The organism is Streptomyces sp. NPDC021080 (assembly GCF_044333225.1).
Taxonomy (GTDB): Bacteria; Actinomycetota; Actinomycetes; order Streptomycetales; family Streptomycetaceae; genus Streptomyces.
This window is the reverse complement of sequence record NZ_JBIRQM010000012.1, coordinates 1-110,560: the sequence shown is the minus strand read 5'-3', so window position 1 is coordinate 110,560 and position 110,560 is coordinate 1. Positions and strand designations below refer to the sequence as shown.

The window sequence follows — 110,560 nt, the reverse complement described above, 5'->3', positions numbered from 1 at the left end:
CAGAAGGCCCCGGCGTTCACGCTGAGCTGGGACCAGGCGGTCGACCCGAACGTGGCGACGCCGATGCTCACCGAGGTCAACAAGCTGTTCGTGGGCAAGTCCTCGCCGACGCAGTTCGTGGCGGCGCTCAAGGAGCTGAAGTGAGCGTCACGCAGGTCAAGGGCGGCCCTCGGAACGACGCGGGCCGCCCCCGCTCCGCCCGGCGGGGCAGGGCCGGCCGCCCGAGCGCGGCACTGGCCCTTCCCGGCGTCCTGTTCTTCGCGTTCTTCGCCCTCGCCCCGATGGTCCTGGCCTTCTACCTGTCGTTCACCAAGTGGAACGGCCTGGGCGACCCCAAGCTGGTCGGACTGGCCAACTGGCGCAAGCTGCTGAGCGACGACCGGCTGACCCAGTCGCTGACGGTCACCGTCGCGCTGACCGTGGTGAGCTGGGCGTTCCAGACGGTGATCTCGCTGCTGCTGGGCGTCTGGGCGGCGGGCAGGCAGCGCAACCGCGCGGTGCTCTCGGCGATCTTCTTCGTGCCGTTCCTGCTGTCGTCGACGGCGATCTCGCTGCTGTTCTACGCACTCCTCGACCCGAACTTCGGCATCATCCACCGGGACACCCTCGGCACGACCAGCGGAGCGTTCCTCGCGATCGTGTTCGTCGGCGGCTGGCAGTTCATCCCGTTCCACACCCTGATCTACCAGGGCGGGGCACGGCAGATCCCCGAGGTGCTCTACCAGGCCGCGGCGATCGACGGGGCCGGACGTCTGCGGCAGTTCTTCTCGATCACGCTGCCGCAGCTGCGCAACACCGCGACGACGTCGAGCGTGCTGATGATCGTCGGTTCGCTGACCTACTTCGAGACGGTCCTGATCCTCACCCAGGGCGGTCCGGGCACCGACACGGCGATCCTGCCGTACCTGATGTACGAGGCCGGCTTCAAGAGCTACGACTTCGGCTACGCGAGCGCCGTCGCCTCCTTCCTGGTGCTCGCCGCGACCGCGTTGTCCCTGCTGATGGTGAAGCTGTCCGGCTTCGGCGCGATGCGCAGCACCCGGGAAGGGATGTGACGCCATGTCACACGACACACTGCCCCGTCCCGTGAAGACGGACTCCGCCCCCGCCGCCGAGCGGCCCGCGCGCCGTCGCAGGCACTGGTCCCGGCGCGCCAACCCGCTCGCGGGCGTCGGCACGCTGGTCTGGCTGGCCGTCGTGATCGTCCCGATCTACGCGATGATCTCGGCCTCGCTCACCCACCAGGACGAGGCGCTCGGCCACAACGCCCTGAGGCCGCCGTCCCATCCGACCCTGGACAACTACGACACCGTCCTGCACAACGGCTTCGGCCATCTGCTGTGGAACACCGTGCTGGCGGCGGCCGGGGTCGTCTCGATCGTCCTGGTGCTGTGCGTCCCGCTGTCCTACGCGGCCGTGCGGACCCGCAGCGCCTGGTCGGGGGCCGCGTTCCGGCTGTTCCTGCTGGGCGTGGCGATCCCGGCGCAGGCCGTCGTGGTGCCGCTCTACCTGATGATCGCCAAGCTGAACCTCTACGACAGCCTGCTCGCGATCGTCCTGCCGACGGCCGCGTTCGCCATGCCGGTGTCGGTGCTGATCCTCACCGGCACGCTGCGGGACATCTCGGAGGAGATGTACGAGGCGATGGCGCTGGACGGCGCGTCCACCACCCGGATGCTGTTCCAGCTGGTCATCCCGATGGCCAAGGGCGGCATCAGCACCGTCGTCATCTTCTCGGCGCTGCAGGCCTGGAACGGCCTCCTCTTCCCGCTGATCTTCACCCAGTCCGACGGGCCGCGGGTGCTGACCCTCGGCCTGTTCGACTACGTGAGCGAGTTCGGCGTGAACATTCCCGCGATCCTCGCCTCCGTCGTCCTCTCCGGTGTCCCGATCTTCATCGTGTACCTGGTGGCCCGCCGCGCGCTGGTCGGCGGCCTCATGGGCGTGGGCGGCAAGTGAACGTGTACGACCAGGGGCGGTCGAACCCCCCTTTCCCCGACAGGAGTTCCATGACCACCGCTCCCTGGCGCGACCCCGCCCTGCCCGCCGCGACCCGCGTCGACGACCTGCTCTCCAGGATGACCCTGGAGGAGAAGACCGCCCAGCTGTACGGCGTGTGGGTGGGGGCCGACACGGACGGCGGCGGAGTCGCCCCGCTGCAGAGCGAGATGTCCTCCTCGTACGACTGGGACGAGCTGATCACCCGCGGGCTCGGCCAGCTCACCCGCTCCTTCGGCACCGCCCCCGTGGACCCGGCGCTGGGCGCGCAGGCGCTCGCCCGCGCCCAGCGCCGGATCGCCGAGGCGGGCCGCTTCGGCATCCCCGCCGTCGCCCACGAGGAGTGCCTGGCGGGCTTCACGGCCTGGCAGGCGACGGCGTACCCGGTCCCGCTGTCCTGGGGCGCCGCCTTCGATCCGGAGCTGGTGGAGGAGCTGGGCCGGCGCATCGGCGACGACCTGCGCTCGGTCGGCGTCCACCAGGGCCTCGCCCCGGTCCTGGACGTGGTCCGCGACCTGCGCTGGGGCCGGGTGGAGGAGACGATCGGCGAGGACCCGTACCTCGTCGCCACCGTCGCCACCGCCTATGTGCGGGGCCTGGAGTCGGCCGGGATCGTGGCCACGCTCAAGCACTTCGCCGGGTACGCGGCCTCGGCGGGTGCCCGGAACCTGGCACCGGTGCGGGCGGGGGTCCGCGAGCTCTCCGACATCACGCTGCCGCCGTTCGAGATGGCGCTGCGCGAGGGCGGCGCCCGTTCGGTGATGGCCGCCTACAACGACACGGACGGCGTCCCGGCGTCGGCCGACCCGTACCTGCTGACCGAGCTGCTGCGCGAGGAGTGGGGCTTCACCGGCACGGTGGTCTCGGACTACTTCGGTGTCGGCTTCCTCCAGTCGCTGCACCGGGTGGCCGGCAGCGAGGCGGAGGCGGCGCACAAGGCGCTGGAGGCCGGCATCGACGTCGAGCTGCCCACGCTGAAGTGCTACGGCGAGCCGCTGGTGGCCGCCGTCCGCGCGGGCACCGTCCCCGAGTCGCTGATCGACCGGGCGGCCCGCCGGGTGCTGCTCCAGAAGTGCGAGCTCGGTCTGCTGGACGAGGACTGGCGGCCGGAGACCGGCCGCCGGATCGACCTGGACTCCGCGGGCAACCGGGCGCTCGCCCGCAGGCTCGCCGAGGAGTCGGTGATCCTGCTGGACAACGCCGACGGCGTGCTGCCGCTGGCCCCGGACACCCGGATCGCGGTGGTGGGCCCGCGCGCGGACGACCCCTTGGCGATGCTCGGCTGCTACTCGTTCCCCTCGCACGTGCTCACGCACCACCCCGAGGTGCCGACCGGCGTGGACATCCCGACCGTGCTCGACGCGCTGCGCGCCGAACTGCCGGACGCCAAGGTGACGTTCACGCAGGGCTGCGGGGTCACGGAGCCGGACCGCTCCGGTTTCGAGGAGGCGGTGGCACGGGCCGCCGAGGCCGACGTGTGCGTGGCGGTGCTCGGCGACCGTGCCGGGCTGTTCGGCCGGGGCACCTCGGGCGAGGGCTGCGACGTGGCCGACCTCGGCCTGCCGGGCGTGCAGGGCGACCTCCTCGACGCCCTGGTCGCCACGGGGGTCCCGGTGGTCCTGGTGCTGCTCACCGGCCGCCCCTACGCGCTGGGCCGCTGGCAGGAGGGTCTCGGCGGCGTGGTCCAGGCGTTCTTCCCGGGCGAGGAGGGCGGGCCCGCGGTGGCGGGCGTGCTGTCCGGCCGGGTCGGCCCGTCGGGCAGGCTGCCGGTGAGCGTGCCGCGCGAGGCGGGCGGCCAGCCGTGGACCTACCTCCAGCCGCCGCTGGGCCTGAAGGGCGAGGTCAGCAATCTGGACCCGACGCCGCTGTACCCGTTCGGCCACGGCCTCTCGTACACGTCGTTCGACTGGGAGGCGGACGACGTGCCCGGGGCGGAGATCGGCACCGACGGTTCGTACGACGTGTCGGTGACCGTCCGCAACTCCGGTGAGCGCGCGGGCGCCGAGGTCGTCCAGCTGTACCTGCACGACCCGGTGGCCTCGGTGACCCGCCCGGACGTGCGGCTGATCGGCTACCGGCGCCTGGACCTGGCACCGGGCGAGGCCCGCCGGGTGACCTTCCGCTTCCACGCGGACCTCTCGGCGTTCACCGACCGCACCGGCACCCGGATCGTCGAACCGGGCGCCCTGGAACTGCGGCTCGGCGCCTCCAGCACGGACGTGCGCCACACGGTCCGGCTGAACCTGACGGGTCCTGTACGGCGGTTGGGCACGGACCGGCGCATGCGCTGCGAGACGGAGGTCGCGCGCGTGTCCTGACCCGGCGCCCGACCCGGCGGAGGAACCGCTGCGGGGGCCGGCCGCCGGGTGGGGACTCGGCCGGCCCCCGCAGCACGCGGCCGGTGCGTCCGGCCGTGCCCGCACGGGACGCACCGGCCGGACGGCCGCCCGTCAGCCCACCGACTCGAAGCGCCACCTGTGCACCGCCCGGGACACCAACTCCTCGTCGGGGTCCGGCAGTTCGGGAAGCTCGGCGTGGTACTCCGCATCCCACCAGGTGATGACGAGGACCCGGTCCTGCGGGGCCCGGAGGATCTCCCGGCGCACCGGGTTCCCGGGGATCTTGTGCTCCCGCACCCAGGCGAGCAGGTCCTCACCCCGACCGGCGGCGGCCCGGGCCTCCCACATCACGGCGACGGTCACGGGTACAGGTTCTCCTTCGCGACCTCGTGCACGTGATCGTGATCATGCGTGTGCGTGTGCCCGCGCCCCGGCACGTGCGGGTCCGTCACCGGCAGCGAGGAGTCCGCCGACAGGTCCCAGTCGGAGGCGGCCCGGTTGCGGGCGACCATCTCGGCGCCCAGCGCGGCGACCATCGCGCCGTTGTCCGTGCACAGCTTGGGGCGCGGCACCCTGAGCCGGATGCCGGCGGCCTCGCAGCGCTCCTGGGCGAGCACCCGCAGCCGCGAGTTCGCGGCCACGCCGCCGCCGATCATGAGGTGGTCGACGCCCTCGTCCCTGCACGCCCGGACGGCCTTGCGGGTGAGCACGTCCACCACGGCCTCCTGGAAGGACGCGGCCACGTCGCGCACCGGCACCTCCTCCCCCGCCGCCCGCTTCGCCTCGATCCAGCGGGCCACGGCGGTCTTCAGACCGGAGAAGGAGAAGTCGTAGGCCGGGTCGCGCGGACCGGTGAGACCGCGCGGGAACGTGATGGCGTTCGGGTCGCCCTCCTTGGCGTACCGGTCGATGACCGGGCCGCCGGGGAAGCCGAGGTTCAGCACCCGCGCGATCTTGTCGAAGGCCTCGCCGGCCGCGTCGTCGATGGTCGCGCCCATCGGCCGCACGTCGGAGGTGATGTCGGTGGACAGCAGCAGCGAGGAGTGGCCGCCGGACACCAGCAGGGCCATCGTCGGCTCCGGCAGCGCGCCGTGCTCCAGCTGGTCCACGCAGATGTGGGAGGCGAGGTGGTTGACGCCGTACAGCGGCTTGCCGAGCGCGTAGGCGTACGCCTTCGCGGCCGAGACGCCGACGAGCAGGGCCCCGGCGAGCCCGGGTCCGGCGGTGACCGCGATGCCGTCCAGGTCCCCGGCCGACACCCCCGCCTCCTTCAGCGCCCGCTCGATGGTCGGGACCATCGCCTCCAGGTGCGCCCGGGACGCGACCTCGGGAACGACCCCGCCGAAGCGCGCGTGCTCGTCGACGCTCGACGCGATGGCGTCCGCGAGCAGGGTGTGGCCGCGGACGATGCCGACGCCTGTCTCGTCGCAGGAGGTCTCGATGCCGAGGACGAGCGGTTCGTCAGCCATGGGTCTCTGTTCCTTGTACGGAGGTCGATGGGTCGTGCAGCCGCATCACCAGGGCGTCGATGTTCCCCGGCTGGTAGTAGCCGCGCCGGAAGCCGATGGGCTCGAAGCCGAAGCGCTCGTACAGCTTCTGCGCGCGGACGTTGTCCACGCGGCACTCGAGCATCACCTCGGCGCAGTCGAAGTCGCTCGCGGCCCGCAGCAGTTCGGTGAGCAGCCGGCCGCCGAGGCCGGTGCCCCACTGGTCCCGCCGCACCGCGATCGTCTGCACGTCGCCCACGTCTCCCGAGGCGGCGAGCCCGGCGTATCCGACGAGCCGGTCGCCCTCGCAGGCGACCAGATAGCGCCGGTTCGCCTCGGACCCGCGGGCGTGGGCCAGTTCGGACCAGAACATGCCCCGGGACCAGGCGTCCACGGGGAACAGTTCCTTCTCCAGCTCCAGGACGGGATCGATGTCCCACCAGCGCATCTCGCGCAGCACGACGGTCACTTGGGGGTGACCACCTTGTAGTTCTTGGGCACCTGGGCGTCCGGGCGGCGCAGATACAGCGGTCTGGGCGGCTCCAGTTCCTGGCCGGCGGCCAGCTTCTCGGCGGCCAGGGAGGCGAGGGCGGCGGCCGAGACGTTCTCGGGCGCGCGGGCGTCCGCGAACGTGTCGGGGTACAGGAGGGCGCCCGCGCCGACGGCGGGGAGCGAGGTGACGGACGCGTCGATCTCGGCGGGGCGGTCCACGGCGGGCTCCGACAGCCGGGTACGGCGGTCGGCGTACCGCGCCCAGTAGACCTCCTTGCGCCGGGCGTCCGTGGCGACGACGAACGGCCCCTCGACGTCGGCCGCGTAGGCGAGCCCGTCGAGGGTGCACACGCCGTGCACGGGCACGCCGAGCGCGACTCCGAACGTGTCGGCGGTCATGAGGCCGACGCGCAGCCCCGTGTACGGGCCGGGGCCGACGCCCACGACGATGCCGGTGACGGCGTCCAGCCTGAGGCCTGCCTCGGTGAGCACCCGGTCGACGGCCGGCAGCAGCAGCTCTCCGTGCCGGCGCGCGTCCACCTGGCTCGACGAGGCGATGACGGACGTGCCGTCGTGCAGGGCGACGGTCACGGCGGGGGTGGCGGTATCCAGAGCGAGCAAGAGCACGCAAACAGCGTACGGCGCCGGAGCCCGGAGCAAGGCCGCCCGGGGCTCCCGTCCCTCGGCTGCTACCGTCAGCGCAAGGACGTACGAAGGTCGAGAGGTGGGCACACAAGGTGGCTAGGAGCAGCTCGGGAATCGTGGCCGGGCTCACCGTGGCGGCGCTCGCGGCAGTCGGCTTCCTCGCCTTCCAGGCATCCGCGAACGTTCCGGACGACCTGGGCAAGCCGAGCGGAAGCGTTTCGGCCAAGGCTTCAACCCACAAGACGCCCAGGACGGCCAAGACGGCCAAGAAGGACCCGAACGCGCTGCCGACCCCGTCCGGCACCGGTGTGCGGGTCGTCTACTCGACCGGCGCGGACCGCGTCTGGCTCGTCGGCGCGGGCAACAAGGTGAAGCGCACCTTCAAGGTCACCCCGGGCACGGTCGACCCGGCCGTCGGCACCTACGCCGTCACGTCGCGGACGGGCGCGACTCCCGGGTCCGACGGCACGCAGATCGAGCACGTCGTACGGTTCGCCCAGGTCAACAGCATCGCGATCGGCTTCAGCGCCGCCGTGAACGGCGCGACGGAGGCCCCGGACCCCGAGAAGAAGGTCGGCGGCATCCGCTCCTCGCGTGCCGACGGCAACGCGATGTGGGCGTTCGCGACCGTGGGCGCGAAGGTCGTCGTCGTCAAGTAGGACCGCCCCGCGGTCGGGCGCTCCGCGGTGGACCGGCGTCAGGCGGCCCTGCGGGGGCGCTCCGCGCCACCGGGGTCGCCCAGGGGCGCGAGCGGCGGCCTGGACACCGCCTCCGCCGCGGCGCACGCCGCCAGCAGGTCCCGCATCGACACCCCGGCCACCACGCGCGGCTCGGCCGGCACGTCGCGTTCTGAAGCCGGCACTGCAGCCGGTTCCGATGCCGACATGGACGCCTCCTCGGGCTTCGGGGGCCAGCGTGGTTAGGTAGACCTAACCACGCACTGATGTCCATGTGACCACGGCCGGGACGCCGAACGCAATATTTTGCCGACGGCCTGTCGGAACGTTGGTCGAATGTACGAGCGGGGGCGCGCCCGGCTCAGGCCGCGAGCACCGTCAGATCGGCGGCGGCCCAGCGCGGTCCGAGGCCCGTGACGGTCACGTGCCGCACCTCGTCGGTGGTGTCGCCGACGGCCCGGTGGATGACCACGTGCAGCCGGTCGTCGGTCAGCTCCTCGACCTTGCCCTCGCCCCATTCCACGACGATCACGGAGTCGGAGAGCGAGACGTCGAGGTCGAGGTCCTCCATCTCGTCGAGCCCGCCGCCGAGGCGGTACGCGTCCACGTGCACGAGCGGCGGCCCGTCGCCGAGGGAGGGGTGCACGCGGGCGATGACGAAGGTCGGCGAGGTGACGGCGCCGCGGACGCCGAGCCCCTCGCCGAGTCCGCGGGTCAGTGTGGTCTTGCCCGCGCCGAGCTCGCCGTTCAGCATCACGAGGTCGCCCGCGCGCAGCAGCTTGGCCAGTCTGCGGCCCAACTCCTGCATCTGTCCGGGAGAGTTGACGGTGATCTGCGCGCCGACGCCGTCCTGGGCGGGCTCAGCCGGGTTGTGCGCTGCTGCTGGTGCTTCCATAAGGGCCCACGGTAGCCCCTGCCGGCACGGCTCCCGCGCGCACGAGGAGGTCGGCGAGACGGTCTATGACGACCTCGGGGTGCTCCAGCATGACCAGATGTCCCGCGTCGGGGACGAGGACCAGTTCGGCGTCCGGCAGCAGGTCGGCGATGGCCTCGCTGTGCTCGCTCGGGGTCACCAGGTCCTTGACCCCGGCGAGGACGAGGACGGGCAGGCCGGCGAAACGGGCCAGGGCCGCGGTCTTGTCGTGCTCGGTGAACGCCGGGTAGAACTCGGCGACCACGTCGATCGGCGTGCCCTCGATCATCCGCTCGGCGAACCGCACGACGGCCGGATCGACGTCCCGGCTCGCGAACGAGTACCGCTTGATGACCCCGGCGAACAGGTCGGCCGTGGCCCGCCGCCCCCGCTCCACCAGCGCCGCCTGCTGTCCGAGCGCCTTCAGCACACCGGGGAGCACGCGCCGCACGGCGGCGACGCCCGCGACGGGCAGCCCGAAGTTGACCTCGCCGAGCCGCCCCGACGACGTACCGACCAGGGCGACGCCGACGACCCGGTCGCGGATCAGCTCGGGGAACTGCTCGGCGAGCGCCATGACGGTCATGCCGCCCATGGAGTGTCCGACGAGCACGATCGGGCCCTCGGGCACCGCCGCCTCGATGACGGCCAGCAGGTCGCGGCCGAGCTGGTCGATGGTGACCGGCGTGCGGTCCTCCAGCTGGGCCACGCCCCGCCCGGAGCGTCCGTGGCTGCGCTGGTCCCAGTGCACCGTGCGCACGACCCCGCGCAGCGCGGCGCGCTGGAAGTGCCAGGAGTCCTGGCTCAGGCAGTAGCCGTGGCTGAAGACGACGGTGACGGGGGCGGGGGCCTTGCGGCCGAAGAGCCGGCGCCGGCGCGGGGCGAGCGCGGCCTGCGGCTCGGCCTCGTCGACCTCGTAGTACAGCTCGGTGCCGTCGTCCGCGTACGCCTTGCCGGGCGTGCCGCGCAGCCCGCCGTAAGGGCCGGTCGAGTCGAGGGCGAGGCGCGCCTTCTTGCGCATGCCGCGCCCGACCGTGAGCCGCTCGATCGCGACTCCGGCCGCCGCTCCCGCCGCGACCACGCCTATCGCGGCGCCGGCGACGCCGGCCTTGCGCCAGTTCCCGGCGGAGGAGGCGGTGGCCGAGGCCGCGCTCACGACGGCCTCCGCGCTGGTCTCGCTCACGTCCCGCTCCTCTTCGCTCCGGCTCTCGGCTGTCCGCTGTCGGCTCTGGGCTGCGCGCGTCGACGCGGCTCCCGCCCGCCGTGTGCCGCCCGCCGCTCTTCACTCGCCGGGCCCCGCGCGCCTGTTCGGCCAAGGGGTGTTACCCGCCTTGTTCCTCTTTCACTTTCACGTAGACGCGTGGAACGCGGGTTCCGATGCGTGTCACGATCTCGTAAGCGATCGTGCCCGCCGCGCGCGCCCAGTCCTCGGCGGTGGGCTCACCGTCGTCGCCGGGCCCGAAGAGGACCGCGCGGGCGCCGGGCTCCGGCTCGTCCCCGCCGAGGTCGACGACGAACTGGTCCATGGCGACCCGGCCCGCGACGGTACGCCACTTGCCGCCGACCAGGACGGGTCCGGTGCCCGAGGCGTGCCGCGGGACACCGTCCGCGTAGCCGACGGGGACGAGGCCGAGGGTGGTCTCGCCCGGGGTGACGTAGTGGTGGCCGTAGCTCACGCCGTGGCCGGCCGGTACGTGCTTGACCAGCGCGAGCGACGCGCTCAGCGTCATCACCGGGCGCAGCCCGAAGTCGGCGGGGGTGCCGAGCTCGGGGCTCGGCGAGATCCCGTAGACCGCGATCCCGGTCCGTACGAGATCGAAGTGGCTCTCGGGGAGGGTCAGGGTCGCGGGCGAGTTGGCGATGTGCCGCACCTCGGGGCGGACGCCCTGTTCCTCGGCGTACGCGACCATCTCGCGGAAGAGCGCGAGCTGGGCCTGGATCGAGGGGTGGCCCGGCTCGTCGGCGCAGGCGAAGTGGGACCAGAGGCCGGTGACGGTGATCAGTCCGCGTGCCTCGGCGGCCAGGGCCTCGGCGACGAGCTCCGGCCAGTCGGCGGGCTGGCAGCCGGCGCGCCCGAGGCCGGTGTCGGCCTTGAGCTGCACCCTGGCCCGCGTCCCGACGGCCTCGGCGGCCGCCACGGCCTCCCTGAGCGCCCACATCCCGCTGACCGAGACGTCGATGTCGGCCTCGATCGCCTCGGCCCAGGGGCCGCCCGGGGTCCACAGCCAGCACATGACCCGGCCCGGCAGACCGGCCGCCCGCAGGGCGAGCGCCTCCTCCGGGGTGGCCGTGCCGAGCCAGGTGGCGCCCGCCTCGCGCGCGGCGCGGGCGCACTGGACCGCGCCGTGGCCGTACGCGTCGGACTTGACCACGGCCATCAGGGCCGCGGTCGGCGCGTGGGCACGCAGGGCCCGCACGTTGGCTCGCAGGGCGGCCAGATCGATCTCGGCGCGGGCGCGCAGGGGCGCGGTCCGCGGGTGTGCTGTCTCTGTCATCGCGCCCCAGTCTCTCAGAGGCGCGCGGCGGCCCTCCGGCACCGGTCCCGGGACGGGTCCGGTGACCGGCCCGGGCGTGCGTCCCGGCCCCTAACGGCGGGGGCGGGGCCTTCGTCCCCACACGTAGACGCGGTCGCCCTTCCTGAGCACCTTCCAGAGCCCGCGGGCGTCGGCGAGCCGCAGATTCACGCAGCCCATCGAGCCGCCGACCGTACGGATGCTGCCGCGCACGGCGTGGAACGCCTGCCCGCCGCTGAAGAACTGGGCGTACGGCATCGGGCTGTCGTACAGGGTCGACCAGTGGTGGCGGTGCCTCCAGAAGATCTTGAACCAGCCGGTGCGGGTGGGGTGCCGGACCCCGCCGCTGCGCATCGGCACGGGGCCGAACAGGATCCGGCCCCGCTGCTGCACCCAGGTGCGCTGGTGGGCGAGGTCGACGCAGGCGACCCGGTAGGAGCGGGCCGGGCAGCCCCGGAGGGGACGGGCGCCCGGTGTGCCGCGCTCCGCGCGCTCCCGCGTACCGGCCCCGGTCGCCGCCCCGCCGGTCCCGCCGGTCCCGCCGGTCCCGCCGGCAGGCTCGGCGCCGTGCTTCTTCCGCAACGCGCGGACGGCCCGGCAGCCGGCCGCCGGCCGCTTCCCGTCCGCCTTCGGCCGCGACCACCGCCCGGCCTTCCACCGGTACGGCCTCCCCCGCCCGCCGCACCCGGCCGCAGCCCGCCCGCCCGCGACTCCGGCCCCACCGGACCCGGCCCCGCCCGGCCCGGACCGGTCCGGCTCGGGCCCGACCCGCCCGAAGCCGACCGGACCGGACCCGGCGGGCGTGTGCACGCCCTCGGGGACACCGGGCAGGCTGTGCCCCGTGGCGGGCATGCCCATGGCCGTCGAGACCGCCGGCAGTATCCGGCCGCCCGGGGTGTCACCCGGCCAGGCCCGACGGAGTCCTCCCGCCGCGCCGGGCCACGGTTCACCGGCACGCCCGGAGGTGGGCGGCAGCGGAGCGGACGCGGCCGCCACCGTTCCGACGGGTACGGCCGCCACCGCCGCCAGCAGCACCGCGATCCCCCGGCAAGCCCTTCGTCTGTTCATCACGCGAACAGACATACGCAACATCACACGTCCCCCGGCCGCGCCACACGCAACGGGTCCCCCGATCTGGGCAACGCCCCCGGCGCCCGTGGCCGGGGCGGCCCGGACCTCGGGTCGGGCGACCGGGCGCCGTCAGGCGAGGGTGTCCCGCCAGGCCTGCGGGACGGCCGCGGCCACGTCGTGGGCGCCTGCGGGGGCTCCGTCCGCGGCGAAGCGGCCGGCCAGACCGTGCAGGTACGCGGCCACGCTTCCCGCGTCGAGCGCGGAGAGCCCCGAGGCGAGCAGCGACCCCGCCAGCCCCGACAGCACGTCCCCGCTCCCCGCGGTGGCCAGCCATGCCGTCCCGGTGGCGTTCACCCGTACCGCGCCGCCCGTGGGATCGGCCACCAGGGTCGTCGCGCCCTTGAGGAGGACCGTCGCCCCGTACAGCCCCGCCAGCTCCCGTACGGCGGCCAGCCGGGCCTCCTCGACCGCCTCCCGGGCGACCCCCAGCAGCGCGGCGGCCTCCCCCGCGTGCGGGGTCAGCAGCGTCGGTGCGCTGCGGGCCCGCACGGTCCCCCGGTCGGCGAGCCGCAGCCCGTCCGCGTCCACCAGCACCGGCACGTCGGCGTCCAGGACCTCCGCGACGGCCGAGGCGTCGTCCCCGGCCCCGGGTCCCGCCACCCAGGCCTGCACCCGGCCCGCCTTCGACGGCCCGTCACCGGACACCAGCGTCTCGGGGAAGCGCGCGATGACGGCGTCCGCGGCGGGCCCGACGTACCGCACCGCGCCCGCACCGCCGCGCAGCGCCCCGGCCACGGCGAGCACGGCCGCCCCCGGGTAGCGGGCGGACCCGGCGGCGATCCCGACGACACCGCGCCGGTACTTGTCGCTCTCCGCGCCGGGAAACGGCAGCCGGGCCGCGACATCGGCGTGCTGGAGCGCCTCCAGACCGGCCGGGTCCGGCAGGTCGAGCCCGATGTCGACGAGGCGTACGGAACCGGCGTACCCGCGCGCCGGGTCGATGAGCAGCCCCGGCTTGTGGGTGCCGAAGGTGACGGTGAGGTCGGCACGGACGGCGGCGCCGAGCACCTCCCCGGTGTCCGCCTCGACCCCGCTCGGGAGGTCGACGGCGACGACGGCGGCACGGGACGCGTGCGCGAGGCTGGCGAGTCGCGCCGCCTCGGGCCGCAGCCCGCCCTTGCCGCCGATCCCGACGATGCCGTCGACCACGAGGTCGGCCCGACCGAGGAGCGGTTCGGCGGCGGCGGGCACGGTCGAGGTGCCTCCGGCGCGCAGCAGTGCCGCCAGTCCCCCCGGGTGGGTCCTCTCGGGAGCGAGCAGCACCGCGGTGACACCGGCCCCGCGCCGGGCGAGGCGCGCCCCGGCGTACAGGGCGTCGCCGCCGTTGTCCCCGCTGCCCACCAGCAGCACCACCCGGCGGCCGTACACCCGGCCCAGCAGATCCGCGCAGGCGGCGGCGAGCCCGGCGGCCGCCCGCTGCATCAACGCCCCTTCGGGGAGCCGTGCCATCAGCTCCCGCTCGGCGGCCCTCACGGTCTCCACGCTGTACGCAGTACGCATGACGCCGAGTCTCCCGCACCGGCCCGCACCGTGCGCGCTCCCTGCACCGGGCGGACCCGGACCCGGCCCGGAACCCCCGCATCGCACGAGCCCGCGAACCCGGCCCAGGAGCCCGCATCACGCGGCCGAAGAGGACGACGGCCCGACTAGCCCTCCGCCACCACCACCGCCGAGGCCACCCCGGCGTCGTGACTGAGCGACACGTGCCAGGAGGACACGCCCAGTTCGGCCGCGCGGGCCGCCACCGTGCCCTTCACGCGCAGCCGCGGCCGGCCGCTGTCCTCCACGTAGACCTCGGCGTCCGTCCAGTACAGCCCCGCCGGGGCGCCCAGCGCCTTGGCGAGCGCCTCCTTCGCCGCGAAGCGGGCCGCGAGCGAGGCGATGCCCCGGCGTTCACCGCTGGGCAGCAGCAACTCGCTCTCCACGAAAAGACGTTCGGCCAGTCCGGGCGTCCGCTCCAGCGACGCCCGGAACCGGTCGATCTCGGCCACGTCGATACCGACCCCGATGATGCTCATGTCCGCACCCTAGAGGGTCCGCACCCCGGAGGGCGGGGCCGCTCCGAGGCCTCGCACGGCCGCGCCGCTCACTCCACCGTCACCGACTTCGCCAGGTTGCGCGGCTGGTCCACCTCGTTGCCCCGAGCCGTCGCGAGTTCGCAGGCGAACACCTGGAGCGGGACCGTCGACACCAGCGGCTGGAGCAGCGTCGGCGTGGCCGGGATGCGGATGAGGTGGTCGGCGTACGGGACGACCGCCTCGTCGCCCTCCTCCGCGATGACGATCGTGCGGGCGCCCCGGGCCCGGATCTCCTGGATGTTGGAGACGATCTTGTCGTGCAGGACCGAGCGCCCGCGCGGCGACGGGGCCACGACCACGACCGGCATGTCGTCCTCGATCAGCGCGATCGGGCCGTGCTTCAGCTCTCCCGCCGCGAAGCCCTCGGCGTGCATGTACGCCAGCTCCTTGAGCTTGAGCGCGCCTTCCAGGGCGACCGGGTAGCCGACGTGCCGCCCGAGGAACAGCACGGTGTTCTTGTCCGCGAGGGAGCGCGCGAGCTCCCGTACGGGCTCCATGGTCTCCAGGACCCGCTCGACCTCGCGGGAGATGCGGGACAGCTCCCGGATGACGGCCTGGATCTCGTCGCCCCACTTGGTGCCGCGCACCTGGCCCAGGTACAGCGCCACCAGGTAGCAGGCCACGAGCTGGGTGAGGAACGCCTTGGTGGAGGCGACGGCGACCTCGGGTCCCGCGTGCGTGTACAGCACCGCGTCGGACTCGCGCGGGATCGTCGAGCCGTTGGTGTTGCAGATCGCCAGCACCCGGGCGCCCTGCTCGCGGGCGTGCCGCAGCGCCATCAGCGTGTCCATGGTCTCGCCGGACTGGGAGATGGCGATGACGAGCGTCTGCCGGTCCAGGATCGGGTCCCGGTAGCGGAACTCGCTGGCCAGCTCCACCTCGCACGGGATGCGCGTCCAGTGCTCGATGGCGTACTTGGCGATCAGCCCGGCGTGGAAGGCGGTCCCGCAGGCGACGATGACGACCTTGTCGGCCTCGCGCAGCGCCCGCACCGGGATGCGCACCTCGTCGAGGGTCAGCGAACCGGCCGCGTCGATCCGTCCCAGCAGGGTGTCGGCGACCGCCTTGGGCTGCTCGGCGATCTCCTTGAGCATGAAGTAGTCGTAGCCGCCCTTCTCCGCCGCCGACGCGTCCCAGTCGACGTGGTACGAGCGGACCTCGGCGGGGCTGCCGTCGAACCCGGTGACCCGCACGCCGTCGCGGCGCAGTTCGACCACCTGGTCCTGTCCCAGTTCGATCGCGGAGCGGGTGTGGGCGATGAACGCGGCGACGTCCGAGGCGAGGAAGGCCTCGCCGTCCCCGACCCCGACCACCAGCGGCGAGTTGCGGCGCGCGCCGACGACCACGTCCGGCTCGTCGGCGTCCACCGCGACCAGGGTGAACGCGCCCTCCAGGCGCCGGCACACCAGCCGCATGGCCTCGGCCAGGTCCGCGCACGAGGAGTACTCCTCGGCGAGCAGATGGGCGACCACCTCGGTGTCCGTCTCGGAGGCCAGGTCGTGCCCCCGCTCGGCCAGTTCGGCGCGCAGCAGGGCGAAGTTCTCGATGATGCCGTTGTGGACGACGGCGACCCGGCCCGCGTTGTCGAGGTGGGGATGGGCGTTGGCGTCCGTGGGGCCTCCGTGGGTGGCCCAGCGGGTGTGCCCGATCCCCGTCGTCCCGGCCGGCAGCGGCCGGCCGCTCAGCTCCTTCTCCAGGTTGACCAGTTTCCCGGCCTTCTTCGCGACGGCGAGCCCCCCGTCCGCCAGGACGGCGACGCCCGCCGAGTCGTATCCCCGGTACTCGAGTCGCTTCAGTCCGGCCATCACCACGTCGAGCGCCGACTGCGACCCCACATAACCCACGATTCCGCACATGGCGGCAGCGTACGGTCCGCCGCCGTCCCGAATCAGGCTCACCGTGCCCGATATCGGAAATTCCGGCGTCCTTCCGGAGGCGTCCGCGCGCTCCCGGGACCGCTCGGGTGTCACCCGGCGTGACGGACCCCACCCTCCATCTCGTCCATACTCCCGTAACAATGGACTGTGATCTCTCCGGTCTCCTCGTCGCCGCGGAGCGCCCACCGGTCCAAGCCGGAGGCGACTCCCTACGTCGACCTCACCCGTGCCGAGTGGAGCGCGCTGCGTGAAAAGACGCCGCTCCCGCTGAACGCCGCGGAGGTCGAGAAGCTGCGCGGTCTGGGCGATGTCATCGACCTCGACGAGGTGCGGGACATCTATCTGCCGCTGTCACGGCTGCTGAACCTGTACATCGGTGCCACGGACGGGCTCAGAGGCGCGCTGAACACCTTCCTCGGCGAGACGGGATCGCAGTCCGGCACCCCGTTCGTCATAGGCGTCGCCGGTTCCGTGGCCGTCGGCAAGTCCACCGTGGCCCGACTGCTCCAGGCGCTGCTCTCCCGCTGGCCCGAGCACCCCCGCGTCGAACTGGTCACCACGGACGGCTTCCTGCTCCCCACCAAGGACCTGGAGGCGCGCGGGCTGATGTCCCGCAAGGGCTTCCCCGAGTCGTACGACCGCCGGGCCCTGACCCGGTTCGTCGCCGACATCAAGGCGGGCAAGGACGAGGTGACGGCGCCCGTCTACTCGCACCTGATCTACGACATCGTGCCCGGCGAGCGGCTCACCGTGCGCCGCCCCGACATCCTCATCGTCGAGGGCCTGAACGTGCTGCAGCCCGCGCTGCCCGGCAAGGACGGCCGCACCCGGGTCGGCCTCGCGGACTACTTCGACTTCAGCGTGTACGTCGACGCCCGCCCCGAGGACATCGAGCGCTGGTACCTGAACCGCTTCCGCAAGCTGCGCGCGACGGCCTTCCAGAAGCCCGACTCGTACTTCCGCAAGTACACCCAGGTCTCCGAGGAGGAGGCCCTCGACTACGCCCGGACGACCTGGCGCACCATCAACAAACCGAACCTGCTGGAGAACGTGGCTCCCACCCGCGGCCGGGCGACCCTCGTCGTACGCAAGGGCCCGGACCACAAGGTCCAGCGCCTGAGCCTGCGCAAGCTGTAGTCCGGCGGACGCCGCCTCGTACGTGACGGCTACCCTGCGGCCATGCTGCACCTGCGCCTGATCACTCCCGCCGACCGGACCGACGACGTCGTACGTCTGATCGAGAAAACGGTCGGCACCACGCACCTCGTCGTCCTTCCCGGCGCCGCCCGCAACCCGGCGGGCGACGTCGTCATGTGCGACGTCGCCCGCGAGGCGGGGGACGAACTCATCCGCGGCCTGCGCGAGAGGGGCATCGACCGCACGGGCTCGATCGCGGTCGAGGACATCGACCTGTCCCTGTCGAGGCGGGCCGACAAGGCCGAGGAGGAAGCCCCGGGCGAGGGCGTCGACGCGGTGCTGTGGGAGCACCTGGAGGAGGCCACGCACGAGGAGTCGACGCTGTCGGTCACCTACGTCGCGTTCATCACGATCGCCACGATGATCGCGGCCTGCGGCGTGGTGCTCGACAACGCGGTGCTGATCGTCGGCGCCATGGCCGTGGGACCGGAGTTCGGCCCGCTCGCCGGTCTGTGCACGGCGATCGTGCAACGTGGCGGACGCCTCGCCCTGCGTTCCCTGACGGCGCTGCTGGCGGGCTTCGCGATCGCCATGGCGGTGACGGTGCTCTTCAGCCTGTTCATGGACGCCGTGGGCCTGTTCAGCGAGGCGCAGCTGGAGGGGCCGCGCCCCAACACCGGCTTCGTCTACGCCCCGGACTGGTTCTCCTTCGTCGTCGCGGTGCTCGCGGGCGCCGCCGGCATGCTGTCGCTGACCTCGGCGAAGTCCGGCGCCCTGGTCGGCGTCGCGATCTCCGTGACGACGGTCCCGGCCGCCGCGAACGCCGCTGTGGCGCTGAGCTACGGCGACATGGGCCAGACCTGGGGCTCCACCAAGCAGCTGCTGTTCAACCTGCTCGGCATCGTGGTCGCCGGCACGCTCACGCTGATGGCCCAGAAGTGGCTCTGGGCGGTGCAGCGCGGGCGCCGGACCGTGGCACCGGACCCGGCACGGTGAGGAAACGCCCCGCGCGCGTGCGCGAACGCGCGAAGCCGTGAGGCCCGGCCCCCGTGGGGGCCGGGCCTCACGGCTTCGCGGGGGGCTAGCCGAGTGCCGACTTCACGGCGTCGGCGAGGCGGGCGGCCACCGACCGGGCGTGGTCGATGTCGGCGGCCTCGACCATGACACGGACCAGCGGCTCGGTGCCGGAGGGACGCAGCAGCACCCGTCCGGTGGTGCCGAGCTCCTGCTCCGCGTCGGCCACCGCGGCGGCCAGTTCGGCGGAGGTGTTCACCCGCGTCCTGTCGACGTCGGGGACGTTGACGAGGACCTGCGGCAGCCGCTCCATGACCGAGGCGAGGTCCTGGAGCGTACGGCCGGTCTGGGCGACCCGGGCGGCCAGCAGCAGGCCGGTGAGCGTGCCGTCGCCGGTGGTGGCGTGGTCGAGGACGATGACGTGGCCGGACTGCTCGCCGCCGAGCGCGTAGCCGTGCCGCTTCATCTCCTCCAGGACGTAGCGGTCGCCGACCCCCGTCTGGACGAAGGCGACGCCCTCGCGCTCCATGGCGAGCTTGAAGCCCAGGTTGGACATGACCGTCGCGACAACGGTGTCGGAGCGCAGTACGGAACGCTCCCGCATCGCCAGCGCGAGAACGGCCAGGATCTGGTCGCCGTCGATCTCCTCGCCCGTGTGGTCCACGGCCAGGCAGCGGTCGGCGTCGCCGTCGTGCGCGATGCCGAGGTCGGCGCCGTGCTCGACGACGGCGGCCTTGAGGAGGTCCAGGTGGGTGGAGCCGCAGCCGTCGTTGATGTTGAGCCCGTCGGGCTCCGCGCCGATGGTGACGATCTCGGCACCGGCCCGCGCGAAGGCCTCGGGGGACACCCGGGCGGCGGCGCCGTGCGCCTCGTCGAGGACGACCTTCAGACCGTCGAGGCGGTTCGGGAGAACACCGATGAGGTGGGCGACGTACTGGTCGAAGCCCTGGTCGTAGGTGTTCACCCGGCCGACGCCCGAGCCGGTGGGGCGGTCCCAGGGAGCACCGGTGCGGTGCTCCTCGTAGACGCCCTCGATCCGGTCCTCCAGCTCGTCGGCGAGCTTGTGCCCGCCGCGCGCGAAGAACTTGATGCCGTTGTCGGGCATGGCGTTGTGGCTCGCGGAGAGCATCACGCCGAGGTCGGCGCCGAGCGCCCCGGTGAGATACGCCACCGCCGGGGTGGGCAGCACACCGACCCGCAGGACGTCCACACCGGCGCTGGCGAGGCCGGCGACCACGGCGGCCTCCAGGAACTCCCCGGACGCGCGCGGATCCCGTCCGACCACCGCTACCGGCCGGTGGCCTTCGAACGTGCCCGCCTCGGCGAGCACGTGCGCCGCCGCCACGGAGAGCCCGAGCGCGAGCTCAGCCGTCAGATCCGCGTTGGCGACACCGCGGACGCCGTCCGTGCCGAAGAGTCGTCCCACTTGTCCTCCTGAGAAAGCTGCAGAGTATGGAAATCCCCCGAAGGATACGGAAGTCATCCGATCACATGAGCCTTTGAGCACCTTGTGCCGTTATACGCCCAACCACTGTGATAAACGAACGCCCCGGCAGCACGGTGAGTGCCGCCGGGGCGTTCGGGGCTACGCGTTGTTACGCGCAGAAGCAAGCAGCGAAGATTAACGCTTGCTGTACTGCGGGGCCTTGCGGGCCTTCTTGAGACCGGCCTTCTTGCGCTCGACCGCACGGTCGTCGCGCTTGAGGAAGCCGGCCTTCTTGAGGGCGCCGCGGTTGTTGTCCACGTCGGCCTCGTTCAGCGCACGGGCCACGCCGAGGCGCAGGGCACCGGCCTGACCGGAGACACCGCCACCCGCGATGCGGGCGATGACGTCGTAGCGGTTGTCGAGCTCGAGCACCTTGAAGGGCTCGTTGACTTCCTGCTGGTGCACCTTGTTGGGGAAGTAGTCCTCAAGGGTGCGGCCGTTGATCTTCCACTTGCCGGTGCCCGGAACGATCCGGACGCGGGCGATGGCGTTCTTGCGACGGCCCAGGCCGGCGGCCGGCTGCGGGTCGCCGAAGCGGCCCGCGAGCGACTCCGAGGTGTACTCGCCCTCGAGGGGGACCTCGGACTCGCTGGTGTAGCTCTCGATGTCGACAAGCTCGGTCTCAGTCTCTTCGACCGGCTGCTCAACGGTGGTCTCGGCCACGATTCTCCTCAGATTCTTTTTCGTCTTAGGGGGTGGCCGGAACTACTGCGCGACCTGGGTGATCTCGAACGGGACCGGCTGCTGCGCAGCGTGCGGGTGGTTCTCGCCCGCGTAGACCTTCAGCTTCGAGAGCACCTGACGGCCCAGGGTGTTCTTGGGAACCATGCCCCGGATGGCCTTCTCGACGGCCTTCTCGGGGTTCTTCGCCAGCAGCTCGTCGTAACGGACGGAGCGCAGACCACCCGGGTAACCGGAGTGGCGGTACGCCAGCTTCTGGGTCTTCTTGTTGCCGGAGAGGTGCACCTTGTCCGCGTTGATGATGATGACGAAGTCACCAGCGTCGACGTGGGGGGCGTAGATCGGCTTGTGCTTGCCCCGCAGGATGTTCGCAGCAGTGGTCGCCAGACGACCCAGGACGACATCCTGGGCGTCGATGACGTACCACTGGCGAGTGATGTCGCCGGGCTTGGGGCTGTACGTACGCACGGTCGTAGCCTTCGCTTCTTCAGTGAGTGGGTCCTGACATGGCCACCACGGACGATCACGACAGCCCTGACCGCACTGCGGTGACGCATACCGCGTGCTGGTCGCTGGTCATCGGCCCCGGTGGACCGGTGTAAGGGCCCCTCACGTGAGAATGAGCAAGCCAATACACATAACGAACTGCAAGCTTACCCGCGGTGGCCCGCAAGGGTCAAAACGCGAGCGCTCACACCCTCGTGGCCCGTCGTCCCCGTCGCTGGGCGACGAAGCGGTCCGGGCCGGCGAGCGGCAGGTGCCGGCGACGCCGGAGCGCCACCGATGCAGTCATCACACACAGGGTAAAGCAGTCCCGGAAAGAACGCCGGGTCACCGCTCCCGGCCGGGGCCGGTCCTCGCCGGCCACCTGCGGCACCGGCGACGGCCGGAACCAGGGCCCACGGGCCCGCCGAACCGGGACACCGCAGCCCGCGAGCAGCAGCGGCACCACGACGAGCGGACCGTGGCCGCACGACGGCCGGGACACCGGGAACGGCGGCGTCCTGTGACGAACGCCGCAGGATCGGGCAGCAGCAGCGCCGCCCCGCCGGGACGCCAGGGCCGGCACCAGGACCACCGCGGCGGCGGTCACGGTCCCGCCGCCGAGCGGGACCGGGTGCCCGAAGCCCGGCAGAGACCCGGCAGGAACCCGGCGGGAGCCCGGCGGGTCCAGGCACCCCGAGACGGCTGTGCCAGGGACACCGTGGACCCGCGGCGCGCAGGTCCGGCGCGCCGCCGGCGGAGCGGTCGCCGCCGGCGGGAGCAGTACCCGCAGCTCGGGCGCTCGGCACGGTGAACGAGGCCGCCCGCGCGTGCCGGGAGACCCTACGCACCAACCACCCTGAGATGTCACTTTTGCCCTTGCGCATTCAGATCACGCTAGGGGCTCAAGTGCCCGGTGGACCTGACCGGCACCCCCCAACCCCCGTCTAAGATGCGGCGCATGAGTTATGGGCAGGGTGGGCAGGGGCAGCCCCCGTGGGACCCCTGGAAGCCGGGGTCTCAGCAAACGCCTCAGTGGAACAACCAGCGTTCCACAGGGAATCCCGACTGGGCCGCCATGGCGGAGGCTTCCGAAACGCGCAACAAGCGCCGCAAAGTGCTGTTCATCGTGGGCGGGGCCGTGGCCACCGTCGCCGTCGGCGCTGCCGTGGCCATGGCCATCACCGGCGCGAACGGGAGCAACGAGGCCGGAAACCAGCCGTCCGGACTGCCCGCCAGCGCGGACCTCCCCGGCGCCACGACACCGGCGCCGTCCTTCGAGCCGACCTCGGCTCCGCCGCCGCTGGATCCGAAGCAGTTCATAGCCAGCGCGCAGAAGGACACCGCGCCGCTGAGCCCGGACATCCTCTTCCCCGGCACGCAGCTCACCATGGGCAACCGCGTGTACCGCAAGGGTCCGACGGCGGACACGAAGAACTGCGCCTCGGCCGTGAAGGGCACGCTGCCGCCGGTCCTGAAGAAGGACGGCTGCACCCGCTTCATGCGGGTCACCTACGTCAAGGACGGGGTGGCGGTGACGGTCGGCGTCGCGGTCTTCGACACCGAGGCCGAGGCGAGCAAGGCCAAGGCCGACGCGGACAGCAAGAGCATCATCGCCTCGCTGCCCGGCAACGGCATCAAGGCGTTCTGCGACGCGGCCGTGTGCCGCTCGACGACCAACGCCTACGGCCGTTACGCCTACTTCACCCTCGCCGGTTTCACCAACGGCAAGGACGTGACGACGAAGGACAACGCCGTGTTCACGACCGGCGACGATCTCGCGGAGTTCGCGTTCCGTCAGATCAGCAGGCGGGGCCAGGCCCAGGCATCGGCCGCGGCCAACCAGTAGCGGTCCCGGGCGGCGGCCCTCGAACACCGGCCGCCGCCCGCTCCGCCCCTCCTCGGACAGCCCGTGCCCCCCGCGCACACGCCCGGCGGATCCCCCACCGGTACCCGCCCCTCGCGCCCGCCCGTCGAACCCCGACCGGCCGCCCGCTCCGCACAGTTGACGGGCCCTCGGGCGAGCGGGCTCCGCGCGGCCCCGCACCGGTGAGCAGGCGTCAGCAGGATGCGCACCCCGCCGCTCCCGGCAACGTCCGCTTGTTCCGGGCCTCCTTGTTCCGCGCGGCCAGCAACTCGTCGGCGGGGTAGCCGACTTCCTCGAGCGTCAGCCCGTGCGGCCGTACGACGTGAACGGCCGAGTCCCGTACCCCGGCGGCCAGCACCTTGCCCGGCCACTCGGGTCCGCGGTGCCCGTCCCCCACGAACAGCAGGGCCCCGATCAGCGACCGCACCATGTTGTGGCAGAAGGCGTCGGCCCGCACGGTGGCGGTGATGACGCCGTCCTCACCGCGCACCAGGCTCAGTTGCTGAAGGGTGCGGATGGTCGTCGCGCCCTCGCGCTTCTTGCAGTACGCGGCGAAGTCGTGCTCCCCCAGCAGCCGTTCGGCGGCCCGGTTCATGGCGTCCACGTCCAACGGCCAGTCGTGCCACAGGACATGACTGCGCAGCAGCGGGTCCACGCCGCCCGGTTCGTCGGTCACGCGATAGGCGTAGCGCCGCCAGATCGCCGAGAACCGCGCGTTGAAACCGGTCGGCGCCTCGGTGAGCGACCACACCCGCACGTCCTTGGGCAGCCTCCCGGCCAGCCGCTTCAGCAGCTTCTCCCGGTGCTCGGCCCACAGTTCCCCGGGCAGGTCGACATGGGCCACCTGGCCGCGCGCGTGCACCCCGGCGTCGGTCCGGCCGGCCACGGTCAGCTCGTACGTGGTGTCCTTCGTCCGCGTCACCGTCCGCAGCGCGTCCTCGATCTCGCCCTGCACGGTCCGGCGTCCGGCGGCCTGCCGCGCCCATCCGGAGAACTCGGTCCCGTCGTACGACAGATCCAACCGCACCCGGACGAACCCGGGCTCCGCTTCGTCACTCACACCTAGATCCTCTCAAGCCCGGGATCCTCCCGGGAACGCGAAAGCGGGCCCGCCCCCGAAGGGACGGACCCGCTCACAGCAAGGCAGTGCCTCAGGCGTCCTTCGACTCCTCGGCGGGAGCCTCGACGGCGTCCTCGACCTTGGTGTCCTCGACCTTGGCCGGGGCCTCGGTCTCCTTGGCGGCACGCTTGGTGGCGGCCTCGGCCTCACCGGTGGCCTGCTGGGCCACGGTCAGGGCCTCCACCAGCTCGATGACGGCCATGGGCGCGTTGTCGCCACGGCGGTTACCGATCTTGGTGATACGGGTGTAACCACCCGGGCGGTTCTCGTAGCGCGGGCCGATCTCGGTGAAGAGCGTGTGCACGATGCTCTTGTCCGTGATCACCGAGAGCACCTGACGGCGGTTGTGAAGGTCGCCCTTCTTCGCCTTGGTGACCAGACGCTCCGCGTAGGGACGCAGGCGACGGGCCTTGGCCTCGGTGGTGGTGATGCGGCCGTGCTCGAAGAGCGACTTCGCGAGGTTCGCGAGGAGCAGCTTCTCGTGCGCGGCGCTGCCGCCCAGACGGGCACCCTTGGCGGGCTTCGGCATTGTTTCTCCTAGGTGTCTGCCCCGGCCGTATCAGGTACCGGAGTCAGTGTCCGAGCGGGCGATTGCCCGTCGAAGATCCGGGGTCCCGAAGGACCCCGGAGGACGGAAGCCGTCCCAGTACTGGGGCTCAGTACTGCTCGGTCTCCACGAAACCCGCGTCCGCGTCGTCGTCGGCGCCGAAGGCGTCGGCAGCGGCGGTCGGGTCGAATCCGGGCGGGCTGTCCTTGAGGGCCAGGCCCATGCCGGCCAGCTTCGCCTTGACCTCGTCGATGGACTTCGCACCGAAGTTGCGGATGTCCAGGAGGTCGGCCTCGGAGCGGGCGACGAGCTCACCCACGGAGTGGATGCCCTCACGCTTGAGGCAGTTGTACGACCGAACGGTGAGCTCGAGCTCCTCGATCGGCAGGGCGAGATCAGCGGCGAGGGCGGCGTCCGTGGGGGACGGGCCCATGTCGATGCCCTCGGCGTCGATGTTGAGCTCACGGGCCAGACCGAACAGCTCGACCAGGGTCTTGCCGGCCGACGCCATGGCGTCACGGGGACGCATGGCCTGCTTGGTCTCGACGTCGACGATCAGCTTGTCGAAGTCGGTGCGCTGCTCGACACGGGTCGCCTCGACCTTGTACGTGACCTTCAGCACCGGCGAGTAGATCGAGTCGACCGGGATGCGCCCGATCTCCTGACCGACCTGCTTGTTCTGAACGGCGGAGACGTAGCCGCGACCGCGCTCGACGGTCAGCTCCATCTCCAGCTTGCCCTTGCCGTTGAGCGTGGCGAGGACGAGGTCGGGGTTGTGGACCTCGACACCGGCCGGGGGCGCGATGTCGGCGGCGGTGACCAGACCCGGGCCCTGCTTGCGCAGGTACATCACGACCGGCTCGTCGTGCTCCGAGGAGACGACCAGCTGCTTGATGTTGAGGATCAGGTCGGTGACGTCCTCCTTGACGCCCGGCACGGTGGTGAACTCGTGCAGGACACCGTCGATGCGGATGCTGGTGACAGCAGCGCCGGGGATCGACGAGAGGAGGGTGCGGCGCAGGGAGTTGCCGAGGGTGTAGCCGAAGCCCGGCTCCAGCGGCTCGATCACGAACCGGGAGCGGAATTCGTCGACGACCTCTTCGGTCAACGAGGGGCGCTGAGCGATCAGCATGTGGTGATCAGATCCTTCATTCGTGGACGCCCGCTATTTGACGCCCGACAAAACCAGGCCTCCGAAGAGGCCGGGTACAGCAAGGGTACGGGCGATACGGCCCTTTTACGGAGCCGTACCGCCCGAAAACCTCGAACCTGCACAGGGCCGCCGAGATCGACGACCGAGCAGCCGTGCGTCAGACGCGGCGGCGCTTCGGCGGACGGCAGCCGTTGTGCGGGGTGGGGGTGACGTCCTGGATCGAGCCGACCTCGAGGCCAGTGGCCTGGAGGGAGCGGATCGCGGTCTCGCGACCGGAGCCCGGGCCCTTCACGAAGACGTCAACCTTGCGCATGCCGTGCTCCTGCGCGCGGCGGGCGGCCGACTCGGCGGCCATCTGCGCGGCGAAGGGGGTGGACTTGCGCGAGCCCTTGAAGCCGACGTGGCCGGCGGAGGCCCAGGAGATCACGTTGCCCGAGGGGTCCGTGATCGAGACGATCGTGTTGTTGAACGTGCTCTTGATGTGAGCGTGCCCGTGAGCGACGTTCTTCTTTTCCTTGCGGCGCACCTTCTTGGCGGCGCCCTGACGACCCTTGGGGGGCATCTGTTTCTCCTACGGGGAGGTGGTCGGTCCTACAGCGAAGACCGCTGATGAAGCGTTGTCCGCTGAGGACTACTTCTTGCCCGGCTTCTTCTTACCGGCGATGGCGCGACGCGGGCCCTTGCGGGTACGAGCGTTCGTGCTGGTGCGCTGACCGTGAACGGGCAGGCCACGACGGTGGCGCAGACCCTGGTAGCAACCGATCTCCACCTTGCGGCGGATGTCGGCCTGAATCTCGCGACGGAGGTCACCCTCGGTCTTGATGTTGGCGTCCACGTACTCGCGGATCTTGACCAGCTCCTCCTCGGAGAGGTCACGAACGCGCGTGTTGGGGTTCACGCCAGTCTCGGCCAGCGTCTGCTGGGAAAGGGTCCGGCCGATGCCGAACACGTAGGTGAGGGCGACCTCCACACGCTTTTCGCGCGGGATGTCAACACCGGAAACGCGTGCCATTCAATGGCTCCAGTTGTCGTTCGGAGGTCTTCCGCAGAACCGGATCCCGCCCGCCGTCGTCCTCTGATCCAGGGATCTGGGAGTCGGTACGAACCGGGTCCCCGGCCTCCGACCGGGGGTGTCAGGCCTGATGAGACTCAGCCCTGGATCCTGCGTATGAACATGTACTGCTTGCGTCGCGCGAAGTATCTGCGGGTGCAGAAGGTGCGGTCGTGCGTCAGCCCTGGCGCTGCTTGTGGCGCGGGTTTTCGCAGATGACCATGACCCGACCGTGACGGCGGATCACCCTGCACTTGTCGCAGATCTTCTTGACGCTCGGCTTGACCTTCATTAGGTGAGGTTCTCCGGGTCAGTGCCACCCCCCGCATCCCGGAACCGGGACACGGAGCAAGGCAAGATCTACTTGTAGCGGTAGACGATCCGGCCGCGCGTCAGGTCGTACGGAGACAACTCCACCACGACCCGGTCGTCAGGGAGGATGCGGATGTAGTGCATGCGCATCTTGCCGCTGATGTGCGCCAGGACCTGGTGGCCGTTCTGGAGCTCCACCTTGAACATCGCGTTCGGAAGAGACTCAACGACAGTGCCCTCGATCTCGATGGCACCTTGCTTCTTGGCCACGCTTTGCCCTTCGAATCGACTACCTTGATCGACTTCGTGCGAGCGCATGCAGACATGCGGGTGCACGAGAGCCGACGAGTCAGTCTACGTCAGGGCTCCCGGAAAGACGAATTGGCCGCCGCCCTCCCCCGGCACTCATGACGATGCCCCGCCCTTCGGCGCGGTATGCGCGAGGGGCGGGGCGGGCCGATTGCGCGGCCGTCGAAGAATGGGGGGCCGACTAAATGCGGAGCGCAATATCGAACACAAGATCGATATTGCGCGATCTTGCGAACTCACATGCGGTTGATTCAGCCCGCGAGGGGGTCGGGGGCCGCCGTGACGCCGTACTCGGCGAGCTTCGCCCGGCCGCAGTCGGGAGCGGTGAGGACCAGCGGGCCCTCCGCCGTCAGCGCCACGGAGTGCTCCCAGTGCGAGGACCAGGTCCCGTCCGTGGTGACCACGGTCCAGTCGTCCTCCAGCACCTCGGTCCGCGGTGTGCCGAGCGACACCATCGGCTCGATCGCGAGGCACAGACCGGGAACGAGCTTGGGGCCCTTGCCCCGCTTGCGCTCGACGTAGTTCAGCAGGTGCGGGTCCATGTGCATCTCGGTGCCGATGCCGTGGCCGCCGTAGTCCTCGACGATGCCGTACTTGCCGCCGCCGGGCTTCGGCTGGCGGCGGATGTAGGTCTCGATGGCACGGGAGATGTCGACCAGGCGGCCTCCCGCCTTCATGGCCGCGATGCCCGCCCACATCGACTCCTCGGTCACCCGGGAGAGCTCGATCAGCTCCGGGGCGTGGCCGGAGCCCACGAACGCGGTGAACGCGGCGTCGCCGTGCCAGCCGTCCACGATCGCGCCGGCGTCGATGGAGATGATGTCGCCGTCCTTCAGGACGGTCTTGTCGTCCGGGATGCCGTGGACGACGACCTCGTTGGCCGAGGTGCAGATGGTCGCGGGGAATCCGCCGTACCCGAGGAAGTTCGACTTGGCGCCGTGCTCCTCCAGCACCTTGCGCGCGACCTCGTCCAGGTCCCGGGTGGTCGCGCCGGGTACCGCCGCCTCCCGCGTGGCCGCATGGATCGCTGCGACGACCAGCCCCGCCTCACGCATCTTGGCGATCTGCTCGGGGGTCTTGATCTGCACCATGGTGGCTGCGGCCTTTCTGGACCGGAACTACGGACTACTCCAACGATACGGGGGACTCGACCCACCCCGCCCGAGGTCGGACGACCCCGTGGCGCACAGGGCCTGCGCCCTGCCCGCCGCGCACGTCGGCCGCGGCACCCGGTGCGGGTGCCGCGGCCGATGCGACGTACCTCTCATGCTCCCCACGGTGCGCGTGCACCGCGGAGCGGACCGCGGGGACTAGGCGTCCTCGCGGGCCAGCGCCTCCATCGAACGCGCCGTGACGTCTTCCACCTTGCCGAGCGCCGGGATCGTGACGACCAGGCCCTGGGCCTTGTAGTAGTCGATGATCGGCTCGGTCTGCGTGTGGTAGACCTCCAGCCGCGTGCGGACCGTGTCCTCGGAGTCGTCGTCACGCTGGTACAGCTCGCCGCCGCAGACGTCACAGACGCCTTCCTGCTTCGGCGCCGAGTACGACACGTGGAACACGTGCGACGAGTCGTTGCGGCAGATGCGGCGGCCCGCGATACGGCGGACCACCTCGTCCTCGGGGACCTCCAGGTCCAGCACCGCGTCCAGCTTCATGCCCTCGGTGCTGAGCATCTCGTCCAGCGCCTCGGCCTGCGAGACGTTGCGCGGGAAGCCGTCGAGCAGGAAGCCGCCCTCGGCGTCGGGCTGCTCCATGCGGTCCTTGGCCATGGCGATGGTGACCTCGTCCGGTACGAGTTCGCCCTTGTCCATGTAGGACTTCGCCAGCTTGCCGAGTTCCGTCTGCTGAGAGATGTTGGCGCGGAACAGGTCTCCCGTTGAGATGTGCGGGATCGCCAGATTCTTGGCGAGGAACGCGGCCTGCGTTCCCTTCCCGGCACCGGGCGGCCCGACGAGGACGATTCTCATCAGCGGAGGAACCCTTCGTAATTGCGCTGCTGAAGCTGGCTCTCGATCTGCTTCACCGTCTCGAGACCGACACCCACGATGATGAGGATGCTGGTGCCACCGAACGGGAAGTTCTGGTTTGCATTGAAACCAACCAACGCCACCGTCGGCACGAGAGCGATCACCCCGAGATACAGCGAACCCGGCCAGGTGATCCGGTTGAGTACGTAGCTGAGGTACTCAGCGGTCGGCCGACCAGCCCGGATGCCCGGGATGAAGCCACCATACTTCTTCATGTTGTCGGCGACTTCCTCGGGGTTGAACGAGATCGCCACGTAGAAGAACGCGAAGAACACGATCAGGAGGAAGTACAGGGTGATGTAAATCGGGTGGTCACCCTTGGTCAGGTTCTGTGTGACCCACGTTTTCCACCCGGAGTTGCTCTTCGAGAACTGGGCGACCAGGCTCGGAATGTAGAGCAGCGACGACGCGAAGATGACAGGAATCACACCTGCCTGGTTGACCTTCAGCGGAATGTAGGTCGAGGTGCCACCGTAGGAACGGCGGCCGATCATGCGCTTCGCGTACTGGACCGGAATCCGGCGCTGCGCCTGCTCGACGAAGACCACCAGGGCGACCATGCACAGACCCACCGCGATGACCGTGCCGAACTCGATCCAGCCACCGGCCAGCTTGCCCTGGACCTTGACGGTCCACAGGGCGCTCGGGAAGGTCGCGGCGATCGAGATGAACATCAGGATCGACATGCCGTTGCCGATGCCGCGGTCGGTGATGAGCTCACCGAGCCACATGACGACACAGGTGCCGGCGGTCATCGTGATGACCATCGTGATCGTGGTGAAGATCGACTGGTCCGGCACGATCTGGTTGGCCACGGGGCAGCCCGAGAAGAGCGCGCCGCTGCGGGCGGTGGCCACCAGGCCCGTGCCCTGCAGGATCGCGAGCGCGACCGTCAGGTAACGGGTGTACTGCGTGATCTTCGCCGTACCGGCCGAGCCCTCCTTCTTGAGGGCCTCCAGTCGCGGGATCACCACGGTGAGCAGCTGGAGAATGATGCTCGCCGTGATGTACGGCATGATGCCGAGCGCGAAGATCGTGATCTGGAGCAGCGCGCCGCCACTGAACATGTTGATCAGGCTGAACAGCCCGCGGTTCGAGTCGGCCGTGTCGATGCACGACTGGACGTTCTTGTAGTTCACACCGGGAATCGGGATGTGTGTACCGACTCGGTAGACCACGATGATGCCGAGCGTGAAGAACAGCTTCTTGCGCAGGTCGGGCGTCCTGAACGCCCGGGCGAACGCGGTGAGCACGGTGCCTCCTGCGACCCCCGCGCTACCGCGTCCGAGGGTGAGTCTTGAGGTTCGACGGATGACTGACAGCTAACCAACAGCCAAAGACCGCCCGGAGTTCCCGTGAGGCACGCCGGACGAAAATTAACAGTGCAGGCCACCTTACCGGCGACACTGCCCCCCTTGGAACGACCAACCGGGGATGCCCCTTTTGTGGGGCATCCCCGGTCGGGATCGTTCAGGTCATCGAGACGCCTGCTGAAATCAGACGAGCTCGGTGACGGTACCGCCGGCGGCGGTGATCTTCTCCTTGGCGGAGCCGGAGACGGCGTCGACCGTCACCTGCAGCGCCACGGAGATCTCGCCCTGGCCGAGGACCTTGACGAGGCTGTTCTTGCGAACGGCACCCTTGGCGACGAGACCCTCGACGGTGACCTCGCCACCCTCCGGGTACAGCGCGGCCAGCTTGTCGAGGTTCACGACCTGGAACTCGGTCTTGAACGGGTTCTTGAAGCCCTTCAGCTTCGGGAGGCGCATGTGGAGGGGCATCTGCCCGCCCTCGAAGCGCTCCGGAACCTGGTAGCGGGCCTTCGTGCCCTTGGTACCACGACCGGCCGTCTTACCCTTCGACGCCTCACCACGACCGACACGGGTCTTCGCGGTCTTGGCGCCCGGGGCGGGACGGAGGTTGTGGATCTTGAGCGGGTTGTTCTCCGCCATGATCTAGTCGACCTCCTCGACCGTCACGAGGTGGCGGACGGTGTGAACCATTCCGCGGAACTCGGGGCGGTCCTCCTTGACGACCTGCGTGTTGATGCCCTTGAGACCAAGGGAGCGCAGGGTGTCGCGGTGGTTCTGCTTGCTGCCGATGTACGACTTCGTCTGCGTGACCTTGAGGCGAGCCATTACGCACCCGCCCCTGCACGCGCACGAAGGAGAGCCGCGGGGGCGACGTCCTCGAGGGGCAGACCACGGCGAGCCGCGATCTCCTCGGGACGCTGCAGGCCCTTGAGGGCCGCCACGGTCGCGTGCACGATGTTGATCGCGTTCGAAGAACCGAGCGACTTCGACAGGATGTCGTGAACGCCGGCGCACTCGAGCACTGCACGCACGGGACCACCGGCGATAACGCCGGTACCGGGGGAAGCAGGCTTGAGCAGGACGACGCCCGCGGCCTTCTCGCCCGTGATCGGGTGCGGGATGGTGCCCTGGATGCGGGGGACCTTGAAGAAGTGCTTCTTGGCCTCTTCAACACCCTTGGCGATCGCGGCCGGCACCTCCTTGGCCTTGCCGTAACCGACACCGACGGTGCCGTCACCATCGCCTACCACGACGAGCGCGGTGAAGCTGAAGCGACGACCACCCTTCACAACCTTGGCGACGCGGTTGATCGCGACAACGCGCTCAACGTACGCGGTCTTCTCGGCGGCAGCAGCGCCGCCGTCACGGCCCTTCCGGTCCCGCCGCTCGCCGCCACCGGCACCGCTTCCACGGCGCTGGGGTCCAGCCATTGGATTACCTCTCTCTTTTTCCGCTAGCTACGCAGCGACAATCAAGTCGCTAGCGCGACGGGCGACTCAGAACTTGAGTCCGGCTTCGCGGGCGGCGTCCGCCAGGGCGGCGATGCGCCCGGCGTACTGGTTGCCACCACGGTCGAACACGACAGCCTCGACACCGGCGGCCTTGGCGCGCTCGGCGACCAGGGCGCCGACCGACTTCGCCTGAGCCGACTTGTCGGCCTCGCCACCGCGGATCGTGGTGTCCAGGGTCGACGCCGACGCGAGGGTGTGACCCTTAACGTCGTCGATGACCTGGGCCACGATGTGGCGGTTGGAGCGCGTCACGACCAGGCGCGGACGCTCAGCCGTACCCGAGATGTGCTTACGGATCCGGATGTGGCGACGCTTGATGGCAGCACGCTTGTAAGCGTCGCCCTTAGCAATCTTGACACCGTATGCCATGGCTTACTTACCCGCCTTTCCGACCTTGCGACGAATGACTTCGCCCTCGTACTTGACGCCCTTGGCCTTGTACGGGTCGGGCTTGCGCAGCTTGCGGATGTTGGCCGCAACCTCGCCGACCTTCTGCTTGTCGATGCCCTCGACCGAGAAACGGGTGGGGGCTTCCACCTTGAAGGTGATGCCCTCGGGGGCCTCGACAGTGATCGAGTGGCTGTAGCCGAGCGAGAACTCCAGGTTGGAGCCCTTCGCCAGAACGCGGTAACCGACACCGCTGATCTCGAGCTTCTTCACGTAACCCTCGGTCACGCCGGTGATCATGTTCGCCACCAGCGTGCGGGACAGGCCGTGGAGGGCCTTGTTCTGACGCTCGTCGTTGGGGCGGGTGACGTTCAGAACGCCGTCCTCACCCTTGGCGATCTCGATCGGCGCCACGACGGTGTGGGTCAGCGAGCCCTTGGGGCCCTTGACCGAGACCGTCTGGCCGTCGATGGTGACGTCCACGCCGGCGGGAACCGTGATGGGGAGCTTGCCAATACGCGACATAGCTGTTTCCTCCGTTCCCTTCCGCTACCAGACGTAGGCGAGGACTTCTCCGCCTACGCCCTTCTTGCCGGCCTGCTTGTCGGTCAGGAGCCCGTGGGACGTGGAGATGATCGCCACGCCGAGGCCGCCCAGAACCTTGGGCAGGTTGGTGGACTTCGCGTAAACCCGGAGACCGGGCTTGGAGATCCGCTTGATGCCCGCGATGGAGCGCTCACGGTTCGGGCCGAACTTCAGCTCGAGAACGAGGTTCTTGCCGACCTCGGCGTCCTCGACCTTCCAGCCCGTGATGAAGCCCTCCTGCTGGAGGATCTCCGCGATGTGCGACTTGATCTTGCTGTGCGGCATACCCACGGTGTCGTGGTACGCCGAGTTCGCGTTACGCAGACGCGTAAGCATGTCCGCGATCGGATCAGTCATGGTCATGAATTGGCCTTCGGCCTCTCTCGCCGGGGTTTCCTGTATGCGCCATCCCTCTCCCCACTCATGGGCGGGACGGGTGCGGTGCGGGGACCTACGGCGTAGTAAGTCGTTTGGGCGTCAGGCGCCCAACCCTCCTAGCCTAAGCCATGGAGAGACGGGCGCCTGACAGAGCCCTTTACTTACCGAGAGTCCTGGATCCCTGAATTACAGGGACTACCAGGAGCTCTTGGTCACGCCCGGCAGCTCGCCACGGTGAGCCATCTCACGAAGGCACACGCGGCAGAGGCCGAACTTGCGGTACACGGAGTGCGGACGACCGCAGCGCTGGCAGCGCGTGTAACCACGCACACCGAACTTGGGCTTACGAGCAGCCTTGGCAATCAGAGCCTTCTTCGCCATCTCGCTTACGCCTCCTTGAAGGGGAAGCCGAGGTGACGGAGAAGGGCGCGGCCCTCAGCGTCGTTGGTCGCCGTGGTCACCACGGTGATGTCCATGCCCCGGGTACGGTCGATCTTGTCCTGGTCGATCTCGTGGAACATGACCTGCTCCGTGAGACCGAAGGTGTAGTTGCCACGGCCGTCGAACTGCTTGGGGGACAGACCACGGAAGTCGCGGATGCGCGGGAGCGCGAGCGACAGGGTGCGGTCCAGGAACTCCCACATGCGGTCGCCACGGAGCGTGACGTGGGCACCGATCGGCTGACCCTCACGCAGCTTGAACTGCGCGATGGACTTGCGGGCCTTGGTGATGGCCGGCTTCTGACCGGTGATCGTGGTCAGGTCACGGACGGCACCGTCCATGAGCTTCGAGTCACGGGCGGCGTCGCCGACACCCATGTTGACCACGATCTTCACGAGGCCCGGCGTCTGCATGACGTTCTCGTAGGAGAACTCTTCCTGCAGCTTCGCCGCGATCTCCTCGCGGTACTTCGTCTTGAGACGCGGAGTGGTGGTGGTAGCCATCAGATGTCCTCACCCGTCCGCTTGGCAACGCGGATCTTGTTGCCCTCTTCGTCGAAGCGGTAACCGACGCGCGTGACGACCTTGTTGCCGTCCTTCTCAACGACCAGCTGGACGTTGGAGACGTGGACGGGCGCCTCGGTCGTGACGATGCCACCGGCCTGCGAACCCTTGGCGGTCGGACCGGCCTTCGTGTGCTTCTTGACCCGGTTGACACCCTCGACCAGGACGCGCTCGTCGCGCGGGTAAGCGGCAATGACCTTGCCCTGCTTGCCCTTGTCCTTACCGGTGATGACCTGAACCAGGTCGCCCTTCTTGATCTTCATGCTTACAGCACCTCCGGCGCGAGCGAGATGATCTTCATGAACTTCTTCTCGCGCAGCTCACGGCCGACGGGGCCGAAGATACGGGTGCCGCGAGGGTCGCCGTCGTTCTTCAGAATGACGGCGGCGTTCTCGTCGAAGCGGATGTACGAGCCGTCCGGACGGCGGCGCTCCTTGACGGTGCGAACGATGACGGCCTTGACGACGTCACCCTTCTTCACGTTGCCGCCGGGGATCGCGTCCTTGACGGTGGCGACGATCACGTCACCGATGCCCGCGTAGCGGCGACCGGAGCCACCGAGCACACGGATGCAAAGGATTTCCTTCGCACCAGTGTTGTCGGCGACACGCAGTCGCGACTCCTGCTGGATCACGTCTATCTCCTGATTGTCTGCCGGTTCCCGGGGCGGGGCCGTCTAGGACGGTCCCGCCCCGAGCCTGGCGGAACGAACCTGAGGGAAACCCCTCAGGTAATTACTTGGCCTTCTCGAGGATCTCGACGATGCGCCAGCGCTTCGTCGAGGACAGCGGCCGGGTCTCCATGAGGAGGACACGGTCGCCGACGCCGGCGGCGTTCTGCTCGTCGTGGGCCTTGAGCTTGTTGGTACGGCGGATGACCTTGCCGTACAGCGCGTGCTTCACGCGGTCCTCGACGGCGACGACGACGGTCTTGTCCATCTTGTCGCTGACGACCAGACCCTCACGGGTCTTGCGGAAACCGCGGTCGGTCTTCTGCTCAGTCACGTTGCTCTCGCTCATCAGGCGCTCTCCACCGTCTCGATGCCCAGCTCGCGCTCACGCATGAGGGTGTAGATCCGCGCGATGTCCTTGCGGACGGCCTTGAGCCGACCGTGGTTCTCGAGCTGACCGGTCGCCGCCTGGAAGCGGAGGTTGAACAGCTCTTCCTTGGCTTCGCGGAGCTTCGCGAGAAGCTCCTCGTCACCCAGTTCGCGCAGCTCGGACGCCTTGGTACCGGCCGACATCACGCTTCACCTGCCTCGCGCTTGACGATCCGGCACTTCATCGGCAGCTTGTGGGCTGCGCGAGTGAGGGCCTCACGGGCGATCTTCTCGTTGGGGTAGGACAGTTCGAACATGACCCGGCCCGGGTGCACGTTCGCGATCCACCACTCGGGGGAACCCTTACCGGAACCCATGCGGGTCTCGGCAGGCTTCTTGGTGAGCGGGCGGTCCGGGTAGATGTTGATCCAGACCTTGCCGCCACGCTTGATGTGGCGGGTCATCGCGATACGAGCGGCCTCGATCTGGCGGTTCGTCACGTACGCCGGCGTGAGGGCCTGAATGCCGTACTCGCCGAACGAAACCTGCGTGCCGCCCTTGGCCTGACCACGGCGCTTCGGGTGGTGCTGCTTGCGGTGCTTGACCCTACGGGGGATCAGCATGTCGGTCAGGCCTCCGTTCCGGTGCTCTCAGCCGGAGCGGCAGCCGGAGCCTCGGCCTTGGGGGCCTCGGCAGCGGGAGCCTGCTGCGGCTTACGACCGCGACCGCCACGCTCGCCACCGCGGCCACCACGGCCGGCCGGGCGGTCAGCGCCGCCACGGGCCGGGCGGTTGCCGGCACGGGCAGCGGCGTTCTCGGCGCGAACCTCGGCGATGTTCTTGACGTCGCCCTTGTAGATCCAGACCTTCACACCGATGCGGCCGAAGGTCGTCTTGGCCTCGAAGAAGCCGTAGTCGACGTTCGCGCGGAGCGTGTGCAGGGGCACACGGCCCTCGCGGTAGAACTCCGAGCGGGACATCTCGGCGCCGCCGAGGCGGCCACCGCACTGGATCTTGATGCCCTTGGCGCCGGCCTTCATCGCCGACTGCATGCTCTTACGCATGGCGCGACGGAAGGAGACGCGGGAGGAGAGCTGCTCGGCAACGGCCTGAGCAACCAGCTGAGCGTCCGTCTCGGGGTTCTTGACCTCGAGGATGTTCAGCTGGACCTGCTTGCCCGTGAGCTTCTCGAGGTCGCCGCGGATGCGGTCGGCCTCGGCGCCACGGCGGCCGATGACGATGCCCGGACGCGCGGTGTGGATGTCCACCCGCACGCGGTCACGGGTGCGCTCGATCTCAACCTTCGAGATGCCGGCGCGCTCCATGCCGGACGTCATCATCCGACGGATGGCGACGTCTTCCTTGACGTAGTCCTTGTACAGCTTGTCGGCGTACCAACGGGACTTGAAGTCCGTGGTGATGCCGAGCCGGAACCCATGCGGGTTAACCTTCTGGCCCATTACCGGGTTCCTTCCTTGCTGCTGACGACCACGGTGATGTGGCTGGTCCGCTTGCGGATCCGGTAGGCACGGCCCTGGGCGCGCGGACGGAACCGCTTCAGGGTCGGACCCTCGTCGACGTACGCCTCGGAGATGTAAAGGCTGTCGGCGTCGGTGTGGTCGTAGTTGTGCGCGGCGTTGGCAATGGCGCTGTCAAGCACCTTGCCGACCGGCACGCTCGCGGCCTGCGGGGCGAAACGCAGGACCGCCTGAGCCTCCGTGGCATCCATGCCACGGATAAGGTCCACCACTCGGCGGGCCTTCATGGGCGTAACGCGGATGTACCGCGCCTGGGCCCTGGCTTCCATGGTTGTCCTTCCAGTGTCTGTCATGGTCGATTCCACCCCGCGTTAGCGGCGCTTCGACTTCCGGTCGTCCTTGACGTGACCCCGGAAGGTGCGCGTCGGCGAGAACTCGCCGAGCTTGTGGCCGACCATCGACTCGGTGACAAACACCGGGATGTGGGTCTTGCCGTTGTGCACCGCGATCGTGTGGCCGAGCATGGCCGGGATGATCATCGAGCGACGGGACCAGGTCTTGATGACGTTCTTGGTACCGGCTTCGTTCTGTACGTCCACCTTCTTTACGAGGTGGTCGTCGACGAAGGGTCCCTTCTTGAGACTACGCGGCATCTAAACCCGCTCCTAGCGCTTCTTGTTCGTCTTGCGGCGGCGGACGATGTACTTGTTCGAAGCCTTCTTCGGCGAACGAGTACGACCCTCCTTCTGACCCCACGGGGAGACCGGGTGGCGACCACCGGAGGTCTTGCCCTCACCACCACCGTGCGGGTGGTCAACCGGGTTCATCGCCACACCGCGGACGGACGGGCGAACGCCCAGCCAGCGCTTACGGCCGGCCTTACCCCAGTTGATGTTGCTCTGCTCGGCGTTGCCGACCTCGCCGACCGTGGCGCGGCAGCGCTGGTCGACCAGGCGGATCTCACCGGAAGGCATGCGGAGGTGGGCCATCGTGCCCTCCTTCGCGAGCAGCTGCACCGAGGCACCGGCGGAGCGGGCGAACTTGGCGCCGCCACCGGGACGGATCTCGATCGCGTGGATCGTGGTACCGACCGGGATGTTGCGGAGCGCCAGGTTGTTGCCCGGCTTGATGTCGGCCCCGGGACCGTTCTCGACGCGGTCACCCTGCGACAGGTTGCGGGGGGCGAGGATGTAGCGCTTCTCGCCGTCCGCGTAGTGCAGCAGCGCGATGCGCGCGGTGCGGTTGGGGTCGTACTCGATGTGCGCGACCTTCGCCGGCACGCCGTCCTTGTCGTGACGACGGAAGTCGATCACGCGGTAGGCGCGCTTGTGTCCGCCACCCTGGTGGCGAACGGTCACACGACCGGAATTGTTACGGCCGCCCTTGCTGTGCAGGGGGCGAACCAGCGACTTCTCCGGCGTGGACCGCGTGACCTCGACGAAGTCGGCGACGCTGGAGCCACGACGGCCCGGCGTAGTCGGCTTGTACTTGCGGATTCCCATTTCTCAGTCCTCGTCCGATATTCGGACCAGGGCACTCCGTTAGGAGGCCTGGCCGAAGATGTCGATACGGTCGCCCTCAGCGAGGGTCACGATCGCGCGCTTGCTGTCGGCACGCTTGCCGAAGCCCGTCTTGGTGCGCTTGCGCTTGCCCTGACGGTTGATCGTGTTGACCCCGGTGACCTTGACCGAGAAGACCGCCTGGACGGCCTGCTTGATCTGGGTCTTGTTGGCCCGCGGGTCCACGACGAAGGTGTACTTGCCCTCGTCGAGCAGCGCGTAGCTCTTCTCCGAGACGACCGGCTTGAGGAGGACGTCACGGGGGTCCGTGAAGCTCTTGCTCAGCGGGGTCTCGACGGTGTTCTTGCCTTCGGCCTCGTGGCGCTTCGCCTTGGCGACGCGCGCGGCCTTGGCGGCCTTGGCGGCCTTCGAGGCAATGCTCGGGTGACGCGTAGCCATCAGGCTTCGCTCCCTTCGGTGTCAGCGGCCTGGGGGCCAGACACGAAGGACTCGAAAGCGGCCTGGGTGAAGACCACGTCGTCCGAGACGAGAACGTCGTACGTGTTCAGCTGGCCCGGCTCCAGGATGTGGACCTGGGGCAGGTTGCGCGCGGAGAGCAGCGCGGCCTCGTCGGAGCGCTCGATGACCAGGAGCACGTTCTTGCGCTCGCTGACCTTGCCGAGGAAGCTCTTCGCGGCCTTGGTGGAGGGGGTCTCGCCCTCGATCACGCCGGTGATGACGTGGATGCGAGCGTTGCGGGCCCGGTCGGTGAGGGCGTGGCGCAGGGCCGCGGCCTTCATCTTCTTCGGGGTCCGCTGCGAGTAGTCACGCGGGGTGGGGCCGTGAACGACGCCACCGCCGGCGAACTGCGGCGCGCGGGTCGAACCCTGACGGGCGCGGCCGGTGCCCTTCTGGCGGTAAGGCTTGCGGCCACCACCACGGACCTCGCCACGACGCTTGACCTTGTGCGTGCCCTGACGGGCCGCGGCCAGCTGCGCGACGACAACCTGGTGAAGCAGCGGGATGCTGATCTTCTCTACGTCGAAGATCTCGGCCGGGAGCTCAACAGTCCCGGCGGTGTCGCCGGAGGGCGACAGAATGTCAATGGTGCTCATGTCCTCAGGCCCCCTTGGCCGCGGTACGGACCAGGACGAGGCCGCCGTTCGGACCAGGGATCGCTCCCTTGATGAGGAGCAGGCCCTTCTCCGCGTCAACGGCGTGAACGGTCAGGTTCTGGGTGGTGACCCGCTCGTTGCCCATGCGGCCCGCCATGCGGACGCCCTTGAACACACGGCCCGGGGTGGCACAGCCACCGATGGAGCCGGGGGAGCGGTGCTTGCGCTGGACACCGTGTCCGGCGCCGAGGCCCTTGAAGTTGTGACGCTTCATGACACCGGCGAAGCCCTTGCCCTTGCTGTTGCCGGTCACGTCCACCTTGATGCCGGCCTCGAACACCTCAGCGGTGATCTCCTGGCCGAGGGTGTACTCGCTGGCGTCAGCGGTACGGATCTCGACGAGGTGGCGGCGGGGGGTGACGTCGGCCTTCGCGAAGTGGCCCTTGAGGGGCTTGTTCACCTTGCGCGGGTCGATCTCGCCGAACGCGATCTGGACGGACTCGTAGCCGTCGACGTCGTTCGTACGGACCTGGGTCACGACGTTCGGGCCGGCCTTGACGACGGTGACGGGAACAACACGGTTGTTCTCGTCCCACACCTGCGTCATGCCGAGCTTCTCGCCGAGGATGCCCTTGATCTGCTTAGCCATTCTCAGATCACCGATCCCTAGAGCTTGATCTCGATGTCGACACCGGCCGGGAGGTCGAGTCGCATCAGGGAGTCAACGGTCTTGGGCGTGGGGTCGAGGATGTCGATGAGGCGCTTGTGCGTGCGCATCTCGAAGTGCTCGCGAGAGTCCTTGTACTTGTGCGGCGACTTGATGACGCAGTACACGTTCTTCTCAGTGGGCAGCGGCACCGGGCCCGCGACCGACGCACCAGTGCGCGTCACCGTCTCGACGATCTTCTTCGCCGAGGAGTCGATGACCTCGTGGTCGTAGGCCTTGAGCCGGATGCGGATCTTCTGTCCCGCCATGGCTACTCAGTAGTCCTTTGTCTCGATTAAACGCTCTGACGCTCGGGGGTTCGCGTCCTTGTCTCCGACCCACGCGGTCGGGTGTGTCGCGCTCCTGGCGACAGAGATATCCATGACGGATTTCCCTACCAGGGACGCGGCTCCGCCCGAAAGCAACCGCAGGACCGGGGGCGAGAACACCCACCGGGCGCCTGGTCGGCACCCCGCTGACACTTCCCGGAAGATTCCCGTACGTCCGCCCCAGCGCTGCCTGACGACAGATTGGGCGACGAGTACTGTGGGACTCGCTTCCAGTCCTCCCGACGGGAGGCGCGCAGCATCGGCACTCGACCGAGCAACCCCGTTAGTCTGCCATACAGGACACCCCCCTGGCCAATCGAGCCGAGGATCGTACCCCTAAGGTGACGCAGGTCAAACCCGGCTCGGCCGGGATGTGCGGCCGGGCCGGAGAAACCCGCCGCTCGATCCGTCTCCGCGTACGGCTCCGGTGCCCGCAGGCCGTTCGTCGGACCGCACGGCGACCCCGGCCGCGGTGAACGCCCGGGCGCCCGTTTCCTTCAGCGCCGTCGACGCAGGGCGAGCCGGGCGGCCTCGACCGCGTCGGCGAACAGCATCCGCCGGTACGTCGGCTTGTTCAGCACCTTCGACACGACCTTCCACCACTTGAGCCACAGCGGCAGATCCCGGAACGGCACGTGGTCGAGGGTGTCGTCGATGGCGAACTCGGCCATGCTCTTACGGCCAGGACCTTCCGCCCGCAGCGCGGCGCACAGCTCCGGTGTCAACGCGCCGTTGAGCCGGGCGACGGTGCCTGCCGCCACCGGTTCGCCATGACGACCGCGGCGCGACACGGAATCAAGGACGGGGCCGGCCCACGGCACCGCGGCGTCGGAACCGCTTCCGTCGGCGTCACCGGGACCGATCCGGCCGGGACCGTCCATCACTTCCCCTGATCACAGCGCCCGTTGGGCCCGTAGCCTCGTCCTCATGTCTCGCACCACTCCCCCGCGGCCCGTCGACATCGCCGCCCTCTTCCCCGAGCTCGCGCCGCTGGCCCGCACCGCCGTGCGGTTGCATCCGCGTCCGGGTGCGCCGACGGTCGCGGACAGTTCGATCGGCGGCCCCCTGCTGTGGCCCGCCGACGAGCCCTGGCCCACCTGCCCGGATCACGACGCGCCCACGCATCTCGGCGTGGCCCCCGCTGACGTACGGCAGGAGCGCCGCATCCTCGCCGAGGCCTGGACCCGGCCGCGCGCGGAGGGCGCGGACCTGCTCACGGCGGAGGAGCGGGTGATCGTCGACCGCGCCGTCGACGAGAGGCGAATACCGCAGGACGGCCCGGTCCCGCTCATCCCCGTGGCCCAGCTCTACGCCGCCGACATCCCCACGCTGCCCCGCCCGGCCGGCACCGACCTGCTGCAGGTGCTGTGGTGCCCGTTCGACCACGACGAGGACTACATGCCCGCCGCCGAGCTGTACTGGCGGGCCTCCGCGGACGTCACCGACCCGCTCCCCTCGGCCCCCGAGCCCTCGGTGATCGGCAGCGACGACTACCTGCCCGAGCCCTGCCTGCTCCACCCCGAGACGGTCACCGAGTACCCGGCCCCGCACGAGCTGCCCGAGGAACTGGCCGACCGGATCCATGCCTGGGAGGAGGAACAGAACCCGGACGAGGAGGACGACATCGAGGTCGCCCACTACCAGTACGACCTCAGCGTCGCCCCCGGCTGCAAGCTCGGCGGACACGGACCCTGGAGCTTCAGCGATCCGTTCCCGATGTCCTGCCCCGAGTGCGGCTCGGACGTCCGCCCGCTGCTCACCATCGACGGCGCCGAATGGGACGGCAACCGCAGCTGGCGCCCCCTGGAGGACGCCGGCTACGACGGCCTGCACTTCCTCGGACCGGCCTGCTCCACCCGACTCACCATCGGCCGGAGCTACAACATGCAGATCTACGTGTGCGTGGCCTCGTACGACCATCCGCACGTGCAGAACATGCAGTGACCGCTCGCCGGGCGGCCTCAGACCGGCGCGAGCAACCGCTCCAGTTCCGCGTCGTACGCCCTGTATCCCGCCTTGCCGGACTCCGGCGCACCGGAGTCCGGGCGCAGGGTGTCCGGCAGACGGGCCACCCGCCACGTACGGAACACGCCCTCCGGAGTGCTGCGCCCGGTGTCGCCCACGAGCTCACAGGCGACGCTGATGATCCCGGCGGCCAGGCCCCCGCCCTCCTCGGCGTCCACCCCGGCCGCGATCCCTGCGGTCACCGAAGCGTCCAGCAGGTTGGCCAGTTGGAGGTCCGCGCCCATCCGGCACATCCGGCGCACCACCCGCGGGTCCGCCAGATACGCGAGGTTCTCCGCCGACTCCGGGTCCCAGGTGATGCCGGCCGACCAGAGCAGCAGGAACTCCACGGTCACCGGGTGTTCGCGCAGGTACCCCAGCTCGTCCGAGAGGGCCATGACAGGGTCGTCGAACCGGCCGATCGTCCGGACCGCCGCCATGATCCGTGCGATGTCCTCGCCCCTGGGCGCCAGGAAGTCCCCCACCGAGGCATCCGCCGGATCCCAGGTGCCGGTGTGGTTCACCGCGCCGACCTCGACGACTCCGCCCAGGGCGGCGAAGACGGTACGGGCGTAGCTCTGCGGGTGGATCTCCGCTCCCCCGGTCAGCTCTGAGCCGCGAAGCGGACGAACGCCGTCCAGGCCGCCGGGGCCATCGCCAGGCGGGCGCCGCCCGGGTTCTTGGAGTCGCGGACGTGGATCGTGGCGGGGGTGGGGGCTATTTCGACGCATTCGCTGCTGTTACTGCTGTCGCTGTAGCTGCTCTTGAACCACTCCAGAGCGACTTCGACACAGTCGCCGGCTTCGCTGCTGCTGCTGTAGCTGCTCTTGAACCAGATCAGCCCCGAGGGGTCCTCGGGGGAGGTCACATGGATCATGTTTCTCCCAGCAGTTGCTCGATGAAGGTCAACGACTCTCTCGGGGTGAGAGCTTGGGCCCGGATGATGCCATAGCGCAGCTCCAAGATCCGCAAGTCCCTGGGGTCCGAGACAGGACGACCGTTGAAGGCTCCGTCAGATCGCCCGACCGCCGTGCCGTCCTCGAACTTCAGCACCTCGATGAGCCCCTGCATCCCGGCGTGATCCTCTCGGTCGGTCGGCATCACCTGAAGCGACACGTTCCGCAACTGACCTACTTGCAGAAGGTGTTCGAGTTGGCGGCGCAGCTTCATCTTCCCCCCGATCGGACGTCGTAGCGTCACCTCTTCCTGGATGAAGCTGAGCGCCGGGGCCGGTGACCTCTCGTAGATCACCTTCCGGCTCATACGCGCGGCGGTCTCACGCTCCACCACCTCCTGCGGATAGGCAGGCTGGCGTGTCTCGAACAGCGCCTGCGCGTACTCGGGCGTCTGCAACAACCCATGGATGTTGTGGTTGCTGTACAGCAGCAGCTCGACGGCCCGCTCCTCCAGCATCTTCAGTTCGCGGACCTTCTTCGGGTAGCGGGCCTTCTCCATGTCCTCCTTGAAGGCCCTGAGATGCCCGCCCGCGTTCAGGACGTCGTCCGCGCGGTCCAGGAAGTCCGCCCGGGGAATCCGCGCGCCCCGCTCCACCTTCCGGACCAGGTCCTCCCCGTACCCGATCGCCCGTCCGAACTCGACCACCCGCATCCCGGCCGCCTCCCGCCAGAGCCTGACCTGGCGGCCGGTCGCCTCGACCACCGGGGCGATCTCGTCCTCGGGGCTCACGTCCCAGCCCGGTTCGTCCGCACTCTCGCTGCTCACACCCACCCACCTCCAACGCGCACCGTTCCCGTACGACACCCGGGACAGCCGGGACAGATCGGGACAACGACCGGACAAAGCCTGTACGCACCGACGTCATCGCAGCTCACCGTAGGCGGAGTCGGACACGCTGAGTGACGTGAATCAGGAAGCCGCCGGGCCCGAGGCCCAACGCGTCGAACCCGTCCGCAACTTCAGCGTGCTGCTGTCCCCCACGTCACGCGGGGCCCGCCTGGGGAGGCTGCTCGCGACGGAACAACTCCGTTCCTGGGGGCTGCCGTTGAGCCCGGCCGACCAGATCGTCGCCGAGCTCGCGACGAACGCGGCGACGCACGGACGCGTACCGGGACGCGACTTCCGTCTCACGCTGTACGTCGTCGGCGACACCCTCCGCATCGAGGCGACGGACACGATGGGTGACCGGCTTCCCCGACTCGGCGCGGGCGGGGTCGACATGGAATCCGGCCGCGGCCTGCTCCTCGTGGCCGCGTTCGCGACCCGCTGGGGCGTGACACCAGGACCGCCCCCACGCAAGACCGTCTGGGCCGAACTGAGGCTCCGGAAACCGGAGCATGAGAATGCGCGCTCCGGTGCGGCCGGCGGTCTTTTCCAAGAACCACGGGGAGAAAAGACCCCCGCCAAACCCCACCCCTCCCGCCCACGGCCCGGCCTCACTCCCCCGAGTGAATATGCCCAACTGGACTGGATTTGAGATGGGTTGCCTGCCCTACTCTCAGCACGACGGAGCACGACTGCAGGTCACCACGGACCTGCGGCAGAAAATGCGACGGCCCCCGCCGGGACTAGCGATCCCTGCGAGGGCCTGACCACCGAGGAAGTTAGGCCCTTCCTGATGGACACAGAAAACCCTAGCGCGCCCGCACGCCCCCAGTCCCGCATCCCGGGCAAGAATCACCCTCGCAGGCGCCCACATTCCGGCGTGGTGCACGACAACGTCCGCCACACCAGCAACTTCACGGTGGTCGGCAACCACCTCGCCCAGCACCCGGAGCTGTCCGGACTCGCCATCGGGCTGGGCCTCTACATCCAGTCGCTGCCCACAGGCGCCCCCGTCGACATCAAGACGCTCGCCGCCCGCTTCCCCGAGGGCGCGACCCGCGTCGCCGCCGCCCTGCGTGAACTGGAGGCACACGGCTACCTGCGCCGCACCCGCGAACGCACACCCGACGGCCGGATCGTCACCCGCACGGTCTCCTGCAACGGTCCCGGACGCCGCAGTGCGCCGACCGCGACCACAGCCCCCGAGCCACCGGCCCGACGCCCGGCCCCGGCCGACCGCCCCCGCCGCAAGGCGCTCCCGGCCGTCCCACAGCCCTCGAACCCCTCCCCCGTCCTCCTCCGGACAGCCGTCGACCTCCTCGCCGGCCTCCGCCGCGAGGACCCCCGCCTGCTCCTCTCCACCACCGACACCGAGCACCTCGCCCCCGGCGTCGCCGCCTGGCTGGAGCGGGACCTCACGCCCACCGCCGTACGCCACGCCCTGACGAGCACCCTGCCGGACGAACCCCTGCACCGCCCGGCCGCCCTCCTGGCCCACCGCCTCACGGCCCAGTTGCCACCACCGCCCCCGTTCCGCGCCCCCGCACCGCCCCCGGCCCTCCGGCACCCGCTCCGGAACTGCGACGGCTGCGACAGGGGAATCCGCGCGGCCGAGCCGGGACTGTGCCGCGACTGCCGATCCGACCCCCTGGAGGCCGCTTAGCATGAACGGGACGATCCTTGCCCCTGGGCACAGAGGAGGAGGAGCGAGCGCCATGACCATCGCCGACTGGACGATCTCCACAGCGAACCTGCCCCTCTACCCGAGCACCTGAACCCGGACACGGCGAAGGGCTCGTACGGCCGAGGTCTGCCGTACGAGCCCTTTCCGGAGTCCCCCCGGTTGGTCAGATCACGCCCTGCTCCAGCATCGCCCCCGCGACCCGCTCGAAGCCCGCGATGTTCGCGCCGCTCACGTAGTCGCCGGGGACGCCGTAGCGCTCGGCGGTCTCGTGGCAGAGGGCGTGGATGTTGTTCATGATCCCGGTCAGCTCGTCCTCGACGCGTTCGCGCGACCACGAGGTGCGGGCGTGGTTCTGGCTCATCTCCAGCGCGCTGACCGCGACACCGCCCGCGTTGGCCGCCTTGCCGGGGCCGAAGGCGACGCCCGCCTCCTGGAAGAGCTGGACCGCCTCGGGCGTGGTGGGCATGTTGGCGCCCTCGGAGACGACCTTCACGCCGTTGCCGATCAGGGTGGCCGCCGCGGCCGCGTCCAGTTCGTTCTGGGTGGCCGAGGGCAGCGCGACATCGCCCGGCACGTCCCAGACGCTGCCGCCCGCGACGAACCGCGCCGACGCGCCGCGCCGCGCCGCGTAGTCGGAGACCCGGCCGCGCTCGACCCCCTTGACCTGCTTGAGCAGCTCGACGTCGATGCCCTTGTCGTCGACGACGTAGCCGGACGAGTCGGAGCAGGTCACCGCATTCGCGCCGAGGGCGGTGAGCTTCTCGATGGTGTACGTCGCGACATTGCCGGAGCCGGAGACGACCGCGGTCCGGCCCTCCAGGTCCTCGCCGCGCTCGCGCAGCATGGCGGCGGCGAACAGGACGTTGCCGTAGCCGGTCGCCTCGGGCCGGATCAGCGAACCGCCCCAGTGCGCGCCCTTGCCGGTCAGGACACCGGCCTCCCAGCGGTTGGTGATGCGGCGGTACTGGCCGAAGAGGTAGCCGATCTCCCGGCCGCCCACGCCGATGTCGCCCGCCGGCACGTCCGTGTGCTCACCGATGTGCCGGTACAGCTCCGTCATGAACGACTGGCAGAACCGCATGACCTCGGAGTCCGACTTCCCGCGCGGGTCGAAGTCGCTGCCGCCCTTGCCGCCGCCGATGCCGAGACCGGTCAGGGCGTTCTTGAAGATCTGCTCGAAGCCGAGGAACTTCACGATGCCGAGGTTCACCGACGGGTGGAAGCGCAGACCGCCCTTGTACGGGCCGAGCGCGCTGTTGAACTCCACGCGGTAGCCCCGGTTGACGTGGACCCTGCCGTGGTCGTCCTGCCACGGGACACGGAAGACGATCTGCCGTTCGGGCTCCACGAGGCGCTCGACGAGGGCCGCGTCCGCGAGCTCGGGGCGCCGGGTGAGGACCGGAGCCAGGGTTTCCAGCACCTCGTGCGCGGCCTGGAGGAACTCGGGCTGCGCCGGGTTGCGCCGCTCGATGTCGGCGAGCAAGGAGGCGATGCGGCTCTTCGTGTCAGGGCGGGTCACCTGGGGTCCCTTCAGACAGGGCCGCCGGAACGGCCGACCGGGGTCGGTTCGACCGGTCGGCTCCGGCGGCGTCGGTGCGCAGAGCAGTCGGCCCCCCACCCGGAGGCGGGAGACCGTCCCTACAGTCTTCCTCCTGGATTACGGATGCGTTACGTGATTCTTTCGACGCGCACCAAGATTCGCTTCACCTGTGGTAACCACCGCGATGCCGCAAAGACGTTCGGTCTTCGTATACGAATGCGACCCCTCCGCAGGACGGGCGGCCATGCGGGCCGGACATGCGGAAGGGGCCCGTACGACCGAAGTCGTACGGGCCCCTTCTGGTGCTCTGGAAGGAGCTACCAGGTCATGCGATCAGCAATTACTTGGTGATCTTGGTGACCTGGCCGGCGCCCACGGTCCGGCCACCCTCACGGATGGCGAACTTCAGGCCCTCTTCCATGGCGACGGGCTGGATGAGCTCGACCTTCATCTCAGTGTTGTCGCCCGGCATGACCATCTCCGTGCCCTCGGGGAGGGTCACAACACCGGTCACGTCAGTCGTACGGAAGTAGAACTGCGGACGGTAGTTGTTGAAGAACGGCGTGTGGCGGCCACCCTCGTCCTTGGACAGGATGTAGGCCTGGGCCTCGAACTCGGTGTGCGGCGTGACCGAACCGGGCTTGATGATGACCTGGCCGCGCTCGACGTCCTCGCGCTTGATGCCACGGAGGAGCAGACCGACGTTCTCACCGGCCTGGCCCTCGTCGAGCAGCTTGCGGAACATCTCGATGCCGGTGACCGTGGTGGTGGTCTTCTCGGTCTTGATGCCGATGATGTCGACGGTCTCGTTGACCTTCAGGACACCACGCTCGATACGGCCGGTGACGACCGTACCGCGACCGGTGATCGTGAAGACGTCCTCGACGGGCATGAGGAACGGCTTCTCGGTGTCACGCGGCGGGGTGGGGATCGCCTCGTCGACGGCGGCCATGAGGTCCAGAACGGTCTGGCCCCACTCCTTGTCGCCCTCGAGCGCCTTGAGCGCCGAGACCTTGACGACCGGCAGGTCGTCGCCCGGGAACTCGTACTCGGAGAGGAGCTCACGGACCTCGAGCTCGACGAGCTCCAGGATCTCCTCGTCGTCCACCATGTCGGCCTTGTTCAGGGCGACGACGATGTACGGAACGCCGACCTGGCGGGCCAGGAGCACGTGCTCCTTGGTCTGCGGCATCGGGCCGTCGGTCGCGGCGACAACGAGGATGGCGCCGTCCATCTGCGCCGCACCCGTGATCATGTTCTTGATGTAGTCCGCGTGACCGGGGCAGTCGACGTGGGCGTAGTGACGGCCCTCCGTCTGGTACTCGACGTGCGCGATCGAGATCGTGATACCGCGCTGGCGCTCCTCGGGAGCCTTGTCGATCTGGTCGAAGGCCGAGGCCTCGTTCAGGTCCGGGTACGCGTCGTGCAGCACCTTGGTAATGGCGGCCGTGAGGGTCGTCTTACCGTGGTCGATGTGACCGATGGTGCCGATGTTGACGTGCGGCTTAGTCCGCTCGAACTTTGCCTTCGCCACTGGGGTCCTCCTGCGGAGTGGTTCTGGTACGCCTTACTCATCGGCGCCAGGTGATCTTTGCTGGGATGCCGCCCGCCGGGGTTTTCCCTTCCGGGTGAGCCCCGGCGGTCGGTGTCAAGCCTAAAGCGTGTAAACGGGGTGTGTTACTCGCCCTTGGCCTTCGCGATGATCTCCTCGGCGACGTTCCTGGGAACCTCGGCGTAGGAGTCGAACTGCATCGAGTAGCTTGCGCGACCCGACGTCTTGCTGCGGAGGTCTCCGACGTAGCCGAACATCTCCGAGAGGGGCACCAGACCCTTGACGATCCGGGCGCCCATACGCTCCTCCATGGCCTGGATCTGGCCACGGCGGGAGTTGATGTCGCCGATGACCTCACCCATGTAGTCCTCGGGCGTGGTGACCTCGACGGCCATCATCGGCTCAAGGAGCACGGGCTTGGCCTTGCGCGCGGCCTCCTTGAAGGCCTGCGAACCGGCGATCTTGAAGGCGAGCTCGGAGGAGTCGACCTCGTGGTAGCCACCGTCGAGAAGAATGACGCGGACGCCCGTCATCTCGTAGCCGGCCAGGATGCCGAACTGCATGGCTTCCTGCGCACCCGCGTCGACCGAAGGGATGTACTCCTTCGGGATGCGGCCACCGGTGACCTTGTTCACGAACTCGTACGAGGCGTCGCCGCCCTCGATCGGCTCGATCGCGATCTGCACCTTGGCGAACTGACCGGTACCACCGGTCTGCTTCTTGTGCGTGTAGTCGAGACGCTCGACGGCCTGACGGATCGTCTCGCGGTACGCGACCTGCGGCTTGCCGACGTTGGCCTCGACCTTGAACTCACGGCGCATACGGTCGACCAGCACCTCGAGGTGCAGCTCGCCCATACCACCGATGATGGTCTGGCCGGTCTCCTCGTCCGAGTGAACCTGGAAGGAGGGGTCCTCCTCCGCGAGACGCTGGATGGCGACACCCAGCTTCTCCTGGTCACCCTTGGACTTGGGCTCGATGGCGACCTGAATGACCGGCGCCGGGAAGTCCATGGACTCCAGGATCACCGGGTTCTTGTCGTCGGCCAGCGTCTCACCCGTGGTGGTCTGCTTCAGGCCCATGACGGCGACGATGTCGCCGGCGCCCACCGACTCGATCTCCTCACGCTTGTTCGCGTGCATGCGGTAGATCTTGCCGATGCGTTCCTTCTTGCCCTTGACGGAGTTCAGCACAGCGCTGCCCGCCTCGAGACGGCCCGAGTACACCCGGACGAAGGTGAGCTTGCCCAGGTGCGGGTCGCTCATGATCTTGAACGCGAGGGCGGAGAGCGGCTCGTCGTCGGACGGCTTGCGCTTGACCACGACCTCGGGGTCCTTCACGTCGTGGCCCTCGATGGCCTCGACGTCAAGCGGGGTCGGGAGGTAGCGCACGACCGCGTCGAGCAGGGGCTGAACGCCCTTGTTCTTGAACGCGGTGCCACAGAACACCGGGGTGACCGTGACATCGGTGGACTTGCCGGACGCGATGGTGACGCGACGGATCGCGGCGTACAGCTGCTCCTCGGTGGGCTCCTGGCCCTCCAGGAACAGCTCCATGATCTCGTCGTCGTGCTCCGCGACGGTCTCGACCAGCTTGCCGCGGTACTCCTCGGCAGCCTCGGTGTGCGTGGCCGGGATGTCGACGACGTCGTACATCTCGCCCTTGGCCGCCTCGGCGGACCACACGAGCGCCTTCATGCGGACCAGGTCCACAACGCCCTTGAAGTCCATCTCGGCACCGATCGGGAGCTGCATGACGATCGGGACCGCGCCGAGGCGGTTCTCGATCATGTCCACGCAGCGGTGGAACTCGGCGCCGGTGCGGTCCAGCTTGTTCACGAAGCAGATGCGCGGCACGCCGTAACGGTCGGCCTGACGCCACACCGTCTCGGACTGCGGCTCGACACCCGCGACACCGTCGAACACCGTGACGGCACCGTCGAGGACGCGGAGCGAACGCTCCACCTCGACCGTGAAGTCGACGTGCCCCGGGGTGTCGATGATGTTGATCGTGTAGTCGTTGTCCTCGAGCGGCCAGTGACAGGTGGTGGCAGCAGAGGTGATCGTGATGCCACGCTCCTGCTCCTGCTCCATCCAGTCCATGGTGGCAGCGCCGTCGTGGACCTCACCGATCTTGTAGCTGACGCCGGTGTAGAAGAGGATCCGCTCGGTGGTGGTCGTCTTGCCCGCGTCGATGTGGGCCATGATCCCGATGTTGCGGACCCTGGCCAGGTCAAGTGAAGTGGTAGCCATAAGGCTTCAGTCTTCTCTCGGTCTCGATGTGGGTAGCGACTACCAGCGGTAGTGCGCGAAGGCCTTGTTGGACTCGGCCATCTTGTGGGTGTCCTCGCGCTTCTTCACAGCGGCACCAAGGCCGTTGGAGGCGTCGAGAAGCTCGTTGAGCAGACGCTCGGTCATGGTCTTCTCGCGACGGGCGCGGGAGTAACCGACGAGCCAGCGCAGCGCGAGCGTGTTGGCGCGACCGGGCTTGACCTCGATCGGAACCTGGTACGTCGCACCACCGACACGGCGGGACTTGACCTCGAGGGTCGGCTTGATGTTCTCAAGCGCGCGCTTCAGCGTGATGATCGGGTCGTTGCCCGTCTTCTCACGCAGACCCTCCATGGCGCCGTAGACGATGCGCTCGGCGGTGGAGCGCTTGCCGTTCAGCAGCACCTTGTTGATGAGGGAGGTCACCAGAGGGGAACCGTAGACCGGGTCGATGATGACCGGGCGCTTCGGGGCGGGGCCCTTACGAGGCATTTCTACTTCTCCTTCTTGGCGCCGTAGCGGCTGCGGGCCTGCTTGCGGTTCTTGACACCCTGGGTGTCGAGCGAACCGCGGATGATCTTGTAACGAACACCAGGCAGGTCCTTCACACGGCCGCCGCGCACGAGCACGATGGAGTGCTCCTGCAGGTTGTGTCCCTCACCCGGAATGTAAGCCGTGACCTCGATCCCGCTGGTCAGACGCACACGCGCGACCTTACGCAGGGCCGAGTTCGGCTTCTTCGGGGTGGTCGTGAACACACGCGTGCAGACGCCGCGACGCTGGGGCGAACCCTCGAGTGCGGGCGTCTTGTTCTTCTCGACCTTGTCCTGCCGGCCCTTCCGGACCAGCTGCTGGATCGTAGGCACTACTTCTCCGGTTTCTGTGTGCCGAATGGTGAAGCTAACCTGGAACGCCACCGACCCACGCGGTCGGGTGTGTCGAATACTGCAGACCCTCGCCGCAAGGCGAAAAGGGCGCAGATTGCGGTGGCCGCTTACGGCTCCCCTTGCGGTCTGAAGGCACGCACGAGAGCCAGGGCACACCCCAGGCACAAGGTAAGAGCGTACCTACCTCACGGACTTCGGTCAAAACAAATGCCGTGGTGCCCGACACGCCGGACTTCTCCCGATCCATTCTCGGGGCACTTCACACTTGGCGCAGCTTGTCATCGGTTCCGCGATGAAAGTCCCCGATTCGGTCCGCACCGCACACACTGGGTGAGTACGTTGGCCCGTTGCCGCGCACCGGTCACCGTGCGTCGGCACAGGGGGCCGATCGGGGGACGGGGGATGGACTCATGGCGGCTGGACCCTTAGGCGGGGACGAGAGCCTGGACGACCGGGTGCCGTTCCTGGCCCGGCTGGAGAGCGAGGACCGCTCCGCGCTGCTGGCCCTCGGCCGCGAGCTGTCCTTCACGCCCCGGATGGTGCTCCTGCACCAGAGCGAGCCCTCCTCGCACGTACTGATCGTGACGCACGGCTGGACGAAGGTGACGGCCGCCGCCGCCAACGGCTACGAGGCGCTGCTCGCGCTGCGCGGCCCCGGCGACATCGTCGGGGAGTCCGCGGCGCTCACCGGCCGGCCGCGCTCCGCGACGGTGACGGCCCTGGAACCGGTGCGCACGGTCGCGCTCGTACGCGACCACTTCCGGGACTTCCTCGCCCGCTCCCCCGCGGTCTCCTTCGCCCTGCTCGGCCTCACCTCGGACCGCACCCGCGCCGCCGACCGGCGCCGCCTGGAGTTCGCCTCCATGAGCGTCCGCGAACGTTTCGCCGCGCTCCTGCTCGACCTGGCCCGCACGAACGGCCACCGCACCGAGGAGGGCATCGAACTGTCCGTCCCGCTGAGCAAACAGGAGCTGGCCGGCTCGGTGGGGGCGTCCCGGGAGATGGTCCAGCGCCTGCTGAAGGAACTCCGGGAGCGGGAAGCCGTACTGACGGGCCGCCGGACGATGGTGATCCTGCGCATGGACGTCCTGCGGCGGATCGCCCGGGGATGAACCGACGGCCCGTACCCGGGCGCGGCGACGGCCCGCCCGCGGCGGACCGCCCGGCGCCCGGCCCCTGACCGCCGAGCCTCCCGTGACGGCTGGGATTCCCCTGCCGGCCGGTCCTCCCGTGACGACCGGGGTTCCTCTGACGGCTGGGGTTCCTCTGACGGCCGGGGCTCCTCTGACGGCCGGGGCTCCGCTGGCTGCGGACCGCTTCTGTGCACACGGTCACACTTCGAGTGGGACATCCTCCCTCACACCCGGCCCACCGGTGACGCCACCCTGCTTGCCAGGCGAGGCCCCCACCGAAAGGCGACCATGACCGATCCCGTGAGCCGGACGATCCTTCTGCTGGACATCGAGAAGTACAGCGACCGGGACGACGTGGAGCAGGCCTACCTGCGCCGGATGCTGTACGACATCACGGACCGCGCGCTGGAGAGCGCCGGCATCGACGAGCGGTTGCGCCTGCGGGCGGACCGCGGCGACTCGGTGATGGAGCTGATCGACGCCAACGCCTCCGTCACGGCCCTGCTGCGCGCCCTGCTCACCGAGGTGCCCGAGCTGCTCCGCTCGGTCAACCGGACGGCGTCCAGTTCGGCCCAGATCCGGCTGCGCGGTGTCGTCGCCACCGGATATGTCGCCGTCGACGAACTCGACGGCTGGGTCGGCTCCGACCTCAACCACGCCTGCCGGCTCCTCGACGCCCACCTGCTGCGCGCGGCCCTGCGGGAGCGGCCGGACGACTTCGCCCTGTGCGTCTCCGAGGGCGTGCACGCGGGGATCGTGCGGCACGGCCACCCGGGCATCCCGGCGGACGGCTTCCACCCGGTGACGGTGGACAGCAAGAACGGACCCCTGCGGGCCTGGCTGCACGGCCCGGTTCCGTACGGGGCGGAAGGCCACGGTGAAACAGGGGGAGCCCCGGCGCCGGACTGCTCGGGGGAGAGCCCGGCGCCGGGGGCGGACGTGTCCGGAACCCGAGCGGAGCCGACGGAGCCGGCAGGAACGAGGGGCCCCGCGGGCCCGACAGACACGACAGGACCTGCGGCAACGGCAGGAACCGCAGGGCCGGCGGAGCCGGCGGCCACCGCCCCCGACCCGCACGAGCCCGCCCGGCCCGAGCAGTCCGCCCGACCCGGACAACAGCCCGCCCGGCCCGCCGCGCCGCCCGCGAACGTCGTCTTCGACTTCGGCGGCGGCTCCCCCAGCTTCGGCGGGAGCCTCGTCGCGGGGGACCAGCACGGGGTGTCCGGCGGACAGGTCACCGGCGACGTCCACCTGGGCCGCAGCGGGGGTGAGCCCGCGTGACGGTGCCCGCGCCCCCGACGCGGGGCGGCTTCGACGACGTACCACCGCCGGACACACCGTGGCAGGGCGGTCCGCACCCGGCCGCCGAGGCCGGCGCCGACACGGGCGAGCCCGAGGAGGAGACCCAGGAGGCCAGAGCCGCACAGCGCGAACTCGTCGCGCACACACCGGGATTCATCTTCAGCGAGGCCGCGTCCTTCGGCGGCAGCGTGGTCGCCGGGGCCCAGCACGGGGTCTCGGCGGGCGGCTCGGCCCGTGATGTGTTCATGGGCGGCAAGACGGAGATCCACCACCACCAGACGGCCTCCGCGTCGGCGGCGTACGTCTCCGGCGAGATCCCCCGGCAGCGGCTCGACGCGCTCGACGCGGTCTTCGCCGAGGGCCCCTCCTTCGCCGCCGCCCTGGCCCGGCTGCGCGAGGAGCGCGTCCTCGTCCTCGCCGGCGCCCACTCCACCGGCCGCCACGCCGCGGCCCTCATGCTCCTGCACCGCCTGGGCGTACCCGCCGTGCACGCGCTGTCCGCCGAGACCGGCCCGGCGAACCTGGGCACCCAGCTCACCGCGCCCGGCGGCCACGTCCTGCGCGATCTGCCGCTGAGCCGCAACCGCCCACTGCGCGACACCCACCTGTACGCGGCCCGCGACCGGCTCGCGAAGACCGGCGGGTATCTGGTCGTGACCCTGGAGAACTCCCCGTTCCTGCTGGGAGTGACCCCCTCCGTCTGGGAACCTCCGGAAGCGGTCGCGGTGCTGCGCGCCCACCTGGCCGACCTGCGGAAAGACCCCGAGGACAGCTCCGGCCTGCTCGCCCTCGACCCCGTCCGCGACTTCCTCGCGCGCGGCGCCCACCGCCCCGCCGAGGTGGCCCGGTTCGCCGTCGAGGTCGCCCGCTACGACGGCGGCGAACAGGCGGCGGCCCGCCTCGCCGACTTCGGGCACGCGGCGGTCGAGCAGCAGTGCCGGGAATGGCTCGGCGACCCCGAGTCCACGTTGCGCGACAAGGCGTTCCTCATCTCGCTCGCCGTCTTCGACCAGGCTCCCTACGTGCTCGCCGCCGAACTCGCCGACACGCTGTTCGTGCACTTCCAGCGGCTCCAGCATCCCGAACAGCCGCCTGAGATCCCGGTGTTCGGGCTCCCCGCCGAGACCCGGCTGGAGCGGGCGCGGGCCGAGGGCGAGTTACGCGACGAGGAGACCGACTGGGGCCCGGTCCCGCAGTTCACGGCCCGCTTCAAGAAGGAGAGCACCCCCCGGGTGCTGCTCGGCGAGGTCTGGACGGGCCATCCGTCGGCACGGCCCGCGCTGGTCGCCTGGCTCAAGGAACTGGCCCGCGACCGCCGTCCGGTCGTCCGGACCCGGGCCGCCGCGGCCGCGGCCCTGCTGGCCCGCGCCGACCTGCCCTCGGCGATGGCGCTGCTGATCGACGGCTGGGCCGTGTCCAAGGCCTTCGGCCCCCGGGTCACCGCCGCGAACACCCTCACGCTCGCCCAGCTCCTCGACGCGCCCGTCGTCCTGCGCCTGCTCACCCAGTGGTGCACGGACGCCCACTGGGCCCGCCGCTGGACCGCGATCCGCGCGTTCGGCCTGCTCACCCCGCTGCGCCCCGGCCTCGCGGGCCCGGCGCTGAGCGCGCTCGCCGCCCGCGCCCGCGCCGGAGGCAGCAGCAGGACCGAGTCGAACAACCTGGTCGACTCCACGGCCCTGCTGCTCTCGGTGGGCACGCGGCGCGGCGAGATGCTCTCCGAGCTGGTGCGCCTGCTCCACCACGACACGGCCTCGGTCCGGGCGCTCGCGCTGGCCGCGTTCGTGCGCTCCTGCGACAACGCGGAGGAGGGCGCGCTCGTCGAGTGGTACGCCGACACCGGCATGTACGAGCCGGACTCGGCCCGTGACCTGGCCACCCTGTGGCGCACCGCGCTCGGCGACCGCGGCCACACCCGGGGCGCGCTGACCGCCCTGCACACCTGGGTGCGGCTGGCCGAGCACCGGGCGGACGTCGCACAGGCACTGGAGCTGCTGCTGCCCGCGCTGGTCGTGACGGCTGACGACCGCAAACGCCTGAGCCACGAACTGGCCGGCCTGCGCGCCCCGGACGGCGGCCCACGCCCGCCCGTGGCCGACCGGCTGCTCGGCCTCCTGATCCCCTCCACCCCAGATCCGTCGAGAGATCCATCGAGGAGTTGAACCATGGCGGAGTTCCGCCGTCAGCCGGAGTGGCAGCAGGACGCCAACCGGCACAGCACGCTCATCGACCCGGTGCTCACCGTGCGGCCGATCGCGCGCTTCGACTACACCGTCCGCCGCGCGGTCACCGCGATCGACCACGCCCTGGTCTTCGTCACCGCGAAGGGCTCGTACGACGTCTACACACCGCCGCACCGGCCGAGCCGCTCGGACGCGGCCACCCGCCGCTACACCTCCGTCTACGAGGTGGACATGGGCAGCCACCCCGTCCAGCTCGCGCTGGAGCTGCCGAGCGACGACGACGCGTTCGCCTTCGGTGCCACGGCCGACCTGACCTGGCGGGTCGCGGACCCGATCGCCTATGTGGCGAGCGGTGAGCGTGACGTTCCGACGCGGCTGACCCGTGAGCTGCACCAGCTCGCGCGGCCGGTGAGCCGCGGCCACTCCATCGAGAACAGCCCGGCCGCCGAGCGCGCGGTCCAGCAGGCCGTGGACGAGGGCGGTTTCGCCGCGGGCATCGGGCTCGCCGTGACCTGTGCCGTACGGCTGCGGCTGGACGACGAGGCGATCGCGCACCGGCGGCGGCAGCGGAGCCTGCGCTACGAGTCCGACATGCTCGACCCCGAGCACGAGTTCCGGCTCCGGCTGGCCCGGCAGCAGCACGAGCTGGAGATGCTGCGCCAGCAGCAGGACCACCATCTGATCGCCGAGAAGATCAACTTCTACCAGTACCACCTCCAGCACGGAGGGGTCGCCGCCTGGGCCCTGCATCTGTCCCAGCACCCCGAGGACACCAAGATGGTCATCGGGTCCATCCAGAAGGACCAGCTGTCCATCATCAGAGGCCAGCTCCAGGTCCTCGCCGGGGACAGTCTGGAGGACTTCCAGAAGGCGGAGTCGGCCCGCTCGACCCTGCGGGCCGTCGACGAGCTGATCCAGCAGCAGACGCCTCCGGCGCCGCGGGACGGCCAGGGGGCACTGCCCGCCGGAGCGGTCCCCGGACAGCCGCAGACACCGCCCCAGCCGCCGTATCCGGGCCAGTCTCCCCAGCCCGGTCCCTCTCCCCAGCCGCCGTACGCGGGACAGGCACCGTACGGCGACCGCCCTCCGTACGACGGCGGCCGGCCCCCGTACGCCGACGACCGGCCTCCCTACACCGGGCAGCCGCCCCACGCGGGCCAGACCCCGTACACGGGCGACCCGGGCGGGCCCCCGCCGTACGCCGGCCAGAGCCCGTACGCGGGTGCCCCGGGCGGACACACCCCGTACGCGGGTGCTCCGGGCGGACACACCCCGTACGCGGGTGCTCCGGGCGGACACACCCCGTACGCGGGTGCCCCGGGCGGGCAGCCGCCCTACACCGGACAGGCCCCCCACGCGGGTGACCGTCCCCCGTACGCCGGGGGCCGGGACGCCGGGTCCTCCGTGGTGCCGGGACGGCCCGAGGGCCCGGCGGCCCCGTACGGACCGCCCGCCACGACGCCCTACCCGACGGCAGGTCCCGCTCCGGCCGTACCCCCGGTGCCCGGCCGCCCCGACGACGCCCGGGCCGCCGTACCGCCGGACGGCGCTCCGGAAGGCGACCCCGCGTGACCCCGGCCGCCGGGGCACCGCCGGCCGTGCCCGCGGCCGGGCCGGCGCCCGTCGTCCCGCGGCCCGTCCCACCGCTCACCGGCTGACGTCCCCGCACAGCCACCAGCCCCACCGAAGGAGCCGTCATGTCCCAGCCTCCAGGCCCGACCCACGAGCCCCCGTACCCAGGGCCTCCCTACCCGGGGGCCACGCCCCCGCCACCCGAGTACCCCACGGCCTCCGCTCCCCCGCAGCAGTACCCCGGCGGTCCCGGGCCCGGTGGACCGGGACCGCAGTACCCCGGAGCGGCGGCCGGAAGCGCCGCACCTCCGTACCCGGGAGCCGGAGCCACGAACGCCGCACCTCCCTATCCCGGGGCCGGAAGCCCCGCACCGCAGTACCCGGGAACGGGAGCCGGAAGCCCCGCGCCCCCGTACCCCGGCACGGCGGGCCCTCCCCCGCAGTACCCCGGAGGCCCCGGAACCGCAGCCGCGAGCGCGGCGCCGCCGTACGCGGGAGCGGGGGCGGCGTACCCGGGTGGTACGGGCCAGGCCCCTCACCACCCGGGGACCGGGGGCCTGCCCCCTCAGTACCCCGGGAACCCCGGCCCCGGCGCTCCCGGGCCGCAGTACCCGGGAACGGGAGCCGGAAGCCCCGGGCCGCAGTACCCCGGAACGGCGGGACCCGGTCCGCACGGTCCGGGAGCCGACCCGCGGTTCGCGGGGCAGCAGCAGGCGGAGCCGAGGCCGTTCGTCCCGCGGCCCACCGTCGCGCCCGACGATCTCGACTACCGCCACCAGGGCTCACGCGTCCACCTGGCGAGCCATCAGCGCGGCGCCGACGCCACCGCCGTCGGACAGCTGGCCACACAGATCCCGGGCGCCCTGGTGAGCCTCGCCGTGGTGTCGGCCCTCGCTCTGGGGATCTGCGGCACGGTCGTGGGCTGGCTGGTCGTCGTGGCCTGGGTGGCCTCCGGCGCGCTCGTCTTCCACCGGCCCACCGAGCTGCGCTTCGCCCGGCACGTGCTCAAACTGCGGACGCCGCTGGCCGAGGAACGCGCCCGGCTGGAGCCGATCTGGCGCGAGGTCACCGCCCGGGCCGGCATAGAGGCCGGCACCTACGAGCTGATGGTGGAGAACAGCGACGACCTGAACGCGGTCGCCGTCGCCGGCCATGTCGTCGGCGTCACCACCTACTCCCTCAACAAGATCCCCAGCAGCAACCTCGCCGCCGTACTCGCCCATGAACTCGGCCACCACACCGGCGGTCACGCCTGGGCCGGGCTCCTCGGCTACTGGTACTCACTGCCCGGCAGGCTCGCCTGGGCCTTCACCCGCGGCATGGCCAGGATCGCGCTCGCGGTCGCCGGGGTCTTCTCGGCCGCCGCGACCGGGCTGCTGGTCCTCTTCATGGGGATGTTCGTGGTCGCCGGTTTCCTCGTCGCCTGGTACATCACCGTCCCCCTGGTCGTCGCGCCCTATCTCCTCGCGTGGGCGGGCCGCCTCGGCGAACTGCGTGCCGACCAGCAGGCCGCGGCCCTCGGCTTCGCGCCCGAGATGGCCGAGGTCCTGCACCACTTCCAGGCCGAGGAGGACGCGGCGAAGACGGCCGCCGCCGCCCGGGGCAAGAAGCTCCAGGAGCCCACCGGCCTGGCCCGGCTGCTGTCCACCCACCCCGACAACTACACCCGGCTGCGCGCCCTGGAGCCGTACCTCCAGCTCCCGCGCTGAGGCGGGGCGGCCAGGTCGCGGACCGGACCGGGAACGCCGAAGGGCGGTCACCCCCAACGGGGATGACCGCCCTTCGTACTAGCTAGCGCCTACCGGCAGCCGCTCACTGGTTGTACGGACCGTAGTCGTAGTCCTCCAGCGGGACGGCCTGGCCGGAGCCCGTGCCGAACGGCGAGTAGTCGATGTCGTCGTAGCCGACGGCCGAGTACATCGCGGCCTTGGCCTCCTCGGTCGGCTCCACCCGGATGTTGCGGTAGCGGGACAGACCCGTACCGGCCGGGATGAGCTTACCGATGATGACGTTCTCCTTGAGGCCGATGAGGCTGTCGGACTTGGCGTTGATCGCCGCGTCCGTCAGAACTCGGGTCGTCTCCTGGAAGGAGGCGGCCGACAGCCAGGACTCCGTCGCCAGCGAGGCCTTGGTGATACCCATCAGCTGCGGACGGCCGGAGGCGGGGTGACCGCCCTCGGTGACCACACGACGGTTCTCGGTCTCGAACTTCGAGCGCTCGACCAGCTCGCCGGGCAGCAGCTCCGCGTCGCCCGACTCGATGATCGTCACGCGGCGCAGCATCTGCCGGATGATGATCTCGATGTGCTTGTCGTGGATCGACACACCCTGCGAGTTGTAGACCTTCTGGACCTCGCCGACCAGGTGGACCTGGACGGCACGCTGACCCAGGATGCGCAGCACGTCGTGCGGGTTGGTGGCACCCACGGTGAGCTTCTGGCCCACCTCGACGTGCTCGCCCTCCGACACCAGGAGACGGGCGCGCTTCGAGATCGGGAACGCCGTCTCGTCGCTGCCGTCGTCCGGGGTGACGACGAGCTTCTTGGTCTTCTCGGTCTCCTCGATCCGCACGCGGCCGGAGGCCTCGGAGATCGGGGCGACACCCTTCGGCGTACGGGCCTCGAAGAGCTCGACGACACGGGGCAGACCCTGGGTGATGTCGTCACCGGCCACACCACCGGTGTGGAAGGTACGCATCGTCAGCTGGGTACCGGGCTCACCGATGGACTGGGCGGCGATGATGCCGACCGCCTCACCGATGTCGACCAGCTTGCCGGTGGCCAGCGAGCGGCCGTAGCACATGGCGCAGGTGCCGACGGCGGACTCACAGGTCAGGACCGAACGGGTCTTGACCTCCTCGATGCCGTGGCGGACCAGCTCGTCGATGAGGACGTCGCCGAGGTCGGTGTTGGCCGGGGCCAGCACCTTGCCGTCGACGGTGATGTCCTCGGCCAGCGCACGTGCGTACACGCTGGTCTCGACGTTCTCCGTCTTGCGCAGCACGCCGTCCTCGCCGCGCTCGGCGATGGCCAGACGCAGACCGCGGTCGGTGCCGCAGTCCTCCTCGCGGATGATGACGTCCTGCGAGACGTCCACCAGACGACGGGTGAGGTAACCCGAGTCGGCGGTACGCAGGGCGGTGTCCGCCAGACCCTTACGGGCACCGTGCGTGGAGATGAAGTACTCCAGCACGGACAGGCCCTCACGGAAGGACGCCTTGATCGGACGCGGGATGGTCTCGTTCTTGGCGTTCGACACCAGACCACGCATACCGGCGATCTGACGCATCTGCATCATGTTGCCTCGGGCGCCCGAGTTCACCATCATCGAGACCGGGTTGGTCTTCGGGAAGTTCGCGTTCATCGCCTCGGCGACCTCGTTGGTCGCCTTGGTCCAGATCGCGATGAGCTCCTGCGTGCGCTCTTCCTTGGTGATCAGACCACGCTCGTACTGCTTCTGGACCTTCTCGTCCAGGTCCTCGTAGCCCTTGACGATCGCGCGCTTCGCATCCGGAACGACGATGTCGGAGATGGCCACGGTGACACCGGAACGGGTCGCCCAGAAGAAGCCCGCGGACTTCAGGTTGTCGAGCGTCGCCGCCACGATGACCTTGGGGTAGCGCTCGGCGAGGTCGTTGACGATCTCGGAGAGCTGCTTCTTGCCCACCTCGTAGTCGACGAACGGGTAGTCCTCGGGCAGCAGCTCGTTGAAGAGCGCGCGGCCCAGGGTCGTCCGCAGGCGGAAGGTGTCACCCTGCTGCCACTCGGGCTCGCCCTCCTCCTGCGCCGGAGGGGTCCAGCCGCGCGGCGGGATGGTGCCCACCGGGAAGCGGATGTCCACCTGCGACTGCAGCGAGAGCTCGCCGGCGTCGAACGCCATGATCGCCTCGGCCACGGAGGCGAAGGAGCGGTCCTCGCCCTTCACGTTCCGCAGGTCGCCGTCGGTGGTCAGGAAGAACAGACCGAGGACCATGTCCTGGGTCGGCATCGTGACCGGGCGGCCGTCGGCCGGCTTGAGGATGTTGTTCGAGGACAGCATCAGGATGCGGGCCTCGGCCTGCGCCTCCGCGGAGAGCGGCAGGTGCACGGCCATCTGGTCACCGTCGAAGTCCGCGTTGAACGCGGTGCAGACGAGCGGGTGGATCTGGATGGCCTTGCCCTCGACCAGCTGGGGCTCGAAGGCCTGGATGCCGAGGCGGTGCAGCGTGGGCGCACGGTTCAGCAGAACCGGGTGCTCGGCGATGACCTCTTCGAGGACGTCGTACACGACCGTGCGGCCGCGCTCGACCATCCGCTTGGCGCTCTTGATGTTCTGCGCGTGGTTCAGGTCGACCAGGCGCTTCATCACGAACGGCTTGAAGAGCTCCAGCGCCATGGCCTTCGGCAGACCGCACTGGTGCAGCTTCAGCTGCGGACCGACGACGATCACGGAACGCGCGGAGTAGTCCACACGCTTGCCGAGCAGGTTCTGACGGAAGCGACCCTGCTTGCCCTTGAGCATGTCGGACAGCGACTTCAGCGGACGGTTGCCAGGGCCCGTGACCGGGCGACCACGACGGCCGTTGTCGAAGAGCGCGTCGACGGCCTCCTGGAGCATGCGCTTCTCGTTGTTCACGATGATCTCGGGCGCGCCGAGGTCGAGAAGCCGCTTCAGGCGGTTGTTGCGGTTGATCACGCGGCGGTACAGGTCGTTCAGGTCGGAGGTCGCGAAGCGGCCACCGTCCAGCTGCACCATCGGACGCAGGTCCGGCGGGATGACCGGCACGCAGTCGAGCACCATGCCCTTGGGGCTGTTGCTGGTCTGCAGGAACGCGGAGACGACCTTGAGGCGCTTGAGCGCGCGGGTCTTCTTCTGGCCCTTGCCGGTGCGGATGATCTCGCGGAGGCGCTCGGCCTCCTCGTCCAGGTCGAAGGACTCCAGGCGCTTCTGCAGCGCCGCGGCACCCATCGAACCGTCGAAGTACGTGCCGAAGCGGTCACGCAGTTCGCGGTAGAGGAGCTCGTCGCCCTCCAGGTCCTGGACCTTGAGGTTCTTGAAGCGGGTCCACACCTCGTCGAGACGGTCGATCTCGCGCTGCGCGCGGTCGCGCAGCTGCTTCATCTCACGCTCGGCACCCTCGCGCACCTTGCGGCGCACGTCGGCCTTGGCGCCCTCGGCCTCCAGCTCGGCCAGGTCGGTCTCGAGCTTCTTGGCGCGGGCTTCGAGGTCGGCGTCGCGGCGGTTCTCGATCTGCTGGCGCTCGACGGAGACGTGCGCCTCCAGCGAGGGCAGGTCGCGGGTGCGGCGCTCGTCGTCGACGTACGTGATCATGTACGCGGCGAAGTAGATGACCTTCTCGAGGTCCTTCGGGGCGAGGTCGAGCAGGTAGCCCAGCCGCGACGGAACGCCCTTGAAGTACCAGATGTGGGTGACGGGAGCGGCCAGCTCGATGTGGCCCATCCGCTCACGGCGCACCTTGGCGCGCGTGACCTCGACGCCACAGCGCTCACAGATGATGCCCTTGAAGCGGACACGCTTGTACTTGCCGCAGTAGCACTCCCAGTCCCGGGTCGGACCGAAGATCTTCTCGCAGAAGAGTCCGTCCTTTTCGGGCTTGAGGGTGCGGTAGTTGATGGTCTCGGGCTTCTTGACCTCGCCGTGGCTCCACTGACGGATGTCGTCAGCGGTGGCCAGACCGATCCGGAGCTCATCGAAGAAGTTGACGTCGAGCACTATGCGTCAATCCCTCTCAGGGTTGTAAGTCTTAGGGGTCTGAAACGGGGGTCCTGGGGCCGGCGGGCCTTGGTCACCTTTTCCACAGGTGGCCAAGGCCCGGCCGGACTCCCGTCAGACCTCTTCGACGCTGCTCGGCTCGCGCCGGGACAGGTCGATGCCGAGCTCCTCCGCCGCGCGGAAGACGTCCTCGTCGGTGTCGCGCATCTCGATGGACATGCCGTCCGAGGACAGCACCTCCACGTTGAGGCACAGGGACTGCATCTCCTTGATGAGCACCTTGAAGGACTCGGGGATGCCGGGCTCGGGGATGTTCTCGCCCTTGACGATGGCCTCGTAGACCTTCACGCGGCCGGTCACGTCGTCGGACTTGATCGTCAGCAGCTCCTGGAGGGCGTAAGCGGCGCCGTACGCCTCCAGCGCCCACACCTCCATCTCACCGAAGCGCTGGCCACCGAACTGAGCCTTACCACCCAGCGGCTGCTGGGTGATCATCGAGTACGGACCGGTCGAGCGGGCGTGCAGCTTGTCGTCGACCAGGTGGTGCAGCTTGAGGATGTACATGTACCCGACCGAGATCGGGTCCGGGAACGGCTCGCCGGAGCGGCCGTCGAACAGCCTCGCCTTGCCGGACGGGAGAACCAGGCGGTCACCGTCGCGGTTGGGCAGGGTGTGCTCGAACAGACCCGCGAGCTCGTCCTCACGCGCACCGTCGAAGACCGGGGTGGCGACGTTCGTCCGCGGCGGGACCTGGTCGGCACCGATGGCCTGCAGGCGCTGCGCCCAGTCGTCCGCGAGACCGGAGACGTCCCAGCCGCGGCTGGCGAGCCAGCCGAGGTGGATCTCCAGGACCTGTCCCGGGTTCATTCGGGACGGGACACCGAGCGGGTTGAGGATGATGTCGACCGGGGTGCCGTCCTCCAGGAACGGCATGTCCTCGATCGGCAGGATCTTCGAGATGACACCCTTGTTGCCGTGACGGCCGGCGAGCTTGTCACCGTCCGTGATCTTGCGCTTCTGCGCCACGTAGACACGAACCAGCTGGTTCACGCCCGGGGGCAGCTCGTCGCCCTCTTCACGGTCGAAGACGCGGACGCCGATGACCTTGCCGATCTCGCCGTGCGGGACCTTCAGCGAGGTGTCACGGACCTCACGGGCCTTCTCACCGAAGATCGCGCGCAGCAGGCGCTCCTCCGGCGTCAGCTCGGTCTCGCCCTTGGGCGTGACCTTGCCGACGAGGATGTCGCCGGCGACGACCTCGGCACCGATACGGATGATGCCGCGCTCGTCGAGGTCGGCGAGGACCTCCTCGGAGACGTTCGGGATGTCCCGGGTGATCTCCTCCGGGCCGAGCTTGGTGTCACGGGCGTCGACCTCGTGCTCCTCGATGTGGATCGAGGAGAGGACGTCGTCCTGCACGAGGCGCTGCGACAGGATGATCGCGTCCTCGTAGTTGTGACCCTCCCACGGCATGAACGCCACGAGCAGGTTCTTGCCGAGGGCCATCTCGCCGTCCTCGGTCGCGGGACCGTCGGCCAGGACCTGGCCCTCGATCACGCGGGCGCCCTCGTCCACGACAACCTTCTGGTTGACGGAGGTGCCCTGGTTCGACCGGGAGAACTTGTGCAGGCGGTACGTGGTGTACGTGCCGTCGTCGTTGGCGGTGGTGATGTAGTCCGCGGAGACCTCCTGGACCACACCGTCCTTCTCCGACTTCAGGACGTCACCGGCGTCGACCGCACAGCGGTACTCCATGCCGGTGCCGACCAGCGGCGCCTCGGACTTGATGAGCGGAACGGCCTGGCGCATCATGTTCGCGCCCATGAGGGCACGGTTGGCGTCGTCGTGCTCCAGGAACGGGATCATGGCGGTCGCGACCGACACCATCTGGCGCGGGGAGACGTCCATGTAGTCGACGTCGTCACCGGGGACGTAGTCGACCTCTCCGCCACGACGGCGGACCAGGACGCGGGACTCCTCGAAGCGGAGCTCGTCCGTCAGCGGCGCGTTGGCCTGCGCGATGACGAACCGGTCCTCCTCGTCGGCCGTGAGGTAGTCGACCTCGTCGGTGACGACACCGTCGGTGACCCGGCGGTAGGGCGTCTCGACGAAACCGAACGCGTTCACGCGGCCGTAGGAGGCGAGCGAGCCGATCAGACCGATGTTCGGGCCTTCAGGGGTCTCGATCGGGCACATGCGGCCGTAGTGCGACGGGTGCACGTCACGGACCTCGAAGCCGGCCCGCTCACGGGAGAGACCACCCGGGCCAAGAGCCGACAGACGGCGCTTGTGGGTGAGACCCGACAGCGGGTTGTTCTGGTCCATGAACTGCGACAGCTGGCTGGTGCCGAAGAACTCCTTGATGGAGGCGACGACCGGCCGGATGTTGATCAGGGTCTGCGGCGTGATCGCCTCGACGTCCTGGGTCGTCATGCGCTCGCGCACGACGCGCTCCATACGAGCCAGACCCGTGCGGACCTGGTTCTGGATGAGCTCGCCGACGTTGCGCAGACGACGGTTGCCGAAGTGGTCGATGTCGTCGGTCTCGACGACCATCGAGGTGCCGTTGTCGCCGACGGTCTCGGTCTCACCGGCGTGCAGCTTCACCAGGTACTTGATCGTCGAGATGATGTCCTCGACGGTCAGGATGCCGGCGTCGAGCGGGGCGTCGCCGCCCAGCTTCTTGTTGACCTTGTACCGGCCGACCTTGGCGAGGTCGTAGCGCTTCGGGTTGAAGTAGAGGTTCTCCAGAAGCGTCTGCGCGGCCTCACGGGTCGGCGGTTCGCCCGGACGCAGCTTGCGGTAGATGTCCAGCAGCGCGTCGTCCTGGCCCTGGGTGTGGTCCTTCTCCAGGGTGGCGCGCATGGACTCGTACTCGCCGAACTCCTCGAGGATCTGCTCGGTGGTCCAGCCGAGAGCCTTCAGGAGAACGGTGACGGACTGCTTGCGCTTGCGGTCGATGCGGACACCGACCATGTCGCGCTTGTCGATCTCCATCTCCAGCCAGGCACCCCGGGAGGGGATGACCTTGGCCGAGAAGATGTCCTTGTCGGACGTCTTGTCGATGGAGGAGTCGAAGTAGACACCCGGCGAGCGGACCAGCTGCGACACGACGACACGCTCGGTGCCGTTGATGACGAAGGTGCCCTTGTTGGTCATGAGCGGGAAGTCGCCCATGAAGACCGTCTGGGACTTGATCTCGCCGGTCTCGTTGTTGGTGAACTCGGCGGTGACGAAGAGCGGGGCCGCGTACGTGAAGTCGCGGTCCTTGCACTCGTCGATGGAGTTCTTCGGCGGCTCGAAACGGTGGTCGCGGAACGTCAGGGACATCGACCCGCTGAAGTCCTCGATCGGGGAGATCTCCTCGAAGATCTCCTCCAGACCGGACTTGGTGGGGACGTCCTGTCCGCTGTCCAGAGCCGCCTCGACACGAGCCTTCCACGCGTCGTTGCCGAGCAGCCAGTCGAAGCTCTCGGTTTGCAGCGCAAGAAGGTTCGGAACCTCGAGGGGCTCCTTGATCTTTGCAAAGGAGATGCGCAGCGGGGCGGTGCTGGCGCCGTTGTTCGTATTCGCGGTCGAGGCAGTGCGCGAGGCGGCCAAGAGGGGGTCCTTCCGAGGGCTCGGACTCACTACGCGCGTACCGGTCCCATGTCGGACAAAGCGTCGGGCCGCACCCGATCCGGCCGAATGAAGGCCAGGTCAGAGGTGGTCCAACCGTCGATGCTCAAACACGGGTATGCCCCTGGTGACGGGCAGGAGGCAGCTAACAGGCAGCGCAAAGGGTCAGTGTAGCCACTAGGCCCACTGATGTCCAGTCCCTGTTTTTTGAGACTCTCACTGTTCTCAACACCTGCGGCAAGCCACGCCCTCAATGCACATCGATACTGCCCTCTTCGTCAGCGATCCATGCCTCGGATACGGATCGTTGTGACGACGCGTCCTGAGAATTGCGCGCTGCGTGCGGTTCGTCAAGGCCCCCCATGCCCAAAGCAAGTGCCGCGATCGTCACGTGCGGCCCGTCTTGCAACCCGTCCCTCTGCCTGTCACAGGGCTGCCGGAGGCACAACGAAGATCACCATACTCGTCGCGACCGACAGCGCAAGGCTGCCGCTTCAGGGACCCCCTGGAACGCCGAAGAGCGACCACCCAGTTGGGTGATCGCTCTTCGGTGCGTCAGCGTTACAGCGCTACGGGAGCGGCTGTGACAGCTTCACAGGAGTCCTCGGGGGACTCGTCGAGTTACTTGACCTCGACGGAGGCGCCGGCGCCCTTGAGGGACTCGGCAGCCTTCTCGGCGGCCTCCTTGGCGACCTTCTCGAGGACGGGCTTCGGAGCGCCGTCGACGAGGTCCTTGGCCTCCTTCAGACCCAGGGAGGTGAGCTCGCGCACGACCTTGATGACCTGGATCTTCTTCTCGCCGGCACCCGTGAGGATGACGTCGAACTCGTCCTGCTCCTCAGCGGCCTCGGCGACGGCGGCGACGCCGACCGGGGCAGCGGCGACGGCCGCGGCGGCGGTGACGTCGAACTTCTCCTCGAAGGCCTTCACGAACTCGGCGAGCTCGATGAGGGTGAGGTTCTCGAACTGCTCGAGCAGCTCTTCCTGGGACAGCTTCGCCATGATGGCGTCCTTCCACTAATTCGGCAGGTGCCGGATGTACTGGTGAGGCGGGCGTACGTTCGGCCCGCTACGACCGTCGCCTCAGGCGGCGGTCAATGCGCGAGCCGAATTACTCGGCACCGCCCTGCTCGGCCTGCTTGACACGAAGCGCCTCCGCGGTGCGGACGAACTTCGAGGGCAGGGCCTGGAAGAGGCGAGCAGTCTGCGTCTGCTTGCCCTTGAAGGCACCCGCCAGCTTGGCGAGCAGAACCTCGCGGGACTCAAGGTCCGCAAGCTTCTTGATCTCGTCGGCGGACAGCGCCTTGCCGTCAAGGACACCGCCCTTGATGACGAGGTTCGGGTTGTCCTTGGCGAAGTCACGAAGACCCTTCGCCGACGTCACCGGGTCACCGGAGATGAAGGCGACCGCCGTCGGACCGTTGAACAGGTCGTCGAGCGTCGAGATCCCGGCCTCGTTGGCCGCAATCTTGGTCAGCGTGTTCTTCACCACGGCGTACTGGGCGTCTTCACCGAGCGAACGGCGCAGCGTCTTGAGCTGCGCCACGGTGAGACCCCGGTACTCGGTCAGCACGGCGGCGTTCGAGCTGCGGAACTGGTCCGCGAGCTCGGCTACCGCGGCAGCCTTGTCGGGCCTTGCCATAGAGCGTCGGCCTCCTTCCGGGTGATGAGGACCGCTCAGAAGGGGCCGACACAACAAAAACGCCCCGGCGCAGGCGCACGGGGCGTAGCTCGACCGGATTCCTCCGCACGCTGGGCGTGCGAACTCCGGGAACACATCCACGATCACCTGCGCGGGTCGTCCGCAGTGCGGATCCTTCGGTCACCCCGTCCTCTTGCGAGCACGTGGCAACGACCAGCGGTCTTTGGCTTCTCGAGGAGAGTACGTGAAGGGGACGGCGTCAAGCAAATCCGGCCGAACGGCCCGGCCGCCGACGGCCCTTGCGGGCTCCGGCGGCCTCGCGGGCTCGGGCGGTGCGGATCAGCCCTGCTGGGCGCCCTTCATCATCTCGGCGAGGTCGACGGTGTCCTTGGCCGGCGGGGCGGTCACGGTCACGGGCTTGTTGTAGTCCAGGAAGGTGACGGTCATGTCGAGCGGCCCCTTGTCGGCGGTCCCCCGCATCCGGAACTGCTTGGTGTGGTCGGCGCCGTCGATCCACATGTCCATCGTGATCGCGTCGATGCCCATCTTCGTGTACTGGTCGAGGGCCTTCTCGCGCTTCTCGCGGTCGGCCTTGTCCTGGCCCTTGAGCGACTTGCGGAACTCGTCGAGGGTGACCGTCCCCTTGTAGTGCGTGGTCTTCACCCCGTCGACGGTCTCGGGCCCGACCTTCTTCACGTTCTTGGAGCCGGTCATGAAGGTGGACTCGGTGGCGGGGTTCTTGTCGGTCTGCCCGCCGCCCAGCTGGCCCGTGTTCAGCTCCTTGTCGGCGCCCAGGGCGGCCATGTCGAACTTGATCCAGCTCTTGCCGTCCATCTCCTTGGCGGCCTTGAGGCCCCCGCCGATGTACATCGCCTTGCCCACGAGCCGGATCTCGACCGGGCCGTCGGTGGCCTGGTCCTGGGCGGTCATCTTCATGCTCATGGCCAGCGGCTTCATGCTCATCGCCGCCTCACCGCTGATGCGGCCCTCTCCGGGGACCTCGCCCTTCATCCGGTAGTGGAGCGAGGTGATGTCCTCGGTCTTCTTCGCCGCCTTCGCCACGGCCGCGGCGGGCGTGAGCGCGGGCGACTCCTCCTTGGCGCCCTTCGTACAGCCCACGGCGCCCCCGCCGAGGACGAGGGCCGCGAGGGCCGCCCCGGTCGCCCGGTGCCGTGCCAGGTTGCTCACAGAAAGCTTCAAGGTTCCCCCCAAGGAACAGATGAGCGATTCACAGATTCGGCGCGAGCGTAGCCCAGGAGGCCTGGATGATCATCTGCGTTTTCCTGCAACCATCGCGCGGGCAGCGGCAGTTGAGGGCGGCGCGGTTCGGGGAAGCGCGTCACCGCCCCGGGAGAGGGCCCGCCCCGGACCGGGGCGGGCCGGCGTGGGACTCAGGAGGGAGAGTCGCTGCCGGAACCGGTCGCCGTGTCGCCGCTGCCCGGCGTCATGCCCTGCGCCTTCAGGAGGTCCTTGAAGTCCTCGGTGTCACCGGCCGGGGGCGCCGCGGCGGAGACCTTCACCCCGTAGTCGCTGTAGTACGTCGTGGAGGACATCGTGCCGCTCGCCATCGCGGCCTTGGAGACCGCCTTGATGAGCAGGTCCTTGGCGTCGACCCAGATGTCCACGTCCTCGGTCGTGATGCCGGCCGTGGTGAACTGCTTCTTCATGTCCGAGAGCTGGCTCGGGGTGAGGTGGGAGTTCCGGGCCGCGAGGTCGCTCACGTCCACCGTGCCCGCGTAGTGCGTGGTCCTTTGGCCCCGGACCGTCTCCTCGCCGACCTTCTTGACGTCGCCGGAGGCCAGCAGCAGCTTCACCGACTGGTTCGGCGAGCTGTTCTGCATCTGGTCCTTCAGCAGCGCGCCGGAGCCGCCCCCGAGCTTCGCCAGGTCGTCGTACCCGTACCGGATCCAGTGCTTGCCGCCCACCTGCCGGGCGAAGGCGTCGCCCATCTTCGCGTAGTAGGCGTCGGACAGATAGCGGGCCTCCATGGAGTCGCTGCCCGTCTTGCGCATCGTCTCGGCCATCGTGCCGCCGGTGTACGTGATCGTCATGTCACCCGTGATGCCGTGGCCCCAGGCCATGACGCCGCCCGACTTCATGGACATCAGCGTGCCCAGGGTCGTGGTGGACTCGACCCTCGCGGAGTCGGCGCCGTCGGTGGACTTCTCCGCCGAGCGCAGGGCCGCGATGGGGCTGACGCGCGTGGCGCTCCTGTGGCCGGCCTTGTCACCCTTGCCCGAACTCCCGGAGGAATCCGAGGAGTTGCAGGCCGCCACCCCCGCCAGCGCGGTCGTCAGCGCGATCGAGAGGGTCACGCGGCGCACCATGGTGCTGTTCATTCGTCCCACCCCTATGCGAAGTCCGTGAACCGCACGCTAGCGCGGCCCACTGACACTCGTATCCGGATTCCGCCCGGGGCGCTCGCCCCGGAAAGGCCGCAAAAGCCTCCGGACATGAAGACGGGCCCCGCACCTCGAAAGGTTGCGGGGCCCGTTCAGATACGCGTGCGCGACGCGGTCACCGGGGTGAGCGGGAGGCTCAGACGGCGGCCGGGTCCTCCTCGACGAGGAGGTTGCGGGTGCGGTTCGGGTCGACAGGAATGCCGGGGCCGATCGTGGTGCTGATCGCGGCCTTCTTGACGTAGCGGCCCTTGGCGGCCGACGGCTTCAGACGAAGGATCTCGTCGAGCGCGGCGCCGTAGTTCTCCACCAGCTTGGAGTCGTCGAACGACACCTTGCCGATGATGAAGTGCAGGTTCGAGTGCTTGTCGACGCGGAACTCGATCTTGCCACCCTTGATCTCGGTGACAGCCTTGGCGACGTCGGGGGTCACGGTGCCGGTCTTGGGGTTCGGCATGAGACCACGGGGACCGAGCACGCGGCCGAGGCGGCCGACCTTGCCCATGAGGTCCGGGGTGGCGACGACGGCGTCGAAGTCCAGACGGCCCTTCGCGACCTCGTCGATCAGTTCGTCGGAGCCGACGATGTCGGCGCCGGCGGCCTCCGCGGCCGCAGCACGGTCACCGGTCGCGAAGACCAGGACCCGGGCGGTCTTGCCGGTGCCGTGCGGCAGGTTCACGGTGCCACGGACCATCTGGTCGGCCTTGCGCGGGTCGACACCCAGGCGGAAGGCGACCTCGACGGTGCCGTCGAACTTGCTCGTGGAGGTCTCCTTGGCGAGACGGACGGCCTCGAGCGGGGCGTAGAGCTTGTCCCGGTCGACCTTGGCGTCCGCAGCCCGGAGAGACTTGCTGCGCTTGCTCACTACTGCTCCTGATGTGTTCTGAGGAGTCGTGGTACGGGCCGAGCAGGCCCCGCCACGTGCGGCCGGAGCCGCATGATTCCTACGAAGGTGGGTGTCAGCCCTCGACCGTGATGCCCATGGAACGGGCGGTGCCGGCGATGATCTTCGCAGCGGCGTCCAGGTCGTTGGCGTTGAGGTCGGGCATCTTGGTCGTGGCGATCTCGCGGACCTGCGCCTCGGTGATCTTGGCGACCTTGGTCTTGTGCGGCTCGCCGGAGCCCTTCTCGACACCCGCGGCCTTGAGGATCATCTTGGCGGCCGGCGGAGTCTTGGTCACGAAGGTGAAGGAGCGGTCTTCGTAGACCGTGATCTCCACCGGGATGACCCAGCCACGCTGCGACTCGGTCGCGGCGTTGTAGGCCTTGCAGAACTCCATGATGTTGACGCCGTGCTGACCGAGCGCGGGGCCGACCGGCGGGGCCGGGTTCGCCGCACCGGCGTTGATCTGGAGCTTGATAAGCCCCGTGACCTTCTTCTTCTTGGGAGGCATTCCGGGTCCTCTTTCGTTTTCGCCTTCCTACGTCCGAGTCGCCCCGGACGGCTGCCTTCAGCCGAGCAAATGATCCGGATGAAGGCATACCGCACAACGATAACGGGTATCTGTGCGCGGCTAAAAACCGAGCAGGTCAGACCGGCTGCGACAGCCCGTCTGACCTGATCGGAAGACGTACGTCCAGAAGGTGCTAGTTCTTCTGGATCTGGTCGAAGGAAAGCTCGACCGGGGTCTCGCGGCCGAAGATCTCGACGAGGCCCTTGACCTTCTTCGAGTCGGCGTTGATCTCGTTGATCGTGGCCTGCAGCGTGGCGAACGGGCCGTCGGTGACGGTGACCGAGTCGCCGACCTCGAAGTCCAGCACCTGGACCTCGACCTTGCGCTGCGGAGCGGGCTTGCCCTCGGCCTCGGCGGCCTCGCGGGCGGCCTTCTCCTCGGCCTCGGGGGCGAGCATCTTGACGATCTCGTCCAGGGTCAGCGGGTACGGGTCGTAGGCGTTGCCCACGAAGCCGGTGACGCCGGGGGTGTTGCGGACGACGCCCCAGGACTCGTTCGTCAGGTCCATACGGACCAGGACGTAGCCCGGGAGCTTGTTCTGCTTGATCGTCTTGCGCTCGCCGTTCTTGATCTGCGCGACCTCTTCCTGCGGCACCTCGGCCTGGAAGATGAAGTCCTCGACGTTCAGCGAGACGGCACGCTGCTCGAGGTTGGTCTTCACGCGGTTCTCGTAACCGGCGTACGTGTGGATGACGTACCACTCGCCGGGGAGCAGACGCAGTTCGTCGCGCAGGGCGGTCACGGGGTCGACGGGCTCGGCCTCTTCTTCGACCTCGGCCTCGTCGGACGCGTCCTCGTCCTCGACGTCCTCGACGTCTTCGCCGGACTCGTCCTCGGCGTGCAGGGCCTCGTCCTCGGCGCTCTCGCCGGCGGCGGCATCGGCAGCCTCGAACTCGTCCTCGACGTCCGCTCCCTCGACGATCTCGAGCTCGTCGTCTACGGACTCGACCGACTCGGAGGCATCGTTCAGGTTCGGGTCAGACACGGTGGCTGCTTCTTCCTGGATACATGGGGGTGGAACGCGCGAAAGGGGCGCCGGTGACGGCGCCCTTCGCTCTCGGCTCAGCCGAAGACGTACTTGGCGGCGTGGTTGAGCCCATAGTCAATCACGGTCACCAGGCCGATCATGATGACGACGAACACAATCACCACTGTGGTGTAAGTCGTCAGCTGATTGCGAGTCGGCCAGACAACCTTCCGGAGTTCCGCGATGATCTGGCGGTAGAAGGTGGCAAGGCGCTTCAGCGGGCCCTTCTTGGCACGCTTACCGCCCTTGCGGGCCTTCTTCTTGGACTCCGGCGCCTCGGCATCAGGCATGTCGATGGAGCCCACGGCGTCCGTCACTCGTCCTCACCTGATTCCCGGGTCGTGACCGTGCCGCGCCCGGTTGAGCCGCACGGCGGTGCATTGCAGTACGTACATGCGCACACATCCTGGCGAAAGGCGTGTGTAGCAGGGCCGGAGGGACTTGAACCCCCAACCGCTGGTTTTGGAGACCAGTGCTCTACCAATTGAGCTACGACCCTTTGGTTTCCCCCAACGTACCGCATTCGACCGGGTGCTCGGTGTGCACCGGTTGAGTGCGGCCGGTGAAGGCCAACGAGGTGAGAGTGTACGTGGTCCTGAGCCGGGCGTCGAACAGAAAGTGTCCGTGCGGGCTCACCGCGCTGAAGATCCACTGGTGGGGCGCGCGGAAACGGACGGATGTTCTGCCGTTGTTCAGTCCGTGAAACCCGCGTGCCGGGGGTGTTTCCGGTCTGAAACGATGGGTCCATGAGCCCTGCAACCCCTCCCACCGAGCGCCGGGTCTCCGCCCGAGTCGGCGCGATCTCCGAGTCCGCCACCCTCGCCGTGGACGCCAAGGCCAAGGCCCTCAAGGCCGCCGGACGTCCGGTGATCGGATTCGGCGCCGGTGAGCCCGACTTCCCGACCCCGGACTACATCGTCCAGGCCGCCATCGAGGCCTGCTCGAACCCCAAGTACCACCGCTACACGCCGGCCGGCGGGCTCCCCGAGCTGAAGGCCGCGATCGCCGCGAAGACCCTGCGCGACTCCGGCTACGAGGTGGAGGCCGCCCAGGTCCTGGTCACCAACGGCGGCAAGCAGGCCATCTACGAGGCCTTCGCCGCGATCCTCGACCCGGGCGACGAGGTCATCGTCCCGGCGCCGTACTGGACGACCTACCCGGAGTCCATCCGGCTGGCCGGCGGTGTCCCGGTGGAGGTCGTCGCCGACGAGACCACCGGCTACCGCGTCTCGGTCGAGCAGTTGGAGGCCGCCCGCACCGAGAACACCAAGGTGCTGCTGTTCGTCTCCCCGTCCAACCCGACGGGCGCGGTCTACACCCGTGAGCAGATCGAGGAGATCGGCCGCTGGGCCGCCGAGAAGGGCCTGTGGGTCCTGACCGACGAGATCTACGAGCACCTGGTCTACGGCGACGCCGAGTTCCACTCGCTGCCCGTGGTGGTGCCCGAGCTGCGCGACAAGTGCATCGTCGTCAACGGCGTCGCCAAGACGTACGCGATGACCGGCTGGCGCGTGGGCTGGGTCATCGGCCCGAAGGACGTGATCAAGGCCGCGACCAACCTCCAGTCGCACGCCACCTCGAACGTCTCGAACGTGGCCCAGGTCGCCGCGCTCGCCGCCGTCTCCGGCGACCTCACGGCCGTCGCGAAGATGCGCGAGGCCTTCGACCGCCGCCGCAAGACCATCGTGCGCATGCTCAACGAGATCGACGGCGTGCTCTGCCCCGAGCCCGAGGGCGCCTTCTACGCCTACCCCTCGGTGAAGGGGCTCCTCGGCAAGGAGATCCGCGGCAAGCGCCCCGCGGACACCGTCGAGCTGGCCGCGCTCATCCTGGAGGAGTCCGAGGTCGCGGTCGTCCCGGGCGAGGCCTTCGGCACGCCGGGCTATCTGCGGCTGTCGTACGCGCTCGGCGACGAGGACCTCGTCGAGGGCGTCAGCCGGATCCAGAAGCTGCTGGCCGAGGCCACCGACTGACCTCGCCTCTCGCGCGGACGGGGGCCGGCCACTCACCGAAGTGGCCGGCCCCCGTTCGTCCGTTCGAGGCCGCCTCCGATCAGCGAAAGCGCTACCGGCACCCCGCCCGCGTACGGCAAGATCCTGGGATGGAGCGCGTACGTGATGTGAGTGAACTGCCGAAGGCCCATCTGCACCTGCACTTCACCGGCTCGATGCGGCACACCACCCTGCTGGAACTGGCCGACAAGTACGGGATCCATCTGCCCGACGCGCTGACCAGCGGGGAACCGCCGAAACTGCGGGCGACCGACGAACGCGGCTGGTTCCGCTTCCAGCGCCTGTACGACGCCGCGCGGTCCTGCCTGAGAGAGCCCGAGGACATCCAGCGCCTGGTGCGCGAGGCCGCCGAGGAGGACCTGAAGGACGGCTCCGGCTGGCTGGAGATCCAGGTCGACCCGACGTCGTACGCCCCGCGTCTGGGCGGTCTGATCCCGGCCCTGGAGGTCATCCTGGACGCGGTCGACTCGGCCGTGCGGGACACCGGGCTCGGCATGCGCGTCCTGGTGGCCGCCAACCGGATGAAGCACCCCCTGGACGCCCGCACGCTGGCCCGGCTCGCCGTGCGGTACGCGGACCGGGGGATCGTCGGTTTCGGCCTCTCCAACGACGAGCGGCGGGGCATGGCGCGCGACTTCGACCGGGCCTTCGCCATCGCCCGCGAGGGCGGGCTGCTGTCCGCCCCGCACGGCGGCGAGCTGACCGGCCCCGCCTCGGTCCGCGACTGCCTGGACGACCTGCACGCCTCCCGGATCGGCCACGGGGTGCGGGCCGCCGAGGACCCGCGGCTGCTGAAGCGGCTCGCGGACCGCGGGGTGACCTGCGAGGTCTGCCCCGCCTCGAACGTCGCCCTGGGCGTCTACGAGAAGCACGCCGATGTCCCCCTGCGCACTTTGTTCGAATCCGGTGTGCCGATGGCCCTCGGTGCCGACGACCCGCTGCTCTTCGGCTCCCGGCTCGCCGCCCAGTACGAGATCGCCCGCCGCCACCACGGCTTCACGGACCCGGAACTGGCCGAACTGGCCCGGCAGTCCATCCGCGCCTCGGCAGCGCCCCAGGACGTCCGGGCGAAACTGCTGTCCGGCGTCGACGACTGGCTGACCGCCTGACCGGCTATCCCGCCTCCGCTCCCGCGGGCCCCGGGTCCCTGGGCGCGATCCCGGCGAGCAGGGTGCGGGCGAGCGCCGGGGCGAAGGTGTCCAGGGCCGGCGGCGTGCCCTCCTGGGTGGCGTCGTAGGCGAAGGCGCGCTGCGCACAGGCCCCGAGGAGCAGGGACGCGGCCGCGTAGGTGTCGGTGTCCGGCTGGATGCGCCCGGCCCGCTGCTCGGCCAGCAGATACGCGGCGACGCCCTCGATGGGCATGTGCGGGCCCGCGCCCATGGCCCGCATGGCGTCGTCGTGACGGCGCTTGAGCTGTGTCTCCGCGTACAGGGAGGCGGCGATCGGGAAGCTCTGCTCGTAGAACAGGGCCGCCCGGCGGGCGATCTCGGTGAGGTTCTCCTCCAGGGGGTGCTCTCCGGGCTCGGCCGTCAGCCGCTCCAGGAGGGGGCCGAGCTGGGGCAGCCGCTCGTGCAGGACCCGGATGAACAGCTCTTCCTTGCTCGCGAAGTACTTGTAGAGCGCCGCCTCGGAGCATCCGGCCGCCCTGGCGATCTCCTTGGTGGTGGCGCGGGAGAGCCCGAGCGTGAGCATGAGCTCGTGCGCCGCGTCGAGGATGCGGATCCTGGCCGGCTTCGACGGCGAGGTCTCCGTGGCGGATTTCTGCTGCATGGTGCCCAAGGATTCCATGACCCGCCTTCGTGGGGTTGACGGGTGGGTGAGTACTTACTCACTCTAGAGGAGACAAGGGTGAGTGAACACTCACCCACCACGTCTCCACCTCCTAGGGGAGCAGGTCATGGAACTCACCGTTTTCGGTGCCACCGGAGGCATCGGCCAGGAGATCGTCCGCCAGGCCCTGGGTGCGGGCCACCGGGTCACGGCCGTCGTACGGGATCCCGCGCGGCTCACCGTCACGGGCGCGCGGCTGGAGGTGTTCCGCGCGGATCTCACCGACCCGGAGCCGCTGCGCCCGGCCGTCGCGGGCCGGGACGCGGTCCTGTCCGGCCTCGGCGCGCGCAGCCGGGGGGACGCCGGGGTCGCGGCCCGGCTCACCCGTACGGTGCTGGCCGCCATGGAGGCGGAACAGACACGGCGGCTGCTGGTGGTCAGCGCGGGTCCGGTCGGCCCCGGCGCCGAGCACGACACGCTCGTCGACCGCGCCATGCAGCGCCTGGTCTCCGGCATCCTCAAGGACGTCTACGCCGACCTGCGGGAGATGGAGGACGAGCTGGCGGCCGGCGCCACGGACTGGACCGTCGTCCGGCCGCCCCGGCTCCAGAACAAGCCGCTGACCGGCTCGTACCGCACGGTGGTCGGAGGCTTCCCGCCCAGGGGCCGCTTCATCGCGCGCGCCGACGTGGCCCACGCGATGCTGGCGATGATCGACGACCCGGGGACCGTGAAGCAGGGTGTGGGCATCGCCTACTAGGGCGGCCCACGCGAACCGGGCAGGCCCACGCGACGACCGGGAGCCCACGTGCCCGACACCCGCGGGGCCGGCACGGGACCCGCGGGGCCCTCCAGAGCCCGTCATGGCCCTCCGCGCCTCCAGAGCCCGTCACCAGGCCTTCGGGGACCCGCGGGGCCCAGCGGCCCTCAGAGGTTCGCGTTCACCGTCACCGGCTCGTTGACGAGCGTGATCCCGAAGGCCTCGTGGACACCGGCGACGACTTCGCGGGCCAGCGCGAGGAGGTCCTCGGTGGTGGCCCCGCCCCGGTTGGTCAGGGCGAGGGTGTGCTTGGTCGAGATGCGGGCGGGCCCGGTTCCGTAGCCCTTGGTGAAGCCCGACCTGTCGATCAGCCAGGCCGCGGACGTCTTGGTGCGGCCCTCGCCCGCCGCGTACGCCGGCGGTACGACATCGGCGCCGAGCCGCTCCTCCACGCGCGCGTGGAACGCGGCGAACGCCTCGTCCGTGAGGATCGGGTTGGTGAAGAACGACCCGGCGGACCAGGTGTCGTGGTCCTCGGGGTCGAGCACCATGCCTTTGCCCGCACGCAGCTTCAGCACGGTCTCGCGGGCGGCGTCGAGGGGCACACGGTCGCCGGGCTCCACACCGAGCGCACGGGCCGTCTCGGCGTACTTGAGCGGCGCCGACAGCCCCTGCGCGTCCTCGAGACCGAAACGCACCCGCAGCACCACATGGCGCTCGGGGTCGGCCTTGAAGCGGCTGTGGCGGTACGAGAACTCGCACTCCGCATTGGTCAGCGTGACCGTCTCGCGCGTCCTGCGGTCATAGGCGATCACCTCGGTGATCGTCGACGACACTTCCTGGCCGTACGCGCCCACGTTCTGGATCGGTGTCGCACCGGCGGACCCGGGGATACCCGCGAGGCACTCGATCCCGGCGAGCCCGGCTTCCACGGAGCGCGCGACCGCGTCGGTCCACACCTCGCCCGCGGCCAGCTCCAGGCTCGTACCGTCGAGGGTGAAGCCCTTCGTGGCGATGCGCAGGGCGGTCCCGGCGAATCCCTTGTCGCCGATGACCAGGTTCGATCCGCCGCCGATGAGCAGCAGCGGCGTACCGGCGTCGTCGGCCTCGCGCACGGCGGCGATCACCTCGGCGTCGGTCGTGGCGGTGATCAGCCGGGCGGCCGGGCCGCCGAGCCGGAAGGTGGTCAGCGGGGCGAGCGGGGCATCGTGGAGTTCCTGCACGGGCCCAAGGGTACGAGACGGCACCGACCACTCCGGGCGCGCGGGGTCGCGCGGGTGTCGGGGAACAGGGCTGCCGGGAGGGGCGGGGTGCGATCGCGGGGCACGCGCGCGTACGGCCCCGCCCTGGTGGACGGGACCCGTACGCGTGCGTGCCCGGTGCTCAGCGGTCGGCGGTCTCCAGCACCGGGGCCGGCCCGGCGGAACCGGACCTGGCCGCGTCCGCCGTCCTTGGTGCGGTGCGGCGTCCGGCCGGGATCACCAGGGCGGCGATTCCGGCGAGGGCCACGACTGCCGAGCCGGTGACCAGCGCGGGCCGCAGTCCGTCCACGAAGGCCTGGGCGGACTCGTATCCGCCCTGGGCGGCGAAGATCGACGACATGATCGCGACACCGAGCGCGCCGCCCACCTCACGCAGCGCGTTGTTGGCGCCGGAGGCGATGCCCTGCTCCTGCGGGCGGACGCTGGACATGACCAGGTTGGCGGCCGGGGCGAAGTACAGCGCCATGCCGACACCGCTGATGATCAGAGCGGGCAGCTGAGCGCCGTAGGAGGCGTGGGTGGTGGCCACGACGGCCATGTAGCCGAGGCCGACGGCCTGGAGGAAGAGGCCCGTGGCGACGACCGGGCGGCCGCCGATGCGATCGGAGAGGATGCCGGCGACGGGCGCGACGAGCATCGGCATGCCGGTCCAGGGGAGCATCCGCAGCCCCGCCTCAGTGGGCGAGTAGCCGAGCACGCCCTGCATGTACTGGCTGAGCAGGAAGATCGAGCCGAACATCCCGAGGAACATCAGCAGACTGGCCGCGTTGATCCCGGCGAAGGCGCGGGAGCGGAAGAGGCGCATCGGGAGCATCGGGTTCTTCGCCCGGGTGCCATGGACGACGAAGCCTGCCAGCAGGGCGGCGCCCGCGATCAGGCCGGTCAGGACGAGTCCGCTGGTCCAGCCGTCGGAGGGCCCGCGGACCAGGCCGTAGACGATCCCGAAGAGACCGCCGCTGGCGAGCAGGGTGCCGGGGAAGTCGAGCCGGGCACCGGCACCGAACGACTCGGACAGACGCAGCCGGGCGAGCGGGAGCACCGCGAGACCCAGCGGAACGTTCAGCCAGAAGATCCAGTGCCAGGAGACGTGCTCGGTGAGGCTGCCGCCGATGAGGGGTCCCGAGGCAACCGCGAGTCCGTTGACGGCGCCCCAGATCCCGTACGCCATCCCGCGCTTGGCGACGGGAACCGCGGCGGTCAGCAGGGTCAGGGTCAGCGGCATCATGATCGCGGCGCCGACGCCCTGGACCGCGCGGGCGGCGATCAGGGAGTCGATGCCGGGGGCCATGGCCGCGGCGGCGGAGGCGCCGGTGAAGATGCTCAGACCGACCAGGAAGAGCCTGCGGCGGCCGAACCGGTCACCGAGCGCCGCGCCGAACATCAGCAGGACGGCGAAGGTGAGCGTGTAGGCGCTCACGGTCCATTCCAGGTCGCCCAGCGCTCCTCCGAGATCCTTGCGGATGGAGGGCAGTGCGGTGGTGACGACGAGGTTGTCGAGGGCCGCCATGAACCCGGCGACGCTCGTGATGACGAGGGCCCAGGCGGCGCCCCCGCGGCGTGCTGCGGTCTCGGTCTGCTGTGACATCTCTCCCCCAGAGAGATCGATGGTTAGTTATTGATGACTAACTTAGATGATCATGGAAATCCGCGGACCGGGAGCCTCGGCGCCCGGCCGCCGCTTCTCGCCTACTCCTCGGACCCGCAGACGGCCCCGGGCCCCGAGAACAGCCCCTCCCACACCCGGTGCTCCGACGGGAAGCCCATCGCCACGAGCGTATTGATGAGCATTCCGGTCGCCAGGAACGTCGTGGTCGCGCCCGGGTCCGCGCCGAGCGGCAGGTGCACGGCGTCCCACAGCCGCATCCAGCCGGCCCGTACGGCCTCGCCGAACTCGTGGTCGCCCTCCTGCTCGGCGGCGGCCACGGCGACGTACATCTGCATCTGCATCATCAGCCGCTCAGGCCGTTCCGCGATGACCTCGACGTACGCGTCCCCCATGGCGCGCTTCGCCTCCTCGCCCTCCAGGCCCTTCGCGGCCTCCTGGAAGGTCTGGATGGTGTCCTCGACACACCGCTCGGCGGCGGCAAGGAAGATCGCCTTCTTGCCCGGGAAGAGCCGGAAGAGATACGGCTGCGAGACCCCGACGCGCTTGGCGATCGCCTCGGTGCTCGTGCCGTGATACCCGCCACGGGCGAACTCGGCGGTCGCCGCGCGGATGACGCTCTCGCGCCGCTCCTCTGCACTCATCCTGACCATGAAAGTAAGTTAGTACTCAATCACTAACTTTGCAAGGGGGAGTCGAATCGGGGCGGGCGGCGCCGTTCGGCTACGAGCAAGGGGCGCCCTCAAGGGAGAGCGCCCCTTGCTCGAAGCTCAGCCGCCGGGCCTGGAACCAGGCCGTCAGGCCAGTCGTACGACCGCTCGCGACATGCCCAGCACCTTCTGGCCGGCACTGGTCGCCGTGAGGTCGACGCGGACGGTGTTGTCGTCGAGCTTGGCGGCGACCTTGCCGCTGACCTCGACGGTGGCGCCCTTGTCGTCGTTCGGGACGACGACGGGCTTGGTGAAGCGGACCCCGTACTCGACGACGGCGCCCGGGTCACCCGCCCAGTCCGTCACCACACGGATCGCCTCGGCCATGGTGAACATGCCGTGCGCGATGACGTCGGGAAGGCCCACCTCGACGGCGAACTTCTCGTTCCAGTGGATCGGGTTGAAGTCCCCGGAGGCCCCCGCGTACTGGACGAGCGTGGCGCGCGTCACGGAGAACGTCTGGGGCGGCAGCTCGGTGCCGACCTCGACGTCCGCGTAAGAGATCTTCGCCGCCATGTCAGCCCACCTCCGCCGCGCGGGCCACGAGCTTCGTGACGGCCGTCACGACATGCTCGCCCGCCTCGTCGTGGACCTCGCCACGCACGTCCAGGATGTCGTTGCCCGCGAGGGACTTGATCGACTCGATGGTCGAGGTGACCGTGAGCCGGTCACCCGCGCGCACCGGACGGGTGTACGCGAACTTCTGGTCGCCGTGCACCACCCGGTTGTAGTCGAGGCCCAGTTGCGGGTCCTGGATGACCTGGCCCGCGGCCTTGAACGTGATGGCGAACACAAAAGTGGGCGGGGCGATCACGTCGGGGTGACCGAGAGCACGTGCGGCCTCGGGGTCCGTGTACGCAGGGTTACTGTCCCCCACGGCCTCCGCGAACTCGCGGATCTTCTCCCGACCGACCTCATAGGAGTCGGTGGGCGGGTAGGACCGCCCTACGAAGGACTGGTCGAGCGCCATGGGCTCGGCACCTCCTGGTTGTCTTCGCCGCGCCGGACGACTTCGCCGCGCCGGTTGCCGTCGGTGGACCGGCTGGCGTCGGTGGACCGATTGCCGTCGTCGGGCCGGTTGCCGTCGGCGGACCAGTTACCGCCGTCGGGCCGGTTGGCGCAGCTGCCACGGCTGGACCGCAGCCGGACCGGCCGTTTTGGCCGGACGGCCCATCTTCGCTCGAAAACGGCCGGCCCGCCTCTGCCGACCGGTTCATACGGACATCGGTTCCACAACGACGCGAGGCCGCCCCCCGTGAAGGGGACGGCCTCGTGTACGAGCCTGAATTATCGCGTTTCGCGGTGCGCGGTGTGCGCGTTGCAACGCGGGCAGTGCTTCTTCATCTCCAGTCGGTCCGGGTTGTTACGCCGGTTCTTCTTGGTGATGTAGTTCCGCTCCTTGCACTCCACGCAGGCCAGCGTGATCTTCGGGCGGACGTCGGTGGCAGCCACAGGAGTGCTCCTTGACGAACGGATGGGACATTAACGCATAGAAGAGTAGCCGATCGAAGGACCGACCCCACAATCGGCTACTGTCAGTAGCGGTGACCGGACTTGAACCGGTGACACAGCGATTATGAGCCGCTTGCTCTACCGACTGAGCTACACCGCTTTGATGGGTTCGGCCCCCGCCTTGCGACGGGAACCTCCCTCACCAGAGCCCCAATACGGAATCGAACCGTAGACCTTCTCCTTACCATGGAGACGCTCTACCGACTGAGCTATTGGGGCGAGCGATGAAGACATTACACGGTCCTCCGCCGATCGCCCAAATCCGTTTCGCGGCACCTGCCCGGGCCTGATCCCGGGCGTTTCCCCACGCGTTCCCGGAAGCCCTCACGCGCCCCTCGGGGCTCCTGGATCACAGGGGGTGACGGCCCTCCGGCCGGCTGCGGGGGCGGGCGCAGGACGCCCGGCGCCCGGTCCTGAACCCGGCCTCCGAGCCGTCGGCCCCGGACCCGGTACCTCGCCTCGAAGCCGTCGGCCCCGGACCGGTCTCGAAGGCGGCCGGTCCGAGGGTGCCCGTCTCGAAGGTGTCCGGCCTGAGGGCGCCCCGTCTCGAAGGCGGCCGCTCTCGGAGGAGACCCAGCTCGAAGGCAGCCGGCCTGAAGGCGGCCCGTCTCCGGCCCGTCTCCGGCCTGTCTCCGGCCGGTCGACGGGCCACGCCGGGCCGACGGGTCACGCCCGTAGGACGGGCCACGCCGGTACGACTATTGCGTTCCTCCCCGACGTCGACGGGTCTCCGTCCTAGGCTCGACCCACGCTGCGTGATCTTGTGTCCCCACGCTCCGCAGTCGTCCCTCCCGCAGCCGCCCCCGAGCCACAGGAGCGCGATGCCCGACAGCCAGCAGCAGCCGCCCCGCTCCCCCTCGGGACAGACCGAAACGGCCGCTCTCCTGCTGTGCGGGGCGCAGCTCACCGACGGCCGGGCCGTGGACGTACGGCTCGGTGGCGGTCGTATCGAGGCGGTCGGCACCGCGGGAAGCCTGGCGGCGGGAGCCTCGGGGGCTCGCGCCGCGAAGGTGGACCTTCGCGGCTACCTCCTCCTGCCGGCCCCCGTGGAGGCCCACGCGCACAGCGACACGGCTCTGACGGCCGACGGCCAGGGACCCCTCGCGTACGACGACCCGGCGATCCGGCGCCGGGCCACCGAGGCGGCGCTGCTGCAACTCGGGCACGGCGCCACGGCTTTGCGGTCCCACGTGCGCGTCGGTGACGCGCTGGGGCTGGACGCGCTGGCGGCGGTGCTCGAGGTGCGGCGGTCACTGCGGGGGCTCGCCGAACTGGCGACGGTGGCGATGCCACGGGTACTGACCGGGGCCGCCGGCGCCGACGGGCTCGCGATGCTGCGCGACGCCCTGAAGATGGGCGCGTCCGTGGTGGGCGGCTGCCCGGACACGGACCCCGATCCGACGGGCTACGTGGAGGCCGTCCTGGAGCTCGCCTCCGAACACGGCTGTCCGGTCGATCTGCACACGGACGCCGCCGATCCCGCCCGGCTCGCCCGGCTCGCCGCGATGGCGGGCGGGCTGCGGCCCGGGGTGGCCCTCGGCCCGTGCGGCGGCCTCGGCCGGCTGCCCTCCGAAGTGGCTTCCCGCGCGGCGGACCAACTCGCCGCGGCCGGAGTGACGGTGGTGTGTCTGCCCCAGGGAGGCTGCGGCTCGGCCGACCGGCGCGGCACCGCTCCCGTACGGCTGCTGCGGGCGGCCGGTGTACGGGTCGCGGCGGGCGGCGGTGCCCTGCGCGACCTGTCCAACCCGGTGGGACGCGGAGACCCGCTGGAGGCCGCGTACCTGCTGGCCTCCCGGTGCGGGCTGCGCCCCGAGGAGGCGTACGGCACGGTGAGTTGTGCCGCCAGGGCCGCTTTCGGGCTGCCCGAGGTGCGCGTGGAGGCGGGGTTCCCGGCCGAGTTGCTCGCCGTACGCGGGGATGGGCTGGCGGGGGTGCTGTCCCTCGCCTACAGCCGGATCGTGATCCACCGCGGGCGCGTGGTGGCGCGGACGAGCGCAGTGCGGGAGTACTGCGACTCGGCGGCCGAGTCCGGGCTGGAACTGCCCCGGCAGGGACGGGAGGAACCGTCCTAGCCGGGGCGGGCGCGACGAGCTGGCCACGCGCGCGTGAGGCGACGAGGGCCACGGGCGCGTGCATGGCGTGGTGTCCCACGTGCGCGTGGGACCAGGAGGATGCAGGTGAGGCGGGCGCTGCAGACGCACTGGCTGTCCCACGTGCGCGTGGGACCAGGACTCTCGCCGTACGCCGTACGCGAGGCGAACCGCCCCTGGAACCAGTCGTCCTGCGAGCCACCTGAACGAGCCGTCCCGCGATCGGTCATCTGGGACGGGCCGCCCTGGAGTCAGGCGCCCTAGAGCCCGCCGCCCAGGAACGCGGTACCCAGCGGGCTGCCCGGGGAGACCTTGCCCGCGGGGATCTCGGTGGCTCCGGACGGCGCGCTGACGTCACCCGCCTTGGAGAACTTCAGGACGAGGGGCAGCTTGACCTTCTTCTGGGTGTCGGCGAGGACGGCCAGGTCGACCCTGATCTGCCGGAGGTCACCGTTCTTCAGGGTGAAGTCGACGGCGACCTTCTTGTTCGGCGCGTCCTTGAGCTCCTTGGCCGTGGGGAGTTCCGCCCCCGCCGGAAGGTCGCCCTGCAGCGGACGGAGCTTGTCGAAGACGCCGGTGAGCAGGGTGCGGAGGTTGCCCGTGGCGACGACATGCTCGACGCCGTCCGCGCCGCCCTTCGTCCGGAACTTGACCTCCTGGCCGACGACACCGCGTACGGCGTCGAGAATCTTCTTCTGGGTCTTCGCGTCGATGTCCCCGGAGCCTCCCTTCGAAGTGCCCCCGGCGGCCTTCCCTGCGCGCTCCAGCTCCTTGGTGTCGACCTTCACCCAGTCGCCTTCGAAGATCTTCTTGAACTCCTTCTGGCTCGGGGGGATTTCGTCGGCCGACGGCATGGGAACGCCCATCGCCTCGCCGATGGCCTTCATGTTGCTGCGGTAGTACATGAAGTCGCCGATGACCCGGTACTCGACCAGTACGCCATCGGCCCCGGTGACCTTCACGCTCGTCCCGACGAGGTCCTTCTGGCCGGAATCCGCCAGCTTCTTCCTGGACTTGACGGAGACGTCGACCCGCAGCCCGCTGACGAGCTTCCCGAACTCCGGGGGAAGGGGATCGTCGGAACCGCCCTCGTCCGCCAGCGCGTTGATCGCGCTCGCGTCGGCGTCCAGGTCCAACTGGAAAGCGAGGGACTTCTGTTCGCCGAGACTCTCGACGGCGTGGTCCACCTTCTGGCCGGCGGTGAGGTTCTGGACCGTGCCGCAGGCGGCCGCCGTGGCGAGGAGGGCAGCGGTGCAGCCGACCGCGGTGACGGTCTTGCGTATGACGGTGATGATGATCTCCTCTTACAACACCGTACGGGCGCGCACGGCGTTCCTTCGTTCGCGTGTTCACTCGTTCTGACGCCTTCTCGCGGCGATCACCCACGCGTTCACAGTGATCACCCATGTGACTCACGAGTTGTCCACAGGGTTGTGCAGCGAACGCGGTCATCCGGGCGTACGGTCGGAAACATGCGCATTGTCATCGCTGGTGGTCATGGTCAGATCGCGCTGCGGCTGGAGCGACTGCTCTCCGCGCGCGGGGACGAGGTCGCGGGGATCATCCGCCGCGCCGAGCAGGGGGACGATCTGCGGGCGGCCGGCGCCGAACCGGTCCTGTGCGATCTGGAGTCGGCATCGGTGGAGGAGGTGGCGGCGCATCTGCAGGGCGCTGACGCGGCCGTCTTCGCGGCGGGCGCGGGACCGGGCAGCGGTGCGGACCGCAAGCAGACGGTGGACAAGGGCGCCGCGATCCTGTTCGCGGACGCCGCCGAGCGTGCGGGCGTACGCCGGCACGTGGTCGTCTCCTCGATGGGCGCCGACCCGGCTCACCCGGGTGACGAGATCTTCGACGCGTACCTGCGCGCCAAGGGCGAGGCAGACGAATACGTACGCGGTCGGGCCGGCCTGGACTGGACGATCCTGCGTCCCGGCGGCCTGATCGACGACGCCGGAACCGGTCTCGTACGCCTGGAGGCCTCGACCGGCCGCGGCATGATCCCCCGCGACGACGTCGCCGCGGTCCTCGCGGAACTCGTCGACACCCCGGCCACCGCCGGACTGACCCTGGAAGCCATCAGCGGTTCGACACCGATCTCGGTCGCGGTGAAGTCGGTGGCGGGCAACTAACTGCGGTGAAGCGGGGGCGGGCAGCCAGTCCCGGTGAAGTGGAGCGGTGCAGTGGGGTCGGGCGACCGGCCGGTTCGCCCCCGCCTGATCCCTTCCCGGCGGCTCGGTTCAGAAGAGCGGGAGCTGGCCGGGGAACTCGGGGACGGTGTATCCGTCCAGCGTGGGCTGCGCCGCACCGATGAACGCTTCTCGGCGCGAACCGGAACACGAGACCAGTTCCCCGCTCCCCCGCGCGCTTCCCCGCACGCCGGGCGGGTCGTGCCGGGCGAACCGCCCCGCGACGACGGCGATCTCCCGACGGCACTCGGGGCAGTTCCTGCGGCGCGATGACATGGGATCAGTGTGCCCCGCGGGCCACGACTCCGGTCACCCCGCCCGCAGCCGACCGCCTCGCCGGCGGACTTCAACAGACTTCATTCACCGAAATCCCCCACCCTTCGAAGACACTTTCCGCGCGAAATCCAAGACTCGGAACTCGGAACTCGGAACTCGACAGACGATCCGGCAAGAAGTGAAATGAACCAATGAAATCACCCCGCCGACCCAGTCACCCCGGGGTGAAATGTCGCCCCGCGACGCGCGCGAGACGCGGACCCACAGAAAGGCGCGCAGCCGCCCCGAAATCCGGGACGACCGCGCGAGAGAATTTTCCCCCGGGCGATGCCTGAGCACTGCCCGAAGGTCGCGCCGACCCTGCCGCATCAGGGGGATCAGAGAGAGCGGGGCATCCGAACCATGCCGAGCCGCGCGCCCATCGAACCGACGCCAAGCCGACATCGCGCCGACGGGCCAAGCCGATGGCGGGGCCGCCGTCGCTGCCCGACCGGCGGCAACCAGCGCCCTCAAGCGGGCAGTTCGTCCACATAGCGCTTGGCCATCACGAGCGAGACGTAGGGGTACTCCTGACGGAGCGCCCTGATCGCGGCGATGTCGCCGCTCGCCCTGCGGACCCCTTGAATGCGTTCCGCGTCGACCTGGTCGCGGAACCCCTCGAAGGATCCGTACTTGTCCCGGAAATCCTTCTCGCGCTTCTTCGCGGCCCGGTCACCGGCGACGCAGATCGCAATCGTGACACCGACCGCGATGAAACCTGCCATTCCCCCGAACATGCCTCTCCTTCACCACTCACGCGAATGACACAATGCGTGATTCCCGATTTACCCGTTCACAGACGGTGACACGCATGAACCTGAATGCGGTGAAGGGTCACCGACACCGCCCACCCGCATCCACTTTCCCGGCCACCCGTTTCAACACCCCTTCGACCACCGGACCACCCTCGGACAGGACCGCGTACCGCAGCCCGCGGCGAGGCGCCCCTGGTGGCTTGGACGGCGCGCGCCAGAAGGCCGGACCGAACACTTCAGGCCGGACCAGCGCGACGCGCCCCCGCCGATGCCCCCATCTCGGCCCGGCCGCGTCCGCGCGACACCGAACCACGTCGACGCCGCAAGGCGGCGCACAGGGCGCGCTGACGACCAAAACGACCAAGGGCCCGTGACCTGCCGTTAAGCAGGTCACGGGCCCTTGGTTCCCGTGTGGCGGCGCCAGGATTCGAACCTGGGAAGGCGAAGCCGGCAGATTTACAGTCTGCTCCCTTTGGCCGCTCGGGCACACCGCCGGGTTTGCTGCCCTTGAGCCTCGCTTTCGCGGTGCTCCCTGGCAACGACGTAAACGATACCTGATGCTCGGGGATGCTTCGCCACCCAATTGATCGACGCCTGGGGGGGAGGGGGGTGGCTAGGCTTATGCGGATGCGGCCGGAGGCCCACGCCGGGCTCGACGGCCACCCCTACGCACCCCGATACAAGGAGCCACAGGACATGGCCGACTCCAGTTTCGACATCGTCTCGAAGGTCGAGCGGCAGGAGGTCGACAACGCCCTCAACCAGGCCGCCAAGGAGATCTCGCAGCGCTACGACTTCAAGAACGTCGGCGCCTCCATCTCCTGGTCCGGCGAGAAGATCCTCATGGAGGCGAACTCCGAGGAGCGGGTGAAGGCCATCCTCGATGTGTTCGAGACCAAGCTGATCAAGCGGGGCATCTCGCTGAAGTCGCTGGACGCCGGTGAGCCCCAGCTCTCCGGCAAGGAGTACAAGATCTTCGCGACGATCGAGGAAGGCATCTCCCAGGAGAACGCCAAGAAGGTGGCGAAGATCATTCGCGACGAGGGCCCCAAGGGTGTGAAGGCCCAGGTGCAGGGCGACGAGCTGCGTGTCAGCTCGAAGAGCCGTGACGACCTGCAGGCTGTTCAGGCCCTCCTCAAGGGCAAGGACTTCGACTTCGCCCTGCAGTTCGTGAACTACCGGTAGAACGACGGGCGGACGTCCGCCGGGGCACCCCGCACGGTGGCGCGCCGACCGTACGAGGAAGGGTGGACACCTTTGGTGTCCACCCTTCCTCGTCTGCCTGCGACCGGCCCCGCGACGCGAGGTCAGCGGCGCGAGTCGCCGAACAGGACGCGGTAGAGGATCAGCAGGACGAGCGAGCCGCCGATGGCGGCGGCCCAAGTGGCGCCGTCGTAGAAGTGCTTGCTGATGGGGTGGTCCAGCCAGCGGGCCGATATCCAGCCGCCGACGAACGCGCCCACGACACCGATGACGGTCGTCCCGATGAAACCGCCCGGGTCGCGCCCCGGGAGCAGGAACTTGGCGATGGCGCCGGCCAGCAGCCCCAGAATGATCCAGCTGATGATGCCCATGTTCTGAGCCTGCCCTTCCGTCCTGTACTCACGCTGTCCCGTCCCTGCGAATTCGGTCCGGGCGGGCCGTACCCGCGCTGTCCGTCTCCGGAGCGGGTCACGTACGTCGACACCGTGTCGGCGTCGCGCTGATGAACAGGACGTCGCCCGGGCTCCGGACGGTTGCGACGGTCAGTAGGGTGCGGTGCATGACGCCGTCGAGTCCCGAGTTGCGCCGCACGCTGGGAACCGGTGACGCCGTGGTCATCGGGCTCGGCTCGATGATCGGTGCCGGCATCTTCGCGGCGCTCGGCCCCGCCGCGCGGGCGGCCGGATCCGGGCTCCTGCTCGGACTCGCGGTCGCCGCGGCGGTCGCCTACTGCAACGCGATGTCCTCGGCCCGCCTGGCCGCCCTGTACCCCGCTTCCGGCGGCACGTACGTCTACGGGCGCGAGCGGCTGGGGGCCTTCTGGGGGTATCTGGCGGGCTGGTCGTTCATCGTCGGCAAGACGGCCTCCTGCGCGGCGATGGCGCTCACCGTGGGCGCGTACGTCTGGCCGTCGCACGCTCACGCGGTGGCGGTCGCCGCGGTGGTCGTGCTCACCGCCGTGAACTACGGCGGCATGCGGAAGTCGGCCCGGCTGACGCGGGTGATCGTGGCAGTGGTCCTGGCGGTCCTCGCCTCCGTGGTGGTGGGGTGTCTGGGTTCCGGTGCCTTTGACGCCGGGCGGCTGGACGTCGGGCTGTCGTCCGGTGTGAACGGGGTTCTTCAGGCGGCCGGTCTGCTCTTCTTCGCGTTCGCCGGGTACGCGCGGATCGCGACGCTCGGGGAAGAGGTACGCGATCCGGCACGCACCATTCCGCGCGCGATCCCGTTGGCTCTGGGCATCGCGCTCGCGGTGTACGCGGCGGTCACCGTCGCCGTCCTTTCGGTGCTCGGGCCGGACGGGCTGGGACTCGCCCCGGCACCGCTGGCGGACGCCGTACGGGCGGCCGGTCTGCCGGGGCTCGTGCCGATCGTGCGGGTGGGGGCCGCCGTGGCCGCGCTCGGCTCTCTTCTCGCCCTGATCCTTGGTGTCTCACGGACCACGCTGGCCATGGCCCGCGACCGTCATCTGCCGGGCGCCCTGGCCGCCGTCCATCCGCGCTTCCAGGTCCCGCACCGGGCCGAACTGGCCGTGGGCGTGGTGGTCGCCGCGCTGGCCGCGACCGTGGACGTGCGCGGCGCGATCGGCTTCTCCTCCTTCGGTGTGCTGGCCTACTACGCGATCGCCAACGCCTCCGCGTGGACACTGGGTCCGGCCCCGGCAGCACGGGTCGTCCCGGTGCTCGGACTCCTCGGCTGTGTGACGCTGGCCTTCGCTCTGCCGGGTGTCTCGGTGATCGTGGGAGCGGCCGTACTGACGGTGGGGGCGGCCGCGTACGGCGTACGGCTGTGGACCGCCGCGCGCTAGAGCCGCGACCGCGCCGCCGGTCCACCGGGCCGGCCGCGGCGGACCCGAACCCGTCGGGCACCGTCGGACGTTCGGCTCGGGCGTGCGGGGCGTGCGGGGCGTCCGGACGGTGGCCGCCCGATCAGTCGCTGACGTTGAGCGTCGCGCACTCCTGGACGCCGAGACCGGCCAGCACACGCCGGACCCGGTCCAGTGCCGCATCCGGGTCCGGGCATCTCTCGATCTCCAGGTCGAGATGGCAGCGCCCCATGCCGGTGCCCGCGCCCGTGATCTCGCCGTCGGAGCCGAACTCGGCCTCCAGTTCCTCTTCGACCTCGTCACGGTCGATCGGCAGGCCGGAGAAGACGATCTCGACGAACACGGAAACCTCCGCTCGAACGCGGTGAACGCCACGTACGTGGCCGGTCGGGGCCCGGGCGGTCAGGAAGCCCGGGGCGCTGTCGTACGCAGGGGGAAGTCGGGCCAGAGGGGGAGGTCCGCACCGTCGTTGGACTCCTCGTACCAGCCCGTTCCCTCAAGCCACGCGAGCAGCCAGGTCGCGAGCTTGGGGGCGTCCACGTACCAGGAGTGATCGGCGCGGTCGGCGTTCGGGTCGAAGAGCAGCACCGTGCCGTCGGGGCTCTGGCAGTCCACGCACGCGTACATTCCGCAGCCCCAGTGGGATATGGGCAGGACGCCCTCGGGCCAGGGCCACTCGGGGTCCTTGCGGCCGCTCTCGCGGCTCGCGAGGTACTGCTGAACGGCCGCGGGTTCACCCGACGGCTGGCCCTCGAGCAGGGGCAACAGGCCGTATTCCGGACCGAATCCGCCGTCCCCTATCCGAAGATAGAGCGAGGCGAGCAGTGCGGGCAGGGGGAAGCCGAGGACGGCCTCGGCGCGGGCGACCTCGTCCGCGCCCACGGGCGCGGGGAGCGAAGGCCAGCCCCACGGGCGGGTGTTACGGGCCTCCGTGGCAACCCGTGCCAGCAACTGCTCGATTTCGGTCATGGCTTCATGATGCAGCGCGCCACTGACAATCGGGCAGCCTGTGGAAAACCCTCACGCGAGGCGGACGCCGCCCCGTTTTCGCCACGGAGCACAGGGAGCGGACCGGTGCGGCTAGCGCCCCGCGAACGGCTCGTCCGTGCGCACGATCTCGCGCCCCAGCGGGAACAGCGAGATCGGGATGAGCTTGAAGTTGGCGATGCCGAACGGGATACCGATGATCGTCAGGCACATGGCGATGCCCGTGACGATGTGAGCCAGGGCGAGCCACCAGCCCGCGAGCACCAGCCACAGGACATTGCCGATGCAGGACGGCGCCCCGGCGTCGTGGCGCTCCACCGTCGTATAGCCGAACGGCCACAGCGCGAAGATGCCGATACGGAACGCGGCGATGCCGAAGGGGATGCCGATGATGGTGATGCACAGGATGATGCCTGCGGCGAGGTACCCGAGGAACAGCCAGAAGCCGCTCAGGACGAGCCATATGACGTTCAGAATTGTCTTCACTGCTGACGACCTGCCATCTGCTCGAGCCGGGCGATGCGCTCCGCCATCGGCGGATGCGTAGAGAACATCTTCGACATTCCCTGTCCCGGGCGGAATGGGTTCGCGATCATCATGTGGCTCGCGGTCTCGATGCGCGGCTCGGGAGGCAACGGAAGTTGCTTGGTGCCCGCGTCGAGCTTGCGCAGCGCGCTCGCGAGGGCGAGAGGGTCGCCGGTGAGCTGGGCACCGGACGCGTCCGCCTCGTACTCCCTGGAGCGGCTGATGGCGAGCTGGATGAGGGAAGCGGCGATCGGGCCCAGGATCATGACCAGGAGCAGCCCCAGAATGCCGGGGCCGTCGTCGTCATTGGACCGACCGACCGGGATCAGCCAGGCGAAATTGACCAGGAACATGATCACGGAAGCAAGGGCGCCGGCCACGGACGAGATCAGGATGTCGCGGTTGTAGACATGACTGAGTTCGTGGCCGATGACACCGCGCAACTCGCGCTCGTCCAGGATGCGCAGGATGCCCTCGGTGCAGCACACGGCCGCGTTGCGCGGGTTGCGGCCCGTCGCGAAGGCGTTGGGCGCCTCCGTCGGTGAGATGTACAGGCGCGGCATGGGCTGGCGGGCCTGTGTCGAGAGATCGCGGACCATGCGGTACAGGGCCGGGGCCTCGAACTCGCTCACCGGGCGGGCACGCATCGCGCGTAGAGCCAGCTTGTCGCTGTTCCAGTACGCGTACGCGTTCGTCCCGATCGCGATGAACAGCGCGACGATCAGGCCTGTGCGCCCGAAGAAGCTGCCGATGACGATGATGAGTGCGGACAGTCCCCCGAGGAGTACGGCTGTCCTGAGCCCATTGTGCCGGCGGTGCACGGTAGCCCTCCAAGTCGTGCGGCGGGGGAACCCTTTGCTTGTCTGGTGCTCTGCTTCCACTCTTCAGTGGACCCTCCCGTACTGGTCAACGCCAGACGGGAAGCACTAGTTCCCTTGTGCGCGGGGCCCGGCGCGTGGGCCGTCCGGGTGATTCGGACGGCGTCCACGCGCGCGCGTGCCGGTGGTGCGAGGCGGAGGGACCGGGTCGGGCGGACGCCGGAGAGCCGGGTCGGACCGGGTCGGGAAGCCGATCGCGCAGGCGGATGGGAGGCTCGGAGGAGACGTCCCGGGAGTGGTGGGTCAGAAGAGAACGGTCCCCGAGAAGCGGAGGATCAGCTGGGGCGCTCCGGACAGGACGACGCCCAGGACGGCCGTCAGGGCGATGGCCGCGGTGAGCGGGGCCGGTGCCCGGTGCGTGCCCGGCTCGCCCTCGGGAGCGCGGAAGAGCAGCGCCGTCCACTGGAGGTAGTAGAAGAGCGCGATGACCACGTTGACGGCCATGACGACGGCCAGCCAGCCGAGCCCGGCGTCGACGGCCGCGGAGAAGACGGTCACCTTGGCGAAGAGGCCGATGATGCCCGGCGGCAGACCGGCGAGGCAGAGCAGGAAGAAGCCGAGGACCAGCGCGGACAGGGGGCTCTCGGCGTACAGGCCGCGGTAGTCGCTGATGCGGTTCAGGGGGTTTCGGCGGGCCACCAGGGCGGTCACGGAGAAGGCTCCCAGGTTCACGGCGGCGTACATGAGGGCGTACGCGACGGTCGAGCCGATGGCCTTCCGGGCGTCCTCGGAGTAGGCGGCGGCCGCGATCGGGACCAGGAGGTAGCCGGCCTGGCCGACGGAGGACCAGGCGAGCAGCCGTACCGCGCTGTACGCGCGCGTGGACCGCTGCCGCAGGGCGCCGACGTTCCCGACCGTCATGGTGAGGGCCGCCAGCGCCGCCAGCGCCGGGCCCCAGACGTCCGCGTACGAGGGGAAGGCGACGACGGTGACGAGGATGAGCCCCGAGAATCCGACCGCCTTGCCGACGACCGACAGATAGGCGGCGATCGGCAGGGGCGCCCCCACGTAGGTGTCGGGCACCCAGAAGTGGAAGGGCACGGCGGCCGTCTTGAAGGCGAAGCCGACGAGGGTGAGGACGACGCCCGTCTGGGCGAGGGTGTGGAACTGCCCGTCGACGTGCTGGATCCGGTCCGCGATCCGGGTGAGGTAGAGAGTGCCTGTCGTCGCGTAGACGAAGCTGACGCCCATCAGGCTGACCGCGGTCGCGGTGACGGAGGACAGGAAGAACTTCAGGGCCGCTTCCGAGGACTTCTTGTCGCCGCGTTTGATGCCGACGAGGGCGAAGGCCGGCAGCGAGGCGACTTCGAGGGCGACGATGAGGGTCGCGAGGTCGCGGGAGGCGGGCAGGAGGGCGGCGCCGGCGGCCGAGGAGAGCAGCAGGAACCAGTACTCCCCCTCGGGGAGTTCCCTGTCGGCGTCCTTCAGGGCGGTGACCGACAGCAGGGCCACGAGGAGCGCGCCGCCGAGGACCAGGAGCTGGATGACCAGGGTGAAGCGGTCGGCCACGTAGCTGCAGGTGTCGGTGGCGCCCGTCAGGCAGAACGTGGCCCGGTCGCCGTTCCGCAGGGGAAGCAGCAGCAACGCGGACACGGCGAGGCCCGCCACGGACGTCCAGCCGAGTACGGCCTTCCTCGTCTCGCCGATGAAGAGGTCGGTGACGAGCACGACGAGTCCGACGACCGCCGCGAGGGTGGGCGGCGCGATGGCGAGCCAGTCGACGGACTGGACCAGGGAACTCATCGGGTGCCTCCTGCGAGGAGCTGCTGTACGGCCGGGTCGGTCAGGCCGAGCAGGGCCCGGGGCCACAGGCCGGCGACGACGGTGAGGGCGACGAGCGGCGTCCAGGCGGCGAACTCGTAGGTCTGGACGTCGAGGAGTTGCGGCGACTCACGGGGCGTCGCGCCCATGCAGACGCGGCGTACGACGATGAGCATGTACGCGGCGGTGAGCAGGGTGCCGAACGCGGCGATCGTCATGAACGTCAGATAGGCGGGACGGCTGAGGCCGGCGGCGGGCTCGAACGCGCCGAACATGGCCAGCATCTCACCCCAGAACCCGGCGAGGCCCGGCAGCCCGAGCGAGGCGACGGCGGCGAAGGCCAGCAGGCCGCCGAGGCGCGGTGCCTTGCCGTACAGCGCGGCGCCGGACTCCTCGGCGAGGGCGTCGAGGTCGGTGGTGCCCGTGCGGTCCTTCAGCGCTCCGACGAGGAAGAAGAGGAGGCCGGTGATGAGGCCGTGGGCGATGTTGGCGAACAGCGCGCCGTTGACGCCGGTCGCGGTCATCGTCGAGATGCCGAGCAGGACGAAGCCCATGTGGCCGACGGAGGAGTAGGCGATGAGCCGCTTGAGGTCGCCCTTCGCGCCCTGCTTGGCGAGGGCCAGACAGGCCAGGGAACCGTAGATGATTCCGACCACCGCGAAGGCGGCGAGGTAGGGGGCGAAGGTGCGGAAGCCGCCGGGTGTGATGGGCAGCAGGATCCGGACGAACCCGTACGTTCCCATCTTCAGCATGACGCCGGCCAGCAGGACCGAGCCGACGGTCGGGGCGGCGGTGTGGGCGTCGGGCAGCCAGCTGTGCAGCGGCCACATCGGCGTCTTGACCGCGAGCCCGATCCCGATCGCCAGAACGGCGGTGACCTGCACGGACGTGCTCAGCGACCGGCCGTTGTCAGTGGCGAGTGCCACCATGTCGAATGTGCCCGCCTTGATTCCGATCAGGAGCAGGCCCAGCAGCATGACGACGGAACCGAGCAGGGTGAAGAGGATGAACTTCCAGGCCGCGGCCTGGCGCTGGGCGCCTCCCCACCGTGCGATGAGGAAGTACATCGGGATGAGGACCGTCTCGAACGCGAGGAAGAACAGCAGCAGATCGAGGACGGCGAAGGTCGCGAGGGTGCCGGACTCGAGGACGAGCAGCAGGGCGACGAATGCCTTCGGGGTCGGGCCCGCGGGCATCTTGAAGTAGGAGTACAGCGCGCAGAGGAAGGTCAGCAGCGCGGTCAGGACCAGAAGGGGGAGGGAAATGCCGTCGACGCCGAGGTGGATCCGCACGTCGAGTGCGGGGATCCAGCTGATGTCCGTCGTGGCCTGCATCTTCGACGGGTGGTCGTGGTCGAAGCCGAGCGCGAGGACGATCGCGGCGATGAGGACCACGCCGGTGACGGTCACGCCGTGCCGCAGCACCGCCTGTTCGGGCGACTTCCCCTTCAGTCCCGGCGGGGCCGGAAGAAGGGCGGCGACGGCCCCGACGAGCGGTCCGACGACGATCAACGCGAGAAGAATCTGCATCACGGATTCACTGATATCGATCACGCCTGCTCACGCTCCCGTGGCGACGAGGAGGACGGCGACCACCAGGACGACGGTGCCGGCGAGCAGCGCGCTCACATAGGTCTGCACATTGCCGGTCTGCGCCCGCCGTACGGCGGTGCCGAGCCAGCGGGGTAGGGCGCCCGCGCCGCGTACGTAGGTGTCGACGACCTCGCGGTCGAGGAACCGGACGAGCGAGGCTCCGGCCTGGACCGGGCGGACGAACAGCACCGAGTACACGGCGTCGAGGTGGAAGCCGACGGCCGCGTGGCGGTGCAGCGGGCCGAGCAGCAGCCGGCCCGGGTCCGCCGGGTCGGGGGCCTGGGCGACGTTTCCGAAGACGGGTTCGTGGGCGGCGACGGCCTCGGCCTCGACGTGTCCGGCGTCGGCGTCCGGGTGGGCCGCGACCGCGCCAAGAGGGACGCGGGCCGCCAGAGCGGTGGTGTGCCGCCAGGCTCCGTAGGTGACGATCCCGCCGACCAGGGCGAGTCCTGTGCCGAGCACCGAGGTGGTGAGGACGGGCGTCAGGTCGCGGCCGTCGAACCAGTCGGGCAGCGGGCCGAACGCCAGACCGAACGCGAGCGAGGGGACGGCGAGCACCCACAGCACGGCCGTCATGGTGACCGGCTGCCGGCCGTGGTCGGGGGCCTCGGCTCCGTGACCGCGGAAGGCCAGCAGCCACAGCCGGGTCGCGTACGCGGCGGTGAGGACGGCGGTGACCAGGCCGGTGACCAGGACGATCCAGCCCGCGGCGCCGGGGGCCTGTTCGGTGTGACCGGTGGCGACGTGCTCGGCGGCGCCGAGGACGGCCTCCTTGGAGAAGAAACCGCTGAAGGGAGGGATCGCGGCGAGCGCGAGCAGCGCCACGGTCATCGTCCAGAAGGCGTCGGGAACCCGGGTGCGCAGGTCCTTCATCCGGGACATGGCGGCCAGGGAGTTGGTGCCGGTGGCGTGGATGATCACGCCGGCGGCGAGGAACAGCAGCGCCTTGAAGGCGCCGTGCGCGAGGAGGTGGAAGACGGCGGCGCCGCGGTCGCCGACGGCGAGGGCACCGGCCATGTAGCCGAGCTGACCGATCGTCGAGTAGGCGAGGACCCGCTTGATGTCGTCCTGGGCGAGTGCCGCGAGGCCCGAACCGACCATCGTGACGCCGGCCATGACGGCGAGGACGACCATCGCGGCTGCGGATGCCTGGAAGACGGGGAGGAGTCGGGCGACGAAGTAGATACCGGCGGCGACCATCGTCGCGGCGTGGATCAGCGCGGAGACGGGTGTGGGGCCCGCCATCGCGTCGGGCAGCCAGGTGTGGAGCGGGAACAGCGCCGACTTGCCCGCCACGCCCGCGAGGAGCAGCAGGGCGACAAGGGTCGGGTGGTGCAGCCCGCCGCTCGCCACGGTGCCGAGGACCGTGGTGATCCGGAAGGAGCCGGCGTCGGTGGCCAGCGCGAACAGACCGATGAGGAAGGGGACGTCGCCGAGCTTGGTGACCAGGAATGCCTTGAGGGAGGCGGCGCGGGCCTCCGGGGTCTCCCAGTAGTGGCCGACCAGGAAGTACGAGCAGATGCCCATGATCTCCCAGCCGACCAGGAGCACCATCAGGTCGCTGGAGTAGACGACGACCAGCATCGCGGAGGTGAACAGGGAGACGAGCGCGGCGTACGAGGGGTAGCGCGGGTCGTCGTGCAGGTAGCCCGTCGAGTAGATCTGCACACAGGTCGCGACGACGCCGACGAGGACGGCGACGAGGGCGGCGAAGCCGTCGATGTGCAGGCCCAGTTCGATGGGGACCGAGCCGGTCGGGGTGAGTTCGGTGTGCGAGTTGATGGCCAGGCCGCCGCCCTGGTCGACCGCGACCGTCACGGCGAGGGCGAGCGAGGCGAGGACGGGCAGGACCGCGAGCGGGCGGACGAGGCCCGGGGCCGTGCGGCCGAGGAGGAGTCCGGCGACGGCACCGAGGAACGGAAGGAGGGGGACGAGGACGGCGAGGGTGGTCGTGGTCACGCGGTGGCCTCAGCCTTCTCGGCCGCGGGGGCGTCGCTGTCGGGGCCGTCCGGGCCGTGGCCCTCGGCGGTGTCGCGGAGCTTGTCGATGTCCGAGGTGCCGCGGTTGCGGTACACGGCGAGGACGATCGCCAGGCCGATGCCGATCTCGGCGGCGGCGATGGCGATGGTGAACAGGGTCAGGGCCTGGCCGGAGTGCAGCGTGTCGAGGGCGGCCCTGGAGAGCCAGACGTCGAAGGCGACGAGGTTCAGGTTGACGGCGTTGAGCATCAGCTCGACCGACATCAGGACCAGGATCGCGTTGCGGCGCGCCAGGACCCCGTACAGGCCCGTGCAGAACAGGAGGGCGGCGAGCACGGCGGGATAGGCGAGGTGCATCAGCGGACACCTTCCTTGTCCTGCTTGCCGTCACGGCTTCCGGGGACACGCGGGGTGGTGGCCGGGGTGGCCGCCGCGGCGGTGTCCGCCTTCGCCTTGCGGGAGAGGACGATCGCGCCGACCAGGGCGGCGAGGAGGAGGACGGAGAGCGCTTCGAAGGGAAGGACCCAGTTCTGGAAGAGGCTCGCTCCGGTCACCTCGGTGGAGCCGGCGGCGGCACCGTCCAGATCGACCCAGGTCGTACGGAACGCGTCGACGACGACCCAGACCAGGGCACCGGCCGAGGCGACGGCCACGGTCAGGGCCGCCCAGCGATTGCCGGAGTCGGCGTCCGGGGAGCGGCCGATCGGGGCCCTGGTGAGCATCAGACCGAACAGAAGGAGGACGACGACGGAACCGACGTAGATGAGGACCTGTACCCAGGCGATGAACTCGGCCGTCAGCAGGAGGTATTCGACGGCGAGGCCACCGAGGGCGACCACCAGCCACAGGGCGGCGTGCACCAGCTGCTTGGTGGTGACGGTGACGAGCGCGGCGCCGAACGTGAGCAGGCCGACGAGGAGGAAGGCGATCTCGACGCCGGTCGGGGAGAGGAAGCCGTGGTGCTCGGCGGTGACGGTGGCCGCGTGGGCCGCCGTGGCCGTGGCTGCTGCGAAGGTCACGACTGTCCCTCCTGCGGGCCGGAGGGGGGTGTGACCGGAGGCTCCGGCCGCCGGGCGTCTTCGGGCTTCGTTGCCTGCGTCGGCTGCGTCGGCTGCGTCGGCTCAGCCGCCGGGGCCGACTCTTCGGCCTGGGCCGCCTGAGCCGCCTGGGCTGCCTGGGCCGCTCGTTCGGCCTCGGCTGCCTGTTCGGCCGCGAGTTTGTCGGCGGTCTTGCGGGCGGCCGCGATCTCCTTGGGCTCCTCGGCGCCGGGGTCGAGGGCGGGCGGGGCCGGGACGGTCCACATCCACTCGCGGAGCTTGTCGCGTTCGTGGGTGAGTTCGTGGATGTCGGTCTCCGCGTACTCGAACTCCGGAGTCCAGAACAGGGCGTCGAAAGGACAGACCTCGATGCAGATACCGCAGTACATGCACAGCGAGAAGTCGATGGCGAAGCGGTCGAGGACGTTGCGGCTGCGCTCACGGCCGCCCGGGGCGGCGGGCGGGACCGTCTCCTTGTGGGAGTCGATGTAGATGCACCAGTCCGGGCACTCGCGGGCGCACAGCATGCAGACCGTGCAGTTCTCCTCGAAGAGGGCGATGACTCCACGGGTGCGGGGCGGGAGTTCGGGCTGGACGTCCGGGTACTGCGCGGTGACGGTCTTCTTCGTCATCGTGCGGAGGGTGACGGCCAGGCCCTTGGCGAGGCCGGAGCCAGGAATGGGGGCCATGGTTACGCGATCACCACCTTGACGATGCCGGTGAGGGCGATCTGGGCGAGGGACAGGGGGACGAGGAGGGTCCAGGAGAGTTTCTGGAGCTGGTCCTCGCGCAGGCGGGGGTAGGTGACGCGGAGCCAGATGACGACGAAGGCGAGGATCGCGGCCTTCAGGAGGGTCCAGACCCAGCCGAGGCCGTCGGCGCCCCAGGGGCCGTGCCAGCCGCCCAGGAAGAGGACGGTGGTCAGACCGCACAGGACGACGATTCCGGCGTACTCGGCGAGCAGGAACAGGGCGAAACGCAGGCCGGTGTACTCGGTGTACGCGCCGAAGATGATCTCGGAGTCGGCGACGGGCATGTCGAAGGGGGGCCGTTGGAGTTCGGCGAGGCCGGCGACGAAGAACACGATCGCGCCGACAATCTGCCAGGGCAGCCACCACCACCGGAAGGCGTCCACGATGCCGGGGAGCGAGACCGTGCCCGCCGCCATCGCGACCGAGGCCGCGGTCAGGAGCATCGGGAGCTCGTACGCGAGGAGCTGGGCGGCGGTGCGCAGGCCGCCGAGGAGGGAGAACTTGTTGGCCGACGCCCAGCCCGCCATGAGCGAGCCGAGGACGCCCACGCCCATGACGGCGAGGACGAAGAAGATTCCCGCGTCGACGACCTGGCCGACCGCGCCCTCGCCCGGGCCGATCGGGATGGCGAGGAGGACCAGGAGATACGGGAGGAGGGCCACCGCGGGGGCGAGCTGGAAGATACGCCGGTCCGCGCCCGCGGGGACGATGTCCTCCTTCTGCGCGAACTTCACGCCGTCCGCGACGAGCTGGGCCCAGCCGTGGAAGCCGCCCGCGTACATCGGGCCGAGGCGGCCCTGCATGTGGGCCATCACCTTGTGCTCGGTCTGGCCGACGATCAGGGGGAACGTCAGGAACACGACGAAGACGACGAGGAGGCGGAGGGCGACGTCGAGAGCGTCGTTCACTGCGTACCTCCGGAGGGGTCGTCGGGGCTGGGTTCGGAGTTCGCACCCGGAGCGGGCGAGGACTCCGGCCGGGGTTCGGGGCCGGGTTCAGGTTCGGGCGCGGGCGCGGCCGCGGGCCGGGGCTCAGCCTTCGCCTGCGGCTCGGGCTTCGGCTCAGGCTTCGGCTCGGGCTCGGGCCCAGACTTCGGCTCGGGTTTCGACTTCGGCTCAGAAGTCGGGGCGAGCCCGGCCTCGGGCTGATGCTTCGCCTCGGAGGTCGGGGCGGGCCCGGCCTGGGGCTCCGGCGCGGGGGTCGGCTCGGGCTTCTGTGCCCGCTCCGGCTTCGGTTCCGAGTCGTCGAACGCGGGCTTCGGCTGATGCCACGGCGCGTCCGAACTGCGCGGTGCGGCGGGCCTTCTGGCGGGCCTCGTCGCCGGGGCGGGCTCTGCTGCCCGCGAGGCACTCGCCGGAGCGGTCGGCCCGGAGGAAGCCGCCGGTTCCGTCGCGGCCGTCGGCTCGTTCGGAACAGCTGCTTCCGGCAGAGCCTTCGGTTCCGGGGCAGCCGTCGGTGTCGGCGCAGTCTGCGGTTCCGGCGCAGCCGTCGGTGTCGGTGTGGCCGTCGGCTCGTTCCCGGGCGCCGCCGGTGGGGCGGGCGGCTGCTGGGTTCGTTGGCTGGCTGAGCCCTGGCTCGCGCTGCGGGATCGGCGTGCGGGGCGAGCGGCCTCGGCACCGGAGGCGGTACCCGCCGCGACGGACCCCGCGGCTGCTCCCGTAGCACCCGCTCCCGCTCCTGCGGCTGCGGCTGCGGCTGCGGCTGCGGCTGCGGCTGCGGACGCGGACGCGGACGCCGTGCCGCCGGCGTCGGCGGGGGCGGCGGGTGTCTGACTGGCCGAGCCCTCCCCCGCCGTACGGGCCCTGCGGACCGGGCGGTCACCGGCGGGGCGGGCCGCACCACGGGCCGGGCGGGCCGGAGCGGGGGGAAGCTGGCCCTTGAGCGGGCCCCACTCGTTGGGGTCGGGGACGCCGGGCGGCAGCATCTGGCGGCGTTTGGGGCCACCGTGCTCGGACTCGCCGGGTTCCTTCGCGCCGGGCCAGGCCTTGGCCACGCGGGCGGCCAGGACGAAGTCCTTGCGGAGGGGGTGGCCCTCGAAGCCCTCCGGGAGCAGCAGGGGGTCGAGGCCGGGGTGGCCCTCGAACGTCACCCCGAACATCTCGTGGGTCTCGCGCTCGTGCCAGGCGGCTCCCGCGTAGACGGAGACCGCCGACGGCAGGACCGGGACCGGGTGCGGGACGGTCGTACGGACGAGGAGGCGGCGCAGCGGGGACAGGGCGACGACATGGGCCGAGACGAGGAAGCCCGTACCGGGTTCGTCGACGGCGCTCAGCCAGTCGAAGTAGGTGCAGCCCAGGGTGGAGCGGGCCGTCTCCAGGGCCGCGATCCAGGAAGCCGGCGGCACGTCGACCGTCAGGACCTCGTAGGACTCCTCGGCCGTGGCGTCGGGGCCGAAGAGTTCCTCGGCGGGGCCGGGAAGCCAGCCGACGGTCATCGCTCCTCCTCACCGGGGGCGGTGGCAGCCGTGTCCGGAACGCTCGGGGCCGACGGGGCCGGCGGCTTCACCAGGCCGCTCTGGAGTGCGGCGGCCGACGGGCGCGGCGCGTCGGTGCCGTAGCGCTCCCCCAGGGATTCCCGGGCGATCTTCTCCTGGAGCTTGAGGATGCCCTGGAGCAGGGCCTCGGGGCGGGGCGGGCACCCGGGCACGTAGACGTCGACGGGGATGATCTGGTCGACGCCCTTGGTGACGGAGTAGGAGTCCCAGTAGGGGCCGCCGCAGTTGGAGCAGGCGCCGAAGGAGATGACGTACTTCGGCTCGGGCATCTGCTCGTACAGGCGCTTGACCGCGGGCGCCATCTTGTCCGTGACCGTGCCCGACACCACCATCAGGTCGGCCTGGCGCGGTCCCGGCGCGAACGGGATCACGCCGAGGCGGATGAAGTCGTGGCGGGCCATCGACGCGGCGATGAACTCGATCGCGCAGCAGGCGAGGCCGAAGTTGAAGACCCAGAGCGAGTAGCGGCGGCCCCAGTTCAGGACCACCTTCATGGGCTCGGGCGCGAGGCGGGCGAGCACGCCGAGCCGCTTCGGCTCGGGCAGCGGTACCGGCGCCGGCACGGGCTGCTCCTGGGCGGAGGGGGTCACGTCCATGTCAGGACGCCCTTCTTGTATGCGTACAGCAGGCCCACGGCCAGGAAGCCGAGGAAGATGAACATCTCGACGAGCGTCGCCGCGCCGTAGCCGGGAGCGGCGAAGACCGTGGCCCAGGGGAAGAGGAAGATCGAGTCGACGGCGAAGATGACGTAGAGGAAGGCGTAGACGTAGTAGCGGACCTGGGTGTGGGCCCAGCCCTCGCCGACGGGGTCGACGCCGCACTCGTACGTCAGGAGTTTCTCGGGGGTCGGGACCACGGGCCGCAGCAGGCGGCCCGCCCCGAAGGCCACGGCGACGAACAGCACGCCCACGACGGCGAGCAGTCCGACGACCGAGTAGGACTGGAAGTAGTCCGCCGCGACGACGGCCCCGGTCGCCGTGACAACGGTCGGTTCCGGCACGTCAGCCCCTCACTCCCTGACCTCGTTGCGCCCTGTCGTACGCCGTCGCGCACTCTGTGATGCGCCATGTTCGACGATCTGTACGGACGGGAGTCTAGGGCCTGCTAAAGAGAGCGTAAGCAGCCCGTCACGCCCCGACCATCCCTCGGCCCTCGATGACGTGTTCACGTCTCACGGTGTGAAACACGTCTTTTCCTGGGGGTGGGGTTATCCCCAGTGCATCGCGGCGGCCCACCTCATGGCGCGGCGGCGCGCCGCCGGGCAGGCTAGCGGATATGACCGAACGCATTCCGCCCGCCGGTCCGTCGGACGACCCGTCCGACGGCGACCGGCCGCCCGCCGTACGTCTCGCGCTGGACCCGGTGACCTGGAAGGAGATCTCCCATCTCCTGGTGAACCTGCCGGCCTCGATCGTCGGGTTCGTGTACGTGGTGACGATGCTCGCCACGGGTGCGGGGCTCGCCGTCACCGTCGTCGGACTGCCGCTGCTCGCGGCCGGGCTGCGGGGTTCGCGGCAGTTGGGCAAGCTGGAGCGGGCGCGGGCGCGGCGGCTGCTGGGGCTGCGGATCGACGAGCCGAGCCCGTTGCCGGTGCGCCGGACCGGCTTCTTCGGCTGGCTGTGGTCGAGCCTGAAGGACCCGGTGGGCTGGCGGGCGGTGCTGTACGACCTGATACGGCTGCCCTGGGGCATCGCCACCTTCACGATCACGCTCGTGTCGCTGTTCGTGCTGTGGCCGGTGCTGCCGTTCATCGCGCGCGGGCTGACGAACGTGGACCGGGCGATGGTGCGCGGGCTGCTGTCGCCGTCCGACGAGCTGGAGCGGCGCATCGCCGAACTGGAGTCGGACCGCGGGGTGGTGGTCGACACGGCCGCCGCCGACCTGCGCCGTATCGAGCGCGATCTGCACGACGGGGCGCAGGCCCGGCTCGTCAACCTCGCGATGGGGCTCGGCCTGGCGAAGGAGAAGCTCCTGGAGGACCCCGACGCCGCGGCGTCGATGGTCGACGAGGCGCACGGCGAGGTGAAGCTCGCCCTCCAGGAACTGCGTGACCTGGCCCGCGGGATCCATCCGGCGGTCCTCACCGACCGGGGTCTGGACGCCGCCCTGTCCTCGATCGCCTCGCGGTGCACCGTGCCCGTGAAGGTGACCTCCGAACTGGAGACGCGGCCGGCCGCCGCCATCGAGGGCATCGCGTACTTCACCGTCTCCGAACTGCTCCAGAACATCAGCAAGCACAGCGGGGCGAGGTCCGCGTCGGTCGACGTCTGGCGGACGGACGATCGTCTGCTCATCCAGGTCAGGGACGACGGCCGCGGCGGGGCCGGCGTCGACGGCGGTACGGGCATGGCGGGGCTCGCGGACCGGCTCGGCGCGGTGGACGGGCTGTTCGTCGTCGATTCACCGGTGGGCGGCCCGACGGTCATCACGGCCGAACTGCCGTGGCGGGACCGCCAGAACGAGCCGGCACGGTAACCGTCGGAACGAGCCCGCGCGGTCACCGTCGGAACGAGCCCGCGGTTCACTCGATGGAGGTCTCCGGCCGGAGTGGTTCCGAGAACGCCTCCCGATGGCCGGACCCCCGGCCGGCGGACCTCCCGGGCTCGTCGAGGTAGGGAAAACCCCCCGTTCAAGACGCCGATCCGCTCCATGTCCGGCGGGCGTCCCGGACGGCAGGCTTGAGGAAGCAGCCGACGCGCGGGACACGGGTCGAGGCGCAGGACGAGACCAGAGAAACGGACGGACCCCATGGCCACGGAGTACGGACACGGATACGGGCACCGCGGCGGGTCCGGATTCGACGAGGCGGGCACCGGCGGACGGCGGCACCGTCTTCCGGCCCCGCTGCGGGCGCCGTTCGAGGCCCGCAGCTGGCGCGAGTTCGGCTACGTGATGCTGGGTCTGCCTCTCGGGATCCTCATGTTCACGTTCGCCGTCACGATGGTCTCGCTCGGCATGGGCCTGCTGATCACCTTCCTCGGTGTTCCGGTGCTCGCCGCGGCCCTGGCCGGCTGCCGGGGCCTCGGCTCGCTGGAGCGGGCGCGGGCGCGCGGACTGCTCGGTGTCGAGGTGGCCGAGCCCGAGCCGCTCAGGGCGAAGAAGCACGGGGCGATGGCGTGGATGGGCGCCGTGCTCAAGAGCGGCACGTCGTGGCGGCACCTGCTGTACGCGGTGATCCAGTTCCCGTGGTCGGTGTTCTCCTTCGTCGTGGCGCTGAACTTCTGGGTGTACGGGTGGGCGCTGCTGACGTATCCGCTGTGGTTCTGGGCCTTCCCGATGTACGGCGGTCAGGACGGTCTCCAGCTGTACGGCGACAGCACGCACGCGATCTACCTGGACAACCCGTTCGAGATCACGGTGACCGCGCTGGTGGGTCTGCTCTTCACCATGGCGACCCCGTGGATCGTGCGGGCGCTGACGACCGTGGACCGGCTGATGGTGCACGGACTGCTCGGCCCCTCGCGGCTGGCCACGCGCGTGGTGGAGCTGGAGTCCGACCGGGGGGTCGTGGTCGACACGGCCGCCGCCGATCTGCGCCGTATCGAGCGCGATCTGCACGACGGGGCGCAGGCCCGGCTCGTCGCTCTGGCGATGGACCTGGGGCTCGCCAAGGAGAAACTGGCCGAGGACCCCGAGGCCGCGGCGCGGATGGTGGACGAGGCGCACGGCGAGGTCAAGACGGCGCTGCAGGAACTGCGGGATCTCGCGCGCGGCATCCATCCGGCGGTGCTGACCGACCGCGGGCTCGACGCCGCGCTGTCCGCGGTGGCCTCGCGGTGCACGGTGCCGGTGCAGGTGGACGTGGATCTGGCGGCGCGGCCGGCGCCCGCGATCGAGGGGATCGCCTACTTCACCGTCTCCGAACTCCTGCAGAACGTCAGCAAGCACTCCCGGGCGACGCGGGCCACCGTGGATGTGTGGCGGGTGGAGAACCGGCTGATGATCCAGGTCGGCGACAACGGAGTCGGCGGAGCCGGTGTCACCGGGGGGTCGGGCCTGGCGGGGCTCACGGAGCGGCTCGACGCGGTGGACGGGATCCTGGTGGTGGACTCGCCCCCGGCCGGTCCCACCCGCATCACGGCGGAGCTGCCCTGGCGGGGCTGAGACACCTGCGCATACGGCGGGTACCCCGGGTGCACCCCACCGGGGTACCCGCCGTATGCGTACCCCTGCGGGGGTGGCGAAGGGCGGAGCCGGGACCGGCGGCCCGCCGGACGCGCCCCGCGGGGGCGGCAGGCGGAAACCGGGGCCGGCGCCCTTGCGGTACGCCCCGCGCCGAGCCGGTCCCGCGCGGAGACCGGAACCGGGCGGCACGTCCCCGCCGCCGAGCCGGAACCGGGCGGCACGCCCCTACCGCCGGCCCGGCCCCCGCCCGGGCCGGGGCGCCGGGCTCAAGGCACCAGGATCCTTCCCGGCGCCCTTCACGGGCCCCTCTTCACGCCGCTCGGGCGCGTCCCGATCCGAATGCTGGAATGCTGGGGTCTGTCGTACGAGCGGGCACGAACCCGGTGGAGCCGGGGGCGGCCGGGGGCGGGCTCTGGGGGGCCGAGGAATCGTGGAGGACAGGGTGCGGGTAGTCATCGCCGAGGATTCAGTGCTGCTCAGGGAGGGCCTGACCCGGTTGCTGACCGACCGCGGACATGATGTCGTGGCAGGGGTCGGTGACGGCGACGCGCTGATCAAGACCATCACCGAGTTCGCGGCGCAGGACGCGCTGCCGGACGTCGTCGTCGCGGACGTACGGATGCCGCCGACGCACACCGACGAAGGCGTGCGGGCGGCCGTGCAACTGCGCAAGTCCCATCCGGGACTCGGTGTGCTCGTACTGTCACAGTACGTGGAGGAGCGGTACGCCACCGAACTGCTGGCCGGTTCGAGCCGCGGCGTCGGCTACCTGCTCAAGGACCGGGTCGCCGAGGTGCGCGAGTTCGTGGACGCCGTGGTGCGGGTGGCCCAGGGGGGTACCGCGCTCGACCCGGAGGTCGTGGCGCAGCTGCTGGGCCGCAGCCGCAAGCAGGACGTGCTGGCCGGACTGACACCGAGGGAACGCGAGGTTCTCGGGCTCATGGCCGAGGGCCGGACGAACTCCGCCGTCGCCCGGCAGCTGGTGGTCAGCGACGGCGCCGTCGAGAAGCACGTCAGCAACATCTTCCAGAAGCTCGGCCTGTCACAAAGTGACGGGGATCACCGGCGTGTTCTGGCCGTCCTCACATACCTGAACTCATGAAGAACTGACAGTCTGTCAGCTGTCGAGCGGAACCAAAGGACGGGCGGGGAACGTCGTTCAAGGAAGAGGCCGGGGGCGGAAAAATCGTGACACATCATGATGTCAGATCGTCTCAAAACGGTGTCCACCATGCGAATGGCCTAAGGAAGGCGACCCTTACCGACGTAGGGTTGGAAAAGGAAGGGTCTGCGGGAAGGCCACTCCCGGACAGCCGCCTCAAAGGAGGTCCAGTTCAGTGACGAGCAAGGTCAGCAGCCCAGCGGAACAGGCCGACGAAGCCGTCGTAGGAGAACAGCGCAAACCGCCGGGGGCGAAGGACGTCCGCCGGCTCGACCGGGTCATCATCCGGTTCGCGGGGGACTCCGGTGACGGCATGCAGCTCACCGGCGACCGCTTCACATCCGAGACGGCCTCCTTCGGCAACGACCTCTCGACCCTGCCGAACTTCCCTGCCGAGATCCGCGCGCCCGCAGGCACACTGCCGGGCGTTTCGTCGTTTCAACTGCACTTCGCCGACCACGACATCCTCACACCGGGCGACGCGCCCAACGTCCTGGTGGCCATGAACCCGGCGGCCCTCAGGGCGAACATCGCCGACGTGCCGCGCGGCGCCGAGATCATCGTCAACACGGACGAGTTCACCAAACGGGCGATGCAGAAGGTCGGCTATGCCGCCAGCCCGCTGGAGGACGGCTCACTGGACGGTTACAACGTCCATCCCGTCCCGCTCACGACGATGACCGTCGAGGCGCTGAAGGACTTCGAGCTCTCCCGTAAAGAAGCCGAGCGCTCCAAGAACATGTTCGCGCTGGGCCTGTTGTCGTGGATGTACCACCGGCCGACCGAGGGAACCGAGAAGTTCCTGCGGACCAAGTTCGCCAAGAAGC

At 69.9% G+C, this 110,560-nt stretch carries 117 protein-coding genes and 4 tRNA genes (1 of these 121 cut by a window edge); 27 read left to right on the top strand and 94 right to left on the bottom strand.

Annotated features, from left to right (window positions below):
• The 4 genes in view from ACH4S8_RS28205 to ACH4S8_RS28190 are tightly spaced (at most 50 nt apart) and all read left to right on the top strand, a layout consistent with a single transcriptional unit that may run on beyond the window.
• Positions 1 to 144, top strand: partial view of an ABC transporter substrate-binding protein gene (locus ACH4S8_RS28205; RefSeq protein ID WP_398398824.1) — the 3' end only. 1,164 nt of this gene lie to the left of the window's left edge; 144 of the gene's 1,308 nt are visible here — the last part of the coding sequence; its start codon lies beyond the left edge, outside the window; the stop codon is at positions 142 to 144.
• A complete protein-coding gene (locus ACH4S8_RS28200) occupies positions 141 to 1,055 on the top strand; it encodes a carbohydrate ABC transporter permease (RefSeq protein ID WP_398398822.1) in 915 nt (304 codons plus the stop codon). Before ACH4S8_RS28205 ends, ACH4S8_RS28200 begins: the two co-directional genes overlap by 4 nt.
• Before the next feature lie 4 nt (positions 1,056 to 1,059).
• Positions 1,060 to 1,959 carry a carbohydrate ABC transporter permease gene (locus tag ACH4S8_RS28195; RefSeq protein WP_398398820.1) on the top strand — a complete coding sequence of 300 codons (900 nt, stop codon included), beginning with the start codon at positions 1,060 to 1,062 and terminating at the stop codon, positions 1,957 to 1,959.
• A gap of 50 nt (positions 1,960 to 2,009) precedes the next feature.
• Entirely contained in the window at positions 2,010 to 4,316 is a 2,307-nt protein-coding gene (locus ACH4S8_RS28190; RefSeq protein ID WP_398398818.1) for a glycoside hydrolase family 3 N-terminal domain-containing protein, read from the top strand.
• Positions 4,317 to 4,448: 132 nt separating this feature from the next.
• On the opposite strand, the gene ACH4S8_RS28185 is transcribed toward ACH4S8_RS28190, so the two are convergent.
• The 4 genes from ACH4S8_RS28185 to tsaB are packed head-to-tail and all read right to left on the bottom strand — an operon-like array spanning position 4,449 to position 6,943.
• Positions 4,449 to 4,700, bottom strand: a complete 252-nt coding sequence (locus ACH4S8_RS28185) for a hypothetical protein (protein WP_398398816.1) — start codon at positions 4,698 to 4,700, stop codon at positions 4,449 to 4,451.
• Positions 4,697 to 5,806 carry a tRNA (adenosine(37)-N6)-threonylcarbamoyltransferase complex transferase subunit TsaD gene (gene tsaD, locus ACH4S8_RS28180; RefSeq protein WP_398398814.1) on the bottom strand — a complete coding sequence of 370 codons (1,110 nt, stop codon included), beginning with the start codon at positions 5,804 to 5,806 and terminating at the stop codon, positions 4,697 to 4,699. The genes ACH4S8_RS28185 and tsaD overlap by 4 nt, the downstream gene beginning before the upstream one ends.
• Positions 5,799 to 6,272, bottom strand: a complete 474-nt coding sequence (rimI, locus tag ACH4S8_RS28175; RefSeq protein ID WP_398399172.1) for a ribosomal protein S18-alanine N-acetyltransferase — start codon at positions 6,270 to 6,272, stop codon at positions 5,799 to 5,801. The genes tsaD and rimI overlap by 8 nt, the downstream gene beginning before the upstream one ends.
• A 17-nt stretch (positions 6,273 to 6,289) precedes the next feature.
• Positions 6,290 to 6,943 carry a tRNA (adenosine(37)-N6)-threonylcarbamoyltransferase complex dimerization subunit type 1 TsaB gene (gene tsaB / locus ACH4S8_RS28170; protein ID WP_398398812.1) on the bottom strand — a complete coding sequence of 218 codons (654 nt, stop codon included), beginning with the start codon at positions 6,941 to 6,943 and terminating at the stop codon, positions 6,290 to 6,292.
• 110 nt (positions 6,944 to 7,053) lie between these two features.
• On the opposite strand from tsaB, the gene ACH4S8_RS28165 reads away from it, so the two are divergent.
• The gene (locus ACH4S8_RS28165) at positions 7,054 to 7,620 is read left to right on the top strand and encodes a hypothetical protein (RefSeq protein ID WP_398398810.1); all 567 of its coding nucleotides are present in this window, start codon (positions 7,054 to 7,056) and stop codon (positions 7,618 to 7,620) included.
• A gap of 38 nt (positions 7,621 to 7,658) precedes the next feature.
• Here ACH4S8_RS28165 and ACH4S8_RS28160 read toward each other — a convergent pair whose 3' ends face one another.
• The 8 genes from ACH4S8_RS28160 to glmS form a co-directional block, all read right to left on the bottom strand.
• Complete coding sequence (locus tag ACH4S8_RS28160) at positions 7,659 to 7,847, bottom strand: hypothetical protein (protein WP_398398808.1); 189 nt, start codon at positions 7,845 to 7,847, stop codon at positions 7,659 to 7,661.
• 152 nt (positions 7,848 to 7,999) lie between these two features.
• Positions 8,000 to 8,533, bottom strand: a complete 534-nt coding sequence (gene tsaE, locus ACH4S8_RS28155) for a tRNA (adenosine(37)-N6)-threonylcarbamoyltransferase complex ATPase subunit type 1 TsaE (RefSeq protein WP_398398806.1) — start codon at positions 8,531 to 8,533, stop codon at positions 8,000 to 8,002.
• A complete protein-coding gene (locus ACH4S8_RS28150) occupies positions 8,499 to 9,734 on the bottom strand; it encodes an alpha/beta fold hydrolase (protein WP_398398804.1) in 1,236 nt (411 codons plus the stop codon). The genes tsaE and ACH4S8_RS28150 overlap by 35 nt, the downstream gene beginning before the upstream one ends.
• 139 nt (positions 9,735 to 9,873) lie before the next feature.
• A complete protein-coding gene (gene alr, locus ACH4S8_RS28145) occupies positions 9,874 to 11,046 on the bottom strand; it encodes an alanine racemase (protein ID WP_398398802.1) in 1,173 nt (390 codons plus the stop codon).
• A 90-nt stretch (positions 11,047 to 11,136) separates the two neighbouring features.
• Positions 11,137 to 12,132 carry a L,D-transpeptidase gene (locus tag ACH4S8_RS28140; protein ID WP_398398800.1) on the bottom strand — a complete coding sequence of 332 codons (996 nt, stop codon included), beginning with the start codon at positions 12,130 to 12,132 and terminating at the stop codon, positions 11,137 to 11,139.
• Between the two features lie 132 nt (positions 12,133 to 12,264).
• On the bottom strand, positions 12,265 to 13,695 hold the full coding sequence (locus tag ACH4S8_RS28135; protein ID WP_398398798.1) for an NAD(P)H-hydrate dehydratase: 1,431 nt from the start codon (positions 13,693 to 13,695) through the stop codon (positions 12,265 to 12,267).
• A 146-nt stretch (positions 13,696 to 13,841) separates the two neighbouring features.
• Entirely contained in the window at positions 13,842 to 14,213 is a 372-nt protein-coding gene (locus tag ACH4S8_RS28130; RefSeq protein WP_339130954.1) for a holo-ACP synthase, read from the bottom strand.
• Positions 14,214 to 14,281: 68 nt separating this feature from the next.
• Positions 14,282 to 16,129: a glutamine--fructose-6-phosphate transaminase (isomerizing) gene (gene glmS / locus ACH4S8_RS28125; protein ID WP_398398796.1), complete on the bottom strand. Its 1,848-nt coding sequence runs from the start codon at positions 16,127 to 16,129 to the stop codon at positions 14,282 to 14,284.
• Between the two features lie 168 nt (positions 16,130 to 16,297).
• On the opposite strand from glmS, the gene coaA reads away from it, so the two are divergent.
• Positions 16,298 to 17,287 carry a type I pantothenate kinase gene (gene coaA / locus ACH4S8_RS28120; RefSeq protein ID WP_398398794.1) on the top strand — a complete coding sequence of 330 codons (990 nt, stop codon included), beginning with the start codon at positions 16,298 to 16,300 and terminating at the stop codon, positions 17,285 to 17,287.
• A 42-nt stretch (positions 17,288 to 17,329) separates the two neighbouring features.
• On the top strand, positions 17,330 to 18,283 hold the full coding sequence (locus ACH4S8_RS28115; RefSeq protein WP_398398792.1) for a DUF389 domain-containing protein: 954 nt from the start codon (positions 17,330 to 17,332) through the stop codon (positions 18,281 to 18,283).
• Between the two features lie 85 nt (positions 18,284 to 18,368).
• Here the strand turns inward: ACH4S8_RS28115 and glmM are convergent, their stop codons facing one another.
• The 3 genes from glmM to rplM form a co-directional block, all read right to left on the bottom strand.
• Positions 18,369 to 19,727 carry a phosphoglucosamine mutase gene (gene glmM / locus ACH4S8_RS28110; RefSeq protein ID WP_398398790.1) on the bottom strand — a complete coding sequence of 453 codons (1,359 nt, stop codon included), beginning with the start codon at positions 19,725 to 19,727 and terminating at the stop codon, positions 18,369 to 18,371.
• 195 nt (positions 19,728 to 19,922) lie between these two features.
• Positions 19,923 to 20,450, bottom strand: coding sequence for a 30S ribosomal protein S9 (rpsI, locus tag ACH4S8_RS28105; protein WP_398398788.1), 528 nt, complete (start codon positions 20,448 to 20,450; stop codon positions 19,923 to 19,925).
• A gap of 42 nt (positions 20,451 to 20,492) precedes the next feature.
• Positions 20,493 to 20,936 (bottom strand): 50S ribosomal protein L13, encoded by a 444-nt coding sequence (gene rplM / locus ACH4S8_RS28100; RefSeq protein WP_037626954.1) that lies wholly within the window; start codon positions 20,934 to 20,936, stop codon positions 20,493 to 20,495.
• Positions 20,937 to 21,912: 976 nt separating this feature from the next.
• Here rplM and ACH4S8_RS28095 point away from each other — a divergent pair.
• Positions 21,913 to 22,800 carry a hypothetical protein gene (locus ACH4S8_RS28095; protein WP_398398785.1) on the top strand — a complete coding sequence of 296 codons (888 nt, stop codon included), beginning with the start codon at positions 21,913 to 21,915 and terminating at the stop codon, positions 22,798 to 22,800.
• A gap of 211 nt (positions 22,801 to 23,011) precedes the next feature.
• Here the strand turns inward: ACH4S8_RS28095 and truA are convergent, their stop codons facing one another.
• From truA to ACH4S8_RS27935, 32 genes are all read right to left on the bottom strand, one after another.
• Complete coding sequence (truA, locus tag ACH4S8_RS28090; protein ID WP_398398783.1) at positions 23,012 to 23,878, bottom strand: tRNA pseudouridine(38-40) synthase TruA; 867 nt, start codon at positions 23,876 to 23,878, stop codon at positions 23,012 to 23,014.
• 91 nt (positions 23,879 to 23,969) lie between these two features.
• Positions 23,970 to 24,467: a 50S ribosomal protein L17 gene (gene rplQ, locus ACH4S8_RS28085; RefSeq protein ID WP_356755684.1), complete on the bottom strand. Its 498-nt coding sequence runs from the start codon at positions 24,465 to 24,467 to the stop codon at positions 23,970 to 23,972.
• Between the two features lie 127 nt (positions 24,468 to 24,594).
• On the bottom strand, positions 24,595 to 25,617 hold the full coding sequence (locus ACH4S8_RS28080) for a DNA-directed RNA polymerase subunit alpha (RefSeq protein ID WP_003966937.1): 1,023 nt from the start codon (positions 25,615 to 25,617) through the stop codon (positions 24,595 to 24,597).
• A 178-nt stretch (positions 25,618 to 25,795) separates the two neighbouring features.
• Positions 25,796 to 26,200 (bottom strand): 30S ribosomal protein S11, encoded by a 405-nt coding sequence (gene rpsK, locus ACH4S8_RS28075; RefSeq protein ID WP_003956432.1) that lies wholly within the window; start codon positions 26,198 to 26,200, stop codon positions 25,796 to 25,798.
• Positions 26,201 to 26,269: 69 nt separating this feature from the next.
• A complete protein-coding gene (gene rpsM / locus ACH4S8_RS28070; protein WP_060901485.1) occupies positions 26,270 to 26,650 on the bottom strand; it encodes a 30S ribosomal protein S13 in 381 nt (126 codons plus the stop codon).
• 217 nt (positions 26,651 to 26,867) lie between these two features.
• Entirely contained in the window at positions 26,868 to 26,981 is a 114-nt protein-coding gene (rpmJ, locus tag ACH4S8_RS28065; protein ID WP_003998809.1) for a 50S ribosomal protein L36, read from the bottom strand.
• A 68-nt stretch (positions 26,982 to 27,049) separates the two neighbouring features.
• Positions 27,050 to 27,271 (bottom strand): translation initiation factor IF-1, encoded by a 222-nt coding sequence (infA, locus tag ACH4S8_RS28060; RefSeq protein ID WP_003948620.1) that lies wholly within the window; start codon positions 27,269 to 27,271, stop codon positions 27,050 to 27,052.
• A gap of 290 nt (positions 27,272 to 27,561) precedes the next feature.
• Complete coding sequence (gene map, locus ACH4S8_RS28055; RefSeq protein WP_398398780.1) at positions 27,562 to 28,401, bottom strand: type I methionyl aminopeptidase; 840 nt, start codon at positions 28,399 to 28,401, stop codon at positions 27,562 to 27,564.
• 219 nt (positions 28,402 to 28,620) lie between these two features.
• Entirely contained in the window at positions 28,621 to 29,277 is a 657-nt protein-coding gene (locus ACH4S8_RS28050; protein WP_398398778.1) for an adenylate kinase, read from the bottom strand.
• Positions 29,277 to 30,590: a preprotein translocase subunit SecY gene (gene secY, locus ACH4S8_RS28045; RefSeq protein ID WP_398398776.1), complete on the bottom strand. Its 1,314-nt coding sequence runs from the start codon at positions 30,588 to 30,590 to the stop codon at positions 29,277 to 29,279. The genes ACH4S8_RS28050 and secY overlap by 1 nt, the downstream gene beginning before the upstream one ends.
• 243 nt (positions 30,591 to 30,833) lie before the next feature.
• The gene (rplO, locus tag ACH4S8_RS28040) at positions 30,834 to 31,289 is read right to left on the bottom strand and encodes a 50S ribosomal protein L15 (protein ID WP_003974249.1); all 456 of its coding nucleotides are present in this window, start codon (positions 31,287 to 31,289) and stop codon (positions 30,834 to 30,836) included.
• Positions 31,290 to 31,292: 3 nt separating this feature from the next.
• Positions 31,293 to 31,475 carry a 50S ribosomal protein L30 gene (gene rpmD, locus ACH4S8_RS28035; protein ID WP_055553514.1) on the bottom strand — a complete coding sequence of 61 codons (183 nt, stop codon included), beginning with the start codon at positions 31,473 to 31,475 and terminating at the stop codon, positions 31,293 to 31,295.
• Positions 31,475 to 32,080, bottom strand: a complete 606-nt coding sequence (gene rpsE, locus ACH4S8_RS28030; protein ID WP_006376045.1) for a 30S ribosomal protein S5 — start codon at positions 32,078 to 32,080, stop codon at positions 31,475 to 31,477. Before rpsE ends, rpmD begins: the two co-directional genes overlap by 1 nt.
• A 66-nt stretch (positions 32,081 to 32,146) precedes the next feature.
• Complete coding sequence (gene rplR, locus ACH4S8_RS28025) at positions 32,147 to 32,530, bottom strand: 50S ribosomal protein L18 (protein WP_060901491.1); 384 nt, start codon at positions 32,528 to 32,530, stop codon at positions 32,147 to 32,149.
• 3 nt (positions 32,531 to 32,533) lie between these two features.
• Positions 32,534 to 33,073 carry a 50S ribosomal protein L6 gene (gene rplF, locus ACH4S8_RS28020; RefSeq protein ID WP_361676696.1) on the bottom strand — a complete coding sequence of 180 codons (540 nt, stop codon included), beginning with the start codon at positions 33,071 to 33,073 and terminating at the stop codon, positions 32,534 to 32,536.
• Positions 33,074 to 33,097: 24 nt separating this feature from the next.
• Positions 33,098 to 33,496 (bottom strand): 30S ribosomal protein S8, encoded by a 399-nt coding sequence (gene rpsH / locus ACH4S8_RS28015; RefSeq protein WP_010986352.1) that lies wholly within the window; start codon positions 33,494 to 33,496, stop codon positions 33,098 to 33,100.
• A 210-nt stretch (positions 33,497 to 33,706) separates the two neighbouring features.
• A complete protein-coding gene (locus tag ACH4S8_RS28010) occupies positions 33,707 to 33,892 on the bottom strand; it encodes a type Z 30S ribosomal protein S14 (RefSeq protein ID WP_003948630.1) in 186 nt (61 codons plus the stop codon).
• Positions 33,893 to 33,897: 5 nt separating this feature from the next.
• Positions 33,898 to 34,455, bottom strand: a complete 558-nt coding sequence (rplE, locus tag ACH4S8_RS28005; protein ID WP_037626984.1) for a 50S ribosomal protein L5 — start codon at positions 34,453 to 34,455, stop codon at positions 33,898 to 33,900.
• Entirely contained in the window at positions 34,455 to 34,778 is a 324-nt protein-coding gene (gene rplX / locus ACH4S8_RS28000) for a 50S ribosomal protein L24 (RefSeq protein ID WP_328449240.1), read from the bottom strand. The genes rplE and rplX overlap by 1 nt, the downstream gene beginning before the upstream one ends.
• A 2-nt stretch (positions 34,779 to 34,780) precedes the next feature.
• Entirely contained in the window at positions 34,781 to 35,149 is a 369-nt protein-coding gene (gene rplN, locus ACH4S8_RS27995) for a 50S ribosomal protein L14 (protein WP_003998823.1), read from the bottom strand.
• A 100-nt stretch (positions 35,150 to 35,249) separates the two neighbouring features.
• Complete coding sequence (gene rpsQ, locus ACH4S8_RS27990) at positions 35,250 to 35,534, bottom strand: 30S ribosomal protein S17 (protein WP_266761752.1); 285 nt, start codon at positions 35,532 to 35,534, stop codon at positions 35,250 to 35,252.
• Positions 35,534 to 35,758 carry a 50S ribosomal protein L29 gene (gene rpmC, locus ACH4S8_RS27985; RefSeq protein WP_003998824.1) on the bottom strand — a complete coding sequence of 75 codons (225 nt, stop codon included), beginning with the start codon at positions 35,756 to 35,758 and terminating at the stop codon, positions 35,534 to 35,536. The genes rpsQ and rpmC overlap by 1 nt, the downstream gene beginning before the upstream one ends.
• The gene (rplP, locus tag ACH4S8_RS27980) at positions 35,758 to 36,177 is read right to left on the bottom strand and encodes a 50S ribosomal protein L16 (protein WP_010986348.1); all 420 of its coding nucleotides are present in this window, start codon (positions 36,175 to 36,177) and stop codon (positions 35,758 to 35,760) included. Before rplP ends, rpmC begins: the two co-directional genes overlap by 1 nt.
• A 5-nt stretch (positions 36,178 to 36,182) precedes the next feature.
• A complete protein-coding gene (gene rpsC, locus ACH4S8_RS27975; RefSeq protein WP_037747976.1) occupies positions 36,183 to 37,013 on the bottom strand; it encodes a 30S ribosomal protein S3 in 831 nt (276 codons plus the stop codon).
• Positions 37,013 to 37,360 (bottom strand): 50S ribosomal protein L22, encoded by a 348-nt coding sequence (gene rplV / locus ACH4S8_RS27970; RefSeq protein WP_019329637.1) that lies wholly within the window; start codon positions 37,358 to 37,360, stop codon positions 37,013 to 37,015. Before rplV ends, rpsC begins: the two co-directional genes overlap by 1 nt.
• Positions 37,361 to 37,402: 42 nt before the next feature.
• Positions 37,403 to 37,684 (bottom strand): 30S ribosomal protein S19, encoded by a 282-nt coding sequence (gene rpsS, locus ACH4S8_RS27965; RefSeq protein WP_215069815.1) that lies wholly within the window; start codon positions 37,682 to 37,684, stop codon positions 37,403 to 37,405.
• Positions 37,685 to 37,696: 12 nt separating this feature from the next.
• Positions 37,697 to 38,533: a 50S ribosomal protein L2 gene (gene rplB / locus ACH4S8_RS27960; RefSeq protein WP_153289116.1), complete on the bottom strand. Its 837-nt coding sequence runs from the start codon at positions 38,531 to 38,533 to the stop codon at positions 37,697 to 37,699.
• 39 nt (positions 38,534 to 38,572) lie between these two features.
• On the bottom strand, positions 38,573 to 38,989 hold the full coding sequence (rplW, locus tag ACH4S8_RS27955) for a 50S ribosomal protein L23 (protein ID WP_037626998.1): 417 nt from the start codon (positions 38,987 to 38,989) through the stop codon (positions 38,573 to 38,575).
• On the bottom strand, positions 38,989 to 39,645 hold the full coding sequence (gene rplD, locus ACH4S8_RS27950) for a 50S ribosomal protein L4 (protein ID WP_037627000.1): 657 nt from the start codon (positions 39,643 to 39,645) through the stop codon (positions 38,989 to 38,991). The genes rplW and rplD overlap by 1 nt, the downstream gene beginning before the upstream one ends.
• Positions 39,646 to 39,649: 4 nt before the next feature.
• Positions 39,650 to 40,294, bottom strand: a complete 645-nt coding sequence (rplC, locus tag ACH4S8_RS27945) for a 50S ribosomal protein L3 (protein ID WP_339130939.1) — start codon at positions 40,292 to 40,294, stop codon at positions 39,650 to 39,652.
• A 17-nt stretch (positions 40,295 to 40,311) separates the two neighbouring features.
• Positions 40,312 to 40,620: a 30S ribosomal protein S10 gene (gene rpsJ, locus ACH4S8_RS27940; protein WP_003948644.1), complete on the bottom strand. Its 309-nt coding sequence runs from the start codon at positions 40,618 to 40,620 to the stop codon at positions 40,312 to 40,314.
• 557 nt (positions 40,621 to 41,177) lie between these two features.
• On the bottom strand, positions 41,178 to 41,561 hold the full coding sequence (locus ACH4S8_RS27935) for a hypothetical protein (protein ID WP_398398765.1): 384 nt from the start codon (positions 41,559 to 41,561) through the stop codon (positions 41,178 to 41,180).
• 46 nt (positions 41,562 to 41,607) lie between these two features.
• On the opposite strand from ACH4S8_RS27935, the gene ACH4S8_RS27930 reads away from it, so the two are divergent.
• Entirely contained in the window at positions 41,608 to 42,624 is a 1,017-nt protein-coding gene (locus ACH4S8_RS27930; RefSeq protein WP_398398763.1) for a hypothetical protein, read from the top strand.
• Positions 42,625 to 42,641: 17 nt separating this feature from the next.
• Here the strand turns inward: ACH4S8_RS27930 and ACH4S8_RS27925 are convergent, their stop codons facing one another.
• The 3 genes from ACH4S8_RS27925 to ACH4S8_RS27915 form a co-directional block, all read right to left on the bottom strand.
• Positions 42,642 to 43,208, bottom strand: a complete 567-nt coding sequence (locus ACH4S8_RS27925; protein WP_398398761.1) for a hypothetical protein — start codon at positions 43,206 to 43,208, stop codon at positions 42,642 to 42,644.
• Positions 43,209 to 43,288: 80 nt separating this feature from the next.
• On the bottom strand, positions 43,289 to 43,561 hold the full coding sequence (locus tag ACH4S8_RS27920) for a DUF397 domain-containing protein (RefSeq protein WP_398398759.1): 273 nt from the start codon (positions 43,559 to 43,561) through the stop codon (positions 43,289 to 43,291).
• Complete coding sequence (locus ACH4S8_RS27915) at positions 43,558 to 44,370, bottom strand: helix-turn-helix domain-containing protein (protein WP_398398757.1); 813 nt, start codon at positions 44,368 to 44,370, stop codon at positions 43,558 to 43,560. The genes ACH4S8_RS27920 and ACH4S8_RS27915 overlap by 4 nt, the downstream gene beginning before the upstream one ends.
• Before the next feature lie 175 nt (positions 44,371 to 44,545).
• On the opposite strand from ACH4S8_RS27915, the gene ACH4S8_RS27910 reads away from it, so the two are divergent.
• Both ACH4S8_RS27910 and ACH4S8_RS27905 read left to right on the top strand, forming a co-directional pair.
• Positions 44,546 to 45,118: an ATP-binding protein gene (locus tag ACH4S8_RS27910; RefSeq protein WP_398398755.1), complete on the top strand. Its 573-nt coding sequence runs from the start codon at positions 44,546 to 44,548 to the stop codon at positions 45,116 to 45,118.
• Between the two features lie 141 nt (positions 45,119 to 45,259).
• Complete coding sequence (locus ACH4S8_RS27905) at positions 45,260 to 46,129, top strand: helix-turn-helix domain-containing protein (protein WP_398398753.1); 870 nt, start codon at positions 45,260 to 45,262, stop codon at positions 46,127 to 46,129.
• Between the two features lie 184 nt (positions 46,130 to 46,313).
• Here ACH4S8_RS27905 and gdhA read toward each other — a convergent pair whose 3' ends face one another.
• From gdhA to rpsL, 5 genes are all read right to left on the bottom strand, one after another.
• Positions 46,314 to 47,669, bottom strand: a complete 1,356-nt coding sequence (gene gdhA / locus ACH4S8_RS27900; RefSeq protein ID WP_398398751.1) for an NADP-specific glutamate dehydrogenase — start codon at positions 47,667 to 47,669, stop codon at positions 46,314 to 46,316.
• A gap of 361 nt (positions 47,670 to 48,030) precedes the next feature.
• Entirely contained in the window at positions 48,031 to 49,224 is a 1,194-nt protein-coding gene (gene tuf, locus ACH4S8_RS27895; protein WP_398398748.1) for an elongation factor Tu, read from the bottom strand.
• A gap of 143 nt (positions 49,225 to 49,367) precedes the next feature.
• Complete coding sequence (fusA, locus tag ACH4S8_RS27890) at positions 49,368 to 51,494, bottom strand: elongation factor G (RefSeq protein WP_398398746.1); 2,127 nt, start codon at positions 51,492 to 51,494, stop codon at positions 49,368 to 49,370.
• 39 nt (positions 51,495 to 51,533) lie between these two features.
• The gene (rpsG, locus tag ACH4S8_RS27885) at positions 51,534 to 52,004 is read right to left on the bottom strand and encodes a 30S ribosomal protein S7 (protein WP_003992340.1); all 471 of its coding nucleotides are present in this window, start codon (positions 52,002 to 52,004) and stop codon (positions 51,534 to 51,536) included.
• Between the two features lie 2 nt (positions 52,005 to 52,006).
• On the bottom strand, positions 52,007 to 52,378 hold the full coding sequence (gene rpsL / locus ACH4S8_RS27880; protein WP_003948652.1) for a 30S ribosomal protein S12: 372 nt from the start codon (positions 52,376 to 52,378) through the stop codon (positions 52,007 to 52,009).
• 431 nt (positions 52,379 to 52,809) lie between these two features.
• Between rpsL and ACH4S8_RS27875 the strand changes: the two genes are divergently transcribed.
• The 5 genes from ACH4S8_RS27875 to ACH4S8_RS27855 all read left to right on the top strand — a co-directional run bounded on the left by ACH4S8_RS27875 (position 52,810) and on the right by ACH4S8_RS27855 (position 60,298).
• Complete coding sequence (locus ACH4S8_RS27875) at positions 52,810 to 53,511, top strand: Crp/Fnr family transcriptional regulator (protein WP_398398743.1); 702 nt, start codon at positions 52,810 to 52,812, stop codon at positions 53,509 to 53,511.
• Positions 53,512 to 53,820: 309 nt separating this feature from the next.
• A complete protein-coding gene (locus ACH4S8_RS27870; RefSeq protein ID WP_398398741.1) occupies positions 53,821 to 54,813 on the top strand; it encodes a hypothetical protein in 993 nt (330 codons plus the stop codon).
• Positions 54,810 to 56,996, top strand: coding sequence for a hypothetical protein (locus ACH4S8_RS27865; protein WP_398398739.1), 2,187 nt, complete (start codon positions 54,810 to 54,812; stop codon positions 56,994 to 56,996). Before ACH4S8_RS27870 ends, ACH4S8_RS27865 begins: the two co-directional genes overlap by 4 nt.
• Before the next feature lie 3 nt (positions 56,997 to 56,999).
• Positions 57,000 to 58,589 (top strand): hypothetical protein, encoded by a 1,590-nt coding sequence (locus tag ACH4S8_RS27860; protein ID WP_398398737.1) that lies wholly within the window; start codon positions 57,000 to 57,002, stop codon positions 58,587 to 58,589.
• Between the two features lie 125 nt (positions 58,590 to 58,714).
• A complete protein-coding gene (locus ACH4S8_RS27855) occupies positions 58,715 to 60,298 on the top strand; it encodes a M48 family metalloprotease (protein WP_398398735.1) in 1,584 nt (527 codons plus the stop codon).
• 103 nt (positions 60,299 to 60,401) lie between these two features.
• Here ACH4S8_RS27855 and ACH4S8_RS27850 read toward each other — a convergent pair whose 3' ends face one another.
• The 11 genes from ACH4S8_RS27850 to ACH4S8_RS27800 form a co-directional block, all read right to left on the bottom strand.
• Positions 60,402 to 64,301, bottom strand: coding sequence for a DNA-directed RNA polymerase subunit beta' (locus ACH4S8_RS27850; RefSeq protein ID WP_398398733.1), 3,900 nt, complete (start codon positions 64,299 to 64,301; stop codon positions 60,402 to 60,404).
• 114 nt (positions 64,302 to 64,415) lie between these two features.
• Positions 64,416 to 67,901, bottom strand: coding sequence for a DNA-directed RNA polymerase subunit beta (gene rpoB / locus ACH4S8_RS27845; RefSeq protein ID WP_398398731.1), 3,486 nt, complete (start codon positions 67,899 to 67,901; stop codon positions 64,416 to 64,418).
• Positions 67,902 to 68,540: 639 nt separating this feature from the next.
• Positions 68,541 to 68,921 carry a 50S ribosomal protein L7/L12 gene (gene rplL, locus ACH4S8_RS27840; protein ID WP_398398730.1) on the bottom strand — a complete coding sequence of 127 codons (381 nt, stop codon included), beginning with the start codon at positions 68,919 to 68,921 and terminating at the stop codon, positions 68,541 to 68,543.
• Between the two features lie 109 nt (positions 68,922 to 69,030).
• Positions 69,031 to 69,561: a 50S ribosomal protein L10 gene (rplJ, locus tag ACH4S8_RS27835; protein ID WP_037627039.1), complete on the bottom strand. Its 531-nt coding sequence runs from the start codon at positions 69,559 to 69,561 to the stop codon at positions 69,031 to 69,033.
• Between the two features lie 339 nt (positions 69,562 to 69,900).
• Complete coding sequence (locus tag ACH4S8_RS27830; RefSeq protein WP_398399169.1) at positions 69,901 to 70,740, bottom strand: DUF1396 domain-containing protein; 840 nt, start codon at positions 70,738 to 70,740, stop codon at positions 69,901 to 69,903.
• A 212-nt stretch (positions 70,741 to 70,952) separates the two neighbouring features.
• Positions 70,953 to 71,900, bottom strand: coding sequence for a hypothetical protein (locus tag ACH4S8_RS27825; RefSeq protein WP_398398729.1), 948 nt, complete (start codon positions 71,898 to 71,900; stop codon positions 70,953 to 70,955).
• Between the two features lie 199 nt (positions 71,901 to 72,099).
• The gene (gene rplA / locus ACH4S8_RS27820; protein ID WP_361676762.1) at positions 72,100 to 72,825 is read right to left on the bottom strand and encodes a 50S ribosomal protein L1; all 726 of its coding nucleotides are present in this window, start codon (positions 72,823 to 72,825) and stop codon (positions 72,100 to 72,102) included.
• A 94-nt stretch (positions 72,826 to 72,919) separates the two neighbouring features.
• On the bottom strand, positions 72,920 to 73,354 hold the full coding sequence (rplK, locus tag ACH4S8_RS27815; protein WP_037627044.1) for a 50S ribosomal protein L11: 435 nt from the start codon (positions 73,352 to 73,354) through the stop codon (positions 72,920 to 72,922).
• 193 nt (positions 73,355 to 73,547) lie between these two features.
• Positions 73,548 to 74,399 carry a transcription termination/antitermination protein NusG gene (gene nusG, locus ACH4S8_RS27810; protein ID WP_398398725.1) on the bottom strand — a complete coding sequence of 284 codons (852 nt, stop codon included), beginning with the start codon at positions 74,397 to 74,399 and terminating at the stop codon, positions 73,548 to 73,550.
• 77 nt (positions 74,400 to 74,476) lie between these two features.
• Positions 74,477 to 74,758, bottom strand: a complete 282-nt coding sequence (gene secE, locus ACH4S8_RS27805) for a preprotein translocase subunit SecE (RefSeq protein WP_103549158.1) — start codon at positions 74,756 to 74,758, stop codon at positions 74,477 to 74,479.
• A 109-nt stretch (positions 74,759 to 74,867) separates the two neighbouring features.
• Positions 74,868 to 74,940 (bottom strand) — tRNA-Trp (locus tag ACH4S8_RS27800).
• A gap of 247 nt (positions 74,941 to 75,187) precedes the next feature.
• Here ACH4S8_RS27800 and ACH4S8_RS27795 point away from each other — a divergent pair.
• Positions 75,188 to 76,414: a pyridoxal phosphate-dependent aminotransferase gene (locus tag ACH4S8_RS27795; protein WP_398398722.1), complete on the top strand. Its 1,227-nt coding sequence runs from the start codon at positions 75,188 to 75,190 to the stop codon at positions 76,412 to 76,414.
• Positions 76,415 to 76,542: 128 nt separating this feature from the next.
• Complete coding sequence (locus tag ACH4S8_RS27790; protein ID WP_398398720.1) at positions 76,543 to 77,562, top strand: adenosine deaminase; 1,020 nt, start codon at positions 76,543 to 76,545, stop codon at positions 77,560 to 77,562.
• Positions 77,563 to 77,566: 4 nt separating this feature from the next.
• Here the strand turns inward: ACH4S8_RS27790 and ACH4S8_RS27785 are convergent, their stop codons facing one another.
• On the bottom strand, positions 77,567 to 78,223 hold the full coding sequence (locus ACH4S8_RS27785) for a TetR/AcrR family transcriptional regulator (RefSeq protein ID WP_398398718.1): 657 nt from the start codon (positions 78,221 to 78,223) through the stop codon (positions 77,567 to 77,569).
• Positions 78,224 to 78,350: 127 nt separating this feature from the next.
• Here ACH4S8_RS27785 and ACH4S8_RS27780 point away from each other — a divergent pair, with 127 nt between their 5' ends.
• Positions 78,351 to 78,983: an NAD(P)-dependent oxidoreductase gene (locus ACH4S8_RS27780; RefSeq protein ID WP_398398716.1), complete on the top strand. Its 633-nt coding sequence runs from the start codon at positions 78,351 to 78,353 to the stop codon at positions 78,981 to 78,983.
• A gap of 167 nt (positions 78,984 to 79,150) precedes the next feature.
• Here the strand turns inward: ACH4S8_RS27780 and ACH4S8_RS27775 are convergent, their stop codons facing one another.
• The 8 genes from ACH4S8_RS27775 to ACH4S8_RS27740 form a co-directional block, all read right to left on the bottom strand.
• A complete protein-coding gene (locus ACH4S8_RS27775) occupies positions 79,151 to 80,206 on the bottom strand; it encodes a UDP-N-acetylmuramate dehydrogenase (protein ID WP_398398714.1) in 1,056 nt (351 codons plus the stop codon).
• A gap of 160 nt (positions 80,207 to 80,366) precedes the next feature.
• On the bottom strand, positions 80,367 to 81,830 hold the full coding sequence (locus tag ACH4S8_RS27770; RefSeq protein WP_398398711.1) for a DHA2 family efflux MFS transporter permease subunit: 1,464 nt from the start codon (positions 81,828 to 81,830) through the stop codon (positions 80,367 to 80,369).
• A 101-nt stretch (positions 81,831 to 81,931) separates the two neighbouring features.
• Positions 81,932 to 82,501 (bottom strand): TetR/AcrR family transcriptional regulator, encoded by a 570-nt coding sequence (locus ACH4S8_RS27765; protein WP_398398709.1) that lies wholly within the window; start codon positions 82,499 to 82,501, stop codon positions 81,932 to 81,934.
• A 144-nt stretch (positions 82,502 to 82,645) separates the two neighbouring features.
• On the bottom strand, positions 82,646 to 83,074 hold the full coding sequence (locus tag ACH4S8_RS27760; protein ID WP_398398707.1) for a MaoC family dehydratase: 429 nt from the start codon (positions 83,072 to 83,074) through the stop codon (positions 82,646 to 82,648).
• Position 83,075: 1 nt separating this feature from the next.
• Positions 83,076 to 83,528: a MaoC family dehydratase N-terminal domain-containing protein gene (locus ACH4S8_RS27755; protein WP_398398705.1), complete on the bottom strand. Its 453-nt coding sequence runs from the start codon at positions 83,526 to 83,528 to the stop codon at positions 83,076 to 83,078.
• A 317-nt stretch (positions 83,529 to 83,845) separates the two neighbouring features.
• Positions 83,846 to 84,010, bottom strand: coding sequence for a 50S ribosomal protein L33 (rpmG, locus tag ACH4S8_RS27750; protein WP_003948671.1), 165 nt, complete (start codon positions 84,008 to 84,010; stop codon positions 83,846 to 83,848).
• Positions 84,011 to 84,097: 87 nt separating this feature from the next.
• Positions 84,098 to 84,170 (bottom strand) — tRNA-Met (locus tag ACH4S8_RS27745).
• A gap of 46 nt (positions 84,171 to 84,216) precedes the next feature.
• Positions 84,217 to 84,289: transfer RNA gene (locus tag ACH4S8_RS27740), tRNA-Thr, on the bottom strand.
• Between the two features lie 602 nt (positions 84,290 to 84,891).
• Between ACH4S8_RS27740 and ACH4S8_RS27735 the strand changes: the two genes are divergently transcribed.
• Entirely contained in the window at positions 84,892 to 86,142 is a 1,251-nt protein-coding gene (locus tag ACH4S8_RS27735; protein ID WP_398398703.1) for an amidohydrolase family protein, read from the top strand.
• A gap of 278 nt (positions 86,143 to 86,420) precedes the next feature.
• Here the strand turns inward: ACH4S8_RS27735 and ACH4S8_RS27730 are convergent, their stop codons facing one another.
• Positions 86,421 to 87,347: a hypothetical protein gene (locus ACH4S8_RS27730; protein WP_398398701.1), complete on the bottom strand. Its 927-nt coding sequence runs from the start codon at positions 87,345 to 87,347 to the stop codon at positions 86,421 to 86,423.
• Between the two features lie 285 nt (positions 87,348 to 87,632).
• Between ACH4S8_RS27730 and ACH4S8_RS27725 the strand changes: the two genes are divergently transcribed.
• Positions 87,633 to 88,289, top strand: a complete 657-nt coding sequence (locus ACH4S8_RS27725; protein WP_398398699.1) for an SDR family oxidoreductase — start codon at positions 87,633 to 87,635, stop codon at positions 88,287 to 88,289.
• A 108-nt stretch (positions 88,290 to 88,397) separates the two neighbouring features.
• Here ACH4S8_RS27725 and ACH4S8_RS27720 read toward each other — a convergent pair whose 3' ends face one another.
• The 3 genes from ACH4S8_RS27720 to ACH4S8_RS27710 all read right to left on the bottom strand — a co-directional run bounded on the left by ACH4S8_RS27720 (position 88,398) and on the right by ACH4S8_RS27710 (position 89,910).
• Positions 88,398 to 88,622, bottom strand: a complete 225-nt coding sequence (locus ACH4S8_RS27720) for a hypothetical protein (RefSeq protein WP_398398697.1) — start codon at positions 88,620 to 88,622, stop codon at positions 88,398 to 88,400.
• Positions 88,623 to 89,131: 509 nt separating this feature from the next.
• Positions 89,132 to 89,386 carry a hypothetical protein gene (locus ACH4S8_RS27715; protein ID WP_398398695.1) on the bottom strand — a complete coding sequence of 85 codons (255 nt, stop codon included), beginning with the start codon at positions 89,384 to 89,386 and terminating at the stop codon, positions 89,132 to 89,134.
• Between the two features lie 442 nt (positions 89,387 to 89,828).
• Positions 89,829 to 89,910, bottom strand: a tRNA-Tyr gene (locus tag ACH4S8_RS27710).
• A gap of 202 nt (positions 89,911 to 90,112) precedes the next feature.
• Between ACH4S8_RS27710 and ACH4S8_RS27705 the strand changes: the two genes are divergently transcribed.
• Positions 90,113 to 90,601, top strand: a complete 489-nt coding sequence (locus tag ACH4S8_RS27705; RefSeq protein ID WP_037627493.1) for a YajQ family cyclic di-GMP-binding protein — start codon at positions 90,113 to 90,115, stop codon at positions 90,599 to 90,601.
• A 122-nt stretch (positions 90,602 to 90,723) separates the two neighbouring features.
• On the opposite strand, the gene ACH4S8_RS27700 is transcribed toward ACH4S8_RS27705, so the two are convergent.
• Entirely contained in the window at positions 90,724 to 90,990 is a 267-nt protein-coding gene (locus ACH4S8_RS27700; protein WP_328554002.1) for a GlsB/YeaQ/YmgE family stress response membrane protein, read from the bottom strand.
• A 188-nt stretch (positions 90,991 to 91,178) separates the two neighbouring features.
• On the opposite strand from ACH4S8_RS27700, the gene ACH4S8_RS27695 reads away from it, so the two are divergent.
• Positions 91,179 to 92,423, top strand: coding sequence for an APC family permease (locus ACH4S8_RS27695; protein ID WP_398398692.1), 1,245 nt, complete (start codon positions 91,179 to 91,181; stop codon positions 92,421 to 92,423).
• 121 nt (positions 92,424 to 92,544) lie between these two features.
• Here the strand turns inward: ACH4S8_RS27695 and ACH4S8_RS27690 are convergent, their stop codons facing one another.
• From ACH4S8_RS27690 to ACH4S8_RS27625, 14 genes are all read right to left on the bottom strand, one after another.
• Positions 92,545 to 92,784: a hypothetical protein gene (locus ACH4S8_RS27690; protein WP_398398689.1), complete on the bottom strand. Its 240-nt coding sequence runs from the start codon at positions 92,782 to 92,784 to the stop codon at positions 92,545 to 92,547.
• A 59-nt stretch (positions 92,785 to 92,843) separates the two neighbouring features.
• Positions 92,844 to 93,410 (bottom strand): SMI1/KNR4 family protein, encoded by a 567-nt coding sequence (locus tag ACH4S8_RS27685; protein WP_398398687.1) that lies wholly within the window; start codon positions 93,408 to 93,410, stop codon positions 92,844 to 92,846.
• A 111-nt stretch (positions 93,411 to 93,521) separates the two neighbouring features.
• Positions 93,522 to 93,914, bottom strand: coding sequence for a YccF domain-containing protein (locus tag ACH4S8_RS27680; protein ID WP_398398685.1), 393 nt, complete (start codon positions 93,912 to 93,914; stop codon positions 93,522 to 93,524).
• Positions 93,911 to 94,774, bottom strand: a complete 864-nt coding sequence (gene htpX, locus ACH4S8_RS27675) for a zinc metalloprotease HtpX (protein ID WP_103548377.1) — start codon at positions 94,772 to 94,774, stop codon at positions 93,911 to 93,913. The genes ACH4S8_RS27680 and htpX overlap by 4 nt, the downstream gene beginning before the upstream one ends.
• Before the next feature lie 300 nt (positions 94,775 to 95,074).
• On the bottom strand, positions 95,075 to 96,574 hold the full coding sequence (locus ACH4S8_RS27670; RefSeq protein ID WP_398398682.1) for an NADH-quinone oxidoreductase subunit N: 1,500 nt from the start codon (positions 96,572 to 96,574) through the stop codon (positions 95,075 to 95,077).
• On the bottom strand, positions 96,571 to 98,145 hold the full coding sequence (locus ACH4S8_RS27665) for a NuoM family protein (protein ID WP_398398679.1): 1,575 nt from the start codon (positions 98,143 to 98,145) through the stop codon (positions 96,571 to 96,573). Before ACH4S8_RS27665 ends, ACH4S8_RS27670 begins: the two co-directional genes overlap by 4 nt.
• Before the next feature lie 6 nt (positions 98,146 to 98,151).
• Positions 98,152 to 100,143 (bottom strand): NADH-quinone oxidoreductase subunit L, encoded by a 1,992-nt coding sequence (locus tag ACH4S8_RS27660; RefSeq protein ID WP_398398677.1) that lies wholly within the window; start codon positions 100,141 to 100,143, stop codon positions 98,152 to 98,154.
• Entirely contained in the window at positions 100,140 to 100,520 is a 381-nt protein-coding gene (gene nuoK / locus ACH4S8_RS27655) for an NADH-quinone oxidoreductase subunit NuoK (RefSeq protein WP_398398674.1), read from the bottom strand. The genes ACH4S8_RS27660 and nuoK overlap by 4 nt, the downstream gene beginning before the upstream one ends.
• On the bottom strand, positions 100,520 to 101,182 hold the full coding sequence (locus ACH4S8_RS27650) for an NADH-quinone oxidoreductase subunit J (RefSeq protein WP_398398672.1): 663 nt from the start codon (positions 101,180 to 101,182) through the stop codon (positions 100,520 to 100,522). The genes nuoK and ACH4S8_RS27650 overlap by 1 nt, the downstream gene beginning before the upstream one ends.
• Positions 101,179 to 101,889, bottom strand: coding sequence for a NuoI/complex I 23 kDa subunit family protein (locus tag ACH4S8_RS27645; protein WP_398398669.1), 711 nt, complete (start codon positions 101,887 to 101,889; stop codon positions 101,179 to 101,181). Before ACH4S8_RS27645 ends, ACH4S8_RS27650 begins: the two co-directional genes overlap by 4 nt.
• 2 nt (positions 101,890 to 101,891) lie before the next feature.
• On the bottom strand, positions 101,892 to 102,860 hold the full coding sequence (locus ACH4S8_RS27640) for an NADH-quinone oxidoreductase subunit H (protein WP_398398667.1): 969 nt from the start codon (positions 102,858 to 102,860) through the stop codon (positions 101,892 to 101,894).
• A complete protein-coding gene (locus ACH4S8_RS27635) occupies positions 102,857 to 104,386 on the bottom strand; it encodes an NADH-quinone oxidoreductase subunit C (RefSeq protein ID WP_398398665.1) in 1,530 nt (509 codons plus the stop codon). Before ACH4S8_RS27635 ends, ACH4S8_RS27640 begins: the two co-directional genes overlap by 4 nt.
• Entirely contained in the window at positions 104,383 to 105,042 is a 660-nt protein-coding gene (locus tag ACH4S8_RS27630; RefSeq protein WP_398398663.1) for an NADH-quinone oxidoreductase subunit B, read from the bottom strand. The genes ACH4S8_RS27635 and ACH4S8_RS27630 overlap by 4 nt, the downstream gene beginning before the upstream one ends.
• Positions 105,033 to 105,446 (bottom strand): NADH-quinone oxidoreductase subunit A, encoded by a 414-nt coding sequence (locus ACH4S8_RS27625; RefSeq protein WP_095936005.1) that lies wholly within the window; start codon positions 105,444 to 105,446, stop codon positions 105,033 to 105,035. Before ACH4S8_RS27625 ends, ACH4S8_RS27630 begins: the two co-directional genes overlap by 10 nt.
• Before the next feature lie 275 nt (positions 105,447 to 105,721).
• Here ACH4S8_RS27625 and ACH4S8_RS27620 point away from each other — a divergent pair, with 275 nt between their 5' ends.
• From ACH4S8_RS27620 to ACH4S8_RS27605, 4 genes are all read left to right on the top strand, one after another.
• Entirely contained in the window at positions 105,722 to 106,921 is a 1,200-nt protein-coding gene (locus ACH4S8_RS27620) for a sensor histidine kinase (protein ID WP_398398660.1), read from the top strand.
• 273 nt (positions 106,922 to 107,194) lie between these two features.
• Positions 107,195 to 108,550 carry a sensor histidine kinase gene (locus tag ACH4S8_RS27615; RefSeq protein WP_398398658.1) on the top strand — a complete coding sequence of 452 codons (1,356 nt, stop codon included), beginning with the start codon at positions 107,195 to 107,197 and terminating at the stop codon, positions 108,548 to 108,550.
• Positions 108,551 to 109,013: 463 nt separating this feature from the next.
• Complete coding sequence (locus ACH4S8_RS27610; protein ID WP_398398656.1) at positions 109,014 to 109,673, top strand: LuxR C-terminal-related transcriptional regulator; 660 nt, start codon at positions 109,014 to 109,016, stop codon at positions 109,671 to 109,673.
• A gap of 235 nt (positions 109,674 to 109,908) precedes the next feature.
• Positions 109,909 to 110,560 (top strand): 2-oxoacid:acceptor oxidoreductase family protein (locus ACH4S8_RS27605; RefSeq protein WP_398398653.1); only part of this gene is annotated, 652 nt, incomplete at its 3' end.

Excerpts from the sequence above, each read along its gene's own strand:
- ACH4S8_RS28195 (WP_398398820.1), top strand. The coding sequence starts at position 1,060 with ATGTCACACGACACACTGCCCCGTCCCGTGAAGACGGACTCCGCCCCC.
- ACH4S8_RS28190 (WP_398398818.1), top strand. The coding sequence starts at position 2,010 with ATGACCACCGCTCCCTGGCGCGACCCCGCCCTGCCCGCCGCGACCCGC.
- tsaD (WP_398398814.1), bottom strand. The coding sequence starts at position 5,806 with ATGGCTGACGAACCGCTCGTCCTCGGCATCGAGACCTCCTGCGACGAG.
- rimI (WP_398399172.1), bottom strand. The coding sequence starts at position 6,272 with ATGCGCTGGTGGGACATCGATCCCGTCCTGGAGCTGGAGAAGGAACTG.
- ACH4S8_RS28160 (WP_398398808.1), bottom strand. The coding sequence starts at position 7,847 with ATGTCGGCATCGGAACCGGCTGCAGTGCCGGCTTCAGAACGCGACGTG.
- tsaE (WP_398398806.1), bottom strand. The coding sequence starts at position 8,533 with ATGGAAGCACCAGCAGCAGCGCACAACCCGGCTGAGCCCGCCCAGGAC.
- alr (WP_398398802.1), bottom strand. The coding sequence starts at position 11,046 with ATGACAGAGACAGCACACCCGCGGACCGCGCCCCTGCGCGCCCGCGCC.
- ACH4S8_RS28140 (WP_398398800.1), bottom strand. The coding sequence starts at position 12,132 with ATGAACAGACGAAGGGCTTGCCGGGGGATCGCGGTGCTGCTGGCGGCG.
- ACH4S8_RS28135 (WP_398398798.1), bottom strand. The coding sequence starts at position 13,695 with ATGCGTACTGCGTACAGCGTGGAGACCGTGAGGGCCGCCGAGCGGGAG.
- ACH4S8_RS28130 (WP_339130954.1), bottom strand. The coding sequence starts at position 14,213 with ATGAGCATCATCGGGGTCGGTATCGACGTGGCCGAGATCGACCGGTTC.
- glmS (WP_398398796.1), bottom strand. The coding sequence starts at position 16,129 with ATGTGCGGAATCGTGGGTTATGTGGGGTCGCAGTCGGCGCTCGACGTG.
- ACH4S8_RS28115 (WP_398398792.1), top strand. The coding sequence starts at position 17,330 with ATGCTGCACCTGCGCCTGATCACTCCCGCCGACCGGACCGACGACGTC.
- ACH4S8_RS28095 (WP_398398785.1), top strand. The coding sequence starts at position 21,913 with ATGAGTTATGGGCAGGGTGGGCAGGGGCAGCCCCCGTGGGACCCCTGG.
- rplQ (WP_356755684.1), bottom strand. The coding sequence starts at position 24,467 with ATGCCGAAGCCCGCCAAGGGTGCCCGTCTGGGCGGCAGCGCCGCGCAC.
- ACH4S8_RS28080 (WP_003966937.1), bottom strand. The coding sequence starts at position 25,617 with ATGCTGATCGCTCAGCGCCCCTCGTTGACCGAAGAGGTCGTCGACGAA.
- rpsK (WP_003956432.1), bottom strand. The coding sequence starts at position 26,200 with ATGCCCCCCAAGGGTCGTCAGGGCGCCGCCAAGAAGGTGCGCCGCAAG.
- rpsM (WP_060901485.1), bottom strand. The coding sequence starts at position 26,650 with ATGGCACGCGTTTCCGGTGTTGACATCCCGCGCGAAAAGCGTGTGGAG.
- rpmJ (WP_003998809.1), bottom strand. The coding sequence starts at position 26,981 with ATGAAGGTCAAGCCGAGCGTCAAGAAGATCTGCGACAAGTGCAGGGTG.
- map (WP_398398780.1), bottom strand. The coding sequence starts at position 28,401 with ATGGTGCAGATCAAGACCCCCGAGCAGATCGCCAAGATGCGTGAGGCG.
- ACH4S8_RS28050 (WP_398398778.1), bottom strand. The coding sequence starts at position 29,277 with ATGAGAATCGTCCTCGTCGGGCCGCCCGGTGCCGGGAAGGGAACGCAG.
- rplO (WP_003974249.1), bottom strand. The coding sequence starts at position 31,289 with ATGGCGGAGAACAACCCGCTCAAGATCCACAACCTCCGTCCCGCCCCG.
- rpmD (WP_055553514.1), bottom strand. The coding sequence starts at position 31,475 with ATGGCTCGCCTCAAGGTCACGCAGACGAAGTCGTACATCGGCAGCAAG.
- rpsE (WP_006376045.1), bottom strand. The coding sequence starts at position 32,080 with ATGGCTGGACCCCAGCGCCGTGGAAGCGGTGCCGGTGGCGGCGAGCGG.
- rplR (WP_060901491.1), bottom strand. The coding sequence starts at position 32,530 with ATGGCATACGGTGTCAAGATTGCTAAGGGCGACGCTTACAAGCGTGCT.
- rplF (WP_361676696.1), bottom strand. The coding sequence starts at position 33,073 with ATGTCGCGTATTGGCAAGCTCCCCATCACGGTTCCCGCCGGCGTGGAC.
- rpsH (WP_010986352.1), bottom strand. The coding sequence starts at position 33,496 with ATGACCATGACTGATCCGATCGCGGACATGCTTACGCGTCTGCGTAAC.
- ACH4S8_RS28010 (WP_003948630.1), bottom strand. The coding sequence starts at position 33,892 with ATGGCGAAGAAGGCTCTGATTGCCAAGGCTGCTCGTAAGCCCAAGTTC.
- rplE (WP_037626984.1), bottom strand. The coding sequence starts at position 34,455 with ATGGCTACCACCACCACTCCGCGTCTCAAGACGAAGTACCGCGAGGAG.
- rplX (WP_328449240.1), bottom strand. The coding sequence starts at position 34,778 with ATGAAGATCAAGAAGGGCGACCTGGTTCAGGTCATCACCGGTAAGGAC.
- rpsQ (WP_266761752.1), bottom strand. The coding sequence starts at position 35,534 with ATGAGCGAGAGCAACGTGACTGAGCAGAAGACCGACCGCGGTTTCCGC.
- rpmC (WP_003998824.1), bottom strand. The coding sequence starts at position 35,758 with ATGTCGGCCGGTACCAAGGCGTCCGAGCTGCGCGAACTGGGTGACGAG.
- rplP (WP_010986348.1), bottom strand. The coding sequence starts at position 36,177 with ATGCTGATCCCCCGTAGGGTCAAGCACCGCAAGCAGCACCACCCGAAG.
- rpsC (WP_037747976.1), bottom strand. The coding sequence starts at position 37,013 with ATGGGCCAGAAGGTTAACCCGCATGGGTTCCGGCTCGGCATCACCACG.
- rplV (WP_019329637.1), bottom strand. The coding sequence starts at position 37,360 with ATGGAAGCCAGGGCCCAGGCGCGGTACATCCGCGTTACGCCCATGAAG.
- rpsS (WP_215069815.1), bottom strand. The coding sequence starts at position 37,684 with ATGCCGCGTAGTCTCAAGAAGGGACCCTTCGTCGACGACCACCTCGTA.
- rplB (WP_153289116.1), bottom strand. The coding sequence starts at position 38,533 with ATGGGAATCCGCAAGTACAAGCCGACTACGCCGGGCCGTCGTGGCTCC.
- rplW (WP_037626998.1), bottom strand. The coding sequence starts at position 38,989 with ATGGCTACGCGTCACCCGAGCATTGCCTCGAAGGCCGCCAAGGCCGCC.
- rplD (WP_037627000.1), bottom strand. The coding sequence starts at position 39,645 with ATGAGCACCATTGACATTCTGTCGCCCTCCGGCGACACCGCCGGGACT.
- rplC (WP_339130939.1), bottom strand. The coding sequence starts at position 40,294 with ATGGCTAAGCAGATCAAGGGCATCCTCGGCGAGAAGCTCGGCATGACG.
- rpsJ (WP_003948644.1), bottom strand. The coding sequence starts at position 40,620 with ATGGCGGGACAGAAGATCCGCATCCGGCTCAAGGCCTACGACCACGAG.
- ACH4S8_RS27935 (WP_398398765.1), bottom strand. The coding sequence starts at position 41,561 with ATGGACGGTCCCGGCCGGATCGGTCCCGGTGACGCCGACGGAAGCGGT.
- ACH4S8_RS27930 (WP_398398763.1), top strand. The coding sequence starts at position 41,608 with ATGTCTCGCACCACTCCCCCGCGGCCCGTCGACATCGCCGCCCTCTTC.
- ACH4S8_RS27920 (WP_398398759.1), bottom strand. The coding sequence starts at position 43,561 with ATGATCCATGTGACCTCCCCCGAGGACCCCTCGGGGCTGATCTGGTTC.
- ACH4S8_RS27905 (WP_398398753.1), top strand. The coding sequence starts at position 45,260 with ATGGACACAGAAAACCCTAGCGCGCCCGCACGCCCCCAGTCCCGCATC.
- fusA (WP_398398746.1), bottom strand. The coding sequence starts at position 51,494 with ATGGCTACCACTTCACTTGACCTGGCCAGGGTCCGCAACATCGGGATC.
- rpsG (WP_003992340.1), bottom strand. The coding sequence starts at position 52,004 with ATGCCTCGTAAGGGCCCCGCCCCGAAGCGCCCGGTCATCATCGACCCG.
- ACH4S8_RS27875 (WP_398398743.1), top strand. The coding sequence starts at position 52,810 with ATGGCGGCTGGACCCTTAGGCGGGGACGAGAGCCTGGACGACCGGGTG.
- ACH4S8_RS27870 (WP_398398741.1), top strand. The coding sequence starts at position 53,821 with ATGACCGATCCCGTGAGCCGGACGATCCTTCTGCTGGACATCGAGAAG.
- ACH4S8_RS27860 (WP_398398737.1), top strand. The coding sequence starts at position 57,000 with ATGGCGGAGTTCCGCCGTCAGCCGGAGTGGCAGCAGGACGCCAACCGG.
- ACH4S8_RS27855 (WP_398398735.1), top strand. The coding sequence starts at position 58,715 with ATGTCCCAGCCTCCAGGCCCGACCCACGAGCCCCCGTACCCAGGGCCT.
- rplL (WP_398398730.1), bottom strand. The coding sequence starts at position 68,921 with ATGGCGAAGCTGTCCCAGGAAGAGCTGCTCGAGCAGTTCGAGAACCTC.
- rplJ (WP_037627039.1), bottom strand. The coding sequence starts at position 69,561 with ATGGCAAGGCCCGACAAGGCTGCCGCGGTAGCCGAGCTCGCGGACCAG.
- ACH4S8_RS27825 (WP_398398729.1), bottom strand. The coding sequence starts at position 71,900 with ATGAACAGCACCATGGTGCGCCGCGTGACCCTCTCGATCGCGCTGACG.
- rplK (WP_037627044.1), bottom strand. The coding sequence starts at position 73,354 with ATGCCTCCCAAGAAGAAGAAGGTCACGGGGCTTATCAAGCTCCAGATC.
- ACH4S8_RS27795 (WP_398398722.1), top strand. The coding sequence starts at position 75,188 with ATGAGCCCTGCAACCCCTCCCACCGAGCGCCGGGTCTCCGCCCGAGTC.
- ACH4S8_RS27790 (WP_398398720.1), top strand. The coding sequence starts at position 76,543 with ATGGAGCGCGTACGTGATGTGAGTGAACTGCCGAAGGCCCATCTGCAC.
- ACH4S8_RS27785 (WP_398398718.1), bottom strand. The coding sequence starts at position 78,223 with ATGCAGCAGAAATCCGCCACGGAGACCTCGCCGTCGAAGCCGGCCAGG.
- ACH4S8_RS27780 (WP_398398716.1), top strand. The coding sequence starts at position 78,351 with ATGGAACTCACCGTTTTCGGTGCCACCGGAGGCATCGGCCAGGAGATC.
- ACH4S8_RS27770 (WP_398398711.1), bottom strand. The coding sequence starts at position 81,830 with ATGTCACAGCAGACCGAGACCGCAGCACGCCGCGGGGGCGCCGCCTGG.
- ACH4S8_RS27765 (WP_398398709.1), bottom strand. The coding sequence starts at position 82,501 with ATGGTCAGGATGAGTGCAGAGGAGCGGCGCGAGAGCGTCATCCGCGCG.
- ACH4S8_RS27760 (WP_398398707.1), bottom strand. The coding sequence starts at position 83,074 with ATGGCGGCGAAGATCTCTTACGCGGACGTCGAGGTCGGCACCGAGCTG.
- ACH4S8_RS27755 (WP_398398705.1), bottom strand. The coding sequence starts at position 83,528 with ATGGCGCTCGACCAGTCCTTCGTAGGGCGGTCCTACCCGCCCACCGAC.
- ACH4S8_RS27735 (WP_398398703.1), top strand. The coding sequence starts at position 84,892 with ATGCCCGACAGCCAGCAGCAGCCGCCCCGCTCCCCCTCGGGACAGACC.
- ACH4S8_RS27725 (WP_398398699.1), top strand. The coding sequence starts at position 87,633 with ATGCGCATTGTCATCGCTGGTGGTCATGGTCAGATCGCGCTGCGGCTG.
- ACH4S8_RS27720 (WP_398398697.1), bottom strand. The coding sequence starts at position 88,622 with ATGTCATCGCGCCGCAGGAACTGCCCCGAGTGCCGTCGGGAGATCGCC.
- ACH4S8_RS27715 (WP_398398695.1), bottom strand. The coding sequence starts at position 89,386 with ATGGCAGGTTTCATCGCGGTCGGTGTCACGATTGCGATCTGCGTCGCC.
- ACH4S8_RS27705 (WP_037627493.1), top strand. The coding sequence starts at position 90,113 with ATGGCCGACTCCAGTTTCGACATCGTCTCGAAGGTCGAGCGGCAGGAG.
- ACH4S8_RS27700 (WP_328554002.1), bottom strand. The coding sequence starts at position 90,990 with ATGGGCATCATCAGCTGGATCATTCTGGGGCTGCTGGCCGGCGCCATC.
- ACH4S8_RS27695 (WP_398398692.1), top strand. The coding sequence starts at position 91,179 with ATGACGCCGTCGAGTCCCGAGTTGCGCCGCACGCTGGGAACCGGTGAC.
- ACH4S8_RS27685 (WP_398398687.1), bottom strand. The coding sequence starts at position 93,410 with ATGACCGAAATCGAGCAGTTGCTGGCACGGGTTGCCACGGAGGCCCGT.
- ACH4S8_RS27670 (WP_398398682.1), bottom strand. The coding sequence starts at position 96,574 with ATGAGTTCCCTGGTCCAGTCCGTCGACTGGCTCGCCATCGCGCCGCCC.
- nuoK (WP_398398674.1), bottom strand. The coding sequence starts at position 100,520 with ATGCACCTCGCCTATCCCGCCGTGCTCGCCGCCCTCCTGTTCTGCACG.
- ACH4S8_RS27645 (WP_398398669.1), bottom strand. The coding sequence starts at position 101,889 with ATGGCCCCCATTCCTGGCTCCGGCCTCGCCAAGGGCCTGGCCGTCACC.
- ACH4S8_RS27635 (WP_398398665.1), bottom strand. The coding sequence starts at position 104,386 with ATGACCGTCGGCTGGCTTCCCGGCCCCGCCGAGGAACTCTTCGGCCCC.
- ACH4S8_RS27630 (WP_398398663.1), bottom strand. The coding sequence starts at position 105,042 with ATGGACGTGACCCCCTCCGCCCAGGAGCAGCCCGTGCCGGCGCCGGTA.
- ACH4S8_RS27620 (WP_398398660.1), top strand. The coding sequence starts at position 105,722 with ATGACCGAACGCATTCCGCCCGCCGGTCCGTCGGACGACCCGTCCGAC.
- ACH4S8_RS27615 (WP_398398658.1), top strand. The coding sequence starts at position 107,195 with ATGGCCACGGAGTACGGACACGGATACGGGCACCGCGGCGGGTCCGGA.